The sequence below is a fragment of the Gemmatimonadaceae bacterium genome (genome assembly GCA_035633115.1).
Classification (GTDB): domain Bacteria; phylum Gemmatimonadota; class Gemmatimonadetes; order Gemmatimonadales; family Gemmatimonadaceae; genus UBA4720.
The window spans coordinates 1-115,343 of record DASQFN010000103.1; the positions used below are offsets into that span (position 1 = coordinate 1).

At 61.7% G+C, this 115,343-nt stretch carries 94 protein-coding genes, 2 tRNA genes, 1 pseudogene and 1 riboswitch (1 of these 98 running past the window's edge); of the genes and pseudogenes, 44 read left to right on the top strand and 53 right to left on the bottom strand.

The genetic code is table 11. The features are described 5' to 3' along the window. Positions 1-155: 155 nt before the first annotated feature. From VES88_13080 to VES88_13095, 4 genes are read right to left on the bottom strand one after another with little or no spacing between them, the layout of a single operon-like run. Positions 156-959, bottom strand: coding sequence for an ATP-binding cassette domain-containing protein (locus VES88_13080; protein ID HYN82431.1), 804 nt, complete (start codon positions 957-959; stop codon positions 156-158). Further along, the gene (locus VES88_13085) at positions 956-1,945 is read right to left on the bottom strand and encodes an ABC transporter permease (protein ID HYN82432.1); all 990 of its coding nucleotides are present in this window, start codon (positions 1,943-1,945) and stop codon (positions 956-958) included. Before VES88_13085 ends, VES88_13080 begins: the two co-directional genes overlap by 4 nt. Continuing rightward, a complete protein-coding gene (locus tag VES88_13090) occupies positions 1,927-2,934 on the bottom strand; it encodes a sugar ABC transporter substrate-binding protein (GenBank protein HYN82433.1) in 1,008 nt (335 codons plus the stop codon). Before VES88_13090 ends, VES88_13085 begins: the two co-directional genes overlap by 19 nt. Before the next feature lie 11 nt (positions 2,935-2,945). Then, on the bottom strand, positions 2,946-3,215 hold the full coding sequence (locus tag VES88_13095) for a gluconate 2-dehydrogenase subunit 3 family protein (protein HYN82434.1): 270 nt from the start codon (positions 3,213-3,215) through the stop codon (positions 2,946-2,948). A 124-nt stretch (positions 3,216-3,339) separates the two neighbouring features. Between VES88_13095 and VES88_13100 the strand changes: the two genes are divergently transcribed. Next, the gene (locus VES88_13100) at positions 3,340-4,557 is read left to right on the top strand and encodes a PQQ-dependent sugar dehydrogenase (protein HYN82435.1); all 1,218 of its coding nucleotides are present in this window, start codon (positions 3,340-3,342) and stop codon (positions 4,555-4,557) included. After that, the gene (locus VES88_13105) at positions 4,558-6,291 is read left to right on the top strand and encodes a glycosyltransferase family 39 protein (protein HYN82436.1); all 1,734 of its coding nucleotides are present in this window, start codon (positions 4,558-4,560) and stop codon (positions 6,289-6,291) included. 138 nt (positions 6,292-6,429) lie between these two features. Here the strand turns inward: VES88_13105 and VES88_13110 are convergent, their stop codons facing one another. Then, complete coding sequence (locus VES88_13110; protein HYN82437.1) at positions 6,430-6,876, bottom strand: DUF983 domain-containing protein; 447 nt, start codon at positions 6,874-6,876, stop codon at positions 6,430-6,432. 131 nt (positions 6,877-7,007) lie between these two features. Between VES88_13110 and VES88_13115 the strand changes: the two genes are divergently transcribed. Continuing rightward, positions 7,008-8,243 carry an MFS transporter gene (locus VES88_13115; GenBank protein HYN82438.1) on the top strand — a complete coding sequence of 412 codons (1,236 nt, stop codon included), beginning with the start codon at positions 7,008-7,010 and terminating at the stop codon, positions 8,241-8,243. On the opposite strand, the gene pnuC is transcribed toward VES88_13115, so the two are convergent. Next, entirely contained in the window at positions 8,176-8,760 is a 585-nt protein-coding gene (gene pnuC, locus VES88_13120) for a nicotinamide riboside transporter PnuC (protein ID HYN82439.1), read from the bottom strand. The genes VES88_13115 and pnuC overlap by 68 nt on opposite strands. A 14-nt stretch (positions 8,761-8,774) precedes the next feature. On the opposite strand from pnuC, the gene VES88_13125 reads away from it, so the two are divergent. After that, the gene (locus VES88_13125; protein HYN82440.1) at positions 8,775-9,470 is read left to right on the top strand and encodes a M15 family metallopeptidase; all 696 of its coding nucleotides are present in this window, start codon (positions 8,775-8,777) and stop codon (positions 9,468-9,470) included. 63 nt (positions 9,471-9,533) lie between these two features. On the opposite strand, the gene VES88_13130 is transcribed toward VES88_13125, so the two are convergent. Next, a complete protein-coding gene (locus VES88_13130; protein ID HYN82441.1) occupies positions 9,534-12,878 on the bottom strand; it encodes a glycosyl hydrolase in 3,345 nt (1,114 codons plus the stop codon). A gap of 136 nt (positions 12,879-13,014) precedes the next feature. On the opposite strand from VES88_13130, the gene VES88_13135 reads away from it, so the two are divergent. Then, positions 13,015-13,368: a hypothetical protein gene (locus tag VES88_13135; GenBank protein HYN82442.1), complete on the top strand. Its 354-nt coding sequence runs from the start codon at positions 13,015-13,017 to the stop codon at positions 13,366-13,368. Between the two features lie 31 nt (positions 13,369-13,399). Here VES88_13135 and moaC read toward each other — a convergent pair whose 3' ends face one another. After that, positions 13,400-13,891: a cyclic pyranopterin monophosphate synthase MoaC gene (gene moaC / locus VES88_13140; protein HYN82443.1), complete on the bottom strand. Its 492-nt coding sequence runs from the start codon at positions 13,889-13,891 to the stop codon at positions 13,400-13,402. Continuing rightward, positions 13,888-14,961, bottom strand: coding sequence for an AAA family ATPase (locus tag VES88_13145; GenBank protein HYN82444.1), 1,074 nt, complete (start codon positions 14,959-14,961; stop codon positions 13,888-13,890). The genes moaC and VES88_13145 overlap by 4 nt, the downstream gene beginning before the upstream one ends. 116 nt (positions 14,962-15,077) lie before the next feature. On the opposite strand from VES88_13145, the gene VES88_13150 reads away from it, so the two are divergent. The 4 genes from VES88_13150 to VES88_13165 all read left to right on the top strand — a co-directional run bounded on the left by VES88_13150 (position 15,078) and on the right by VES88_13165 (position 17,535). Further along, entirely contained in the window at positions 15,078-15,701 is a 624-nt protein-coding gene (locus VES88_13150; GenBank protein ID HYN82445.1) for a DJ-1/PfpI/YhbO family deglycase/protease, read from the top strand. Between the two features lie 88 nt (positions 15,702-15,789). After that, positions 15,790-16,407, top strand: coding sequence for a hypothetical protein (locus VES88_13155; GenBank protein ID HYN82446.1), 618 nt, complete (start codon positions 15,790-15,792; stop codon positions 16,405-16,407). Beyond that, positions 16,400-16,780 (top strand): transcriptional regulator, encoded by a 381-nt coding sequence (locus VES88_13160; protein ID HYN82447.1) that lies wholly within the window; start codon positions 16,400-16,402, stop codon positions 16,778-16,780. The genes VES88_13155 and VES88_13160 overlap by 8 nt, the downstream gene beginning before the upstream one ends. A 23-nt stretch (positions 16,781-16,803) precedes the next feature. Then, positions 16,804-17,535: a di-trans,poly-cis-decaprenylcistransferase gene (locus VES88_13165; GenBank protein HYN82448.1), complete on the top strand. Its 732-nt coding sequence runs from the start codon at positions 16,804-16,806 to the stop codon at positions 17,533-17,535. A gap of 265 nt (positions 17,536-17,800) precedes the next feature. On the opposite strand, the gene VES88_13170 is transcribed toward VES88_13165, so the two are convergent. Then, positions 17,801-18,355, bottom strand: a complete 555-nt coding sequence (locus VES88_13170; GenBank protein ID HYN82449.1) for a Spy/CpxP family protein refolding chaperone — start codon at positions 18,353-18,355, stop codon at positions 17,801-17,803. A 154-nt stretch (positions 18,356-18,509) separates the two neighbouring features. Between VES88_13170 and VES88_13175 the strand changes: the two genes are divergently transcribed. From VES88_13175 to VES88_13210, 8 genes are all read left to right on the top strand, one after another. Then, entirely contained in the window at positions 18,510-18,734 is a 225-nt protein-coding gene (locus VES88_13175) for a hypothetical protein (protein ID HYN82450.1), read from the top strand. Positions 18,735-18,740: 6 nt separating this feature from the next. Beyond that, entirely contained in the window at positions 18,741-19,544 is an 804-nt protein-coding gene (locus VES88_13180) for a hypothetical protein (protein ID HYN82451.1), read from the top strand. Beyond that, complete coding sequence (locus VES88_13185) at positions 19,544-21,367, top strand: fumarate reductase/succinate dehydrogenase flavoprotein subunit (GenBank protein ID HYN82452.1); 1,824 nt, start codon at positions 19,544-19,546, stop codon at positions 21,365-21,367. Before VES88_13180 ends, VES88_13185 begins: the two co-directional genes overlap by 1 nt. Then, positions 21,364-22,227, top strand: coding sequence for a succinate dehydrogenase/fumarate reductase iron-sulfur subunit (locus VES88_13190; GenBank protein HYN82453.1), 864 nt, complete (start codon positions 21,364-21,366; stop codon positions 22,225-22,227). The genes VES88_13185 and VES88_13190 overlap by 4 nt, the downstream gene beginning before the upstream one ends. A 307-nt stretch (positions 22,228-22,534) precedes the next feature. Continuing rightward, on the top strand, positions 22,535-23,674 hold the full coding sequence (locus tag VES88_13195; protein HYN82454.1) for a PQQ-dependent sugar dehydrogenase: 1,140 nt from the start codon (positions 22,535-22,537) through the stop codon (positions 23,672-23,674). 94 nt (positions 23,675-23,768) lie between these two features. Then, positions 23,769-24,806 carry a serine/threonine-protein kinase gene (locus tag VES88_13200; GenBank protein HYN82455.1) on the top strand — a complete coding sequence of 346 codons (1,038 nt, stop codon included), beginning with the start codon at positions 23,769-23,771 and terminating at the stop codon, positions 24,804-24,806. 117 nt (positions 24,807-24,923) lie between these two features. Beyond that, on the top strand, positions 24,924-26,174 hold the full coding sequence (locus VES88_13205; protein HYN82456.1) for a family 10 glycosylhydrolase: 1,251 nt from the start codon (positions 24,924-24,926) through the stop codon (positions 26,172-26,174). Then, positions 26,126-27,085, top strand: coding sequence for a diacylglycerol kinase family protein (locus VES88_13210; GenBank protein HYN82457.1), 960 nt, complete (start codon positions 26,126-26,128; stop codon positions 27,083-27,085). Before VES88_13205 ends, VES88_13210 begins: the two co-directional genes overlap by 49 nt. Here VES88_13210 and VES88_13215 read toward each other — a convergent pair. From VES88_13215 to VES88_13245, 7 genes are read right to left on the bottom strand one after another with little or no spacing between them, the layout of a single operon-like run. Further along, a complete protein-coding gene (locus VES88_13215) occupies positions 27,060-29,231 on the bottom strand; it encodes a protein kinase (protein HYN82458.1) in 2,172 nt (723 codons plus the stop codon). The genes VES88_13210 and VES88_13215 overlap by 26 nt on opposite strands. After that, on the bottom strand, positions 29,228-31,402 hold the full coding sequence (locus VES88_13220; protein ID HYN82459.1) for a protein kinase: 2,175 nt from the start codon (positions 31,400-31,402) through the stop codon (positions 29,228-29,230). Before VES88_13220 ends, VES88_13215 begins: the two co-directional genes overlap by 4 nt. Further along, positions 31,399-33,564: a protein kinase gene (locus VES88_13225; GenBank protein ID HYN82460.1), complete on the bottom strand. Its 2,166-nt coding sequence runs from the start codon at positions 33,562-33,564 to the stop codon at positions 31,399-31,401. The genes VES88_13220 and VES88_13225 overlap by 4 nt, the downstream gene beginning before the upstream one ends. A 2-nt stretch (positions 33,565-33,566) precedes the next feature. Further along, positions 33,567-35,738, bottom strand: a complete 2,172-nt coding sequence (locus VES88_13230) for a protein kinase (protein ID HYN82461.1) — start codon at positions 35,736-35,738, stop codon at positions 33,567-33,569. Beyond that, on the bottom strand, positions 35,735-37,897 hold the full coding sequence (locus VES88_13235) for a protein kinase (GenBank protein ID HYN82462.1): 2,163 nt from the start codon (positions 37,895-37,897) through the stop codon (positions 35,735-35,737). The genes VES88_13230 and VES88_13235 overlap by 4 nt, the downstream gene beginning before the upstream one ends. A 7-nt stretch (positions 37,898-37,904) precedes the next feature. Continuing rightward, positions 37,905-40,073 (bottom strand): protein kinase, encoded by a 2,169-nt coding sequence (locus tag VES88_13240; GenBank protein HYN82463.1) that lies wholly within the window; start codon positions 40,071-40,073, stop codon positions 37,905-37,907. A gap of 2 nt (positions 40,074-40,075) precedes the next feature. Continuing rightward, entirely contained in the window at positions 40,076-42,241 is a 2,166-nt protein-coding gene (locus VES88_13245) for a protein kinase (GenBank protein HYN82464.1), read from the bottom strand. 351 nt (positions 42,242-42,592) lie between these two features. After that, a riboswitch (cyclic di-GMP riboswitch) is annotated at positions 42,593-42,669 on the top strand. Positions 42,670-42,729: 60 nt separating this feature from the next. Between VES88_13245 and VES88_13250 the strand changes: the two genes are divergently transcribed. Together VES88_13250 and VES88_13255 are read left to right on the top strand one after the other, a co-directional pair. Further along, entirely contained in the window at positions 42,730-43,968 is a 1,239-nt protein-coding gene (locus VES88_13250) for a hypothetical protein (GenBank protein ID HYN82465.1), read from the top strand. 114 nt (positions 43,969-44,082) lie between these two features. Then, positions 44,083-44,853, top strand: a complete 771-nt coding sequence (locus tag VES88_13255; protein HYN82466.1) for a class I SAM-dependent methyltransferase — start codon at positions 44,083-44,085, stop codon at positions 44,851-44,853. 37 nt (positions 44,854-44,890) lie between these two features. Here the strand turns inward: VES88_13255 and VES88_13260 are convergent, their stop codons facing one another. Continuing rightward, positions 44,891-47,563, bottom strand: a complete 2,673-nt coding sequence (locus VES88_13260; GenBank protein ID HYN82467.1) for a hypothetical protein — start codon at positions 47,561-47,563, stop codon at positions 44,891-44,893. Between the two features lie 93 nt (positions 47,564-47,656). Then, positions 47,657-47,729, bottom strand: a tRNA-Asn gene (locus tag VES88_13265). Positions 47,730-47,856: 127 nt separating this feature from the next. On the opposite strand from VES88_13265, the gene VES88_13270 reads away from it, so the two are divergent. Further along, entirely contained in the window at positions 47,857-48,660 is an 804-nt protein-coding gene (locus VES88_13270; GenBank protein ID HYN82468.1) for an SDR family oxidoreductase, read from the top strand. Between the two features lie 30 nt (positions 48,661-48,690). On the opposite strand, the gene uvrA is transcribed toward VES88_13270, so the two are convergent. The 3 genes from uvrA to VES88_13285 form a co-directional block, all read right to left on the bottom strand. Further along, the gene (gene uvrA / locus VES88_13275) at positions 48,691-51,531 is read right to left on the bottom strand and encodes an excinuclease ABC subunit UvrA (protein ID HYN82469.1); all 2,841 of its coding nucleotides are present in this window, start codon (positions 51,529-51,531) and stop codon (positions 48,691-48,693) included. A 583-nt stretch (positions 51,532-52,114) separates the two neighbouring features. Next, positions 52,115-52,375 (bottom strand): GlsB/YeaQ/YmgE family stress response membrane protein, encoded by a 261-nt coding sequence (locus tag VES88_13280; protein HYN82470.1) that lies wholly within the window; start codon positions 52,373-52,375, stop codon positions 52,115-52,117. 38 nt (positions 52,376-52,413) lie between these two features. Continuing rightward, positions 52,414-52,680 (bottom strand): GlsB/YeaQ/YmgE family stress response membrane protein, encoded by a 267-nt coding sequence (locus VES88_13285; GenBank protein ID HYN82471.1) that lies wholly within the window; start codon positions 52,678-52,680, stop codon positions 52,414-52,416. A 125-nt stretch (positions 52,681-52,805) separates the two neighbouring features. Here VES88_13285 and VES88_13290 point away from each other — a divergent pair, with 125 nt between their 5' ends. From VES88_13290 to VES88_13315, 6 genes are all read left to right on the top strand, one after another. Continuing rightward, positions 52,806-54,674, top strand: a complete 1,869-nt coding sequence (locus VES88_13290) for an ABC transporter ATP-binding protein (GenBank protein HYN82472.1) — start codon at positions 52,806-52,808, stop codon at positions 54,672-54,674. A gap of 75 nt (positions 54,675-54,749) precedes the next feature. Continuing rightward, entirely contained in the window at positions 54,750-55,541 is a 792-nt protein-coding gene (locus VES88_13295; protein ID HYN82473.1) for a Stp1/IreP family PP2C-type Ser/Thr phosphatase, read from the top strand. After that, the gene (locus VES88_13300; protein ID HYN82474.1) at positions 55,534-55,719 is read left to right on the top strand and encodes a hypothetical protein; all 186 of its coding nucleotides are present in this window, start codon (positions 55,534-55,536) and stop codon (positions 55,717-55,719) included. The genes VES88_13295 and VES88_13300 overlap by 8 nt, the downstream gene beginning before the upstream one ends. 75 nt (positions 55,720-55,794) lie before the next feature. Beyond that, the gene (hppD, locus tag VES88_13305) at positions 55,795-56,919 is read left to right on the top strand and encodes a 4-hydroxyphenylpyruvate dioxygenase (GenBank protein HYN82475.1); all 1,125 of its coding nucleotides are present in this window, start codon (positions 55,795-55,797) and stop codon (positions 56,917-56,919) included. Next, entirely contained in the window at positions 56,920-58,113 is a 1,194-nt protein-coding gene (locus tag VES88_13310) for a homogentisate 1,2-dioxygenase (protein HYN82476.1), read from the top strand. Between the two features lie 27 nt (positions 58,114-58,140). Continuing rightward, on the top strand, positions 58,141-60,132 hold the full coding sequence (locus VES88_13315) for an acetoacetate--CoA ligase (GenBank protein ID HYN82477.1): 1,992 nt from the start codon (positions 58,141-58,143) through the stop codon (positions 60,130-60,132). Positions 60,133-60,340: 208 nt separating this feature from the next. Here VES88_13315 and VES88_13320 read toward each other — a convergent pair whose 3' ends face one another. The 10 genes from VES88_13320 to VES88_13365 all read right to left on the bottom strand — a co-directional run bounded on the left by VES88_13320 (position 60,341) and on the right by VES88_13365 (position 70,145). After that, positions 60,341-61,576 (bottom strand): HD domain-containing protein, encoded by a 1,236-nt coding sequence (locus VES88_13320; protein HYN82478.1) that lies wholly within the window; start codon positions 61,574-61,576, stop codon positions 60,341-60,343. Positions 61,577-61,592: 16 nt separating this feature from the next. Further along, entirely contained in the window at positions 61,593-63,215 is a 1,623-nt protein-coding gene (gene pckA, locus VES88_13325; protein HYN82479.1) for a phosphoenolpyruvate carboxykinase (ATP), read from the bottom strand. A gap of 1 nt (position 63,216) precedes the next feature. Continuing rightward, the gene (locus VES88_13330) at positions 63,217-63,522 is read right to left on the bottom strand and encodes a phosphate acyltransferase (protein HYN82480.1); all 306 of its coding nucleotides are present in this window, start codon (positions 63,520-63,522) and stop codon (positions 63,217-63,219) included. A 60-nt stretch (positions 63,523-63,582) separates the two neighbouring features. After that, the gene (locus tag VES88_13335; GenBank protein ID HYN82481.1) at positions 63,583-64,419 is read right to left on the bottom strand and encodes a metal ABC transporter permease; all 837 of its coding nucleotides are present in this window, start codon (positions 64,417-64,419) and stop codon (positions 63,583-63,585) included. After that, complete coding sequence (locus tag VES88_13340; GenBank protein ID HYN82482.1) at positions 64,419-65,336, bottom strand: metal ABC transporter substrate-binding protein; 918 nt, start codon at positions 65,334-65,336, stop codon at positions 64,419-64,421. Before VES88_13340 ends, VES88_13335 begins: the two co-directional genes overlap by 1 nt. Before the next feature lie 24 nt (positions 65,337-65,360). Beyond that, a complete protein-coding gene (locus VES88_13345) occupies positions 65,361-66,683 on the bottom strand; it encodes a hypothetical protein (protein HYN82483.1) in 1,323 nt (440 codons plus the stop codon). A 116-nt stretch (positions 66,684-66,799) separates the two neighbouring features. Continuing rightward, positions 66,800-67,147 (bottom strand): hypothetical protein, encoded by a 348-nt coding sequence (locus VES88_13350; protein HYN82484.1) that lies wholly within the window; start codon positions 67,145-67,147, stop codon positions 66,800-66,802. Between the two features lie 113 nt (positions 67,148-67,260). Then, a complete protein-coding gene (locus VES88_13355) occupies positions 67,261-67,941 on the bottom strand; it encodes a metal-dependent transcriptional regulator (protein ID HYN82485.1) in 681 nt (226 codons plus the stop codon). 31 nt (positions 67,942-67,972) lie between these two features. Next, positions 67,973-69,160 carry a hypothetical protein gene (locus VES88_13360; protein ID HYN82486.1) on the bottom strand — a complete coding sequence of 396 codons (1,188 nt, stop codon included), beginning with the start codon at positions 69,158-69,160 and terminating at the stop codon, positions 67,973-67,975. 4 nt (positions 69,161-69,164) lie between these two features. After that, complete coding sequence (locus VES88_13365; GenBank protein ID HYN82487.1) at positions 69,165-70,145, bottom strand: multicopper oxidase domain-containing protein; 981 nt, start codon at positions 70,143-70,145, stop codon at positions 69,165-69,167. Positions 70,146-70,477: 332 nt separating this feature from the next. Between VES88_13365 and VES88_13370 the strand changes: the two genes are divergently transcribed. Beyond that, on the top strand, positions 70,478-71,863 hold the full coding sequence (locus VES88_13370; protein HYN82488.1) for a cation diffusion facilitator family transporter: 1,386 nt from the start codon (positions 70,478-70,480) through the stop codon (positions 71,861-71,863). Positions 71,864-71,966: 103 nt separating this feature from the next. Here the strand turns inward: VES88_13370 and VES88_13375 are convergent, their stop codons facing one another. The 12 genes from VES88_13375 to VES88_13430 form a co-directional block, all read right to left on the bottom strand. Further along, positions 71,967-73,160, bottom strand: a complete 1,194-nt coding sequence (locus tag VES88_13375; GenBank protein ID HYN82489.1) for a peptidoglycan DD-metalloendopeptidase family protein — start codon at positions 73,158-73,160, stop codon at positions 71,967-71,969. Further along, a complete protein-coding gene (locus VES88_13380; protein ID HYN82490.1) occupies positions 73,157-74,002 on the bottom strand; it encodes a permease-like cell division protein FtsX in 846 nt (281 codons plus the stop codon). The genes VES88_13375 and VES88_13380 overlap by 4 nt, the downstream gene beginning before the upstream one ends. Before the next feature lies 1 nt (position 74,003). Continuing rightward, positions 74,004-74,768: a cell division ATP-binding protein FtsE gene (gene ftsE, locus VES88_13385; GenBank protein ID HYN82491.1), complete on the bottom strand. Its 765-nt coding sequence runs from the start codon at positions 74,766-74,768 to the stop codon at positions 74,004-74,006. Between the two features lie 6 nt (positions 74,769-74,774). Further along, on the bottom strand, positions 74,775-75,932 hold the full coding sequence (locus tag VES88_13390; protein ID HYN82492.1) for an aminotransferase class I/II-fold pyridoxal phosphate-dependent enzyme: 1,158 nt from the start codon (positions 75,930-75,932) through the stop codon (positions 74,775-74,777). Positions 75,933-75,935: 3 nt separating this feature from the next. Next, positions 75,936-76,277, bottom strand: a complete 342-nt coding sequence (locus VES88_13395) for a hypothetical protein (GenBank protein HYN82493.1) — start codon at positions 76,275-76,277, stop codon at positions 75,936-75,938. Further along, on the bottom strand, positions 76,274-76,888 hold the full coding sequence (locus tag VES88_13400; protein HYN82494.1) for a hypothetical protein: 615 nt from the start codon (positions 76,886-76,888) through the stop codon (positions 76,274-76,276). The genes VES88_13395 and VES88_13400 overlap by 4 nt, the downstream gene beginning before the upstream one ends. Beyond that, on the bottom strand, positions 76,885-77,769 hold the full coding sequence (locus tag VES88_13405; GenBank protein ID HYN82495.1) for an ATP-binding protein: 885 nt from the start codon (positions 77,767-77,769) through the stop codon (positions 76,885-76,887). The genes VES88_13400 and VES88_13405 overlap by 4 nt, the downstream gene beginning before the upstream one ends. After that, on the bottom strand, positions 77,766-78,737 hold the full coding sequence (locus VES88_13410) for a PfkB family carbohydrate kinase (GenBank protein HYN82496.1): 972 nt from the start codon (positions 78,735-78,737) through the stop codon (positions 77,766-77,768). Before VES88_13410 ends, VES88_13405 begins: the two co-directional genes overlap by 4 nt. A gap of 5 nt (positions 78,738-78,742) precedes the next feature. Next, complete coding sequence (locus VES88_13415) at positions 78,743-79,732, bottom strand: ROK family protein (protein ID HYN82497.1); 990 nt, start codon at positions 79,730-79,732, stop codon at positions 78,743-78,745. Positions 79,733-79,750: 18 nt separating this feature from the next. Next, positions 79,751-80,782, bottom strand: coding sequence for a glycosyltransferase family 9 protein (locus tag VES88_13420; protein HYN82498.1), 1,032 nt, complete (start codon positions 80,780-80,782; stop codon positions 79,751-79,753). 3 nt (positions 80,783-80,785) lie between these two features. Further along, positions 80,786-82,582, bottom strand: coding sequence for a translation elongation factor 4 (lepA, locus tag VES88_13425; protein HYN82499.1), 1,797 nt, complete (start codon positions 82,580-82,582; stop codon positions 80,786-80,788). A gap of 151 nt (positions 82,583-82,733) precedes the next feature. Beyond that, entirely contained in the window at positions 82,734-84,029 is a 1,296-nt protein-coding gene (locus VES88_13430; protein ID HYN82500.1) for a DUF4384 domain-containing protein, read from the bottom strand. 67 nt (positions 84,030-84,096) lie between these two features. Between VES88_13430 and mfd the strand changes: the two genes are divergently transcribed. The 4 genes from mfd to VES88_13450 all read left to right on the top strand — a co-directional run bounded on the left by mfd (position 84,097) and on the right by VES88_13450 (position 91,289). Next, positions 84,097-87,504, top strand: coding sequence for a transcription-repair coupling factor (gene mfd / locus VES88_13435; GenBank protein ID HYN82501.1), 3,408 nt, complete (start codon positions 84,097-84,099; stop codon positions 87,502-87,504). Next, positions 87,501-88,928 carry a peptidylprolyl isomerase gene (locus VES88_13440; GenBank protein ID HYN82502.1) on the top strand — a complete coding sequence of 476 codons (1,428 nt, stop codon included), beginning with the start codon at positions 87,501-87,503 and terminating at the stop codon, positions 88,926-88,928. Before mfd ends, VES88_13440 begins: the two co-directional genes overlap by 4 nt. Before the next feature lie 93 nt (positions 88,929-89,021). Then, positions 89,022-90,305: a peptidylprolyl isomerase gene (locus VES88_13445; GenBank protein HYN82503.1), complete on the top strand. Its 1,284-nt coding sequence runs from the start codon at positions 89,022-89,024 to the stop codon at positions 90,303-90,305. Positions 90,306-90,308: 3 nt separating this feature from the next. Further along, the gene (locus VES88_13450; protein HYN82504.1) at positions 90,309-91,289 is read left to right on the top strand and encodes a 4-hydroxythreonine-4-phosphate dehydrogenase PdxA; all 981 of its coding nucleotides are present in this window, start codon (positions 90,309-90,311) and stop codon (positions 91,287-91,289) included. A 10-nt stretch (positions 91,290-91,299) separates the two neighbouring features. Here the strand turns inward: VES88_13450 and VES88_13455 are convergent. Next, positions 91,300-92,556 (bottom strand): annotated as a pseudogene (locus VES88_13455) (hemolysin family protein). Here VES88_13455 and VES88_13460 point away from each other — a divergent pair. The 6 genes from VES88_13460 (at position 92,534) to VES88_13485 (ending at position 98,490) form a co-directional block, all read left to right on the top strand. Continuing rightward, positions 92,534-93,550: a cation diffusion facilitator family transporter gene (locus VES88_13460; protein ID HYN82505.1), complete on the top strand. Its 1,017-nt coding sequence runs from the start codon at positions 92,534-92,536 to the stop codon at positions 93,548-93,550. The pseudogene VES88_13455 and the gene VES88_13460 sit on opposite strands and share 23 nt — an antisense overlap. A 30-nt stretch (positions 93,551-93,580) precedes the next feature. Beyond that, on the top strand, positions 93,581-95,200 hold the full coding sequence (locus tag VES88_13465) for a PilT/PilU family type 4a pilus ATPase (protein HYN82506.1): 1,620 nt from the start codon (positions 93,581-93,583) through the stop codon (positions 95,198-95,200). A 49-nt stretch (positions 95,201-95,249) separates the two neighbouring features. Beyond that, positions 95,250-97,097: a translational GTPase TypA gene (typA, locus tag VES88_13470; protein HYN82507.1), complete on the top strand. Its 1,848-nt coding sequence runs from the start codon at positions 95,250-95,252 to the stop codon at positions 97,095-97,097. Positions 97,098-97,117: 20 nt separating this feature from the next. After that, positions 97,118-97,498: a hypothetical protein gene (locus tag VES88_13475; protein HYN82508.1), complete on the top strand. Its 381-nt coding sequence runs from the start codon at positions 97,118-97,120 to the stop codon at positions 97,496-97,498. A 110-nt stretch (positions 97,499-97,608) separates the two neighbouring features. After that, positions 97,609-98,145, top strand: coding sequence for an outer membrane beta-barrel protein (locus VES88_13480; GenBank protein HYN82509.1), 537 nt, complete (start codon positions 97,609-97,611; stop codon positions 98,143-98,145). Positions 98,146-98,416: 271 nt separating this feature from the next. Beyond that, positions 98,417-98,490, top strand: a tRNA-Ile gene (locus VES88_13485). A gap of 110 nt (positions 98,491-98,600) precedes the next feature. Here the strand turns inward: VES88_13485 and VES88_13490 are convergent. From VES88_13490 to VES88_13500, 3 genes are all read right to left on the bottom strand, one after another. Continuing rightward, positions 98,601-101,939 (bottom strand): S41 family peptidase, encoded by a 3,339-nt coding sequence (locus tag VES88_13490; GenBank protein ID HYN82510.1) that lies wholly within the window; start codon positions 101,937-101,939, stop codon positions 98,601-98,603. Positions 101,940-102,172: 233 nt separating this feature from the next. Next, positions 102,173-102,460 carry a hypothetical protein gene (locus VES88_13495; GenBank protein HYN82511.1) on the bottom strand — a complete coding sequence of 96 codons (288 nt, stop codon included), beginning with the start codon at positions 102,458-102,460 and terminating at the stop codon, positions 102,173-102,175. A 146-nt stretch (positions 102,461-102,606) separates the two neighbouring features. Continuing rightward, a complete protein-coding gene (locus VES88_13500) occupies positions 102,607-102,915 on the bottom strand; it encodes a type II toxin-antitoxin system prevent-host-death family antitoxin (GenBank protein ID HYN82512.1) in 309 nt (102 codons plus the stop codon). A 62-nt stretch (positions 102,916-102,977) separates the two neighbouring features. Between VES88_13500 and VES88_13505 the strand changes: the two genes are divergently transcribed. Then, complete coding sequence (locus VES88_13505) at positions 102,978-103,217, top strand: amino acid permease (GenBank protein ID HYN82513.1); 240 nt, start codon at positions 102,978-102,980, stop codon at positions 103,215-103,217. Next, positions 103,214-104,491, top strand: a complete 1,278-nt coding sequence (locus VES88_13510; protein HYN82514.1) for an MFS transporter — start codon at positions 103,214-103,216, stop codon at positions 104,489-104,491. Before VES88_13505 ends, VES88_13510 begins: the two co-directional genes overlap by 4 nt. Before the next feature lie 84 nt (positions 104,492-104,575). On the opposite strand, the gene VES88_13515 is transcribed toward VES88_13510, so the two are convergent. The 3 genes from VES88_13515 to VES88_13525 all read right to left on the bottom strand — a co-directional run bounded on the left by VES88_13515 (position 104,576) and on the right by VES88_13525 (position 107,939). Continuing rightward, a complete protein-coding gene (locus tag VES88_13515) occupies positions 104,576-105,061 on the bottom strand; it encodes a DUF6691 family protein (GenBank protein HYN82515.1) in 486 nt (161 codons plus the stop codon). Between the two features lie 16 nt (positions 105,062-105,077). Beyond that, positions 105,078-105,647: a YeeE/YedE thiosulfate transporter family protein gene (locus tag VES88_13520; GenBank protein ID HYN82516.1), complete on the bottom strand. Its 570-nt coding sequence runs from the start codon at positions 105,645-105,647 to the stop codon at positions 105,078-105,080. A 129-nt stretch (positions 105,648-105,776) separates the two neighbouring features. Next, entirely contained in the window at positions 105,777-107,939 is a 2,163-nt protein-coding gene (locus VES88_13525) for a protein kinase (GenBank protein HYN82517.1), read from the bottom strand. A 568-nt stretch (positions 107,940-108,507) separates the two neighbouring features. Between VES88_13525 and VES88_13530 the strand changes: the two genes are divergently transcribed. The 4 genes from VES88_13530 (at position 108,508) to VES88_13545 (ending at position 112,446) form a co-directional block, all read left to right on the top strand. After that, positions 108,508-109,230, top strand: a complete 723-nt coding sequence (locus VES88_13530) for an ASPIC/UnbV domain-containing protein (protein HYN82518.1) — start codon at positions 108,508-108,510, stop codon at positions 109,228-109,230. A gap of 181 nt (positions 109,231-109,411) precedes the next feature. Continuing rightward, a complete protein-coding gene (locus VES88_13535; GenBank protein ID HYN82519.1) occupies positions 109,412-109,570 on the top strand; it encodes a hypothetical protein in 159 nt (52 codons plus the stop codon). A 167-nt stretch (positions 109,571-109,737) separates the two neighbouring features. Continuing rightward, complete coding sequence (locus VES88_13540) at positions 109,738-110,157, top strand: hypothetical protein (GenBank protein ID HYN82520.1); 420 nt, start codon at positions 109,738-109,740, stop codon at positions 110,155-110,157. A gap of 21 nt (positions 110,158-110,178) precedes the next feature. Then, the gene (locus VES88_13545; protein HYN82521.1) at positions 110,179-112,446 is read left to right on the top strand and encodes a serine/threonine-protein kinase; all 2,268 of its coding nucleotides are present in this window, start codon (positions 110,179-110,181) and stop codon (positions 112,444-112,446) included. Positions 112,447-112,552: 106 nt separating this feature from the next. On the opposite strand, the gene VES88_13550 is transcribed toward VES88_13545, so the two are convergent. Further along, positions 112,553-113,389, bottom strand: a complete 837-nt coding sequence (locus tag VES88_13550) for a serine/threonine-protein kinase (protein ID HYN82522.1) — start codon at positions 113,387-113,389, stop codon at positions 112,553-112,555. A 100-nt stretch (positions 113,390-113,489) separates the two neighbouring features. Next, positions 113,490-114,752: a dicarboxylate/amino acid:cation symporter gene (locus VES88_13555; protein ID HYN82523.1), complete on the bottom strand. Its 1,263-nt coding sequence runs from the start codon at positions 114,750-114,752 to the stop codon at positions 113,490-113,492. 142 nt (positions 114,753-114,894) lie between these two features. Here VES88_13555 and VES88_13560 point away from each other — a divergent pair, with 142 nt between their 5' ends. Beyond that, positions 114,895-115,343, top strand: partial view of an MFS transporter gene (locus tag VES88_13560; GenBank protein ID HYN82524.1) — the beginning only. The gene runs 775 nt beyond the window's last position; only the first 449 of its 1,224 coding nucleotides appear in the window; its start codon is at positions 114,895-114,897; its stop codon lies beyond the right edge, outside the window.

Genomic DNA, 115,343 nt, shown 5'->3' on the forward strand with positions numbered 1-115,343 from the left:
CTGACCACATATTCTACGATGCGTCTCGACAATAGCGTGATCCTCGCGCGACATGATGAACGGCGAAACAACTTCCGACCTCCGCGCGAGCCTCGAGAAGGCTCTGGTCTAGTGTGCCGATCTGTGTGCCAACTCAGCCAACCGCAGCGCTCTCCTCACGCCAGCGCTTCGCGCGGCAGCTCATCCGCCCGCATCGCGCCCGTCATCACAGCGACCGCATCGCTCATGCTGATCCGCTTCGGATTCAACACCGCCGCCCGCCTGCCGAGCCGCGCTACGTGAATCCGATCGGCGATCTCGAACACGTGCGGGATGTTGTGCGATACCAGCACTACCGACAGACCCTTGTCGCGCACACGCCGGATCAGCTCCAGCACCATCGTGCCTTCCTTCACTCCCAGAGAAGCAGTCGGCTCGTCCATGATGACTACGTGCCGCGCGAACGCGGCGCTCCGCGCAACGGCTACACCCTGGCGCTGGCCCCCCGAAAGCGTTTCGACCGCCTGAGTCGTCGAGGCGATGCCGATCTTCAGCTCCCGCATGTAGCCAGCGCTCTCGAGCGCCATGCGCTTCTTGTCGAGCATCCGAAGCGCTGTCCCAGCAAGCCCACCGCGGCGAATCTCACGACCTAGAAAGAGATTCTCCGAGATTGACATTGCCGGTGCGACGGCGAGCTCCTGGTAAACCGTCTCGATGCCGGCATGTCGCGCGTCGATCGGCCTGCGGAAGCGAACGTTCCTGCCGTCGAGGACGATCTCGCCGGAATCAGGAATAGTCGCGCCCGAAAGCGCCTTGATGAGTGATGACTTGCCGGCGCCGTTGTCGCCAACAACGGCGAGGATCTCACCAGTACGCAGCTCGAAATCCATTCCGTCGAGGGCAGTCACGTGGCCGTACCGCTTCACCAGCCCGCTAGCCTTCATCACGATGCTCTTCGGAACCGTCTCTGGCGCTGTCATCTCCCGCGCCGGCGCGACAACTGGTCGGTGGCGACAGCAAGAATCACGAGGATACCCGTAACCAGAACCTGGTAGACCGACGACACGCCCATCAGCGTCAGCCCGTTCCGGAATACGCCGACAATCAGTGCGCCAACGAGCGACCCCAGCACCACGCCGCGGCCGCCGAACAGGCTCGTGCCGCCGAGCACAACAGCGGTGATCGCATCGAGGTTCTCGGTTTGCCCGGCGTTCGGGTCGCCCACTCCCGTGCGTGCTACCGAAAGAAGAGCGGCGATGCCGTAGAGAGCTCCGGCGAGAACGTACACGCCGAGAAGCACTCGCTGCGTCGCGATGCCGGTGAGGCGCGCGGCTTCCGGATTGTTGCCCACAGCGTAGACATGCCGCCCAGACGCCGTCTCGCGCAGGCCGAACCAAGCAATGAGATACAAGAGCAGCATCAACACCACGCCGTACACGACAGACGTGCCGCCGAGCGCGAACGTTCCACCTAGAGCGCTCATCGTCTGGGGAAGCTCGGTGACGGTCTGGGAATTCGAGTACAGCTGGGTAATCGCGAAGGCAATGTTCATCGTTCCCAGAGTGACGATGAAAGGCGGGAGCTTGACTGCCGTAACGAGTGCGCCGTTGATCAGGCCGAACAGCGTCGTCACGCCGATTCCACAGGCAATCGCCACCGGCACCGGGAGACCGAGCTCCGCCGCGAGCTTTGTCATTACGATGCCGCCTAGCGCCATCACCATGCCGCAGGAGAGGTCGACGCCGGCGGTGAGGATGATCAAGGTCTGGCCGATCGCGATCACGCCGACCACCATCACCTGTTGCAGAACCAGCGAAAGGTTCTCGCCGGTCAGGAAGCGATCGCTCTGCGCGCTGAAGAAAGCGCTCGCGACGAGAAGCGCGAGCAGAGGCCCGACCGTACCAACGGCCGGCAGACGTTCCCTCCAGTTGTCAGCGAGGCGGCTGCTTATTTCTTCCCGAAGCACAGCTCCAGACCGGTCCTGACATCCTTGCTTTCTACGCCCTTCACGGGCTTCGCCGCAATGAGCGCGACACCGGTGTCTGTATAACCGCTCGGCTTCCTGCCGGTCTTGATAAACGCGGCGCCTGCTGCGACTCCGAGGGCCGCCATCTTCAGCGGATACTGCTGCGCAGTTGCGGCAATGCGGCCGGCACCCACGTCCCTGACGCCGTCGCAGCCGCCATCGACCGAGACAATGACGACGCCCCTTTCCTTACGGGCCGCCCTCAGCGCCTTGTACGCTCCGGCCGCCGTGGGTTCGTTGATCGTATAGACGAGGTTGATGTCGGGATTCTTCTGAAGGCAGTTCTCCATCGCTGTCTGCCCCCTCGTCTGGCTCCCGTAGCTGTCGGCCATGCAGACGACCTCCGCTGGTCTGCCAAGCGTATTGCTCCTCGCGTCGGGTGCCGCGAGACCCAATCCCCTCAGAAAACCGTTGTGTCGCTGAGCACCCACCGGATGTCCAGGGAGCAGGTCGAGCGTAGCGATCCTCGCACGCCTTCCTCCAAGCGCGCCCTTCGCGTACTGGCCGATTAGTAACCCCGCCCTGTAATTGTCGCTGGCGAAAAGCGCGTCGGTGGCGGTCACCGGGTCGGTGGGACTGTCGAGCGCGATCACGAGCACGCCTTTGGAGCGCGCCTTTCTGATCGCGGGCACAATGGCCTTGGAGTCGCTCACTGTGATGAGAATGACCTTCGCGCCGGCCGCGATCATGTTCTCCATCGCAGTGACCTGCGCAGCGTTGTCGCCGTCGTGCTTGCCTGCGCCGGACAACAGTCGCACACCATTCGATTTCGCGGCGGCCTGCGCGCCTTCCTTCATCTTCACGAAAAACGGGTTGGTATCTGTCTTCGTGATGAGACCGATCACTGGCGCCGTGCCCTGAGCGATAGCCACGCCGGCGGTGATCGGCGCGAACAGTACGGCGATAAGCGCGGCACGGTGCAATCGCATCGGACTCACCCCTATGCGTGCGACGTCCAGGAGAGCTCGCGCGGCTTGTGCGGAAGGCACGGGTCGAACCGTCCGGGCGACTCGGCATACCGTTGCGCCTTCGTATAGCCGATCTCCGAGGTGAAGTAGCCGAGCAGCGCGAGCTCCTTCATCATGCGGAAGTAGTGGCTCGGATCGCCCAGCCGCCGGATATCCCGGACCCCACGACAATTGCATCGTACGCTGACGATTGCACTATTCCTCCGTGATCGTGTGACGCTGGTGGGCCTGACGAATGCCACTCCCGGAGCGGCAGGGCGATGGGACGGCGCGTATCCAATATGCCGTCGAATCCGCGCGATGGCGACGAGCGACCCGTCGCTGAGTTCTTACAGAGGAACATTCAGGGAGCCAGATTCAGCCCTCGTGAAAATCGCAAGGTATGCGCTGCTCGCCACGATTCTCGGATGCGGCGACCGGAGCGCGACAATCTGGGCTCGAGGCGAATCGGGCTTTACGCCCTCAGGAACGATTCGCCTCGAGCCGGTTGGCAGTGGTCTCAGGCGGCCAGTTTACGTGACGGCACCGATGGGCGACGCACGGTTGTTCGTTGTGGAGCAGGCGGGCGTCATTCGCGTGGTGAAGGACGGCGCGGTGCTGCCTCGGCCTTTCCTCGACATCGTGTCGCTCGTGCACAGCGATGCAGAGCAGGGCCTGCTCAGCATGGCGTTCCATCCCGATTTCAATTCCAACGGATACTTCTTCGTCTACTTTCTCGATCGTACCCGCCATATCCGCATCGAGCGCTTTCGCGTAAGTCCGGATCCCGATGTGGCCGATGCTGAGAGCAGGAGAACGCTCCTCTCGATCGACAAACCCGGATGGGAGCACAACGGCGGGCTGGTGAAGTTTGGTTCTGATGGCATGCTCTACATCGGAACCGGAGACGGTGGAAACACGAGAAAGCTTTCGCGCAACGCGCAGGATCCGCGATCCCTGCTCGGAAAAATTCTCAGGCTCGACGTCGACGATGAAGCGGGCTACACAATCCCGGCCGGGAACGCGTTCCGTACGCCTGAAGGCGGGCGCCCGGAGATCTGGGCGAGAGGACTTCGTAATCCGTGGCGCTTCGCCTTCGACAGCGCGACCGGCGCGGCGTACGTCGCCGACGTCGGCCAGTATCACCGCGAGGAAGTGAACGTCATCGCGTCCGATCGCGGCGGCGCCAACTTCGGCTGGAATATGATGGAGGCCGGGGCATGTTACGAAGCCTTCGGCAAAGCGCGGGTCGGCACGATGTACTGGAAGCTCACGCGCGTTTTCGGGCGTATTCCGCTTTGCGGGACGAGTGGCCTCGTTTTGCCGGCGGTGGAGTACGCTCACTCGGTGAAAGGCTGCGCAGTGATAGGAGGCGCGGTTTACCGCGGTCGTCGCGTTCCGGTATTAGCCGGGCACTACATGTTCTCCGACTTCTGCGGCCAATGGTTGCGCACGTTCAGGTACGCGAACGGCAGCGCCGGTGAGAAACGCGAGTGGAAGGTGGGGGATATCGGCCAGGTCGTGTCGTTCGGCGAGGACGGAGCCGGCGAGATGTACATCATTGCCGACAAAGGCGTATTCCGGATCACAGGGCTGGCGAAATAGATGAACCGTCGTCACGGCCATGAAGCCAGCCACTCGAAACCGAACTTGAAAGGCCGCGACGACTTCGCGACGTCTGACGCGCGAAGCTACAACGCTTTGCTCGTTGCACTCGTTGCCCTTGCGCTCGCGTTGCGTCTGCCCGGCTTCAACGAAAGCCTCTGGTACGACGAGCTGTGGTCCACGCGAGTGATCCTCAGCAGCGTGGAAGCACTGATGCGCGTGATCGGCACGGACCCCCATCCGCCCTTCTACCCGGTCATCATGTTCATCTGGATCCGGATCTTCGGTGATTCGGAAATCTCGGTGCGGATGCTTCCCCTCATGTGCGGGCTGCTGACGATAGTTCTCACGGCGCGGCTCGCAGCTGCCTACAGCGGACCGCGCGCCGCTCCAGTGGCTGCTCTCATCATGGCGATATCGCCGGCACACATCTGGTATTCGCAGGAGGCACGGCAATACTCGTTGCTCCTGCTGCTACTCACATCCTGCACGTGGGCATTTCACAAGATCCGGCAGTCGCACGCGAGACGGTGGTATGCCGCCTACGCGATACTCGCACTGTGCCTGGTCCTGACACACTACTTCGCCATCGCGTACGTCTTCGCATTCACACTCCTGGCATTGCCAGACCGCCGGGCTCGGACTCGCATGCTCGGTATTGTCGGAGCGATCGCGTGTGTGCTAGCCACTTATCTCGCGGTACGATGGCGCTTCGCGGCTCTCCAGGCGCAGCTCGGGCATCTTCGCGGATTTGGAATCGCTGAGCTCTGGAAGCTGATGTTCGAGTGGTACGTAACGGGCGGCGCACTGGGGCGACCGGAGCATCGCGTGTTCCCGGTACAACTCGGTGTACTGGTGGTGCAGCTCGTGCTTCTCGCGCTGGTCGTTCGAGGTCTCAACCGCGCCGAGGTAGCGCCCGTTCCGACTGCGTCTCCCGAACCCCGCTGGGATCGGCTGGCGCGCCGGTGGGAGCTCACACTGCTGCTCATGGTCCTCCCCGTCGCACTGCTCACGCTCGGGCTGCTCGGAGCGAAGCGGTTCTACATCGAGAGGAGTGCAATTTCCGGGTTGCCTTTCTTTGCCATCGCGCTGGGCATCGGTGCGACATCATTTCGCTCGGCCCGATGGCGTGCACTGAGCGTGGGACTCATCGCAGGTTTCGGCATAGTCGTACTCGCCAACTACTACGCCAAGGCCGATAGGGCGACCGTCGGGCTGGCGCATCCCGACTGGCGCGCGGCAGCGCAATGGATACGGCGCCAGAAGTCGCCCTCGCAAAGGCCCGTGGTTGTGATCTCGATACGGCCGGCTGTCGAGCTCCTTTACTACGACAGCGGATTCGGCTTGGCCGAGCGGGGCCAGCTGGGCGGCGCCTCGGCTCCGCCGGCGGATGAACGGGAAGCCCGCAGTATTCGAGGGCGATTAAAGCGAAGGTTCCCAATCACAGTTGATTCCCTGCGCGGCACGAGGGGCCGCATTTACCACCTGCCGGCGCCCGACGTCTCACGGATCAAATCCATCCTCGATCGCGAGGAGGCATCTGAGTTCTTTGTCGTAACCAACCGGTTCATCACTGAGAGAGATCGCCTCAGGGATGCGATCGCGGCGGACCAGTCTTTCAACGTCGAGGCCATCTTCGAGCCCAGGGGGCTCCGATTACTGCGAGTGCGGGAAATCGCAGCCGCGCCTCAGCCTGAGCCATTCACGAATTCCAGGAGCGAGCCTTCAGGATAGGAGACGAGAACGACAATGCCGGGAATAGAGGACAGACGAGCCGTCGGATTTCCAGCGCGTTGGTCCACAACGAGCAAGTCTCGATGCGTGCTGTTTGAGGGAGGGGAATGGACGCAGTCACGGTGCCGCGGGATTCGCTCACTTCGCTAGGGGGCCGTGTGTCTCGATCGGTCCATCCGCGGAGAGGTCGTCAAGCGTCACGGGCCTGAACATCAAATCGATCGCAAGCCATATTGTCTTTGAGAACGGATAGCAGATTATCACTCCCGCGGAGAGAACCACCACGCCGCCCCATTGAATCAAGTCCCACGGCGGATCCGGCCATGTCATCAGGAGAATTGCGACGAACCCAACGGCGAAAAACGTCTCGACGAAGATGAGCGCAACCATGTACGCGCCGAGGTAGTAGTCGCCTTCGCCTCGCTCGAGCCACAAGCCGCACTCGGGACATCGCTGACGCAGCTTCCCAAAGGAAGCAAATAAGTTTTTCGCGCCGCAGTTCGGGCAACGAAGCCGAAGCGCGCGGCCAAGCAATCGCGTCACTCTTCGAAGGGTGAGCCCCGATTCTCCGAGCGTCTCGGGCATTATTTCTCCCTCAGGCGATGGAGAATAAGTATGGCACGGCGCAAGCCGACAGAGCTGCGACCGAGAAAACCCCAGATCCGAAATATGTGACTTTCCAGGTTCACCCTGGAGCGCCGAGCTAAGTTTTGCGAATGGAGCCGGATACTCACCCCAGCAGATGGCGCCTGCTTGCCCTGCTCTCGACGGCTGAGCTGCTCGGCATGTCGCTGTGGTTTGCGGCAAGCGCCGTATCGCCACAGCTAAGCGCTCTCTGGAATCTGGATGCCGAGCAGGCGGGGTGGCTGACAACAATCGTGCAGTTCGGGTTTGTGACAGGCACCGCGCTCACCGCCGCGCTCAATCTTGCCGACATCCTGCCGTCGCGCCTCCTCTTCGCTTCGGCTGCGCTGGCCGGAGCCATTGCAAATGCGGCCGTGCTCGCGGCCGGGGGCTTTCGCTCAGCGCTCGTTCTGAGATTTCTCACCGGTGTTTTTCTCGCCGGCGTTTATCCGCCCGCCATGAAGATGATCGCCACATGGTTCAAGGCGCAGCGAGGACTGGCGATCGGCACAGTCGTGGGCGCTCTGACCATCGGTAAGGCGACTCCATACCTGGTGCATGCGATACCAGGCGTCGGAGTGCGTCCCGTCGTTCTCACTGCGTCAGCCGGTGCAGTCATCGCAGCACTTCTCGTCGCTTTTTGGTATCGCGAAGGGCCGTACCCGTTTGCGGCTCGTCCTTTTTCGTGGTCGCTTGTCGCGCAAGTCGTCAGGGTTCGCGAGTGGCGTCTCGCCACCGGGGGCTACCTGGGCCACATGTTCGAGCTATACGCGTTCTGGACATGGATTCCGGCGTTTCTTGCGGCGAGCGCGGCCGCAATGGTCGCGGAGAGTCGGCCCGGCAGTGAGGCGGTCTCATTGATCGCGTTCGGAGCAATCGCGGTAGGCGGCGCTGGCTGCGTGTGGGGCGGATTGGTCGCGGATCGAATCGGACGCGAGCGGCTGGTTACAATCGCTCTCGCGGCCAGTGGAACATGCTGTCTTCTCGTCGGGTTTCTTTTTGGCGCATCGATGTGGGTGCTGGCCCCGCTTGCCCTTGTATGGGGCTTTTTTGTAGTCGCGGACAGCGCACAGTTCAGCGCTCTCGTCACCGAATCGGTCCCGCCGCACGCAGTCGGGACAGCGCTCACGATTCAGACCTCGATAGGATTTCTGCTGACGATGCTTCCCATGCAGATTGTGCCGGCGCTCGCCCGCCAGGGTGGCTGGCGGTGGTCATTCGCCATTCTGTCCCTCGGCCCCGCCGCCGGGATCTGGGCGGTCAGGCGGCTTGTGCGCTCGCGACGTCCCTCCCGCTCAGCGATGCCCTCCATTGCCGGTAGCCCATGACGGACAGCACGAGGAAGACGAGATAGAGTCCCGCAGTGGGGTAAAGCGCCCTGGAGATGAACATCCCGATGTAAACGACGTCCACGGCTACCCAGACGATCCAGTTCTCGAGCAGCTTCTTCGTCATCATCCACTGGGCAACGAGGCTGGTGCTGGTGGTCAGTGAGTCGAGGTAGGGAAGTGCGGCATTCGTCGTGCGATGGAGAACGGTTCCAAGCAGAAGGGCAAAGGACACCCCGATGCACACCAGAATGACCGCGAGCTTCGGCGGGGTTCGCGATACCTTCAGCTCGGTTCGGTTTTTTCCACCGTAGAGCCATTGATACCAGCCATAAAACGAGACGATGACGTAAATCACCTGCAGGCCCATGTCAGCGTACAGCCGGGAAGCGTGAAACACGAAGGTGTATAAGCCGACATTCACGATCGCGGTCGGCCAGCTCCAGATGTTCTGCCTCACGCTGAGATACACGCTGACGACCCCGAAAAATGCCGCGACATACTCGAGCGTGTTCATATGAGATGCCTCAAATGACAGTTGGTCATCGTCCTTCGCCTTCGCTGTTCCGGATCGCCGTTTTTCTGCTCGCGCTCGGCGCGTGCGCGCGATTCCAGAAAACGCCGGAGCCGGTCAATACACCCGAGCTCCCGCTCGCCACCGATGCAGCGGCGGACTCGCTCCTGGTGGATGTGCAGCGAGTCGACAGCAGCCTGGTGGCGGAGCTGCGATACGCAACGTCGAACAATTTTACCGGAGCGCCACTTCCGGGCTACGAGGCGAATCGCGCGTATCTCAGAGACGAAGCGGCGGTCGCGATATCGCTGGCCAACGCGGACCTCCACCGCGAAGGGTTCGGACTGAAGATCTTCGACGCCTACCGTCCGGTGCGCGCAAGCGAGGCGATGGTGGCCTGGGCGCAGCGGGAGAACAGGACCAATCTGATTCGCGACGGATATATCGCGGCTCGCAGCCGGCACAATCTGGGAGTAGCAGTCGACGTGACGCTGGTGGAGCTGAGAAACGGTACCGAAATATCGATGGGAACTCCTTTCGACATGTTTTCGCCCGCATCCCACACGGCAAACGCGCGCGGCGTTATCGCGGTGAATCGAAAGCGGCTCAGGACGGTGATGGAGCGCCACGGCTTTCTCAACTACGAGAAGGAATGGTGGCATTACAGCTACGAGGTGGAGCACCCCGTCCGCTTTGATCGGGTAATCCGCTAGCCGCCGGCATCCTGCTTCCGCCCTGAAAATGAGGGAAGATTAAGGAAGAGCGGTCTCGAAGCATTATCCGCGGCCACGGTTAGCGGCCGGCTTCGGCTCCTCGGTTGAGGGGACGATCTCCTTCTGCCCGGCGGCCTTGAGATCCGCGTTGATTGCAGGCAGCGCCCCGAGCGCTGCGCCGAGCCGCGATAGCTGAGTATCCAGCTGCACCGAGAGTGTTCGAAATACCTCGCGCGTTTGATCTGTCGGTCTCGCGTCGGCGCTGGCAGCGACGCCGGCAAGTGCGGCGAGCTTGTTGTTGAGCCTGATCGGGTAGTTGAGCGGATCCTGCCCCGACTGATTCTTTACCTGGTATATCTCCGCCTCGTCAGCGGACAATTGCGCTGACAACGCGTCCGCCCTGGCGCGAAATGCCGCTTGCTGCGCGGTTGGCAACGCCGCGGCCCGGTCTGCGAGCTGCGCTTTTACGTTGCGAATTCGCCGTATTGCGTCGTTCGCCTGGGTGACCTTGTCGCGCACCGCGATGAGAAAGGCGAACTGCTCCTCGAGCAGCGCCTGTGATGCACTCGAGCGTGGATCGTTGACGACGCTGAATGTCTGCGTCTGGGCGCGTCCCGCGACAGTCACGCGAACGGAATACGTCCCGGGAACAGCGACCGGGCCCTGAGTTCCTGCTGCCCAGAAGATCATGTTCTGAAACGTCGACGCGTCGGGGTAACGAAGATTCCACGAGAAGGCGTTGAGCCCCGCCTTGTTGGAGACGCGCGGTGGGGGTGGCGTGCGCCGCGGACCGTCCTCGTCTTGCGGCGGATCCTCGCGCGCCTGGCTTTGCGTCGCACTGTCGGGCTTTCCACCGGCGCGTCTCAGGCTGTCAGCCCGCGCCGCGCGGACGCTGTCGGCGCGCACCGAGTCCGCCGCCACAGTCGCGTCCTGATTGCTCGTGAAGCTGCGTGTGACAGCTCCTTTCGAGTCGAGAAAATCCATCGTCACGACCTGTCGTGGTGACTTGAGCAAGTAATAAACCTGAGCGCCGGCCGGTGGATTCTGACCGGTTGGATGTCCGCCCGCCGCGCCCGTGGTTCCACCTCCAGAAAAGCCGGCGCGGTAGACCTTCCGCGGCTTGAAGAGGTGGGCATCCTTCGCCGCAAGAGCCGGCGTCAGCTGACGCAGCGCGGAAAGATCGTCGAGAATCCAGAACGACCGGCCGTGAGTACCGGCGATCAGATCACCCTCTCTCACGGAGAGGTCGTGAATAGGAACGATCGGCAGATTGCGGCGGAGCGACTGCCAGTTCGCGCCGTCGTCGAAGCTGACCCACACCCCGCGCTCGGTGCCGGCGTAAAGCAGTCCCGCTTTCTCCGGGTCCTCCCGAACCACACGCACGAATTCCGTTGGAGCTATGCCGTTCGTGACGAGCTTCCACGTCGCGCCGTAATCGGTCGTCTTGTAGATGTACGGGCGCATGTCGTCCATCTGATAGCGATTCGCGGCGAGATACGCGGTGCCCGGGGAAAAATGCGATGCCTCGATGATCGACATTCGCGCCCACTCGGGAATCCCCGCGGGAGTGACGTTCTTCCACGACTGCCCCGCGTTTCGCGTGACGTGCACGAGGCCGTCGTCCGATCCCGCCCAGATCACGCCGCGTGTAACCGGAGACTCCGCAATTGTGAAAACCGTGGCGTAATACTCGACAGACGTCTGATCCTTCGTTATGGAGCCACCAGACGGCCCGAGAGTCCTTGGATCGTGGCGCGTCAGATCCGGACTGATGGGGACGAAGCTCTGCCCCTCGTTCGTCGACTTGAACACGACGCTGCTGCCGATGTAGAGCGTGTTCGGATCATGCGGCGAGAGCACGATCGGGAACGTCCATTGAAAGCGATACTTTGCGTCCGCCGCATCGTGACCCATTGGATTATCCGGCCACGGGTTCACGTTGCGCTGGGTGCCGGAGCGATGATCGTACCTCGAGAGATAACCGCCATAGGAGCCGGCGTAGACGATATCCGGATTGTCGGGGCGCACCGCGATGTAGCCGCTCTCGCCTCCGCCCACGGCGTACCAGTCCGCGATGTCGATGCCCCCGCTCGCCCTGCTCGGCCCGCACAGCGTCGAATTATCCTGCTGCGCACCGCACACACGATACGGAAAATGTGTCGTCGTCGTGACGTGATAGAACTGCGCCGTAGCCTGGTCCTGCTCCGTCCACGTTCGTCCAGCATTGAACGAGACGTTCGCGCCGCCGTCGTTCGCGTTGATCATCCGCTGCGCATCGTTCGGCGCAATCCACAGATCATGATTGTCTCCGTGCGGAACCGCTATCGGACGAAATGTTCTTCCTCCGTTTGTCGAGCGGTAAAAGCCGGTGTTCAACGCGTAGACTGTCTCGGGATCCTTTGTGTCAGCGTAGATCCGCATGTAGTACCATGCGCGCTGCTGCAGATTCCGATCGGAGTTGGTGCGCGTCCAGGTTGCTCCGGCGTCTTCTGATCGAAACACTCCGCCCGAGTCTGCTTCGACGAGCGCCCAAAGCCTTCCTGCTTTGACGGGTGACGCCGTGATCCCGACTTTTCCGATCAAGCCCCGTGGCAAGCCGGGATTGCGAGTGAGCTCGGTCCAGTTCTCCCCGCCGTCGGTGGACTTGAAGATTCCACTCTGTGTCCCCCCGGACACCAGCTTCCACGGCATCCGGTAGGCGTGCCATATCGTCGCATAAATCACATCCGGATTGGCGGGGTCGAGGACGAGATCGACAGCTCCGGCCGAATCGCTGCGAAACAAAACGTTGCGCCAGGTCTTCCCGCCATCGGTTGTCTTGAAGACTCCGCGCTCCTTGTTGGGACCGTAGACGTGCCCAAGAGCCGCGACGTAAACGATTTCGGGATTGCGGGGATGAATGCGCACACGCCCGATTTGTCGCGTGTCGCCCAGACCGGCGAAGGCCCACGTCTTCCCGGCGTCTGTCGACTTGAAGACGCCGTCTCCGTGCGATACGTTGCCGCGGATTGGCGTCTCTCCCGTGCCGACGTACACGATGTCCGGATTTGATTCGCTCACCGCGATCGCACCGATTGTCCCGCCGAAGTACTTATCGGTTACGGGAGCCCACGTCATACCGGCGTCGGTGGTCTTGAACACTCCACCGCCAGTCGTGCCGAAATAGTATTCCATCGGCCGCACGGTCGAACCCGCCGCCGCGACGGATCGTCCTCCACGGAACGGGCCGATCTCGCGCCAGCGAAGCGCGGCAAACACGGTCGAGTCGTACGTTTGTCGCGCGGCAGGCCCCTGGAACGGCTTGCTAGCAGGCGGAGTTGGGGTGACCTGCGCAAATAGTTCGATCGACGCGAATGGAACGAGCAATGCAGCGAGCAGAACAGCTGCCGGGCGAATCGGGTTTGTCACGAGCAGTTTTCTCCGGGAAACGGGCCTCTGCGTGGGCAGACTATGTAGCCGCCCGCCGGCGTAATCGGCAAGTATCCGGGCCGAGCGTCACGCGAATTGCGTAAAGACAGCCCTCGAACCCCAACCAGGAGACCTGATGGCCAGCCCCCCGGACGAATCCGAATCGACGAGTGAGATGCTCGATCCCCATCGGCAGGAGGAGCGGGAGGCGGTTGCAGTCGAGCTCAGCGGCCGTCTGGCGCAGAAAGGTGTGGAGGTGGGTGCCGACGAAGATCCTGCTCAGCTCGCAGATCTGTTGAGCGCCGTCGAGGAATTCGAACGGACGGTGATCGCCGCGGGCGGGGATTTGATGGTGAACAGTCCCACTTCAACGGACCCGGAGGACGAGACGTTCGTTCTTCCGCAACGCCGCGCGGATGAGCCACTCTCGAGGTACGCGCAGCGGATCGGCGCAGCCACGAAACAGATCGGAGGTCATTCGCGCCGCTGAGGGCGTCTACTTCGCGCGCTCATTCGCGCGCTCATTCGCGCGGCTGAGGGCGCCGCTTCCAGTCGCCCGATTGGCCTCCGGTTTTTTCGAGGAGGGCAACGCTGCCTATGACCATGCCGCGGTCCATTCCCTTCGCCATGTCATAGATCGTAAGCAGCGTCGCCGCCACTGCCGTGAGCGCTTCCATCTCGACGCCGGTTTTCGCAACGGTCGATGCCGACGCAGTGACACGAACGCCGGGCAGTGACGAATCGAGCTCGAGCTCCACTGTCGCGTTCGTGAGCGCGATGGGATGGCACAGCGGGATGAGCTCCGACGTACGTTTCGCAGCCATGATGCCGGCAATTCGCGCGACGGCCATGACATCGCCTTTGGCAATCCGGTTGTCGCGGATCGCGTGGAACGTGTCTTCCGCCATCGTTATCGATCCCGAGGCGGTAGCCGCACGGATTGAGTCTGGCTTTGCGCCGACGTCTACCATCCGAGCGGCGCCGGAGTCGTCGACATGGGTGAGCCGCGTCATGACAGGCTCGTGGAAAGCTCTCTGAGGAGCCGGGCAGTAATCAGCTGCGGGTTGACGTTGCCCCCGGCTCGCTCGCGCGCACGGATAACGGCATCTGAGGCACGACTCGCTCCAAGCGCGCGGGTCTCATCAGAGTCATGAAGAGCCGCCCGCATTCGCTCCGCCACGAGCACCAGCATGGCGTCGAGAATGTCGGTGAACGACCCTCGCGCGCCCGACCCTCCAACCGACATGGCCGCCGCGTGACGGGCGGATTCGTTCTGGGCAATCGCGGCGTCGATGAGCTTTCTAGCGGCAGCAATGGAACGTCCCCGGGATTCGTCCGCGAAGAGCTGGCCCGGAGCCCCGGCAGCGAGGGAGAGACGCTCCGCAGCTGAGCGCGGTGCTCCCGACTCATCCAGCGCTGACGATACCAGCGGGTCGGCGAGCAGCGCGCGCATTGCCGACGCACCGAGACGCGGGACGCGGACGCTAACAGCGCGAGAGCGAATCGTTGGGAGCAGCGCCCCGGGCTCGCTGGACGTGAGTATCAATGTGGTTTTTGCAGAAGGCTCTTCCAGCAGCTTGAGGAACGCGTTGGCTGCAAACTCGGCACCCTCCTGCGGGACCATGCGGTCCGCGTCGCCGATAATGAAGACTTTTTTTGTCGCCATCGCCGGTGTCAACGAAGCCTGCTGAACGATCGCGCGCACCGTTGCCACGTAAATGCCGTCGCTGCCAGAAGGCGGCGCATACAGCCCGCCGTTCGCCAGCCGCTCCGCGATTGCGTCCTGATTATCGTCCACAACCGCCCTGAGATCAGGATCAGCGTCCTTGAGCCGGGGCCGCGGGAAGTACCAGTGAAGGTCGGGATGCGTGAGGTTTCGGGCGTATTCGCAGCCTCGACACTTTCCGCACGGCTTTTCGTCGGCGGCGCAGAGAAGGCGCTGCGCGAGCCAGAGGGCTAATCGCTGCTTCCCGACGCCGCGCGGTCCGTGGAAAAGCAGACTGCCCGGAAGCTTGCCGGCGTCGGCGCTCCGGGCGAGGAGCATACGGATTTCATCGTGGCCGTAGAGGTCGACTAGTGGCATGGCGAAATAATACACTAATCCCGAAAGCGTTAGATTTCAGATTCAAACGTATCTGTTCATGGCACGTTTTCTGACTGTCTTCGCGCCATCGGTGGATCGAAACGAGCGGGGATCTGATGGCTGGAGATTTGACGGGGCGAAAGGTCGCGGTACTGGCAACGGATGGAGTCGAGCAGGTCGAGCTGACCGCGCCGTGGAATGCGCTTAAAGAAGCGAGAGCGGACATTTCACTGATTTCCATCAAGAAAGGCTCGATCCAGGGCGTCATCCACAACGAGAAGGCGGACACGTTCAAGGTCAACGCTCTCGCGGGTAGCGTCAGCGGGCGCGACTACGACGCGCTGGTGATTCCCGGCGGTCTCCGAAACACGGAGGCATTGAGAGCTAACGCGGACGCGGTCAAGCTCGTGCGTGAGTTCATGGAGCTCGACAAGCCTGTAGCCGCCATCTGTCATGCACCCCGGCTGCTCGTTCAGGCGGATGCGGTGCAGGGCCGGACGCTCACGTCCGATGAGGAGCTTGCCGATGAAGTCCGCGAAGCGGGTGGATCGTGGGTGAACCGGGCAGTGCAGGTCGACCAGAAGCTCCTAACGGGGCGAAGGCCGGAGGATCTGCCGGCGTTTTGCGCGAGCCTGGTTGAGCTCCTCTCGACCGCCATCGACGAGCGGCGGCTGGACAAGATGGTGGAGCAGACCTTCCCGGCGAGCGATCCACTGCCGGGCCCGATCTCCCTCAGCTGACGGCACGCCGCCGCGGCTCGCCGGAAGGGTCTCACTTTATCCCGCAAAGTACTTGACAATCCTATCGGCTGCGCCGTAAGATATGCGTATGACATCCGTACGTCCGCTTCGTCCGCCCCCACCGCCGGAGCCGCCCGCACTTCATGTACGGGCGATGGACAACCTCGCTTTCATCCGCGACACGATGGAAGCGGCAGGATCGTTCACCGCGGTTTCCGGGTGGGGAATGGTCGCGGTCGGAGCGCTTGCTGCGATCGTTGCCGTCATTGCGGCACAGGTGCCAACGGCGTTCGGCGCACTCGAGGTATGGCTCGCCTCGGCGTTTTTTCTTCCGATCGTCATGCTCGCAGCCATCGTCGAGAAGGCGCGTCGTGCCAAGATGCCGCTCCTCTCCGGGCCCGCCAGAAAGTTCGTGCTGAGCTTCTCGCCGCCAATGGTAGTGGGAGCGCTGCTCACGCTCGTGATGTATCAGGGCGGAATGGTTGCAGCGATTCCCGGAATGTGGCTGCTCCTTTACGGCACAGCCGTGGTCGCTGGTGGAGCATTCTCTGTCAAGATCGTGCCGGTGATGGGCCTTTGCTTCATGGCGGCGGGTGTCCTCGCCCTCTTCTCACCTGCGTCCTGGAGCCAGTGGATCATGGGTGCGGCGTTCGGCGGGCTCCACATTCTGTTCGGGATTCCAATCGCCAGGAGACACGGTGGCTAAGCATGGAGCAGCGCGTGATGATGCGCACGCGCAGGACACCGCTCGCGGGGGCGGAATAAGGCGATCTCCCGCCCGCAAGCCGGGCGAGCTCGACCGCCTGATACACGAGAGGCTTCGCCTCGGAATCGTCAGCGCGCTCGCGGTCAACGACTCGCTGTCGTTCAGCGATCTCAAGAAGCTGATGAAAACGACCGACGGCAACCTCAGCGTTCACGCGCGCAAGCTCGAGGAGGCTGACTACATCACGTGCACCAAGTCGTTCGAGGGGCGCATGCCCAAGACTCAGTACCGGCTGACAGCTATCGGCCGCCGCGCGCTGGAGAGGTATCTCGATCACATGGAAGCACTCATCCGCGCCACGCGCGACCGCTAGCCCGGACTCACTCTTACCGACTGATGAAGCAAGAATCTCCACGCGGCATTCACGTCGCGATAATCATGGACGGAAACGGGCGATGGGCCATGGCGCGCGGGCAGATGCGTACCGCCGGTCACATCGAGGGCGCCCGCACGGTGCGGAAGATCGTGGAGGCCGCACCGTCGTGCGGAATCGGGACGCTGACCCTGTATGCGTTCTCCGCCGACAACTGGCGGCGCCCGTCGAGAGAGGTCGCGCTCCTCATGCGGCTCTTCCGGCGCTACCTCGTCTCGGAGGTTGCGCGGTGCGTCACCAACGGGGTCCGCATGCGGATCATCGGCCGGCGGGATCGCATTCCACCTGAGCTGCTCCGGGCGATAACCAACGCCGAGCATGCGACTCGACACGGCCGCACGCTGGACTTGAGGATCGCCGTGGACTACTCGGCCAGAGACGCGATAATTCGCGCTGCCCGGAGGGTCGCTGCGCATTCGGACGGAATCGAGGATCTCGATCGCGACCAGTTTGCCGCGCTGCTTTCTCGCGTCGACCACGGAATCGGCGAGTCGCGCGACGTGGATCTTCTCATTCGCACGGGCGGTGAGCAGCGATTGAGTGATTTTCTGCTATGGGAGTGCGCCTACGCGGAGCTCTACTTCACACGTCGCATGTGGCCGGACTTCTCAGCGGTGGACCTTCGCGAGGCAGTCGAGGAGTTCCACGCGCGCGAGCGCAGGTTCGGGACGGTACCAGCCGCGGCGGCAGGGTAAACGACGCGCTTTCCACACAAATATCACTGAGGACGACACGCTACCCGCTAATCGCTGGGCGCTGACTGCTGCGCGCTACGACGGGGCCGCCGGGAAGTTCGCAAAATGATCGGGGCAGTCGTCCTCGCTTGAGCGCGAAGCGGACGGCGACTAGCAGCCAGCGGGTAGCGTGTCGTCCTTATTGCTGTTCGACCTACGCGTCGACGCGAGCCCGGATATGAAAAAGGGCCGCCTCATCGGCGACCCTTTTTCCCCCCGCGTCCGCTCAGCTGCGCTGAGCAGGACGGAAACGCCCGCCCTTGCCTCGGCGCTCCTTGCCACGGTTCTCCATCCGTTCCTTCATACGCTGCTGCGCTGCATCGAACTTCGTGCGCTGCTCAGCCGTGAGGAGGTTTCGAATCTCAGCCTGCTGCTGCTGATGAATCGGCTGAATCCGCGCCTGCATGTCGGTGCGGAGCCGCTGAAACGCGGCGCGCGCTCCCGCGCTGTCGCCCTTCTGGCGCAGTGCCCGAGCCGCATCGCTCTGAGTCCTGAGCTGTTCGCGAGCCGCCTGGAACCGGGGACGATATTTTTCGTGAATCGCGCGAATCTGAGTGCGCTGCGCGTCAGTCAGATTCAGGTCACGAGCAAATCCGCGGTTGAAACCTCGACCGCCATGTCTCCGCGCTCCGCGCATTCCACCGCGTCGCTGTCCGTCAGGCCCTCGCTCGCCTGGAGCTTTAACGCCGGGCGCCTGAGTGCCGGGAGTCTGCGCGCCGGCAACCCCGGAAATTCCAATAAGCAGTGCAGCTCCAAGAGCCGCAGCATTCCATCTCGACATCAAAACCTCCGTAATCGTCTATGAGCGCGCGGATGCGCGCAATCAAAATGGTAGACGCGGCGGTACACGCGATGTTAGGGCCGGCTGCTTCCTGCGTTACCCCCGGGATCATACATTTGGGACTGAGCATCTCATCTCATTCAGGGAGCCGCGAATGCCACTCAAGGAAGGAAAGCGATACTGCATAAACCACCCGAACGCGCGGATGGGCCGCACGGAGCGGTTCAAGGCACTCGTGAACGTCGACGGGGCGACAACGACGGGCGTCGGCGGCACGATCGATCCCGGCTCCGGCATCATCGTGATGCCGTTCGTCTGCGAGGAATGCGGATACATGGAGCTTTATCTTGCCGACAAGACGCCTGTGGAAAAGAAATAGCCGAGAATGGCAACACAGGTAGTTCAGCTGCGTCGCCGCGGCTGGGGTGAGACTCTTCGCCCGGATTCGTGGTGGATTCAGCCGCTCGTCGTGTTCACGATTCTCTCGGCTTTCGTCGTCTATACGACGTGGGCGGCGTTACAGAACGCGCATTACGAATTCGGGAATTATCTGTCACCGTTGTATTCGCCGGTTCTGTTCGGTGACTCGCCCCAGGCGCTTTTCGGGCCGAAACCGGGATGGTGGCCATCGTTCCTCCCGTTTTCACCCGCGCTGCTGATTCTGCCGTTCCCCGGGCTGTTCCGGCTTACCTGTTACTACTACCGCGGCGCGTATTACAAAGCGTTCTGGTCGGATCCGCCCAACTGCGCTGTGGGTGAGCCGCGCAAAGGATATCGCGGAGAAGCGTCGTTTCCATTGATCCTTCAGAACGTCCACCGGTATTTCCTGTACATTGCCCTGCTTTTCATCGTCGTGCTCTCGTATGACGTGTGGAAGGCGCTCTGGTTCGTCAATGCGGCGACCGGACGGGAAGATTTCGGGATCGGCCTGGGAACGCTGCTCCTGGCGGCGAACGTAGTTCTTCTGGGCGGCTACACTTTCGGCTGCCATTCCCTGCGGCATCTCGTCGGCGGTTATCTCGATCGCCTATCCCGCGCGCCGGTTCGCAAGAAAGCGTACGACTGCGTCAGCTGCCTCAACCGCGGACACATGCGCTGGGCGTGGTTCAGCCTCGTAATCGTCGCTTTCTGCGATGTCTACGTTCGTCTTCTTTCCATGGGAGTCTGGACGGACTGGAGACTACTGTAGTGGCCGATTACGAGACCCACGCCCACGATGTTCTTGTGGTTGGAGCAGGCGGCGCGGGACTCAGGGCCGCCATAGAAGCAGCGAAGTCCGGAGCCCGGGTGGGGCTCGTTTGCAAATCACTGCTCGGCAAGGCGCACACCGTGATGGCTGAGGGCGGCGTCGCGGCCGCACTGTCGAATGTCGACGATCGCGACAGCTGGCGCGTCCACTTTGCCGATACGATGCGCGGCGGGCAGTACCTCAACAACTGGCGGATGGCGGAGCTGCACGCTAAGGAGGCGCCGGACAGAGTGCGCGAGCTCGAGGCGTGGGGCGCAGTTTTCGACCGGACGCCTGACGGTCGTATTCTGCAGAGGAATTTCGGCGGACATAAATATCCGCGCCTCGCGCACGTCGGGGACCGCACGGGGCTGGAGATGATTCGCACTCTCCAGGACTATGCAGTGCAGATGGGGATCGACGTGCACATGGAATGCACGGTGGTCGACCTCATTAGGGACGGCGAACGAATTGCCGGAGCGTTCGCGTACGACCGCGACCGCGGCCGCTTCAAGGTTTTCGAGAGCCGGGCGATCGTGCTCGCAACAGGCGGCATCGGCCGTGCCTACAGCGTTACGAGCAACAGCTGGGAGTACACCGGCGACGGTCACTCGCTTGCATACCGCGCTGGTGCGGCGCTTCAGGACATGGAATTCGTCCAGTTCCATCCTACGGGGATGGTGTGGCCCCCCAGCGTGAAGGGAATTCTCGTCACCGAAGGTGTGCGCGGCGAGGGGGGCATCCTCGTCAACCGCGAAGGGCGGCGGTTCATGTTCGACGACATTCCGGAGAATTACCGAAGCCAGACGGCCGACAATGAAGAGGAAGGGTGGCGCTACGTTCAGGGCGACAAGAGTGCGCGACGCCCCCCCGAGCTGCTCACGCGAGATCACATCGCGCGGGCCATCATGCGCGAGGTGCGCGAAGGCCGCGGCAGTCCGCACGGTGGTGTCTTCCTCGACATCTCCTGGATCAGTTCGAAGATGCGCAACGCCCCGGACCACATCAAAAAGAAGCTCCCGAGCATGTACCACCAGTTCAAGCAGCTGGCGGACATCGATATCACGGCCGAGCCGATGGAAGTCGGTCCGACCACGCACTATGTGATGGGCGGCGTGCGCGTGGACGGAGACAGTCAGATGTCGACATTGCCGGGATTGTTCGCTGCCGGCGAGGCAGCGGCGGGCCTCCATGGCGCTAACCGGCTCGGCGGAAATTCGCTGTCAGATCTTCTCGTGTTTGGCATGCGTGCAGGTGAGTACGCCGCGAAGTATGCGGCGGAAACCTCGCCGGCAAGGATTCCACCCGACGAAGTCGACGCTGCGGCAAAGGTTGCGCTCGAGCCTTTCGGACGCGCGACGAATGGGAGCTCGGCCGAAGGCCCGTACCAGGTTCAGGACACGCTTCAGGATATGATGCAGGACCTCGTGGGAATCGTTCGGCGGCAGGAAGAGATGCAGCGCGCTCTGGATGGAATAGCTGCTCTCAGATTGCGTGCGGCGGCGGTTTCCGTCACCGGTAATCGTGAATACAACCCGGGCTGGCACACCGCTCTCGATCTCGAGAATCTGCTGATCGTCTCGGAGGCCGTAACGCGCTCGGCGCTCGAGAGGCAGGAGAGCCGAGGGGCGCAGTTCCGCGAGGATTATCCGGACAAGGATCCGGCTTACGCCAATTTCAACATCACGGTCACGCGGGGCAGGAAAGGTGAGATGATCGTGAGCCGAGTGCCGATTCCGCCGATGCGCGACGACCTCAAGCAGATCGTGGAGGAGAACAAGTGACTGCGACAGCGAGGGTGGCGGGGGTGGGGGCGGGGGCGGGGGCGGCTTCGCACGACGTCGTCAAGAGCGGCCAGCGCGCAGCCGCGCGCAGCGACCAGAGTGCCGGCGGTGAGGCGAAGCGGGCGACCTTTCACGTCTGGCGCGGTGACGGTGCTGGTGGCGAGTTCAAGAGCTACGAGACCTCGGTTTCCGAGGGGATGGTGGTCCTCGACGCGATTCATCAGATCCAGGCGGAGAGCGCGAACGATTTGGCCGTGCGGTGGAACTGCAAGGCAGGGAAATGTGGGTCATGCTCGGCCGAAGTGAACGGCATGCCGAAGCTCATGTGCATGACGCGCCTCAATGATCTCGACCTCGACGAGCCGGTGACCGTCGAGCCGATGCACGCTTTTCCTGTCGTTCGCGACCTGGTGACGGACGTGTCATGGAATTTCGAGGTGAAGAAGCGCATCAGGAAGTTCACGCCTCGCGCGCCCGATGCGCCGGACGGGACCTGGCGTATGGCTCAGTCCGATGTGGATCGCGTGCAGGAATTCAGGAAATGCGTCGAGTGCTTTCTCTGCCAGGACGTGTGTCACGTGCTGCGCGATCACCAGAAGCACGACGAGTTCATCGGCCCGCGCTTTCTCGTCCATGTCGCCGCGCTGGAGATGCATCCGCTCGACACCGAAAATCGCGTCGACGAGCTGCGGACGGCCCACGGTATCGGCTACTGCAACATCACAAAGTGCTGCACGAGGGTGTGCCCCGAGAACATCACTATCACCGACAACGCGATCATCCCTCTCAAGGAGCGGGTGGTGGACCAGCATTATGATCCGTTGCGAGGATTAGTGAGACTCTTCAGGCGAGGCAAGTAAAGCAACTACAACCGCTTCGCCACAGAGCCACAGAGAACACAGAGAACGGCAAAAATAGGGGGAACAGCACCCGCCGCCCCGATACCGTTCGTCGTCGCAGTTGTAGTCAACCAAAAAAAACCGAGGAGCCTTCATTGGCGAAGGTCTATGAGCAGCGCTGGAATGGCTGCTTGTCGTTCTCTGTGCTCTCTGTGTCTCTGTGGCAAGCTCGCAGATCTGTCACATCCAACGAGTGGTGACGCGCCAGGGTCATATCTCGTTTGAACTCGGCCCGCGACGTGCAGGCACGTCCCCCGTGTGCACGGAATTGAAAACGCTTTGCATCATCGCTGGCCTTGTCGCGTGTGGCTCCGATCCTGCAACCGGCCCGGTGATCATTCCTGCGGAATTCGCTCTCTCCGTTCAGGAAGTCGTGTCCGGGCTGTCGAATCCAGTGTATGTCACCGCACCGGCGGGTGACGCGCGCCTCTTCGTGGTGGAGCAGGCCGGCCGCATTCGGATCGTCAAGAACGGGCAGCTGCTCCCGACGCCGTTTCTGGACATTGCCGCGAGAGTGTCGAGCGGAGGCGAGCGCGGCCTTCTGAGCTTCGCTTTCCATCCCTCATACGCGGCGCGCGGATTCTTCTTTGTCCACTTCACCGACCTCTCCGGCAATACGCGTGTCGAGCGGTTTTCCCGGTCAAGCGACCCGGATGTCGCTCTGCCCTCGTCGTCGAAGCTAATCTTGACCGTCGCTCAGCCTTTTCCGAATCACAATGGCGGTCTCAACCTGTTCGGCCCGGACGGCATGCTTTACATCGGTCTCGGCGACGGAGGCAGCGGGGGCGACCCGTTTGGAAATGGTCAGAATCGTAATGCGTTGCTCGGCAAGATCCTCCGTATCGACGTCGATCGCGGTGACCCGTACGTCATTCCCGCCGACAATCCGTTCGTGGGTCAGCAGGGAGCGCGAGGTGAGATCTGGGCATTGGGCCTTCGCAATCCATGGCGCTTCGCCTTCGATCGAACGGGCGGTGTGCTGTACATCGCGGATGTCGGCCAGGATCGCTTCGAGGAAGTGAACGCTGTCCCGGCGAATCGCGGGGCCGTCAACTACGGATGGAACACGATGGAGGCGGCGTCGTGCTTCGGCTCATCGTCCTGCAGCCAGCAGGGCCTCGAGCTCCCGGTTCTGTTCTACCCTCGGGCCGGCGGCGCCTGCGCCGTCACCGGCGGATTCGTGTACCGTGGCGCAAGTCTCCCCGAAATCGCCGGGCATTATTTCTATTCGGACTATTGTGCCGGATTCCTGAAGAGCTTTCAATTTCAGGCTGGGTCCGCCGTTGAGCAGCGAACCTGGGATGTCGGGAGCATAGGCTCGATTACCTCCTTCGGGGAAGACGGCGCCAGTGAGCTCTACATGACCTCCTCGAACGGCCGGGTGTATAGGATTATCCGCCGCCCGTGAAACTCTCTCCCTCGCCTGTCTGCCCTTCATTGCGCTGCTTACATTGCGAGCTTAACCCGCGGTTCGGACCATGACGGGTCAACAGGTGGTGTAATTGGCAATCGATCTTCGCGGGCAGCTTCAGAACATTCTTGGAGACACCTACGAGCTGGAGCGCGAGCTCGGCGCGGGTGGAATGGCCCGCGTATTCATCGCGACAGAGTCAGCGCTCGGCAGGAAAGTCGTCATCAAGGTTCTTCCGCCGGAGATTGCGGCGGGGGTAAAGGTCGAGCGATTCAAGCGGGAGATTCAGTTTCTCGCGCGTCTGAATCATCCGCACATCGTGCCGATGCTGGCGGCGGGCGGCGAGGGCGGTCTCTCGTACTATGTGATGCCCTTCATGCAGGGCGAGTCGCTCCGCGCGCGGCTCTTGCAGCATGGCGCGCTTCCGCAAACTCAGGTGGTGCGGACGCTGCGCGAGGTTGCGACGGCGCTGACGTTCGCGCACGAAAACGGAATCGTCCACCGCGACATCAAGCCCGACAACGTTCTGCTCATCGGCGGGTCGGCGATGGTCACGGATTTCGGTGTGGCGAAAGCGCTGTCCGTGTCGACGGGCGACGGAGATCCGAATGCGCTCACTTCGCTTGGTATCGCGCTCGGCACTCCCAGCTATATCGCTCCGGAGCAGGCGACGGCCGACCCGACGACCGACCACCGTGCGGATCTTTATTCGCTCGGGGCGATGGCGTACGAGATGCTGTCTGGCCGAACGCCGTTTTCGGCGCGATCTCCGCAGGCAATGCTGGTCGCGCACATCAGCGAGCCGCCGGTGCCTCTCATCGAGCGCAAGCCGGACGTCTTTCCATCGCTCAATGTGCTTGTCATGCGTTGTCTGGAGAAATCGGCGGACATGCGGCCACAGACCGCCGAAGAAATCGTGGGTCTGCTCGATGCGATCGTCACACCGCGCGATGAAGTTGTCGCTGCATCAAATGGCGACGGCGCAGATCGCCTGGAGCCGGAGCTCATTCAAACGCCGCCGGGGACGCCGGCCGATGCGACGAATACGACCTCCTATACCATCTATCTCCTCGCAGGCGCGGTGGCGATCATCGGCATTGGAGTTCTGATCGCGAAGTGGCTCATCTAGCGAGGCTGGACTCGGACCGGGTCAGCGAGGCGATCGCCTGAAACAAGTCGTGGCGCGGATCGTCACTTGATTTTATCCTAGTTCCCCTCGCAGTCCCCACGATCCGGTCTCCAAAAGATGAGAAGCACCATCGGGCGTTCGCGCCTTTTCTTTTTTTATTGTCTGTCGCCTGGTTTGAGCGGCGCAAGCGTGCTGCACGCTCAACAGCCTCCGCTGGTTGAAGCCCGCGCTATCTGGGTTACACGCTTCGATTACGACTCGGAAGCGAAGATCAAATACATAATGGAGACTTCGGCGAAGGCGCATTTCAACGTCGTGTATTTCCAGGCACGGGCGGCGGGCGACGCGTACTATCGCTCCACGATCGAGCCGTGCGCTGTTCTTCTCTGTGGCAGGCTCGGCGGCACGCCTTCATATGATCCCCTCGAGGTGGCGGTACGCGAAGGCCATCGCCGCGGCCTTCAGGTGCATGCTTATCTCAATGCGTTGAGTGGCCGCCCTGCCGGAATCGAAGGGCAGTGCCGCCCGATGACTGAGTCGATGCCAGGCAATCCCCCTCACATGCTGCTCGAGCATCCGGAGTGGGGAGTTACTTATCGCGACGGTCGCCCGCTTCCATGCCCCAATACCGAAGAGTACATCTGGGTGTCACCGGGTTTTCCGGAGGTGCGGACGCGTCTGGCAAGAGTTGCCGCAGACGTTGCGCGCCGGTACGACGTAGATGGAATTCACCTCGATCGAATTCGTTATCCCGGCACGGCCTGGTCGTACGATGCTCCGAGTCTCGCCGAGTTCGGGCGTGATCCCGTGCGATATCGCGCGGAATGGCTCGCCTACCGAACTAATCTCGTCAATCGAATGGTGAAGGAGACGTACGACAGCATCACGGCGGTAAAGCCCTCGCTCGTGTTCTCAGCTGCGGTGTGGGGCGTCTACGAGGACAAGTGGAATTGGAAGACGCAGTCAGGTCTCAACGACCTCCTGCAGGACGGGCGCGCGTGGGCGCGTAATGGCTACATGGACGTTCTCGTTCCGATGAACTACTACAAGATTCAGCCGGTGCTGTGCGCGCGCGCTGACTGGACCTGTCTCCTGCTCGATCATCTCAAAGGAGCCGGCGCTGGTACCGGTCGCCAGATGTACATCGGGATGGATGCGGGTAAGGGGGTAAGGGAGGTCGTAAGCCAGATCAGGGTTGCGCGACGCAACGGCGCCGCCGGGTTTGCGCTTTTCTCGTTCGGTGAGGCCGACCGTGCAGGGATGTGGCCCGTGCTCGCGGCGAGCGTGTTCTCCCAGCGCGCTGCAGTGCCCCTCATGCCGTGGAAGCTCGCCCGCGCCGACAGCTCCGCGGCCGGGTCCACTCACTGACAGAGCGCGTCTGCGTCATCGCCAATCCGGCGGCAGGCCAGGGGCGTGGCGCAAAGATATTGCCGGCAGCCCGTTCGGCGTTCGTGGCATACAACGTTACAGATGTAAGAACGACCGACAAGCACGCTGATGAGAGTGTGCTCGCCGCCCGCGCAATAGCCGACGGTGCCACGACGATCATCTGCGTCGGCGGGGATGGTACGAGCGCGAATGTCGCAAACACGATTCTGCATTCCGGCTCGGACGTTCGACTCGGCGTAATTCCGGCTGGCACCGGCAATGACTTTGCGAAGACTCTCGGAGTTACATCGACTCCCGTGCACGAGATTGCGCGACTGGCTGTTGAGTCTTCCGATCACAGAATGGATGTCGGCCGTGTGGACGACAGGTTTTTTCTGAACTCCTGTGGCTTTGGATTTGACGTCGCCGTCGTTCAGGGCCTGGCTCGGCAGCGGTGGCTCAAAGGCAACGGCGTTTACATCTACACGGCCTTACGACAACTTCTGGGATTTCGCGGATTGAACATCGCAATTCGCTCGCTCGCCGCAGACCACGAGCGATCGCTCTACATGATGCTCGTCATAGCCAACGCCCCGCATTTCGGCGGCACATTCATTATTGCGCCATTAGCGAGCGTCACCGACGGTGAGCTCGACGCGGTGCTCGTTGTCGACGCGTCGTCAGTACGGCGGCTGCGACTTCTCGGCGCCGCTACGCGCGGTGCGCACATGGCGTACAAGGAAGTCCGCATGAACCGGGCGCCGGAGTTCACACTCGCGTTCGATCATGCCCCTTTCTACGAGACGGACGGCGAGGTTCATCGAGCGGAACGCGCGACCGTGGAGGTGCGCTGCATGCCCCGGGCTTTGCGCGTTATCTCCCTCGCTACATCGCCTCGAGTAGAGCCCTGAAGCGTGGCGTGTCGCGAAGCGGAGCGAAGTCGGGGTCGTGTTCGATCCATTCCTTATGGCCATAGCCCTTGTCGAGCGCTTTCTCGAGACTGTCCAGAGCCTCTTCGTGTCGGCCGAGCTTGGCATAGGTGCAGGCGGCGTTGTACAGCGTGACTGTGTCGTCGGGATCGATCTCTGCCGCGCGCCGTGCATACTCGAAAGCGCGGTCGCTCTCGCCTAATTCAGCGAAGAGCGCGCCGCCGAGATTATACGCGCGCGCGTCGTCGGGGTTGAGCTCGATGCGCTCCTCAATGAGCTTGAGCGCTCGTTGGGTCGCTATCCGTGCCTCGTCCTTCTTGCCAAGTGAGTGGTACGCCTGAGAGAGCGAGCTCGCCGTCTGGTAGTCCTCTGGCCGGAGCTGTGAGGCTCTCTCGTACAGCCGTACCGCTTCGGCAAATTTTCCCTGGGACTGGCATGCGCGTCCGTAGAAATACGGCGCCTCGAAAAGGTTGGGGTCGAGTCGCATCGCCTTCTCGAATTCAGCCTCCGCTTCGGCGAAATTGCGCTTGTTGAGCCATAATGCAATCGCGCGCGAGAGGTGCCCCTCAGCCAGCTCCGGTTCCAGCTCGAGTGCGCGCAGGCTTGCCGTTTCAGCCTGGCGGAGATTCGTCTCCCGCGCATCGTGGTTGATGTACAGCAGCGAGCTGCAGTCCGCGATTCCCGCGTGGGCGATCGCGTAACTCGGATCGGCGTCAGTCGCCCGTTTGAACATCTGCCGCGCGTACTCCAGGCTCTTGCGGCGATCCTCGAAGAACTGGCGTCCGCGAAGATAAAACTCGTAGGCCTTCACGTTCTCAGTGTGGGACTTCTCGATTGCCTTCTTCTCATCCTCGCTCAGGATCACCCGGAGCGCCTTCACGATCGACTGTGAGATGTCGTCCTGGATGGCAAACACATCCTCCATCTCGCGGTCGTAGCGCTCCGACCAGAGGTGGTAGCCGTCCGCGACATTCACGAGCTGCGCCGTGATGCGAAGGCGGTTGCCCATCTTGCGGACGCTTCCCTCGAGGAAAGTGGAGACCTTGAGCTTACGTCCGATCTCGGCGATCTCCTCGTTCTTCCCCTTCAAGGCGAAGGAGGCCGTCCTCGAGGCGACACGCAACGTCTGGATCTTGGAAAGCGCGTTGATGATTTCGTCGGCAATTCCGTCGGTGAAGTACTCGTTTTCCGGATCGGCGCTCACGTTCGTGAACGGCAGAACCGCGATCGACTTGGCGGACGACACCACCTGCTGAGGCATTGTCTCCGTCTCAGTCGGCGTCGTCAAACTCGTCGATGCCATAGCCTGGCTGAACATCGCTGTGGTTCGGAAACGCTCGGCGACATCGGTGGACATTGCCTTGACGATTGCTCTCTCGACGTTCTCGGGAACAGTGCTCCGCAGGGCGCGGATCGGCTTCGCCGTTTCTGTGAAGCGCTTCGCCATGATCGCCTGTGCCGTCGCTCCCGTGAATGGCCTCTCACCGCTGAGCATTTCATATAGCATGCACGCTAGACTGTACTGATCGCTGCGGCCGTCAAGATTCGCCTCGCCTGCTGCCTGCTCGGGGCTAACGTACGCCGGCGTGCCCACCATCATTCCGGTCTGTGTCAGTGTCTCCGGACCAACCGAGCTCACCGCTTTGGCGATTCCGAAGTCCATCACCATCGCCTCGCCCTCATAGAGCATGATGTTTTCGGGTTTGATATCGCGATGTACGATTTGCTGGCGATGAGCGTAGTCGAGCGCGGAGGCGATGGCGCGGGCGTGGTGAACGGCTTCATCGACAGGCAGCAATTGCTCACGGTCGAGCCGCTCACGCAGCGATTCCCCTTCCACGTAGGGCATCACGTAGTAGAGAAACCCGTCGGCCTCCCCCGACTCGTGGAGTCCGAGGATGTGGGGGTGATTGAGGCGCGCGGCGACTTTAATCTCCCGCAGAAAGCGTTCAGGCCCGAGGGAGGCAGCCAACTCGGGGTGAAGCACCTTCAGCGCAACCATGCGTTCGTGCCTTGTATCCTGTGCCAGGTATACCGTTGCCATCCCGCCGCGGCCGAGCTCGCGGTCGATCGTGTATGACTGCGACAGTGCGCCGCGAAGGCGCTCGAGCGCTGGAGTCGCCGTCACATCGTCTCGAGAATCGCCCTGAAGCGCGGATTGTCCCTGATCGAATCAAAGTCGCTGTCGTGCTCTATCCACTCCTTGTGGCCGTAGCCCTTATCAACGGCACTCTCGAGACAATCGAGAGCGTCGTTGGGCTTGTGCAGCTGCGCGTAGGTACATGCAACGTTGTAGAGAAGCATCGGATCATCGGGATCGATGGCAAGGGCGCGTGCGGCGAGCTCGGCGGCACGGTCGACCTCTCCGAGCGCTGCGAAGCCGCCCGCTGCAAGAACGCACGCTCGCGTGTCGTCGGGGACCAGCTCGAGCCGCTCCATCACGAGCCGCGTCTGACGCCGGTATGCCGCTTCGGCTTCTGCCCGCATTCCCAGCGAGGAATAGGCCAGCGCGAGAAAGCTAGGTGCCTGGTAGTCCTCGGGGCGTAGAATGCACGCGCGCTCGAACAGCTTTGCCGCCTCGGCGTACCGTCCTTGTGACATCCGGGCTCTGGCAAAGTAGTACGCGGCCTCGAACAACTTTGGATCGAGTCTCATGGCGGTCTCGAACTCGCGCTCCGCCTCATCAAACTGCTTCCGCAACGATACTGCGAGCCCGCGGGCAACGTGCGCCTCCGCGAGGTCCGGGTCGAGCTCGAGAGCTTTCTGACTCGCGCTGTCACCCTGAGTCAGGTTCGATTCGCGGGCGTCCACTTTCATGTAGAGTATCGAGCTGCAATCGGCGAGGCCGGCGTGGGCGAGCGCGTACTCGGGATCGATCTCGATCGCCCGCCGAAACATTTTGCGGGCCGTCTCCAGACTCTTTCGGCTGAGCTGATGGATGTGCTGGCGGCCGCGGAGGTAATAGTCGTACGCCTCGACGTTGACCTTTCGCGTCTTCTCGATCGCCTTTTTCTCGTCTTCGGTCAGGATTACGCGCAGGGCCTTGACGATCGCCTGGGAGATGTCGTCCTGAATCGCGAAAACGTCCTCCAGCTCCCGGTCGTATTTTTCCGACCAGAGCTGATAGCCGTCCGCGACGTTCACCAGCTGCGCGGTTATGCGGATTCTGTTCCCCATCTTCCGCACGCTTCCCTCGAGAAACGTCGACACCTTGAGCTTTTGTCCGATCTCCGCGATGTCCTCGCTCTTTCCCCGGAATGCAAACGAGGCCGTTCTCGATGTGACGCGAAGGGTCTGGATCTTTGAGAGCGCGTTGATGATTTCCTCCGCCATCCCATCCGTGAAGTACTCGCTTTCAGCGTCCGCGCTCATGTTGCTGAAGGGAAGTACTGCGATGGATTTGGCGGCCGAGACGACGGGTTGCGGAATTGTCTCCGCATCGGTGGGTGTCGAGAGACTAGGCGAAACGAGCGCCTGAGCGAACATCGCCGATGTCCTGAATCGGCCTTCCGGCTGCGTGGATAACGCCTTCGTCAGGGCCCTTTCAACGTTTTCGGGAACGTTGCTTCGCATTGAGCGGACAGGCTTGACCGTCTCTGTGAAGCGCTTGGCGAGAACTGCCTGTGCGGTTGGGCCACTGAATGCGCGTTCGCCAGCCAGCATCTCGTAGAGGACGCACGCAAGGCTGTACTGATCGCTTCTCCCGTCGAGATTCGTTTCGCCGGCGGCCTGCTCAGGGCTCACGTAGGCTGGGGTGCCAACCATCATTCCAGTCTGTGTGAGCGTGTCCGAGCCTGCCGCACTGACGGCTTTGGCGATTCCGAAATCCATCACCATCGCCTCACCTTCGTAGAGCATCACATTCTCCGGCTTGATGTCGCGATGGACAATATTCTGCCGGTGAGCGAAATCGAGCGCCGACGCAATCGAGCGTGCGTGATGAACGGCTTCCTCAACGGGGAGAAGCTGCTCGCGGTCGAGCCGCTCGCGGAGCGATTCTCCCTCCACGTATGGCATTACGTAATAGAGGAAGCCGTCGGCCTCACCCGAATCATGCAGCGCAAGTATGTGCGGATGATTCAGACGCGCGGCGGTTTTGATCTCGCGCAAGAAACGGTCGGGCCCGAGTGAGGCCGCCAGATCCGGATGGAGGACCTTGAGCGCTACGAGCCGCTCGTGCTTGCAGTCCTGCGCGAGATATACCGTTGCCATTCCGCCACGTCCGAGCTCGCGGTCGATGGTGTAAGTCTGCGACAGCGCGCCGCGGAGGCGCTCGAGGGGCAGCGCCGACTCGCTCACATCGCTCTCTGGATCGCCTTGAACCGAGGCAGATCCCGGAGTGAATCGAAGTCCGAGTCATGATCGATCCACTCACGGTGACCGAACCCGCGGTCAATAGAGCGCTCCAGGCACGAGAGCGCGTCGTCCGACTTGCCGATCATGCTGTAGGTGCACGCAACGTTGTAAAGCAGCATGGGATCGTCCGGATCGATCTCCAGCGAGCGCTTCGCAAACTCGAGGGCGGGCTCTGCCTCTCCCAGCTTCGAATGAGTGGTCGCCGCGAGGTTGCATGCGCGCGCATCGTCCGGATTCAACGCCAGCCGGTCGTCGATGAGCTTCAGTACGCGACGGTTCACGGCCAGACTTTCCTCATCCATGCCGAGGGATTTGAGAGAGGAAGCCAGCATCGACGGTGCCTGAAAGTCCTCGGGGCGAAGTGCCGACGCCCGCTCGAACAGCTTGACCGCTTCGGCGAAGCGACCCTGCGATTTCCGGGCGCGCCCATAGAAATACGGCGCCTCGAACAGCTTTGGATCGAGCTTCATCGCGGTCTCGAAGTGCTCCTCCGCCTCGTCGAACTGCTTGCTAAGGGATACCGCAATCCCCCTCGCGACATGGGCCTCAGCCAGCTGAGGCTCCAGCTCGAGCGCCTTCTTGCTGGCTGCGTCGGCCTGCCTCAAGTTCGACTCGCGCGCGTCGAAATAGGTGTACAGAAGCGAGCAGCAATCGGCCACGCCCGCATGCGCGAGCGCATAGTCGGGATCGATCTCGATCGCGCGATTGAACATCTGCCGCGCGTGCTCGAGACTTTTTCTCCGCAGCTGATGAAAGAACTGTCGGCCGCGAAGATAGAATTCGTATGCCTGAAGGTTTACGGTGCGAGGCTTCTCGATCGCCTTTTTCTCGTCTTCGCTCAGGATCACCCGCAGCGCCTTTACAATGGCCTGTGAGATCTCGTCCTGAATCGCGAAGATATCCTCCATCTCCCTGTCGTAACGCTCCGACCACAGCTGGTATCCGTCGGCGACGTTCACGAGCTGGGCCGTGATGCGCAGACGATTGCCCATCTTCCGCACCGTGCCGTCGAGAACGGTGGAGACGTGGAGCTTGCGGCCGACCTCTCCGAGGTCCTCGTTCTTTCCTTTGAGCGCGAATGAGACGATGCGGGATGCAACCCGGAGCGTTTGAATTTTCGAGAGAGCGTTGATGATCTCCTCGGCCATGCCGTCGGCGAAGTACTCGTTCTCCGGGTCGGTGCTGGAGTTCACGAAGGGCAGAACCGCGACTGATTTTGCCGCAGCCACAGTCGGCTGGGGCAGAGTAGCCGTGTCGGTCGGCGTCGTCAGCGAGCCCGAGCCGAGCGCCTGCGCGAACATGGCTGCCGTTTTGAACCGCGCCGCGGTGTCGGTGGACATTGCCTTGCTCACCGCGCGCTCGACGCTTTCGGGAATGCTCCCGCGCAGCGAACGGAGCGGCTTCGCCGTCTCGGTGAATCGCTTCGCCATCACCGCCTGCGCGGTGGGGCCGGTGAATGCGCGCTCTCCGCTCAACATCTCGTATAAGACGCACGCGAGACTGTACTGATCGCTTCTTCCGTCGAGATTCGTCTCACCCGCTGCCTGCTCGGGGCTGACATAGGCCGGAGTGCCCACCATCATCCCGGTTTGCGTGAGGGTATCGTGGCCGGCAAGGCTCACTGCTTTGGCGATTCCGAAATCCATGACCATCGCCTCGCCCTCGTAAAGCATCACGTTTTCCGGCTTGATGTCCCGGTGGACGATCTGCTGGCGATGCGCATAGTCGAGCGCCGATGCGATCCCTCGTGCGTGATGTACTGCCTCCTCGATCGGGAGCTGATGCTCACGATCCAGGCGCTCCCGCAGTGATTCGCCTTCCACATAAGGCATCACGTAATAGAGGAAGCCCTCCGCTTCGCCGGAATCGTGCAGCCCGAGGATGTGCGGGTGATTGAGACGTGCAGCGACTTTGATCTCGCGAAGGAAGCGATCGGGTCCGAGCGACGCAGCGAGCTCCGGGTGCAGCACCTTGAGCGCGACCATTCGCTCGTGCTTGCAATCCTGCGCGAGGTAGACAGTCGCCATGCCTCCGCGGCCGAGCTCGCGGTCGATCGTGTACGACTGCGACAGAGCACTGCGGAGGCGCTCGATGGGAAGCGACATGGTCACATCACCTTCAGCAGAGCCTGATACCGCGGCGAAGTTCTGATGGGGTCCAGGTCCGGGTCGTTCTCCATCCATTCCTTGTGGGCGTAGCCCTTGTCCACGGCGCCTTCGAGCGCAGCGATGGCCTCCTCCGGCTTGCCAAGGGAAGCGTAGGCGCACGCGATGTTGTACATCATTCCTGCATCGTCCGGATCCACGGCGAGCGCGCGACCGACAAAATCGAGAGACTTCTCCGGCTCACCGAGCGAAGCCAGCGTGCTAGCCCCGATTATCAGAGCGCGCGCATCGTCCGGGTTCAGCTCGAGTCGTTCGTTGACGAGCTGCACGGCGCGCCGGTAGGAATTCTTCGAGTCGGTCTCGTTGCCGAGTGATTTGTAGGCCTGGGCGAGGAAATGCACAGACTGGAAGTCCTCGGGTCGAAGCGTGGACGCGCGCTCGAAAAGTTTCGCAGCCTCGAGCGGTTGTGCCTGCGCCAGCCTCGCGCGACCAAAAAAGTACGGCGCCTCGAAGAGCTTCGGATCGAGCCGCATCGCGCCTTCGAACTCGCGCTCCGCTTCGTCGAATCGCCTGCTCAGCGACACCGCGAGCCCGCGTGCCACATGCGCCTCCGCCAGATCCGGCTCGAGCTCCAACGCTCTCATGCTCGCAATGTCGGCCTGTTTCAGGTTCAGCTCGCGCGCGTCGAAGTACATGTAGAGCACCGAGCAACAGTCGGCCACGCCGGCGTGAGCGAGCGCGTACTCCGGGTCTATCTCGATTGCGCGATTGAACATCTGCCGCGCGTACTCGAGACTCTTGCGCCGAAGCTGGTGGAAAAACTGGCGGCCTCGCAAATAGTATTCGTACGCCTGGACGTTCACGGTGCGCGCCTTTTCGATCGCTTTTTTCTCGTCCTCACTCAGGATCACGCGAAGTGCCTTCACGATCGACTGCGATATGTCGTCCTGAATCGCGAAGATGTCCTCCATCTCGCGATCATAGCGGTCGGACCACAACTGGTATCCATCGGCGACGTTTACGAGCTGCGCAGTTATGCGAACGCGATTTCCCATTCTCCTGACGCTGCCGTCGAGTACGGTCGAAACGTGGAGCTTCCGCCCCACCTCGGCGAGGTCCTCATTCTTTCCCTTGAGCGCGAAGGACACGGTGCGAGAGGCTACACGCAGCGTCTGGATCTTCGACAAAGCATTGATGATCTCTTCAGCCACTCCGTCGGCGAAGTATTCGTTCTCCTGGTCGGTGCTCATGTTCGAGAAGGGAAGCACGGCAACCGATTTTGCCGACGAGACTGTCTGTTGCGGGAGAGTCTGCGTGTCGGTCGGGGTGGACACGCTGCTCGAACCCAGTGCCTGCGCGAACTGTGCAGCGGTCTTGTAGCGCGCCGCCGCATCCGTGGACATGGCTTTGGCGACGGCGTGCTCAACCGGCTCGGGAATGCTGCCCCGCAGCGAGCGAAGCGGCTTGACTGTCTCCGTGAATCGCTTCGCCATCACCGCCTGAGCCGTCGGGCCGGTGAAGGCGCGCTCGCCGCTCAACATCTCGTAGAGCATGCATGCCAGACTGTACTGATCACTTCTGCCGTCGAGATTCGTTTCGCCTGCGGCCTGTTCCGGACTGACGTACGCCGGCGTCCCGACCATCATGCCGGTTTGCGTCAGCGTGTCGTGCCCCGCGGCGCTTACCGCTTTGGCGATACCGAAATCCATCACCATCGCCTCGCCCTCGTAGAGCATGACGTTTTCCGGCTTCATGTCGCGATGGACGATCTGCTGGCGATGGGCGTAGTCGAGCGCGGAGGCAATCGAGCGTGCGTGGTGTATCGCTTCGTCGATCGGGAGCTGATGCTCGCGGTCGAGTCGCTCCCGAAGTGATTCTCCCTCGACATACGGCATCACGTAATAGAGGAAGCCGTCTGCCTCGCCCGAGTCATGGAGCCCGAGAATGTGAGGATGATTCAGTCGTGCGGCGACTTTGATCTCGCGCAGGAACCGATCGGGGCCGAGTGACGCCGCGAGCTCCGGATGCAGCACCTTGAGTGCGACGAGCCGCTCGTGCTTGCAGTCCTGCGCCAGATAGACAGTCGCCATTCCACCGCGGCCGAGCTCGCGGTCGATGGTGTAACTCTGCGACAGCGCGCCGCGAAGTCGCTCGATCGGAAGAGGTGTCGTCACATTCCGTCCAGGATTGCTTTGAACCGCGGAGTCTTGCGGATGGATTCGAAGTCAGGATCGTGCGCGATCCAGTCCTTGTGTCCAAATCCCTTGTCGACTGCGTGCTCGAGAGCGGCAAGGGCTTCCTCCGTCTGGCCCAGAACGGAGTACGTGCAGGCGACGTTGTAGAGCAGCATCGGGTCGTCCGGATCTATTGCTACCGACTTCCGCGCGAACTCGATTGCTCTCTCAGTCTCTCCGAGGGTACCGAGCGTCGCTGCACCGAGGTTCCACGCACGGGCGTCGTCAGGGTTCAGCTCGAGCCGCTCTTCTATGAGCTTGAGCGCCCGACGGTCCTCCGCCTCACCTTCCGCTGCCTGACCAAGAGATTTGTGCGCCTGGGCAAGGAACGACACCGCCTGAAAATCCTCCGGCCGAATCGCGCATGCCAGCTTGAAAAGCTTCACGGCGTCGTCGAACTTTCCTTGCGCGAGGCACGCTCGACCGTAGAAGTAAGGCGCCTCGAACAGTTTTGAATCGAGCCGCATAGCCTTCTCGAATTCCCGTTCCGCGTCGGTGTAATTCTGGCTGAGCGAGAAGGCAATGCCGCGCGCGAGGTGAGCCTCGGCGAGATCCGGGGCGAGCTGGAGTGCGGTGTTGCTGGCGCTTTCAGCTTGCTTGAGATTCGATTCCCGCGCGTCGAACATCATGTAGAGCAGCGAGCAGCAGTCGGCCACGCCGGCGTGTGCAAGGGCGTAATCAGGATCGAGCTCGATTGCCCGCTTGAACATCTGCCTTGCGTACTCGAGGCTCTTGCGCCGGACCTCGAAGAACTGTCTCCCACGCAGGTAGAATTCGTAAGCCTGAAGATTCTCCGTGCGGGCCGCGCCCATCGCTTTCTTCTCGTCTTCGCTGAGTATCACCCGAAGGGACTTGACGATGGCCTGCGAGATGTCGTCCTGAATCGCGAAGACATCCTCCATCTCTCGGTCGTAGCGCTCGGACCACAGCTGGTATCCGTCGGCGACATTCACGAGCTGCGCGGTAATGCGGAGCCGGTTCCCCATCTTGCGAACGCTTCCATCGAGTACCGTCGAGACTTTCAGCTTCCGGCCAACCTCGCCGAGGTCTTCATTCTTTCCCTTCAGCGCAAACGAGACTGTTCGAGACGCAACTCGCAGCGACTGGATCTTCGTGAGAGCGTTGATGATCTCTTCGGCCATTCCGTCTGTGAAATACTCGTTCTCGGGATCGGGACTCATGTTGGCGAAAGGAATGACGGCAATCGATTTCGCGGCCGACACAGTCGGCTGCGGCATGGTCGCGGTATCGGTAGGCGTTGCCATGGTTCCCGAAGCGAGCGCCTGGGCGAATATCGCGGCGGTTTTGTAGCGGTCACCAACGTCGGTCGACATCGCCTTCGAAACCGCCCTCTCCACGGGCTCTGGTACGCTTCCACGGAGTGAGCGCAACGGCCTGACCGTATCGGTAAACCGCTTGGCCATCACTGCCTGGGCCGTTGGACCGATGAACGCGCGCTCGCCGCTCAGCATTTCATAGAGCATGCACGCGAGGCTGTATTGATCGCTTCTGCCGTCGAGATTCGTCTCGCCCGCCGCCTGCTCGGGACTGACGTAAGCAGGCGTCCCGACCATCATTCCTGTCTGCGTCAGTGTGTCCGACCCAGCCGAGCTGACGGCCTTGGCGATGCCGAAGTCCATGACCATCGCCTCGCCTTCGTAGAGCATCACGTTCTCCGGCTTGATGTCCCGGTGGACGATATTCTGCCGATGTGCGTAGTCCAGCGCGGAGGCAATCGACCGTGCGTGGTGAACTGCCTCATCAATGGGCAGCTGACGTTCGCGGTCGAGCCGCTCTCTCAATGATTCTCCCTCGACGTACGGCATCACATAGTAGAGAAAGCCTTCGGCCTCTCCCGAATCATGGAGCGGGAGGATATGTGGATGATTCAGCCGCGCGGCGAGCTTGATCTCTCTCAGGAAGCGCTCAGGTCCGAGCGATGCCGCAAGGTCGGGATGCAGAACCTTGAGCGCCACGAGCCGCTCGTGCTTGCAGTCCTGCGCGAGATAGACCGTCGCCATGCCCCCGCTGCCGAGCTCGCGGTCTATCGTGTAATTGTTCGCAACCGCGCCGCGCAGCCGCTCGAGTGATGGATTCATTCTTTCGTCACATGGAGCTGACGATTGCCTGGAACCGGGGATTGCTCCGCAAAGGAATCAGATCGCTGTCGTGCTCGATCCAGTTCTTGTCGCCCCAGCCTTTTTCCACGGCACCCTCCAGTGCGGCCAGCGATTCGTCGATCTTGCCGAGCTGCGCGTAGACACACGCGACGTTGTAAAGGAGCATCGGATCTTCCGGATCGACAGTCATCGCGCGTTCCGTGAGGTGGATGGCCCGCTCCGGGTCGTGCATGTTGGCGTAGGTTGCTGCGCCGAGTATGCACGCCCGCGGATCTTCGGGATTCAGCTCGAGATGCTGGTCGAGGAGTTTCAACTCACGACGATAGACGGCCTGGGCTTCTTCAGAACGTCCGGCCGACATGAGAGCCTGAGCGAGAAAATGCGGCGTTTCGTAATCCTCCGGGCGCAGAGCGGCTGCCCTCTCAAAGAGCTTCACCGCCTCGTCATAGTTTCCTTGCGCGAGGCGCGCGCGCGCATACCAGTACGCCGCCTGGAACAGCTTGGGGTCGAGACGCATTGCGGTCTCGAACTCCTCCTCAGCCTCGTCGAAGCGCTTGCTCAGCGAGACAGCGAGCCCCTTGGCCAGGTGCGCCTCCGCCAGCTCCGGCTCTAGCTCGAGCGCCCTGCTGCTTGCCTTGTCGGCCTGCCGCAGATTGAACTCTCGCGCGTCGAAATACGTGTAGAGAAGGGAGTAGCAGTCGGCGACGCCGGCGTGCGCGCGCGCGTATTCCGGGTCGATCTCGATCGCCTTGTTGAACATCTGCTTTGCGTATTCGAGGCTCTTGCGGCGCAGCTGATGGAAGTACTGCCTCCCGCGAAGGTAGTAGTCGTATGCCTGAACGTTCACGGCGCGCGCTTTTTCAATCTGCTTCTTCTCACCCTCGCTCAGTATCACACGCAGCGCCTTCACTATCGCCTGCGATATCTCGTCCTGAATCGCGAAGATGTCTTCCATCTCGCGATCATAGCGCTCCGACCAGAGGTGATAGCCGTCGGCGACGTTGACGAGCTGGGCGGTGATGCGGAGACGGTTTCCCATCTTGCGTACGCTTCCCTCGAGGAAAGTGGAAACCTTGAGCTTCCGGCCGATCTCGGCGATCTCCTCGCTCTTCCCCTTGAACGCGAACGACGCCGTCCTCGACGCAACTCTGAGAGACTGAATCTTGGAAAGGGCGTTGATGATCTCCTCCGCCATGCCGTCCGTGAAGTATTCGTTCTCCGCGTCGGCGCTCATGTTCGTGAAGGGAAGCACGGCTATAGACTTCGCGGTGGAAACCACCGGCTGCGGCATCGTCTGCGTTTCACTCGGCGTATTGAGACTCGTTGACGCGAGCGCCTGCGCGAAGAGGCCTGCGGTCTTGAACCGGGTGTTCGCGTCGATGGCCATCGCTTTGGATAGGGCCTTCTCGACAGTCTCGGGAACACTGCTCCGTACGGATCGGATTGCCGGGACGTTGTCGGTGAACCGCTTCGCCATCACTGCCTGAGGGGTGGGGCCGGTGAACGGGCGCTCCCCCGACAGCATCTCATAGACGACGCAGGCAAGGCTGAACTGATCGCTTCTGCCGTCGAGGTCGGTAGCGCCTGCAGCCTGCTCGGGGCTCACGTACGCCGGAGTGCCTACCATCATTCCAGTCTGCGTCAGAGTTTCGGGTCCCGCTGCGCTCACGGCTTTGGCAATTCCGAAATCCATCACCATCGCTTCGCCTTCGTACAACATCAGGTTCTCGGGCTTGATGTCGCGGTGGACAATTCCCTGACGGTGTGCGTAGTCGAGTGCCGAGGCGATTCCGCGCGTCAGGTTCACCGCCTCCTCGACAGGCAGATACTCTTCGCGGTCGAGTCGCTCGCGCAGCGACTCACCCTCGACGTACGGCATCACGTAATACAGAAAGCCGTCGAGCGCTCCGGAATCGTGGAGCGGAAGGATGTGAGGATGATTCAGCCGCGCAGCGACTTTTATCTCGCGAAGGAACCGGTCCGCGCCGAGGGACGCGGCCAGCTCCGAGTGCAGCACCTTGAGCGCGACCATGCGCTCGTGCTTGACATCCTGAGCCAGATATACCGTCGCCATCCCGCCGCGACCGAGCTCGCGATCGACGGTGTATGAGCTGGAGAACGATTTTCTGAGCTGCTCGATTGGAAGGGCGGCCATCTCTACATCGCCTGCGCTATCGCCTTGAATCGTGGCGTTTCGCGCAGCGGATCGAGATCGGAGTCGTGCTCGATCCATTCCTTGTGCCCGAATCCCTTGTCCACGGCTCGCTCGAGAGAAGCTAACGCATCGTCGATCTTTCCGAGAACGGAGTAGGTACAGGAGACGTTATACAGAAGCATCGGGTCGTCGGGATCAATAGCGAGCGATCGCTCCGCGTACTCAATCGCCGTATCGGTCTCGCCGAGCTTGGCGTGCATGCCCGAGCCGAGGTTGCAGGCGCGCGCATCGTCGGGATTGAGCTCCAACCGCTCGTGAATCTGCCGGACTGCACGACGCAACGCAGCGTCGGCTTCCGCCTTCATGCCCATCGACTGGTAGCTCTGCGCCAGGAACGCCGTCGCCTGGAAGTCCTCGGGCCTTAACGCTGAGGCCCGCTCGAAGAGCTTTACGGCATCCTCGAACCGCCCCTGCGCCGTCCGGGTACGGCCGAAGAAATACGGCGCTTCGAACAGCTTGGGATCGAGCCGCATTGCCGTCTCGAATTCCTTTTCTGCCTCGTCGAACCGTTTGCTCAGAGATGCGGCGATGCCGCGTGCTAGATGCGCTTCGGCAAGCTCCGGCTCCAGCTCCAGGGCCTTGCTGCTCGCAATGTCTGCCTGGCGAAGGTTGAATTCGCGCGCGTCGAAATAGGTGTAGAGAAGGGAGCAGCAGTCGGCCACGCCCGCGTATGCGCGCGCATACTCGGGGTCGATCTCGATCGCGCGGTTGAACATCTGCCTCGCGTACTCCAGGCTCTTACGACGCAGCTGATGAAAGTATTGCCGTCCGCGCAGGTAGTAGTCGTATGCCTGAACGTTGACTGCGCGCGCTTTCTGGATCTGCTTCTTCTCTCCTTCGCTCAGAATGACGCGGAGCGCTTTGACAATCGCCTGCGAGATGTCGTCCTGGATGGCGAAGACATCCTCCAGCTCGCGGTCGTAGCGCTCCGACCAGAGATGGTATCCGTCCGCGACGTTTACCAGCTGCGCCGTGATCCGCAGCTTGTTGCCCATCTTTCGGACGCTCCCCTCGAGAACCGTCGACACCTTCAGCTTCCTGCCGATCTCGCCGATGTCCTCGTTCTTTCCCTTGAACGCGAACGAAGACGTGCGTGACGCAACACGCAATGATTGAATCTTCGTCAGTGCGTTGATGATCTCTTCAGCCATGCCGTCCGTGAAATACTCGTTCTCCGGATCGGCGCTCATGTTTGCGAACGGCAGAACGGCAACCGACTTCGCGGCTGATACGGTCGGCTGAGGGACCGTCTGCGTGTCCGTCGGAGTCGAGACATTCCCCGATGCAAGCGCCTGCGCGAACATGGCCGAGGTCGGGTACCGCTTCGACGCTTCCGTGGACATGGCGCGTGAGAGAGCGCGCTCGATGCTCTCAGGTACGGCCGCTCTGAGCGTGCGCACGGGCGCGACGGTCTCCGTGAATCTCTTTGCGAGCACCGCTTGCGCAGTGGGCCCGGTGAACGGCCGCTCGCCCGTCAGCATCTCGAATAGAACGCAGCCAAGACTGTACTGGTCGCTCTTGCCGTCGAGGTTCGCTTCGCCTGCCGCCTGCTCGGGGCTCACGTACGCCGGTGTGCCGACCATCATCCCCGTTTGCGTCAGCGTCTCGTGACCCGCGGCGCTGACCGCCTTCGCAATTCCGAAGTCCATCACCATCGCCTCGCCCTCGTACAGCATCACGTTCTCGGGCTTGATGTCGCGATGGACGATGCCCTGGCGGTGCGCGTAGTCGAGCGCTGACGCGATCGAGCGCGTGTGATGTATCGCCTCCTCGATCGGCAGCTGCTGCTCGCGGTCGAGCCGCTCCCGCAATGACTCGCCTTCGACGTAAGGCATGACATAATAAAGGAGTCCGTCAGCGTCGCCGGAGTCGAACAATGGCAGGATGTGCGGGTGGTTGAGCCTCGCCGCGAGCTTGATCTCCCGAAGGAAGCGATCGGGTCCGAGCGAGGCCGCCAGGTCAGGATGGAGGACCTTCAGTGCCACGGTACGATCGTGCTTGCCATCCTGTGCGAGATAAACCGTCGCCATTCCGCCGCGGCCGAGCTCACGATCTATGGAGTACGCACCCGAGAGTGAAGTGCGCAGGCGTTGTATTGGGAGAGTCACGCGATGGCGGCGGGGGAGTCGGCGAGAAGAGCAGAACTGCTGAAACGAAACGTCAAGTCTATGAGCCGAACGGGGCAGGTCAAGTCAACCGTGGCGCTCCGCTCATGACGGGAGGATGCGTCAGAATAGGTCAAACATCCATCATTTCTTTTCGCGTCATCTTCCGCGTCGCGCGTCAAGAATTTCCCAGGCATATCAGCAAACATCTTTTTTCACATCACAAATGTACAATCGAGTGAGTTGTGCTTGCGGGCAAACGTCCAATCCTTTATAGTCCTTCCTGAAGCCGAGCGTACAGACGTGTATCGTTGTGCATGCACGTTGTGCGGCGGCTTCGACAATTGAATCTCCTACCGAAAATGGCAACCCGGCTCGCGAGACCGGCACGCAAAGTCAGGCTTCTCTCGTAGAAGCGCCCGACTACCGAAGGGGAGAAGATTTCACCGGCATCTCGTCACGTCGGAAATTCTTCTATTCGGGGGTCCACAATGCGCGTTCGATCCGGTGTCTTTATGTGGTTGTCGCATCCAGATTTCAAGACAGCGCGAGTTGCGCTAGCCGCCGGCGCACTAGCCGGTTTAGGCGTGCTCGGCGCTTGCGCCGAAACACCCACAGCATCAGATGTTGCGGGCCCTCGTGCTCCCTCGAGTCCCAGCAACGATTTTGTTCCCGGCGTGGTTGGCGCTCTAGCGCGCACGGTGAAGGTATGCGTCGATATTAACAGTGATGCGGCGCCGACACTGGCTGGATACACCTTCACCACCGTCCAGAGCGCCACCCCTACTCCCGAAGCACTGGACGCTGTCACTTCGCCCGTGACCGTCGCGGTGGGCGAGTGTGAGGACGTTTTTGTCCGGGCTAATACGGGCAACCTCATCCTCAATCCCGGCTCTATCAACCCTCGGGCGAAGCTGACAATCACCGCCACGGTACCGGGTGGATACACATCGGACATAAGCAGCTGCATCAATGAAGGCCCCCCAGCGTGGCAGGACTGCGTGACGAGCAATACATGGGCAATCTCGTCGGCGAACATCTATCACGGATCGTCGGTCACCTTCCTGTTTGCACAGGGCGACCTTCCGCCACTGTTCCTCATTCTCGATGAGGACGCGATCGACAACGGCCCGCCGCCCAATTTCTTCAGTGCAAGGGACGTCAACGACGACATCGCCAAGGTCGGCCAGCGCAAGCAGCTTCGCTGGTTCGAGGCGAACGTGGGTGAGGAAATCGTGTTGTGGAGCGGACAGATGGGCGATGAGGGCTGGTTCGCGCCGAAGTTCATTCCGGACTCATGGGCGAATGCCGGGCCCACTGACGATGGCCTTCGCAACTTCCTCGGTCTTCCCGTCGGGCCAGGCCTGGGCAAGGGGAAAAACCCCGAGGCCCTCCTGGACAAGATCCCTGACGTGACCCCGCTGCGCGCGGAGGGATTGTTCATGCTCATCGGCAGAACTGTCTGCGCTGTCGTTTACGACAGTGACATCAGCATCAATTACAGCCCGCTGAATGGCAGCCTTAAGGGCGCCAACCTCGGTATCGTGGCGTTCACTGTTACCGCCGTCGATCAGCTCTTCGGACAGTCGTCGGGCTCGCTACCAGCGGTCACGCTTACAATCGAGGATGCGGATCAGGTCTGCGCTGGAGATCAGACGCTCTTACAGTTAGCGCCCGTTCCTCTGACGTCGTCGACCGAGGTTGACATCGTACCAGGCGAGGATGGCTGATAACCCGCTGGGCAGAAAACAAAACGGAGCCGGGTTTCCCGGCTCCGTTTTGTTTTTCCGCGCGATTGCGGCCTGGAACGTCCCTCGCCAGCTGCTCGCGTATGGCTGCCGCCTTTGAGCTTCCCCCGGTACAGATTCGACCGCGAGCATAACCTTCACGAGACTCGCGACACAGCTGGCCTGAATCGGCTGCGACCGGCGAGCTGGCTACGCCGCAACGATCGCGTGGTACAGCTGCGAACGGTCGAGATACTCGAGCCGCTGACGCGCGAGCTTCGCGATCCTGTAATACTCGTGGTCGGGGTTGGTGGAGGTGGCATTTACGAGTGGCTCTGGCGTGAGCCGGGCACGCTCCGGCTCGGCCTTGACGTCAACCACGAGGTGATGCGTCGCGCCGTAGCTGAGCGCGGGCCCGACAATTTTCGTCCGATCGAGGGCGATGCTGCCCGACTTCCATTTCGTGATGGAGCGGCGGACGTCGTCTTCTTCGATTTTTCGCTCCACCACCTCGCCGGCCAGGGACCGATCGAGCCTTACGTCGCAGAGGCGGCCCGCGTCGCGCGTCGCGGTGGGCTGCTCGTCGCGCGAGAGCCCTCGAGCTGGTCACCGAGCGGAGCTATGCTCAACATCCTCAACAGATTCGGCCTGATGAACCGGCTGAGCGGCGCGTCGAATTACGAGTTCGCGCTCTCACCTGCGGAAGTTCGGAAAGCCCTCGCGCGGCATGCGGACGTTGTTGCAGAGCGAGGGTTGTCCTACATGTTCGCGCATCGGCTTCCGATCTGGTTACAGAAGGGAACTGAGGCATTGGAGCCGTTGCTCTTCCGAGGGGAGCGCGCGCAACGCCTCGCTGATTTTGTTCTTTACGTTGCCCGGCGGGTTTGAATATCGGGTGGTACTACCGGAGCGCGCCCGCGATCTCTCAGCGGTCGCGCGCCTGAAATCCGAGCCCGAGTAGACTCGCGTCATTATCGCGTAGCGCGTGGTAGAGTCTATCCGCGATCATGCGGTGGCCGCGCGCATTTGGATGCCCGTCCGGAGGTGGGATCCTTATGGAATCGAGAGGCTGACCCGAGAAGACGCCGTCCAGTCGAATGACAGAAAATCCGGCCTGACTCGCCCATGTCGCGAGATCGCGCTCGATCTGCGCGTCGCCTGGCTCAGGATCCGGCCTCGGTAGCACGAGCGCAATGGCACGCACACCACGGGCCCTGGCAAGCCGGCCGATGTGCTGGAGACTCCACTGCAGAATATCGGGCACGAGCGGCTTGATTCGACCTCGGAGCTCGAGGTCGGACATTTCCCGCGTCACGCCCGCTTCACGAAGTTTTTCCCGGATCTCCGGGTAAGGTATCGGGGCTCCACGCCGCACAGCTCCAACGAGGATGTCGAGCCCTCGCCCGAAGTCGAGCTCCTTCAGCCCCACCACAAGCGCGTTCGGCGCGAAGTTGAAAGCTTTTTGCTCCGCGACGACGGCGTTCTGCAGGACTGAATAACCGCCAACAGCAAAGTTGAGAATCTCGTAGCGGCGGAGCGGCGCACCCGGACCATCCCTGTTCAGACGCTCTTCGAGGATCGACTCGAAGTTCTCCTCGACGTTCACGCTCGCTCCCATCTCATACGAGGCCCCGAGCAATGCGATCCTGTAGGCGTTTGGAGGCGGAGTCAGCGCGTATTCCTTGTCCCGCATTCCCCACTGGTTCGTCTCGAACAGCTTGCCACGGAACAATCCTCCACGATAAGCAGGAACGAGCTCGTAGGTGATGAGATCCTCCCTTCGGCGGACGAACCTCATTCGGTAAATCGGAAGGAACGCGCCCGCTTCGATGGCTTCTCTCGCGGGGTCGGCAGTCGGGTCAGCGATGGGGCGGCGCGTATCCAGCAGAGTCTCGTAATAACCACGATCTTCGCGGAACCGGTCCGCGGTATTAAGGCGATTGGTGCCAACCGTGGCAGCGAGTCGCTGAGTTGACGCGCCAAACACGCCCGTTTTGGCCGGAAGGACGACGAGCAGCAGAGCGGCGCCAAGAAGGCCGACACCGGCGGGACGAAGGCCTGGCACGATTGACCGACGTGCCCCCGGGCGGCCTCCGTCGGGGCGGCCTCCGTCGGCGCGCGGTGCGCTGCCATCGCTGATGCGTGCCGCCGTAATGTGCGCGAGGACGAGCGTGACGAAGGCGACAGCAATCGCAGCGATGAGCTTGGCGTAGCTGAGCAGTGGCGCCCGTCGTAACGATGAGAGGGTCCAAAGCCAATCGCTGAGCGAAGTGCTGCTCCAGTACGACCAGAGCACGGAAAGAAACGCGAACATGCCGAGGATATTCACAGCCCGCGCGGCTGCACCCGCGAGAGTGGCTGCGTCCCCTGCGCGTTTCCGGCGGCTCCGGGTCTCGAGCAGAGAATTCACGAGCACGCAGGCTCCGAATATTCCCCAGAACACGGCGTCATTCGTCGAGAGGGGGAAGTCCCCGCGCAGCCAGAACCATTGATATGAGTGCAGGAGCCAGGTGACGATGAAGACGCCAAGAGTTGCAACGACGACAGCCGCAGTCGTTCCCCACCGGCGCTGCAACGGGACCGACGCCGGGAAATAGAAGACCTTCACCATGAAATCCTTCCAGTCGATGCGCGTGCGTCGCCAGAAGTCGGTGAAGCCCGTAGCGAGAAGGAAGAATCGATGCGCCGGCGGGAGATTGAATCCGAACAGGCAAAGAAATCCAATCACCAGGTGAAACTGCCCCACCACCCGGAGGTAGACGAGATAGCTCGACACCATGAACCGCACGACCCCGCCCAGACTCTCCACTTGCTCGGGTGCGATCACGAGATAGTGGTAGACAAGACGGTAAGCGACCAGGTAGGCGAGGCCGAGCGCGATCCACCAGACGCCCTTCTGGTAGATCACCGTCGCTTCCGAGTCGTAGTAAGTGCGGCGATACGTGCGGTAGTCCACGACGGGAAACAACAGGAAGCAGACATTCGGCAGCAGAAAGAAATAGGAGAGCCGTATCCACACGGACGCATGCCCTCCAGGAATATTTCTGCCCGCGCGTCGCGCCAGCTCTTCGTGCCGCAGGTCGTACATGTAGATGATGATGCGGAACATGAACATCGATCCCACGACAGCGAGCATAGCTCCGGGAACTCGAAGGGGAATCTGCAACGGATCGGCTACGGCACGCAGCGCCGCAAGGCCGGTTCCCGTAAGAGCGAGCAGCCCCACGCGCACTCCGAACGGAAGCGGCAGATGACAGATCGCCACGAGTACGAAGGCGATTGCCGCCACCGTGGCGCCCTGCGCCACGCCGAGGACGAGGGCGAGAGCCGCGAGGGAAAGAAGGAGAAAGAGCTGAAGTCGATGCCTCGGCGGAAGCGAGGCATGCGCGATGAAGCCGGCGAAGACGAGCGGAAGAATGCGAGGCAGTCCTGAATCCGGCTCGATCTCGAGAGCATAGAGAAGCCCGAGCAGAACCGCGAGCTGCGCGGCGATGCCGGCATGCTGCACGATCGTGCGCGACCGATACGACGGGCGCGTTGCTCCGCTCTCGCCGGCACTCCAGGCGCTCAGCCCGCTTGCCGCGCTCGCGTCTGCCATGGTGGGATCATCGCGCGAAAAGAAAGCAAAACGGGCACTGCCGCAAGGAAGTGCCCGTTGTGATTGTCTGATGCTGGACTGAGGTTATGAAAGCTCCCGAGGAGGGACTCGAACCCCCGACCCGGTGATTAACAGTCACCTGCTCTACCACCTGAGCTACTCGGGAATGAACCCGCAATCTAGGCGGAAAATAGAGGCGAATCAACCGCGCCCCGTGGATTGCGACGGCGCGCTTCCGGCAGTGGTAGCTTCTCCGTGCAGCATCCTTCGAACGATTACTATTTTCGCCGCAAATGCCTGATAAAACACCATCGAAATCGGGAACTACAGCGCTCGTAACGGGCGGATCGAGCGGCATCGGGCTCGCGCTGGCGAGGGAGATCGCTGCGCACGGTCACGATGTCGTGCTGGCCGCCCGCAACCGTGATTCGCTCGAAGGCGCGGCGGGTGCCATCGAGGGAAAGTACGGGGTGCGCGCCCACGTCATTCCAACCGACCTCAGGCGAGCCGATGCCGCTGACAAGCTTTACGAAACCATCTCGAATGAGAAGCTCGGGATCGGGATCCTCGTCAACAACGCGGGCTTCGGCCTCGGTGGGGAATTTCTCGAGACCGACCTGCAGCGCGAGGTAGAGATGATCCAGGTCAACGTCACTGCCGTCACCCAGCTGACGAAGATCTTCGCAGCCGGGATGGTGAGGCGGCGGAGCGGACGCGTGATGAACGTCGCATCGACCGCGGCCTTCCAGCCGGGCCCGCTGATGGCCGTGTACTACGCCACGAAAGCGTACGTGCTGAGCTTCAGTCAGGCGGTTGCCGAGGAGCTCCGTGACACGGGTGTGACCGTCACGGCGTTGTGCCCGGGCGCGACAGCGACGGCGTTCGCCGATACGGCCGAGATCAGCAATTCTCGTCTCTTCACGCGGCTCGGCGTTGACGATGCGGAGAGCGTTGCCGCGTACGGGTACAAGGCGATGATGCGCGGCGAGCGCATCGCGATTCCAAGACTGCGAGACAAGATCATGATTCAAGCCGAGCGACTTGCGCCGCGCGCGCTCGTAACGAGAATGGTGCGCCAGGTGCAGGAGAATCGATAGGGGAAAAGCTGTGCCTCTGTGGCAAAGCTGTTATCGGACGCTCAGCTTTCTCCGGTTGCCTGTCGCGATTGGGACTGGAGCACGTGCCAACACGGGTGCAAGCCACCGCCCGGTATGGGATTCCGCCACATCGATGATTTCCTCGGGCCTCCCCATCGCGACCACACGACCACCCCCATGTCCTCCCTCCGGCCCGAGATCGATTACCCAGTCCGAGAGCTTGATCACGTCGAGGTTGTGCTCGATGAGCAACAAAGTGTGTCCTGCCTCCATCAGCCGGTCCATCACGTCGGAGAGCTTGCGGATGTCGTCCAGATGGAGACCCGTGGTCGGCTCGTCCATGATGTAGAGCTTCCGTCCCGTTCTCTTGCCGGCGGCCGTGAGCTCTCGCGCAATCTTGATGCGCTGCGCTTCACCTCCGGACAGGGTCGTCGCAGGTTGTCCGAGGCGGAGATACCCGAGTCCCACCTGCTGCAGCTGCCAGAGAGCCTGCCCGAGCTTTTCCTCCCGCGGAAAGAACCGAATCGCCTGATCGACAGTCAGCTCCAGAACTTCGGCAATGCTCTTTCCGCGAATACGGACGTCGAGTACCTCGGGCTGAAATCGCTTTCCGCCACACGCGTCACATGGTACGTGGACATCTGCCATGAAAACCATCTCTACCTCGAGCGACCCCGCGCCCTCGCACTCCTCGCAGCGACCGCCGGCCACATTGAAGCTGAACGTCCCCGGCGTGTACTTCCGTTGCCTCGCGAGAGGCGCATCCGCGAAGAGAGACCTGATCTGATCGAACGCCCGGATGTAAGTCACAGGGTTGGAGCGAGGCGAGCGACCGATCGGCCTCTGGTCGATCATCACGACCTCCTCTATAGCCTCGTATCCGGTGAGCGTGTCGTACTGCCCCACAGCCTCGCCAAGGTGGCGCTTGGCCGAGTTTTCCCCGGTGAGATGGGTCTCGAGAGCCCGGTAGAGAACGTCGTGGACGAGTGTGCTCTTACCCGATCCGGAAACGCCGGTGACGACAGTGAGCGCGCCAATCGGGATGCGCACGTCTGCACCCTGAAGGTTGTGCTCGCGCGCTCCAGTCACGGTGATCCACCGTGGACCGATGCGCCGGCGCTCGGAAGGAACGGGGATCTCACGCTTCCCGCTAAGGTACTCGCCGGTGAGCGGACTCTGGTCGATGCGCGACATCGGACCGGCGAACACCACGCGGCCGCCGAGCTCGCCGCTGCCTGGGCCGAGCTCCACCATGAAGTCTGCAGCTTTTATCGCGGCTGGATCGTGCTCGACAACGAGAACGGTGTTGCCTGTATCCCGCAGTCGATGCAGCAGCTTGAGAAGGCGCCCCATATCGCGAGGATGCAGGCCAATCGACGGCTCATCGAGGACATACAGCGTGTCGACGAGCTGGGAGCCAAGTGAATTCGCGAGTCCTATGCGCTGTGCCTCTCCTCCAGAGAGTGTCCGCGTTGCGCGATTCATCGAGAGGTAGTCGAGACCCACGTCGCGAAGAAACCGCACGCGCTCGCAGGCCTCGCGGAGAATGGTTTCCGCGACCTGCTGCTCGAACGGCGTCAGCTGCAACCCGTCGAGCCATTGGCAGAGCTCTCCAACCGGTATCTCGGCCACTTCAGCGATTGTGAGACCGGCGACTCGCACATTCAGAGCTTCCGGCTTGAGCTTCGTGCCGTGGCAGGTCGGACATTCCTGCGCGGTCTGATACTGTCGCAGAAAAATCCTGATGTACTGCTTGTACCGTTTTTCCTCGAGATCCTGAAGGAATGGGATGATTCCCTTGTAACCGCGCGAGCGTTTTCTGAGGAGGAGCGCTTTCTGCGCGTCCGACAGCGAGGTCCACGGAATGTCCATCGAGATTCGCTCGCGCCGCGCGAACTCAGCGAGCGCCCGACGCTTGTTGTCGTAGCGAGGCTTGGTCCAGGGATCGATGGCCCCCTCTCGAAGCGTTCGCTCCGGGTTCGGCACGATGACCGACAGGTCGTACTCGAGGACCGCCCCGAATCCATTGCAGGTAGGGCAGGCGCCACGCGGATTGTTGAAAGAGAAAAGCTGAGGCGACGGCGCGGGCGCGCGCGTGTGATCATATGCGCACTCGAACCGCTCGGTGAAGAGAAGTCGATCACCACCGTCCGCCTGAATCACGACGCATTCGCCGTCGCCGTCACGAAAAGCGGTGGCGATGGCATCGCTGAGTCGCCCCGATATCGCGGCCGCAACAGCGAGGCGGTCGACAACAACAAGGACCTCGGACACGCGGCGAAGATCTATCCGTCGTGCCGGCAGCTCATCGAGATGCAGCACCTCACCGTCCACGCTCACGCGGAGGAATCCCTGGGCGCGAAGATTTTCGACGACCACTTTGTGCGTCACGAGCTCTGAGAGACGCAGCGGGAATGCGACGTAGAATCGTGTGCCGTCCGGTAGCGCGAGGACGGTGTCGATCACCGATTGGACGGTATCGGGCTTCATTTCGCGGCCGCAGAGCGGACAGAACGTGCGACCAACCCGGGCCCAGAGAAGCCGAAGATAGTCGTAGATCTCTGTAGCAGTGCCTACCGTCGAGCGCGATGTCTTCGTTGGATTCTGCTGCTCTATTGCGACAGCCGGTGAGAGGCCCTCGATTGAGTCCACATCGGGCTTCTCCATTCGATCGAGGAACTGTCGCGCATACGCCGAGAGGGACTCGATATACCGGCGCTGCCCCTCGGCATAAATGGTATCGAAGGCGAGGGAGGACTTGCCCGACCCTGAAGGGCCGGTGACGACTGTGAAGGCGCGGCGCGGGATCTCGAGGTCGAAATTCTTGAGATTGTGCTGCCGGGCGCCGCGGATGATGATGCTTTCTTTCACTCTTCCAATCTATCCGCGCGAAGGGAATAATGCCGAACAAACACCGATTCCGAACCGATCGCAGTCCATGGATCTGCTCTCAAAACGGTCGAGCTACCGTGCCCAGCGTCTCGGTGTTTGCGGCGTCGGTCGCGGCTGGGGCTCGTCCGGCAGTCAGCTAGCGCGGAAGCAGTCTACGGAGCCCGCCTCTCCGCTGCGGCGTCTTCCAGACGCCGCGGCTTCGAAAGCCGGCGGTCTCCTCGCTGCTTCGCGACGCTGCCTGCCGGACGACCCCAGCCACTCCCTCCAACACATTGCGGCGAGTCAACGCGCGCGAAGCGCGCGCGCTTATTAACAAATATGTTGCTGCGCTCCGCCTTGGAATCGGTCTTTTGCGTCTAATTGGCGCACGATCGAAGGTCGTGGAGGGCGGGTTTGGGGTGTCTCCGGAGAGCAGCGTCTCGATGCAGCGAGGAGACCCACGGTGTTCGAAGCCGCGGCGTCTGGAAGACGCCGCAGCGAAGAGTGGGGCTCCGTAGACTGCATCCGAGCTAGCTGCTCTCGGAGACAGCCCCAAACCAGCCCGACCGCACGACTTCCTCAGCTACATACGCCGGACGATGCGACCGAGAAGCAGGAGAAGTATAGCCCCTAGAGTTGCGAGGCCGATCGACCTGAAATCAAAGCTACCAGTCGTGACCGTGCCCCAACCGATGCGCGTGCCGATGAAACCGCCAAGAAACGCACCGACAATTCCCAGAACTATGGTGACTACGCATCCCGAAGGGTCCCGCCCCGGCACCAGAAACTTGGCGAGTGTTCCGGCGACCAGACCCAGAAGAATCCAGTACAGCCAGAGCGGCATTCAGTGACCCTTCGGCACTACAAAACCAGCGGGGCTCGCTATGGAACCCGAGTTCGGCCGCGTGTTGTCATGCGATAGATCCAAAGCAGCACCAGCGCACCGACGATCGCCAGAAGAAGACTTTGCCATGTGAAGCCGTTGATGCCCAGGCCCATGATCGTATTGCCAAGGAATCCACCTATGAAGGCGCCGACGATTCCTATGATCATCGTCACGATGATCCCGCCCGGATCGTTGCCAGGCATTATTGCCTTGGCTATCGCACCAGCGATCAAGCCAAGGACGATCCATGCTAGAAAGCTCATTTCTCCTCCAATAAGGTGAATGGCAGTCCAGATGCCTGGACCGAGACCTCAGGGGAGTGCAACCTGCGTACCAGTCCCCCTGGGGCGGTGGCGAGGTGCTATGGCAGCGGTTAGCATACGGCTGAATGTCGCACCCCGCAACCCTGCACGAGGAGGAAGCGCTCGGCAAAGCGTATGACCGGCGCCTCGTGCGCCGTCTACTCAAATACATCCGACCGTATCGCGCGCTCGTCGCCGGCGCGCTGGTCCTGCTGGCATTCGCAGGTCTCCTCGAGCTCGTCGGACCAATCCTCACTCAGCGCGTAATAGATGTCGCGCTGCCCCGACGTGACACTACGATCATCACCACCTCGGTGTTTCTGTTCATTGGAGCACTGATTGCGCAATTCGTCTGTTCCTACTGGCAGACATGGCTGACGAGTCTGCTCGGTCAGCGCGTGATGCGCGACCTTCGCCTGGAAATCTTCACGCATCTCCAACGCCTCTCGATCCCGTTCTTCGACCGTAATCCCGCCGGCCGCCTCGTGACGCGGGTAACGGCTGACGTCGAAGCGCTGAACGAGCTCTTCACAGCCGGTTTCGTCGCCGCTCTCGGCGATGTCTTCACACTGCTTGCAATCAGCGCTGCAATGTTCGTCATGGACTGGAGGTTCGCGCTCGTCGCTCACGTCGTGATTCCGGCGGTTGCACTCGCGTCGCATCTCTTTCGTACGAGAGTCCGCGCAGCCTACAGAGCCATTCGCACACGCCTCGCACGGATCAACTCTTTCCTTCAGGAGCGCATCACCGCAATCAGGATCGTTCAGCTGTACGGGCAGCAAGGAGCCGAGGCAAAACGCTTCGACAAGCTCAACCGTGAGCACCTCGAGGCACACCTTCGGTCCATTCGAGTTTACGCTCTCTATTTTCCGGCGGTAGAGATTCTGATGTCGATTGGTTTGGCGTCGCTCATCGTCGCCAGCGCCTCGCGCGTCGGAGCGGGAACACTCACCGTCGGGACTGTAGCCGCTTTTCTCCAGCTGCTGCGCCGCTTCTTCGAGCCGCTTCAGGACCTGGCCGAAAAGTTCAACATCCTGCAGGCGGCCATGGCAAGCTCCGAGCGAATATTCGGGCTCCTCGATACAGAGCCTGCGTCGGACGCACGAATCGCAGTCGCAATGCCGAGGCAGCGTACTCCCGTCGAGGTAACATTCGAGGACGTCTGGTTTGCTTACGACCGCGGGCATCTTGCGGCGGGTGAGGTTTCATCGGGCGAGCGGGAGTGGGTCCTCAAGGGCGTTACGTTCACGGTGCGCCCAGGACAAACGGTTGCGCTCGTCGGACACACGGGCGCGGGCAAGACAACGATCGTCAACCTGTTGATGCGATTCTACGACCCCCAGAAGGGGCGTATCCAGGTAAACGGGTTGGATATTCGCGAAATGCCGGTGGAGGAGCTGCGCGGCCTCATCGCATACGTGCAGCAGGACATCTTCCTCTTCGCGGGCGACATAGCGACGAACATCCGGCTGTCGAATCCTCTTGGTGACGAGGCAGTCGCCGCGGCGGCGGCGCGAGTGGGCGCCGACAGAATCATCCGACGCCTGCCTGATGGTTACCGGCATCAGCTCGGAGAACGCGGCGCCTCTCTGAGCGTCGGCGAGCGACAGCTTCTTTCGTTCGCCCGCGCCGTGGCCGCCGACGCGTCGCTGCTTCTGCTCGACGAAGCAACCAGCGCTGTGGACAGCGAGATCGAGGCTGAGATCCAGCACGCGCTCTCGGTTCTGCTGGAGGGTCGGACAACGATCGCGGTGGCGCACCGTTTGAGCACGATCGTCGGAGCCGATGAGATACTCGTGCTACATTACGGTGAGATCGTTGAGCGCGGCAGCCATCGCGCTCTTCTCGATTACAGAGGGCTATATGAACGCCTGTGGCTCCTGCAAAGCGGGGAGCAAGCCGATGGTAACTCGGTGGCGGAAGCGGTGCTTGCCGCCTCTATGGGCGACGGGTAGTTTGAGGCACCTCTCGAAGTCGCAAGCCACTCCCATCAACCCCTTTCACCCGCGCGGAGCGGGGAGAGCCCGCTAGTGCATCTTGCCGTTGCCGCGCGAACCGATACAGGCAGAATGCGGCGTGGAAATGAAGACAATCTTCACGCCGACGCTAACGAGTATCGAGGGCTATTCATAGTAGCGGACGGGATGGGCGGTCATGCGGCCGGCGAAATCGCCAGCCAGATGGCCGTCGATCTGCTGTCAGCGGAGCTTGCGGATCTCAACGACCTCACCGCCCCGGACGCCGGCCCAAAGCTGTCGGAGACGCTCAGGCAGGCGAACAGGTCCGTGTACCAGCGCACGACAAAAGAGCTCGAAAAATCGGGGATGGGAACTACGGCTTCGGCGCTGCTTCTCTCGGATACGCACTACCTCATAGGCCACGTCGGCGACTCGAGAATCTACCTGCTGCGTGACGGTGTGATGAAACAGCTCACGCGCGACCATTCACTCGTGCAGGAGCAGGTCGACGCCGGCCTCATAACGGCGGAACAGGCGAGGCATCACCCGCAGAGCAACGTCATCACCTGCTGCATCGGAATGTCCGATGACATCGAGCCGGATGTGATCACGGGAGAGACGAAAGTCGGAGATGTTTTCCTCCTCGCCAGCGACGGGCTCACCGGAATGGTCGAGGACAAGCGGCTCCTCCAGCTGCTGCAGTCGCGGGCGTCGCCCGACCGCATCGTCAACGCCATGATCTCGGACGCCAACAACAACGGCGGCATCGACAACATCACGGCCATCGTCGTGAAAGTGATCACGGCCGATACGAGGTTCCAGACCGGTGAGATTACGCCGGTTCCCCAGGCGCGGCATGGATGACGCCCCCGACTCGGTCGCCGGCGTAGCCCAACTCTACCTCGGCAACATCCTTTTCGCGCTGGAGGTAGCAGCGCTCAACATGGACGAGCACCAGAAGCCCGCAGACGCGTCTTTTTACCGCGGAATTGCACGAAAACTCGCCGAAGCGAAGGGAAGAGAGGCGGTAACAGGGGACTGACACCGGCATAACTCTCGCGTTCTGATGTACTGTTAACGGTAGCTGGGAAGCGACTCAATCAGGCTGGAGATCCGAATGGCCACCGCGACACTACCCGCAGCCGAGCAGCATGCGGACACGTTCCCGATCAATGGGACCGACTATATCGAGTTCCACGTGGGTAACGCCAAGCAGGCTGCCCACTTCTATTGCAGCGCTTTCGGGTTCGAGCTTATTGCGTATCGAGGTCCCGAGACCGGAACGCGTGACCGCGCGACGTACCTGCTGCAGCAGGACAAGGTACGCCTCCTGCTGACTACGCCGATTCGCTCCGATGGAGAAATCGCCGAGCATATCCAAAAGCACGGGGATGGGGTGAAAGACATCGCGCTCTGGGTCGACGATGCGCGCGTGGCATTCAGCCTGGCCGTCGAGCGAGGAGCAAAGCCGGCCCGCGAGCCGGAGGTGCTGAAGGACGACGATGGCGAGATCGTGATTGCCGCGATTCGAACCTACGGCGACACCATCCACACGCTCGTGGAGAGGAAAAATTACCGCGGCTCGTTCATGCCGGGTTTCGTTGCGAAGGAAACCGTGTACCGGCCGAAGCCCGTTGGTCTGAAGTACGTGGACCACTGTGTCGGCAACGTCGAGCTTGGCGCGATGAACAAGTGGGTGAAATTCTACGAGCACGTTCTGGGTTTTACGAACATTCTCACCTTCGACGACAAGACCATCTCCACCGAGTACTCCGCCCTGATGTCGAAGGTGATGGCCAACGGCAACGGCCGGATCAAGTTCCCGATCAACGAGCCGGCGGAAGGAAAGAAGAAGTCGCAGATCGACGAATATCTCGAATTCTACGGTGGCCCTGGTGTGCAGCACATCGCACTCGCAACGGACGACATCATCACGACCGTCACCGAGCTGCGGGACCGCGGCGTCGAGTTCCTTCGTGTTCCGTTCACCTATTACGACACTGTCCTCGATCGTGTGGGCCACATCGACGAAGACCTTACGTCACTGAGAGATCTCGGAATTCTCGTTGACCGTGACGATGAGGGGTATCTCCTTCAGATATTCACCAAGCCGGTTGAGGACAGGCCGACGCTGTTCTACGAGATAATCGAGCGAAAGGGCGCGAAGAGCTTCGGCGCGGGCAACTTCAAGGCGCTTTTCGAGGCGATCGAACGAGAACAGGCGCTGAGAGGAAATCTCTGAGTGCCACACTATCACACGCTCGGAACAATCCCTCGCAAGCGGCACATCGTTTTCCGCAAGCCCGACGGCGGACTGTATGCCGAGGAGCTGATGGGGCACGAGGGATTTCACGGAACGTCGTCGCTCTTGTATCACATCCATCCCCCTACGACGGTGAAGTCCGTGCGACGGGTGAAGGAGACCGGGTACGAAGCGGACGCGGACCAGACTCTTCATCACCGCCATTTCCTCACGTCGCGCGTAAAGCCGGGCGGAAGTCCGACACTGGACAGAATTCCGCTCCTGTTCAACGCCGACATCGCAATGCTGTACGTGGAGCCGACGAAGAACGACGAATTTTTCTATCGGAACGCGCAGGCCGACGAGCTGGTGTACGTGAGCAAGGGGAATGGGGTTCTCGAGAGCGTCTACGGCAATCTGGAGTACGGGGAAGGCGACTACCTCGTGATTCATCGCGGGATTCTTCACCGCTTCCGAATGAATCTCGAAGGAGAGCAGACCAGGCTGGTGATATTCGAGAGCCGGGGACATGTCCGGTATCCGTCGCGCTACAAGAACGACTTTGGGCAGCTCATCGAGGGGGCGCCCTACTCGGAGCGCGACATCAGGAGGCCGATTCTGCTCGAGCCGCGCAATGAGGTGGGCGATTTCTCGCTGTATGTAAAACAGTACGACGGCATCAACGAGCTCGTGCTCGACCACCACCCGTTCGACGTCGTGGGATGGGACGGCTACTTCTATCCGTGGGCGTTCAACATTCGTGACTTCGAGCCGATAGTCGGCCGGGTGCATCAGCCGCCGCCCGTCCACCAGACTTTCCAGGGCGACGGCTTCGTAGTCTGCTCATTCTGCCCTCGCCCGTACGACTTCCATCCCGAGGCAGTACCGGCTCCGTACAACCACAGCAATGTCGACTCCGACGAGGTTCTCTATTACGCGTCGAGCGAGTTCATGAGCCGGAAAGGCATCGAGTTCGGGAGCATCACACATCATCCCGATGGAATCCCGCATGGTCCGCATCCGGGGCGCGCGGAGGCGAGCATCGGAGCGAAACACACCGACGAGCTCGCGGTGATGATGGACAGCTTCCGTCCGCTCAAGGTCGCGAAGCAGGCGATGGACATCGAGGACAAGTCGTACCACAAGTCGTGGCTGGACACGCAGCACGAGCAGTTCTCACCCCCGACGAGCTAGTCGCTTCGTCAGTGATGGGGTAGAGACTTGGATCAGCCGATTTGGAGGCCGTCGGAAGAACGCATAGCGCAGGCAAACATGTCTGCGTTTTTGCGTTATGTAAGCGACGCCGGCCCGCGCGACTACGCGGCGCTCTACCGCTGGTCTGTTATGCATCCCGATCAATTCTGGCCGGCGATCTGGTCGTTCTTTGAAGTAGTCGCCGACGAGCGGGAAGGTGATCCGTGGGACGAAGTAATTCGCGGACTTGGCCGCATGGCGCCGCCTCACCCTGAGGCCGGCCCTCGGTGGTTCATTGGTGCCCGGCTGAATTTTGCGGAGAATCTGCTGCGCCATCGAGACGATCGGGATGCGATAGTCTCGTGGAACGAGACTGGGCGGCAGGGTGCGCTCTCCTACGACGAATTGTACCGTGAGGTAGGCCGTGTTGCTGCAGCGCTTCGGGCGCACGGAATCCAGCGTGGTGATCGCGTCGCGGGCTACATGCCGAACATCCCGGAGACGGTCATCGCAATGCTTGCGGCCGCGTCACTCGGTGCGGTGTGGTCGTCGTGCTCCCCCGATTTCGGTGTCCAGGGAGTTCTGGACCGGTTCGGCCAGATCGAGCCGCGTGTTCTCTTCTGCACGGAACGGTATCGATACGCCGGCAAAGAGATCGAGCTGAGAGCGCGGATCACCGAGGTCGTTAGTCGAATTCCTTCTATCGAGAGGGTCGTCGTGGTTCCCTATGGCGGCGGGCAAGCCGATGCATCTCGTATCCCTCGCGCGCGGGCATGGGACGACTTCGCGGGCTCGGCGGAGGCTGCGGAGCTCAGCTTCGACCGACTGCCCTTCGATCATCCGCTCTACATCCTTTACTCGTCGGGGACGACCGGACTGCCGAAGTGCATGGTTCACGGAGGCGGCGGGACGCTCCTGCAGCATCTGAAGGAGCATGGGCTTCACACCGACATCAAGCGCGAGGACCGCGTTTTTTACTTCACCACGTGTGGGTGGATGATGTGGAACTGGCTGGTCAGCTCGCTTACTCTCGGCGCCACGATCGTGCTGTACGATGGCGCGCCGTTCTCGCCGAAGAACGAAAGCCTGTGGGACATGGCGGATCAGGAAGGCATCACGGTGTTCGGCACGAGCGCAACGTACCTGGCGATGTGCGAGAAGCACGGCCTTTCACCTGTCGAAAGCCATGACTTGGGCGCGCTGCGAACGATTCTGTCGACCGGAAGTCCCCTCGCCGGCCACAGCTTCGACTACGTCTACACGAAAGTGAAGCTGGATGTGCACCTGGCGAGCATCAGTGGTGGCACGGATATCGTTTCGTGTTTCGCCGGGGGAAATCCAATCGCGCCGGTGTACCGCGGCGAGCTGCAGACGCGGGCGCTGGGAATGGCGGTCCACGTGTTCAACGAGAACGGTGAGTCAGTGGTGCAGGAGCCGGGCGAGCTGGTGTGCACTCGTCCATTTGTCAGCATGCCGGTCGCATTCTGGAATGACCCCGACGGCGTGAAGTATCGCGCCGCTTACTTCGAGAGATATCCCAACGTGTGGCGCCATGGAGACTGGAGCGAGCTCACGCGTCACGACGGGCTCATCATCTACGGCCGGAGCGATGCGACGCTGAACCCGGGTGGAGTTCGCATCGGCACGGCCGAGATCTACCGCCAGGTGGAGCAGCTGCCTGACGTTCTGGAGAGTGTCGCAATCGGGCAGGAGATCGGAGACGACGCGACGGGCGATGTGAGGATCGTGCTCTTCGTTCGGCTAAGGGACGGTGCCAACCTCGATGACGCGCTGCGCGACAGGATTCGGCAGCAGATTCGCGAGAACACGAGCCCTCTCCACGTTCCGAAGAAGATCGTTCAGGTAACGGACATCCCCCGCACGATCAGCGGTAAGATCAGCGAACTGGCGGTCCGTGATGTCGTTCACGGGCGGCCGGTGAAAAACACGGAAGCGTTGGCGAATCCCGAAGCGCTCAAGCTTTTTGAGGGGCTCGCCGAACTGCGGAGTGCGGACTAACTACGGAACTACAAAGAAATGGAAAAACGATTTGGCGGATTTTAACGGATTCGGCGAATACTACAGAATTTCTTGGGAACGACGGAACGACGGATCATTATCCCGACCGTCGTTGCTGTTGACCAAAGAACCTCCGTAGTATCCGCCGAATCCGTTAAAATCCGCCAAATCGTTTTTACCATTCTGTTGTAGTTCCGCAGTTCCGTGGTTAGTTCGGAATCTCGCCAAGAAGACCCTCAACCCGCGTCCGCGAAATGTCCGTCCGCCGCGCAACGAAAACTCGGAGCCAACGCGCACTCCGATAGAGGGCTTCGGACAGGCTTGGAAGATTGATCGTTCCCGGCCAGCCTTCCCCGGTCAAGCGCTCGACCTCGCCGTTGCGTCGCAGAACCGGAATATCGAGTCCCAGCATCTGCGTCTTGATCGGGAAATCCAGCAACACCTCGCCAGGCTTCACTCCGAGCTCGGCGGCCAGCGCGTCTTCGGCTGCACGAGTGCGCTCGCGGTCGGTCGCCACCCACTCGCCGAACCCATCGTCGAGCTGGCTCGCCGGCCACTCGAGCGCTCGCTTGTAGAGTCGCCTGCTCTTGAGAGCATCGAGAAGTGAGCTCGGCGCTGCGTGCTCCAGCCGGTGCAACAGGCCCTCATCCGTATAGGAGGGCAGCAGCTCGGCGTCGATCGCCCCTACGCGAAGCGCGTCCTCCACCATTCGCTTGTACATCGCCGTCGCGCTGCGCACTGCGTGATGCCAGTACACGTTACGGTACATCTGATACTTGGCGAACAAAAGCGACTCCAGCGCCGAGAGGCCCTTTTCCAGGACGCCAATCGCGGGGTGCCCGCTCTCGGGATCATCGAGCACTAGCAGCGAGTTTGTCAGCCGATCGACGTCTATCTCGCCGTATGGAACGCCGCACATGAACGCGTCGCGCTTGAGATACTCGATCTTGTCGAGATCGAGCGAGCCTGAGATCAGTCCCTGCAGGGGACTCCGGCTGGCTCCACTGACGAGCTCGAAGACTCTCTGAGGCGCATCTGCGGCTATCCCCGCCGACAAGAGATCAGCAATTGCGCCCGCGGTAATCAGCGGGCGAGCGACATCCTCGTGATGCAGCTGACCAATTTCCTCGAGAGCATGCGAGAAGGGATAATGTCCAACGTCGTGCAGCAGGGCAGCCGCCCGTATCACGGCCTGCTCCTCTGCGTTCGCTCCGCCGAGTCCGTCGCGCTCGGCCATCGTCGCCAGCGTTGCCCGCGCGAGATGATAAGCTCCTACGGCGTGCTCGAAGCGAGTATGGGTTGCACCGGGATACACCAGGTACGCAAGACCGAGCTGCCGGACGTAACGCAGGCGTTGAAAAATATCCGTATCGATGAGCCGGAGAGTCAGCTCATCGACACGTATATTGTTCCAGAGCGGGTCGCGCAGGATTTCGAACCGCATGCGCGACCGGAGTCGTCTACCCCTTGGGGCCGGCGTTCCTGACGGCTTCGCTGGCGCTTTCGAACTTCTTGAAGTTCTCGCGGAACATGCCGGCCAGCTTCGCGGCCTGCGCGTCATAGGCGGCGCCGTCACTCCAGGTTCCGCGTGGCTCCAGAACATCGGTCGGGACGTCAGGAATGGCTGTGGGCACTGACAACCCGAAAACCGCGTCGGTCCGGTAATTCGCTTGATCCAGCTTGCCTGAGAGTGCCGCGTGGATCATCGCGCGCGTGTGGGCGAGCTTCATCCGCTTCCCGACACCATATGCCCCGCCGCTCCAGCCCGTGTTCACGAGCCAGACGTTCGACTCGTGCTGCTCGAGGAGCTCACCGAGCATGTGCGCGTACTTCGTCGGATGCCAGACGAGGAACACCGCCCCGAAGCAGGCGCTGAACGTAGCCTGAGGCTCCGTGACACCGCGCTCGGTCCCGGCGACTTTTGCCGTGTATCCCGACAGGAAATAGTACATCGCCTGATCCGGCGTCAGTCGCGCTATGGGTGGCAACACTCCGAATGCATCCGCTGTGAGGAACACGACGTTTTTCGGATGCCCGGCTCTTCCGCTGGGAACGTTGTTCGGGATGTAGCCAAGTGGATATGAAGCTCGAGTGTTTTCGGTAATGGACTGATCCTCGAACCTGACGCGCTTCGTCGTCGGGTCGAGCACCACGTTCTCGAGGATCGTTCCGAACATCTGCGTCGTTCGATAAATGTCGGGTTCGCCGTCGGGCGAGAGGTTGATCACCTTCGCGTAGCACCCGCCCTCGAAGTTGAACACGCCGTCATGTGACCATCCGTGCTCGTCGTCACCAATGAGAGATCTGTCGGGATCGGCGGACAACGTTGTCTTTCCGGTGCCCGACAGGCCAAAGAAGAGCGCGGTGTCGCCATTGTGGCCCAGGTTGGCCGAGCAGTGCATGGACAGCACACCCTGCTTTGGAAGCAGATAGTTCATCACCGCGAACATCGACTTCTTGAGCTCTCCCGCATAACGCGTCCCGCCAATCAGAATCGTCCGCTCGGCGATGTTGAGCACGATGAACGTTCCGGTGCGCGTGCCGTGCTTTTTCGGGTCAGCCTGGAACTCGGGAGCATGCAGCACCGTGAAGTTCGGATCGAACGTCGGGAGATCAGACACTTCGGGGCGGATGAACATGTTTCGCACGAACGCCATGTGCCACGCGTTTGGTGAAACGTATCGAACCGACAGACGATAATTGGGGTCGGCCCCGCAGTAGAGGTCCTCGACGAAGATCTCGTTCGCTCCATCCAGGTGCGCCCGCACATCGGCGAGAAGAACTTCGTACTTGTCGGACGAATAGGGCTGGTTGACCTTGCCCCAGTCTACGTCCTTTTCCGACGACTCTTCTTTCACTACGAACTTGTCGTTGGGCGACCGGCCCGTGTGCGGTGCGGTCCGCGCGACGAACGGCCCCATCTCGGCGAATTCGCCTTCGTTGCGCCTGGCGGCCGCGTGCATCAGCTCGGGAGCGATGAGGTTCCAGTGAACATCACCCGTCGGGTGCAGCCCCTGTTTCCCCAGGCCGATTGCACTCTCGCGGCGCGCCGACGTACGCTCGGGTCTTGTCTCCGTTGCCATGCTATCCAGCCCTCACAGTCTGTTCCTTTTCTCGTGTTGCCAATGCCGCGCGCCCCGTGGATCGTTCCTGCGCATCCATCACCGCCACTGCGGCCATGTTGACGATGTCCTGCACATCCGCGCCTCGCTCGAGCACATGCACCGGTCGGTTCATTCCAACGAGGATCGGCCCGATTGCCGTCGCCCCACCAAGGTGATGCAGCAGCTTGTACGCGATATTGCCCGCGCTCAGGTTCGGAAAGATCAGGACGTTCGCGCGCTCCTTAACGGGCAAATTACGCGAAAAGCCGGGCCACGGCACCTTCACCGTTGTACTTACAGGCCCGCCTGAGTCGCGAGAGTCACTCGTGTGGCCGCGTACCCGCGCCTAGGCGCGGCGCCGGATGGAAACGAAGACGCCCACAATCGCCAGAAGAACCCCTGAGGCGCACACGATCGCTGCACCCGTGGGTAGATCAAGCTGATAGGAAGTCCACAAACCGAGCAAGCCGGCTGCCGCCGCGACCGCGCATCCTATGACCAGTCGTTTCATCCACTGCTGCGCCAGCATCGTCCCGCAGACCGCTGGCACGATGAGGTAAGCAAATGTGAGCAGAACTCCGGCAAGACGAACGAAGCTTACGACGACGAGAGCAAACGCCGCGTAGAACAGAAAGTCCCACAGACGCACCCGTATTCCGGACGCAAAGGCCCTCTCCGGATCGGACGATATCAGCACGAAGCGCTGGTGGAACGCTGCGTAGAAGGCTCCCAGCGCCGCAAAGACCAGTATGCGCTGGCCGATCGCACCCTTTGTCACATTGAGGATGTCGCCCGTGAGAAGGTGCTCGAGCTCTTCCTTCCCTCCCGCGACACGGCTGAGCAGGAGAATCACGCCGGCCGCGGCCACAACGAACGTTATCCCGATGATTGCTTCCTGCGGCACGGGTCCTTTCTCCGTGCTGCGCGACCAGCTGAAGAATGCCGCTCCGAGAAACGTCACAGCGAGCGAAATCCAGAAGGTGGCGCGATCGTCGAAATGATATCCCATGAGGAGGGCCACACAGGTGCCGAGTGTTGCCACCTGCGCGAGCGCGAGATCCACGAAGATCACTTCTCTTTCTACGACGTGCAGCCCGAGGTACACGAGGATCGGGGGAAACAGCAGGCAAGCAGCCAGCGGCCACTTCATGACCTCCCAGACTACCTGCAAGTCGGCGCTCATCACTGCGTCCGGAGGGCACCAGCCAGAGTATTCACGAGATTGTCCATCATGTCGAAGTAGGTGCCCGTGTTGGGACGCGCACCCGGCTGCTGTGAGACGTTCAGTACCGCCGCGCCTGTCTGACGTGCCACCGTCTCCGCCGTCCTCCGGTTCTGGAAGGGCTGCACGAGAATCACGTGCGCATTTGTCGCTTTCATCTTGCGGATCACCGAGGCGAGGTGCGCGGGCGACGGCGAAATGCCCGGCTTGGGCTCGAGACTCTCGACGATGCTCAGGCCGAAGCGTGGGGCGAAGTAAACGAAGTCCTTGTGGTAGGTCACGATCCTCGCGCCCCGATAGGGTGCGAGCTGCTTCTGCCACTCCGCCACCTTCAAGTCGAGCCTTGCGTTGAACCTTGCGAGATTCGCCCTGTAGGACGCCGCCGACTTCGGGTCGATCTGCGAGAAGCGACTGGCGATCTGCCGGGCAATGATCTTCGCATTCAGCGGATCGATCAGAAAATGAGGATTGCCCATCGCGTGTACGTCGCCCTTCGATCGATCAAATGCCGCGGGAATCTCCATCATCCTGATTCCCTGTGATGCGACTATGCGGCCCGGCGCGCCGGCGGAGATCTTCGCATTACGCGAGTTCTCCAGCAGCGGAGGCAGCCATCCGAGCTCGAGCTCAGCTCCGCCTTCGATGAGCGCGTCCGCGCGGTTGAGCGTCACTATGTGGCTCGGCTTCGCATCGACGAAATGCGGGTCCTCCGTCGGTTTCGCGAGGGCCGTGGCACTGACGGTGCTTCCGCCAATCTCTCGCGCGAGTGATGCAAGGTCTGGAGTGGTCGCAACGACGCGAAGCTGTGCAGCAGCCGGCGAGCCAGTGGCTGCAACTGCCATCAGCGCGAACGCCGCGAACTGTTTTGGGTTCAGCATTCTCATTTTTCCTATTTTGCACGTTTAGAATTTGTGTGCCGCGTGCGCACCGAGCAGGAACTCGAACTGGAACCAGAGCGAGTGGTCGGTGCCAATCCCGGTGCGATCATCGTAGTTGTATTGCACACGGAATTTCGAGAATTCAGTCGGGTACCAGGTGAAGTTGGGAGACAGGCGAAACCGATCGGCGCGCAGCGGTGTCTGCACTGAGGCGTCGTCGCCTCTTGCCCAGTCACCGCGGATTCCCGCCACGATTCGGGGTTTTATTCCCCACAACAGCTGAGCGTACGCGCCGCGATCCTTGAGCGTCTCCTCCGGCAGGATGTGCGTCGGATCTTCCGCCGACGTTCGCTCCGCTGCGTCATAGCTGCGGAACAGCGCCTCGCCCTGCATCGAGAGGAACGGAAACCCCGCCTGAGCCGTCGCAGACTTCCACTTCCAATAGGCGTCAACACCGTACACCCGGGTGCTGGCTGAAGGTCCGGAATTATTCGGACCGAACGACGCCGACGCGCCGACAAGAACCGTTTGCGTCTCGCTGACGTCAAAGGAGGTGGCGATGCGCGGAACGATCAGCATGTCCCCGAAGCCTTCCACTTCTCGCTCGACCGGAACGCCGCCATGGATTTCCGCCGATTCGTCGGACCGAAAGCTCCAGGTCGTTCCCCCTCTGCTGTTCATGATGCCCACCTGGGCTTCCGCATAGAAGGAGGTGGGCAGCAGCCATGACATGCGCATGCCCTGCCCGCGGAGACCATCCGGGCCGAACATCCGGTTGAGCACCAGCGGCTGGTCGACGAAAGCCCACGAGTGCGGATGCTGCGGATTCTGCCGGCCGAACTCCGCGAAGTATTGCCCGGCTTTCAATTGCAGATTATGCGGCAGCGAGCTCGTGAGCACGTAGATTTCCTCGAGCTCGACGCCCGTTTCACCGTTCTCGTCAAGCTTGAAGACAATGCTGGTGAACCCCTTGAAGTAGGGATCCACGGCGCCGTCAAGCGTGAGCTCGGCATTGGGGATCGTGAACCCGCGGACATGGGGGTCGTGATCGCCGAGCTGCAGGGAGCCAACGTCCGGCTCGGTGGACCACCCTGCGTCCGTCAGCGCAGTGAATCCGATGTTCATGTAGCCGCCGGATCCCCGCGGCGCCTGCGCCGCCGTGCCCGTATCGGCTGCGACACCGCCAAGCTCTTTCTCCAGCTCGCGCACCAGCGCGATTGAATCAGCCTTTGCGATGCTGTCGGCCCGCGCGACAGAATCGCGTCTTGCCCTCTCAGACGGAGTCTGAGCCAGCCCCAAACACGGCGCCGCCAGAAAAAGCGCGCCGACTATGAGTCTTCCTTTCATTGGTGGTTTGTCCCGTTCGCATTCTGTGGTAGTGGTCAGGGCGTCAGAAAGCACTGAACGCCGGCGAGGTTCACTACAGGCGGGCGATCGAGCCGCTGATGCGGACGATCAGCCGGCTAGAACAGGGACGGAGGGGCTCTGGACCAGCTGGCGCGGCCGGCGAGGCGACTGCTGAAATCCGTGGCGCTCCTTGCCGCGTGCGGCCTCGCGCTCGCGATCGCGTAATGTGTGGCAGCTCGAGGCTCGGCCGTTGCGAGCAGGTGCTGCCCGACGCATGCCGGGCAGTTGGCGTCGGAGTGTGAGTGATGAAGCTGAGTTCCCGCGGCCTCGATGTGGGCACCCGCGTCATCACCGAATCTGATTTCAGTGATCGGCGCAACACCGAGAAGGATTTGCGCGAGCGCTGCGAGAAACACAGCGGGTCGCCAGAGTGCGGGCGGGAGCATCCTTGAGAATCGTGGCACGAATCTCATACCCGGCGAAGTCTAGCCTCGTTCCGGCGGCGAAGCCAGCGTGCGTGGATCAGCGAGTTCCTGCGCCGAAAGCGTGGCCGCCCCCAATCTTGCCCGGCGTCGTGTCAGTCGGGCATCGTGACGAGGACCTGCGCCGCGAGCGATGGGGCCACAAACTTTCGGGACCCGTACACTTCGACAGTCATGGGCCCGCCAAACGGCGCTCGCGCCGTGACCCGCACCTCCGCGCCGGGCCGAAGGCCAAGCTCATCCAGGTAGCGCAGCATCGCCGCGTCCTCGTGAATTACCCGCATCACGCGGCCGCTTTCTTCCACCTCGAGAGTCTCCAGCGGGCGGTATACGGTCTCATCGACCGATCCGTCGCGCGTTGGAATCGGCGCCCCGTGCGGGTCGGTCGTCGGCTGGCCGAGAGCCTCCGCCATTCGATCTATCAGCTCGTCTGACGCAGCGTGCTCGAGCCGTTCCGCTTCTGCATGAACTCGATCCCACGAATAGCCGAGTATCGAGGCGAGGTACGTTTCAATCACGCGGTGACGGCGCAAGGTTTCGAGCGCTCTGTGACGGCCGAGCTCGGTGAGCGTCACGCCGTGGTACGGCTCGTGAGTGAGATATTTCTGCTCAGCCAATCGCCTAACCATGCCGCTCACGGACGGCGCGGTGACGCCAAGACGCTCGGCAAGAGACCCGATTGTCACTGTCGTCTGACCGCTTCCGATAGCGTAAATCGCCTTGAGGTAATCCTCGGCGGTGGCGCTGAGCCGCGAGCCTGTCAGCTCATGAACCATCGAAGCCGACCGTGACGTAATCGTGTGACATCTACTTGATGGCGATGCCGGTTACATAGAGCACGAGCATCCCCGCAAGGACTCCGGCAAAGGCTGTGACAGGCATTTCATCCGCCGCTTTTGTCGTCCACACCATTTTTCGCCCGATCGCATACGCAACCTGAAACACCGCTCCCGCGCCGATCGCGAGGAAGAGAACCGACAGCGCGCGCGAAGATACCAGCCCCCCTACCCACGCGCCGAGAATTGCGGGTGCGCCGCCAATCAATCCAAGAATTGCGAGCGTGCGAAGCGACGGCTTGTCCTTCGCGATCGGCACGACGATCCCCAGCCCTTCGGTGATGTTCTGAATGATGAAGCCCACGACGAGGAAAGTCCCGAGAGCCGCTGCGCCGACGGCATACGCAGCACCGATCGCCAGTCCCTCTCCAAGATTGTGCAGGCCGATGCCCACTGCGATCACTGCGGCAAGCGACATACGCTGGCCGGCGGCGCTGCGACCAATCGTCTCCTGTCGTCTGCTGACCGCCTGAAGGAGTAGCCACGTTCCGACAATTCCAATCGCTATCAGCCCGGTTGCCTGAAACGTGTCCTCGAGCTCGCCGCCAATCTCGAGTGCCTCCGAAATCGCATCGATTCCCAGAAAGATCAGAAGTCCGACTGTCGCGGCCATCAGGAACAGCATTGCCCGCGAGCCGAGCTGCCTGAGCGCGGGAAGCCAGAACATTCCGAGAATGACCGGAATGATTCCGACGTATATGCCGATCAGAGTGAATTTCCAGAGCGTTGCAGCCGAGGCGTTCGGCGTGACGGTGGCGACGGGTATGGAGGCCGTGAAGGGAATCGAGTTGCCAGTGAAGACCGTGATCTCGTAGGCCTCGCTCTGCACCCACACGTAGTTAAGCGTGAGAACGGCTTTGCCGAGGCGCGGAATTATGCGCCCGGGAGATATGGTATATGGCCAGATTGCCTCGTTGATCGAGACCTGGGAGATGGTAATCGGCTGCGGGCTGGTGTTGCGGAGATGGAGCTCGATCTCACCCGGCCGCAGGATCGTGCGCCCGAACTGGACCGTTTCGATAGGGACAGCGGGTTCGACGTTGAGTCCGGCGCCCCGAGTCGACACGAACAGCGCGATGACCGCCGCGAGCACAACGATTGGAGCGATGAAGAAGAGCCAGGCGCGCGCTTTGGATGGTGCTCCAGAGTCAGTTGCCATGACTTTACGCCTCCACCTCGAATACGCCCGTCCATCCCAGCTCGGCGAATTCCGTTTTGTGCGCGTGGAACATGTAAAGGCCGGGGTACCTGTAGCTGAACTCGAGAATGCCACGCTGGCCTTGCATCAACGCAACGGTATCGGTGAATTCGCTCGGCGTTAGACTGGTCCCGGTAGGGTAATACTGAAAGAAGTTCGCGTGGAGATGGAAGGAATTAACCGGATCGTACTCCAGCGTGTTCACCAGGTAGACGCGAACGAGCTCGCCAACCTTGAGCTTGATCGGATTCTTCTTGTGGTCGTAGTGGAAGGGAATCCCGTTCACCTGGTAGAAGTCGTTCTTGCCGTCGAAGTCGACGTCGAACCCGCTCATCACCATTATGAGCTCGCGGTCGACCTTGGGTCTTCCTCCCTTGGGGTCGACGATGAAAGCGCCGTAAAGGCCTTTGGCGATGTGCTTGGCGAGGGGCGCGGTGTGGCAGTGATAGAGGTGAAGTCCAAAAGGCTCGGCGTCGAACTCGTAGACATATTTCCCGCTGGGGGCGACGACGCCCGACCGTGCGTCGAAAACGCCGTCCATGTTGCCGGGATGAACTCCGTGAAAATGGATACTGTGCGCGTGGTCACTCGCATTCAGAAGCTCGACCCGCACGCGGTCGCCTTCGTTCACCCTGATTGTGGGGCCTGGGATCCGGCCGTTGTAGGTCCACGCCGCGAACTCGAGCCCCGGCATGACTTCGATCATCTGATTCTTAACGACGAACGTGTATTCGTGAAGGATCTGCCCGTTTGGAAGCGTGCTGATTTTGCCGGCATCGAAATCGGTGAGGAGAGCGCTTGGATTGAAGCCGTTCTTGACGTGGTCCACCTCTCCATCCATGGAGGGCATCATCGTGGCATGCCCACGCGCCCCCAGCTCGGCTGGTCCGGTATTGGGGCCGGTCGTAACGCGTTGCGATTGTAGCGACAGTCCGATGGCTGCCACCCCGACGACTCCAGCGCCGCCGATGCCGGCAGATTTGATGAAACTCCGTCGCGTTAGGTTAGACTCTTCTGAGGTTTTGGAGGGATTTACGGTTGATTTTTGTTCGTCCATAAGCAGGAAGTTAGTGTCACCTAATATACAGCACAAGCCAAAACTGTTGTATTCCGCGACCCATAACCCGAGGCTCCTCAGCCTGACGCCCCAATCGTAAAACGTCAACGGGAACTTGTAACCGGTGTCGTAGGCGTTCAAGCGATCGGTTACTGTTCGTGTTCTATGGAAGGCAGACAGTGATTCACGACGAGAACTTGGATCTAAGGGAGAAAAACCGGGTGGCTCTCGGATCCCTGCTCGCGGGAGTCGCTCTCTCGATCGTGAAGCTCATAGGCGGGTTGCTGACGGGCAGTCTCGGTCTCCTTTCCGAGGCGGCGCACTCCGGCCTCGACGCACTCGCCTCCCTTCTCACCGCCGTCTCGGTTCGCGTCGCCGCGCGGCCTCCTGACGCTGACCATCCCTACGGTCATGGCCGCTTCGAAAATCTGTCGGCCACCGTCCAGGGTCTGCTCCTTTTCGGCACCGGCGCTGCCATCATCGTCGAGTCGGTTCGCCGGCTCACCGAAACCGAGTCCCACATCAAACCGTCGCCCTGGGCGTTCGTCATCATGGCGGTGAGCATCATCGTCGATCTCTGGCGATCACGCGCGTTGTCTCGCGCAGCCCGGAAATACGACAGTCGGGCGCTAGAGGCCGATGCGCTCAACTTTCGCGCAGATCTCTTTGGCTCGAGCGTTGTTCTGTTCGGCCTGGCACTCACCAGCTACGCGGAGCTGACCGGCACGGGCGGAATCCTTCTCAAAGCCGATGCGGCGGCCGCACTCGTGGTGGCGCTGCTCATCATCGGCATGGCTGCAAAGCTCGGCATCCGCGCCGTCAACGTGCTCACGGATCGAGCGCCCGGTGATCTGGGCGCAAGGATGACGAGAGCCGCGGCCGATGTTCCGGGTGTGCTCGCTGCGCGACCGGTGAGAATGCGGGAGTCAGGCAACCGCGTATTTGCGGACGTGGTTGTAACAACCACGCGAACCCTGAGCTTCGCCCAGGCACACGAGATCACCGAACGAATCGAGCAGGCGATAAACGGAGTAGACCCGAGAGCCGAGGTGCTGGTTCACATCGAGCCGAGCGCATCTCTGGCGGAGACCTCTGCCGATGCGATTCGCGCAATTGCCCTGCGGCTCGGGATTGCCACGCACCACGAGCAGGTATACGAGGTAGCTGACGGACTCGAAGGCGTTCTGCACATGGAAGTCGACCCGGCGCTGACGCTTGCCGAAGCGCACGCCCAGGCCGAGCAGCTCGAGGAGATCCTGATCACGGAGGTTCCGGGTCTTCGACGCGTGGCCTCACACATCGAGGCGGCCGAGCCCAATTCGAGCCGGAGACGCGAAGTTACATCGGAACGCGCAGAGGTCGTTGGTGCGATCCGCAGGCTGGTCGCTGCCAGCGAGCTGACAGAAGGTATCGTCGAGGTGCGGCTCTATGCGTCCGACGGATCGAGCTGGGACGCAGTGTTGTCGTGCGCGTTCCGGGCTGACCTCCTTGTTGGCGAGATTCACAGGTGCACGGAGCTGCTCGAGCAGGAGCTTCGAGAGCGGTTCGCCACGGTGGGCCGTGTGATCATCCATGCGGAGCCGGTCGATGGGCGAGACCGACCATGATTCGGCTGCGGAATGAGAGACTCATAGCGGGACCCGCGCATCGAATTCGGGCTTCGGTAACCGGTCCCCGGCTGCCGGTCACCGGCTAACGAGTCCCGATAGGCTACGGCGAACTACTGGTTCCGCGCAGCCATGTGAGTGGATCAACTGCCGGCCCGCCTCTCCGGATCTCGAAATGAAGATGCGCCGGCAAGGCCGGATCGGTTGCGCCGATCGTACCGATTGTCTGTCCCTTCGTTACCCGCGCGCCCTTCGATACCGCCATGCGGGCGAGCGAGCCGTACACCGAGTAGTCGCCGCCGCCGTGCTGAAGGATCACGGTGTTGCCGTACGTCCCCATCACGTCGGCGAGGACCACCTCCCCGGCGGACACTGAGCGGACCTGCGTGCCCTCCGCGGCGGCTATCCCGATTCCGTTCCAGCGCGTTGTCGTGTTGTTCGGATTGATCACGCGGCCAAAGCGATAGATGATGTTCCCGTCCACGGGCCAGTCGAGACGACCGTAGTCACTCGTGCGAATCGAGCTTGGCGCGGCGGGCGCACCTCCTGCGCGCGATGCCGCACGCCGCCGCGCCGCCTCGAAACCTGCGATAACGTTGTTGAGTCGCGCCTCGCTCTTTGCGAGCTGGGCCAGCCGTGCTCGCGCCTTCTTCGCATCCTGCTGGACTTGCGCCAGGCTCCTCACGCGTGCCCGCTCGAGCGCGGCAAGACGTACAGCCTCTTCCGCCTTGTAGGTACGGTTCTGCTCGACTCCATTCTGGAGCGAGACGAGCTGCCGACGCTGCCCGATGATCGTTTGCCTGAGCTGATCGACCCTGCCGAGAATCGCACGGTCGCGCTGGGCAATGATGTGGAGGTACTTGTAACGCGCCACCAGATCCGCGAACGATTTCGCGGAAAGCATCACTTCGAGTGTGTAGAGCGGCCCGCGCTTGTAGATCTCCACCAGGCGCCTGCTGCGGATGGCGCGCTTGACCTGAACTTCGTCCTGGGCGCGGACGAGATTGGCCGTCGTATGCTCCACTTCGCCGTTCAGCATCGTGAGCTGCTGGTCGAGCGAGCGCACCACCCGCACTGTCGCGTTGTGCTGGCGATTCAGGTTGTCGACTTCCTCGGAGATGTCGTGAACCTTGTTCTGCAGCCCGCGCATACGTTGCTGAAGTGCTTCGCGCTCGCGCTTGATCCGCGCCAGCTCGGCCTGCTGCTGCCTGAGCTTCACGTCGCCTTCTTCCTGCGCTCCAAGCTCCGTCGCACCAATGATTGCGAGCGTTGCCACCACGACCAATGTGCGCGTCACAATCTTCTGAGATGCCTCCACACCGAGGTGGCACTGCCGGCCACACCGATCAGCGCGCCGCTCAGGATTCCGACAGCGATCAGCCGATTGTCAAAGAAGACGAGCCGGAGGAAGCGGGTATCCACGAGCCTGTACGCGATCCACGTCAGCAGGAGCGCGAGCATTCCTCCCAGCACTCCCTTTATGAAGCCGTCGATAAGGAATGGTGCGCGCACGAAGCCGTCCGTCGCGCCGACGAGTCGCATGATGCTTATCTCTTTCTCTCGCGCGAGAACGGAGACGCGAATGGTCGCGCCGATGATGATTATGGCGACTGCCCCGAACGCAATGCCGAGGCTCATTCCCGCCGCCTGTGCAATTCCCCTCAGTCGGTAGAGCTTTTCGACCCATTCCTCTCCATACCTGACGTCGTCGACGAACTGGTACGATTTCACGCGGTCCGCCACTGCTTTCACGTTTTCCGGGCTGCGCAAGCCAGCGCGGAGGTGGATGTCGATCGACGCCGGGAGCGTTGCCTCGTCGAAAACGTCGCTGAACTCGCCAAGATCCTTGCGCGCCCGCGCGAGAGCTCCTTCCTGCGTGACGAAGTCCACGTGCGCGACCTCGGGAAACGCGCCGATGTCGCCCATGGCGGCCGCAACTGCATCCGACGGTGTGCCGTCGGCAACGAAGGCGCGAATCTCGACTCGCTCCTCCACCGAGCGAAGCGCGTGCCGGATGTTGAGAGCCACCAGCGCAAAAAGCCCGAACGCAAAAAGCGAAAACCCTATCGTGAGGACGCCGAGCGAGCTCAACAATGGCGCGCGACGTGATGCGTTCAAGGCCTCGCGAAGCGCCAGCATTCTACTTTGCTCCGCCCGGAGGCGGCGGCCAGTTGTTCTCCAGCGGACCACCGATCGCGGGCTGCCCGATGAGCGGCGTGTACCGCGTCTCCGGCGGAGGCTTGTCCGCCGAATCGAAGACGACGCGCCCGTGGTTCAGCTCCACCGTGCGGAAATCGGTGCTGCGAACCATCTCCAGGTCGTGCGTCGCCATCACGACCGATGTGCCTCCGGCGTTGATGTCCTTCAGCAGCTGGAACACACCGCGTGTCGCCCGCTCGTCGAGATTCCCGGTCGGCTCGTCGGCAAGAATGAAGTAAGGCTCGTTCACGAGCGCCCGCGCGATCGCAACGCGCTGCTGCTCACCCCCCGAAAGATGCCTCGGCAGCTGATTCGCCTTGGAAGCCAATCCGACCTTGTTGAGCACTCTCGCGACTTTTTCGGGGATCTCCGACTTCGGCGCTCCCGTCACCTCCAGCGCGAATGCCACATTCTGCTCGGCGGTGCGGTCCTCGAGCAGGCGGAATTCCTGAAACACGATTCCAAGTTTTCGCCGGAGCTGCGCAATCTCCTTGCGATTGGCAGTGCTGGAATGAATTCCGTTCACCCAGACGTCGCCGTGGCTCGGCTTCTCCTCCATGTAGAGGAGTCGGAGAATCGAGGTTTTGCCGGACCCGCTCGGACCGATGAGAAAGACGAATTCGCCGCGCTTCACCTGAAAGGTCACGTGACTCAACGCCACGCGCGTGCGAGTGTACTCCTTGGCTACGTCCTGAAGCCGGATCATCGCTTCCTACTGCAGCGCCTGCTCGATATCGGCGATGATGTCTTCCGCATCCTCGATGCCGATGCTCAGGCGGAGGAATCCATCGGGGATACCGATCGCTGCCCGCGCTTCACTCGTCATGTGCGCGTGGGAGCTGTAGCGTGGCTCGATGACCAGCGTGTCTACGCCGCCAAGGCTGGCAGCATAAGTGATGAGACGCACGCTGCGCACGAATTTGTCCGCGGCCGCGCCGCCCCCCGCGAGCTCGATTGCCAGAAGCCCACCGAATCCGTCGAGCATTTTCTTCGCGATGGCATGATCCTGATGACCTGGCAAACCGACGTAATGAACCTTGCTGATCTCCGGCCGCGCGGAGCACCACTCCGCTACACGCATCGCGTTCTCGTTGCATCGCTGCACCCTGACGTCGAGCGTCTTGAGCCCCCGCTCCAGCAGCCAGCACGCAAAAGGATCGGGCGCCTGGCCCCAGACAGCCATCTTCTGCTTCACTTCGTCGATGTACGACGCAGTACCGGCGACAACACCGCAAAGGATGTCGTGATGACCATTGAGGTACTTGGTGGCGGAATGAATGACGACGTCCGCCCCCTGTGAGATCGGGCGCGCGTTGATCGGGCTGGCGAGAGTCGAATCCACAACCAGTGCGACACCCTGCGCCTTCGCCATGGTTGCGATCTGGGCGATGTCGAGCACCCTGGATGTCGGATTCACCGGAGACTCGACGAAGATCGCGCGCGTGTTCTTGCGGATGGAGCTGCGCCAGGCCCGGCGCTCGTCGGGGTCGGCGTAGGTTACCTCGATTCCCATGGTGATGAACTCATCGGTGAAGAGCCGCCTTGTTCCACCGTAGATCCACGCGCTTGAGACGAGATGATCGCCTGGTCTCAAGAGGGCGAGCAGCGCGCATGCAGTCGCGCCCATCCCGCTCGACAGCACCAGTGCAGCCTCGGCGCCCTCGAGCATCGCGATGCGCTTCTGAACCACCTCTTCATTAGGTGTGTTGCCGTAACGCGTGTACATCAGGCCTTCGCTGGTGCCGAATTCCTGCACGTAGTTCACCGATTGCAGCAGCGGCTGCGCCACCGGCGATCCGGGCCCGCGATGGTCCCTCCCGCCATGAACGGCGATGGTCGAGCGGCCCTGGGTTTTCACGGGATCGACCATCCGTCAGCCGACCGCTTTGCCGGACGGTGGATTGTCGAAATCGGGCTTCGTGACGACGACTCGCTCGGAGAGCGCGACTCCCGCGATGTCGCGCACAACGGCAGACCCATCGGGAACCATATCGTCGATCTCGACAACAGCGAGCTCGTTTCGTCTCGGGCCCTGGACCCACGCGAGCTCCCCTTTTGTGAGGAGTCGAATCTTCGCGTCGGTGGGACTGATTCGAATCATCGGGCCGCGCTCGGGGTCACCGCGCTTCGTGGAGATGTAGTCGATTATTCGGAGCTCCGGCCGAAAACGGAAATCCATCCTGAACTGGGGCTCGGGCAGACGAAGGCGCTTCATGACAGCTGGGACGGGGAGTGATCCGTCGCGGCGAACTCGTCGGTTGTCATGCCGGGAGACCCGCCGCAAAGGGAGACGTAGACATGGTCTTCTCTTATAACCAGCCGACGCCGCCACAGGTCCTCCAGAGTCTGCTTCGCCCGTTCGGCGGAGACCCCCGCGCTGGAAGCGACCTCCGACGGCTCGGCGCTGCCGAGCTGCCGCATAGTCTCCCAGATCAGCCGCTGGTCGTCGTCGATCACGCCGAGCAGACGCGGATTTCCGTCCGCCAGCTGCGAGACGAGCGCGAGGCTGTGCCGCTGCAGCACCGTCTCGATCGCGTCCATGTGCGACTCGCTCATTCCGTAGAACACGAAGTACACCTCGCGGCGCGGGATATCTACGCTCACGTACTGCAGCAGCAGCTTCGCGACAATCTCGTCGGCGCAGGAGAAATCGAGTAGCCTGACGTGCGAGAAATCGAGGATTGTAAGTGCCCGGTCCCCGATCTCGTCGAGCTGATGCTCGATGCCGAGTCGCACCATTGCACCCGTCGGCCGCGTTACCAGGTTGGAGTAAAGATCGCAGACGCTGGTCCGCAGAACGCTGCTCACGTCGATGCGATTGATCACGGCACGACCTTCTCGGGAATCGTGATCTGTACCTGAGCGCCCGGAAAAAACGGTAGGTTCTCGCGCATCGGCACATCGCCGTCCCACTCGGGGACAATCGCTATCCGCGCGGTTCCGCTTCGAACGCTGAATTTTCCAGTCCAGTCGTGGATGAACTTTCGTACGCCGGCGAGTCCCTGGCCGCGGCCAGGATCTCTGAAGCGCGTTGCTCCGCGCATTACTGTCTCCTCGAGTGCCATTCCGTCGTCCCACCTGTCCGTTGCGCGCGGGCCGTGCGCCGACTCGAGCGACTGTCGAAACCCGATGCCGGCATCGCACACCGAGATTACTACGACCTTCCTGCCGAGTCGTTTCTGCCACCGATACGCGTGAACGGCGACCCATCCGCCGCGACCGGCGTGCTCGATCACGTTCTGACAGATCTCCGAGAGCGCCATCGTGAAGCGCATTGTCGCGCTCGGCTCCAGGTGAAGACCTCCGATCAACATAGCTTGCGCTTTATTCTGAATCTTGTCCACTACCCGGTGAATGTCCTCGGTCTTCGCGACGGGAGTGACCGGAAGAAGGACGTTCAAATCCTCGGTGGAGCGTGCTCGCGGGATCTTTCCGCTGATTTCGTAGAGGTCGGCCGCGAAGTGGAAAAACTGGGTGCGTGCCCAGTAAGTCGCCGTATCGTCTGACTCCGGGATTGCGAGCGCAGGCTTCTGCAACCGTGTTTGCGCCACAGTAAGCAGCGCGGTAAGGCCGTAGGGCGACGCCCAGCGGGTGCGGCGCGCGTCGATCAGGATTTTTTCATCAGGGGGGAGGGGAGCCAGCGCCTCGAAAACTTGCTCGAAGCTTTGATCGTCGAGTGAAGGGGGGACGTCTATTACTTTCGTCACTTGATGCTAAGCTCTCCCCGCAGGTAGCGCGCGAGGCCACTGGCCCCGCGATGGTCGACATTTTTGGCCGCGGCCACGAGAGCGGCGCGCATCGCTTCGGCGATATTTTCTCCAGCCAGAAGACGCGAGAAATATGTCGCTCCCCACACATCTCCGCACCCCGTCGGATCACCGTCAGCGCCATGTCGGGCCGGCACCGCGGGCAGCAGCTCCGTCCGTATCGGTCCGGTCGCACTCTGAAGGTCGTTGCGCTCGAGATCTGCCAGGCTGTCGAATCCGGGAGCCGCGAAGTAGACCACGCCCCGCTTCCCCATGGTCACATTGAGGGTTTTGACGCCGGCCGACAGGGCGATAGCCGCGAGTGCGAGCGGGTCGGCTGCCATCATGCTCATCTCGTCCTCGTTGACCTGTAGAAAGTCAAAGCATCGGCACCACGCCGCAGGATTGGGCAGCGGCTGCAGCGTTCGAATGCCGTCCGGCTGAACGGCCAGCAGCAATGAGTGCAGATCGCAGTAGATCGGTCCCTTGAAATGCGCGCGAAGGAGCTGCGCCGTCTCGAGGTCCAGCTCGAACCCGCTGATGAGGTTGACATAAAGCGCGTCCAGTCCCGACAGCAGCGGTTTCAGCCCGAGCCAGCTCCACTTCGGTACGCCTCCGGCGAGGCGCTCGCATCGCCGCTCCGCACTCTGATAGTGCAGTGACACACGATTGTTGTGATGCGGCACTTCGATGGGCGCCGCATCCGGTGCGACCTTGTCGAGCTGGCGCATGAAGTCGCGCGCGCGGTCGGCGAGATCGAAGCCGACCTTGACCAGAGGAACCATCTCCCAGTCGTCGGGAAGCGCTGCATCGAGCGCCCCGAGGGTGTAGGTGATTCCTCCCCATTCCTCCACCGGCGCGTCGTGAGGGTCGCGGCCGTGAATGACGTCCCAGACGAAGGTGCCGATGACGCCAACGCGGCGCGTCACAGCCGCTACAGGTCTCCGAGCATCTGCGCCTTGAAGGTCGCGACAGCTCCAACTACGCCCGCAGAAAGCGGCAGATTGCCGGGTACGATCCGGCACGCCTCCACCGCCGGCTTGAACGCTCTTCGTCTGACCTCGGCGCGCATCGGATCGAACAGCTGATCTCCCGCCTGCGTGACTCCTCCGGCGATGACGACGGTGTCGGGATTGAAGACGTTTATCAGATTGGAGATTCCCACACCAATGAAGTGTGCCGTGTCGCGGACGACCTCGATCGCCACAGCATCCCCGCGCTTCGACGCCTCGAATACAATTTGTGCGGTGATGCGGCTGACGTCGCCGTTGACCATCTCGCTGAGAATTGAATCGCCGTCCACCTTCAGCAGCTCACACGCACGCTGGGCGATTGCCGGGCCCGATGCGTATGCCTCGAGGCACCCGTAGTTGCCGCATTTGCACCGCCGGCCGGTGGAATCGATCGTCGTGTGCCCGATCTCTCCGGCGGCATCCGACGAGCCGTGGTAAAGCTTGCCGTCGAGAATCAGGCCGCCGCCGATGCCGGTGCCGATCGTCATTCCAACAACATTCCGGCCACCCTTCGCGGCACCGCACCACCATTCCCCGAGCGTCGCGCAATTCGCGTCGTTATCGAGAGACGCTGGGAGATTCACGCGGCTTCCGACTTCATCGCGGAGTGGAAAATTCTCCCACCCGAGGTTTGGCGTGACGATGATTACGCCTTTCGCGCGGTCCAGGGGCCCGGGAGATCCAATCCCCACGCCCAGGAAATCCGATCTCTCAGCGCCGGTCTCGGCACGCGTTTGCTCGATCACATCCTCGATCATCCTGACAATGCGCTCAACTACAGCCGCGGAGCCCTCTTCAGCCCTCGTCTGCCCCATGCGCATGGCGATCTCGCGGGTTCCGTCGGTCGGCATCGCGCCTGCCGCGATGTTGGTTCCTCCGAGATCGACTCCTACGATGAACTGCTCTCTCACGGTCAAATGAAAGCTCGCTTAAGAAATAGTGTTCGTGAGGATCTCATGGACCTCCCTGGACGAAAGTTCGCGCATACACCGCCAATGTCCAAGCGGGCAGCGGGGAGGACCGTGCCTGTGACATGGGCGGCAGGCGAGCGCGCTCACGCCGGCAGTCCTGCTGCCCGGCGCCCGCGGGCCGAAGCCGAACTCTGGAACTGTCGGCCCGTACACTGTAACGGTCGTGGTTCCCATGGCCGACGCCAGATGCTGCGACGCAGAATCGTTGGCGACGAGCGCCGTTGCTCTTGCGATCAACTCGGCCGATCCAAGGAATGACAGCTTCCCGGCGGCGTTGAGACCTCGGCCGGGTGCAAGCTGCGATACGATTGTCTCACCCGTCGCGACATCTGCATTTCCGCCGACCACGACCACTGCGAAGCGGTTGTGCAGCAAAGTCGCGAGCTCCGGATAAAAGGGCCACCGCTTGGTTCCCCAGGCGCTTCCCGGAGCAAGAGCTATGAAGGGCTCGGTAAGACCATGGTCGGTGAGAAGCCTGTCCACGGCGCGACGCTCGTCATCGCCGGGATACAGGCGCGGCCGCACTTGTTCCGGCCGGGGCGGATCGGCGCACTCGCTCATGGACAGCCACCACAGTCGCTCGGCATGGTGCAGCTCGGCGTTGTATCGCACGCGTTGCGTGTAGAGTGCACGTCCGGCCGACGTATCGAAGCCGATTCTCTCTTTTACCCCGCCCGCCAGCGCGAGCATCGCGCTGCGCAACGAGCCCTGCGCCAGGTAAGCCGCGTCGTAACTGCCATTCGGCAATCCTGCATTCCTCCCAGCATTCCGCACCCTGCTCACCATCCGGATGAATCCGGAGACGCCCCTGTCGCCGTCGCGCTTCTCGTACACGAGCGTGTTTCGAATTGCCGGATTGTTGGCCAGCACCTGCGCGCCCGGCAGCGTGGTTACGACGTCGACCTGAGAACGCTTCGCAAGCTCGGCGATAAGTGGGGTTGTAAGGACGACGTCGCCCAGAAAGCTCGTCTGCACAACGAGCGTGGCCATGCGTTACTCCACCTGCAGGACCGCGAGAAACGCTTCCTGCGGAATCTCCACCGAGCCGACCTGCTTCATGCGCTTCTTTCCTTCCTTCTGCTTCTCCAGAAGCTTGCGCTTTCTCGTGATGTCACCGCCGTAGCATTTGGCGAGAACATCCTTCCGAACGGGCTTGACCGACGTGCGCGCGATCACTTTCTGTCCGATCGCAGCCTGAATCGCAACTTCGAACAGCTGCCGCGGAATCAGCTCACGCAGCTTGTCGGCAATCTTGCGTCCCCATTCGTACGCCTTGTCGCGGTGGATGATCACCGAGAAAGCGTCCACCGGCTCGCCGTTTATCAGCATGTCGAGCTTCACCAGATCGCTTCGACGATACTCGAGGATCTCGTAGTCGAGCGACGCGTAGCCCCGGCTGATTGTCTTCAGCCTGTCGAAGAAGTCGAGGATGATCTCCGCGAGCGGAAACTCCCAGTCGAACTCGACGCGCGCAGTGTCGAGGTAAGTCATGTTGCGATAGATGCCGCGCCGCTCAGTGCCGAGCGACATGATGCCGCCGATGTACTCGGCTGGCGCCATGATCCGCGCCTTGACGTACGGCTCCTCGATGTAGTTGATGACGGCCGCCGGCGGCATGAGCGATGGATTCTCGATCAGCTGGATTTCTCCGTCGGTGCGGTGAACGCGATACTCCACGCTTGGCACCGTCGTGACGAGCTCGAGCTCGTACTCGCGGCCGAGCCGCTCCTGGACTATCTCCATGTGTAGAAGCCCGAGAAATCCGCAGCGAAAGCCGAAGCCCAGGGCAGTGGACGTTTCAGGCTCGTACTGGAGCGACGCGTCGTTGAGCTGAAGCTTCTCCAGCGCGTCGCGAAGGGTTTCGTATTGCGTCGTATCTGTCGGATACAGTCCCGCGAAAACGAAGGACCGCACTTCCTTGTAGCCCGGCAGCGGCTGCGGCGCCTTGTTGTCCGCATCGAAGATCGTATCGCCCGCTCGCGTCTCCTTCACCGAGCGCACATTGGCGACTACGTACCCGACTTCCCCAGGGCCTAGCTCACTCGTACTGACCTGGCGCAGCTGATTGTATCCGACCTCGGCGACTTCATATACGGAATCGCTTGCCCCGAAAGTGATTTTCGTGCCCTCGCGAAGAACTCCGTCGACGACGCGGACGCTGGGAATCGCACCCCGGTATCTGTCGTAGTACGAATCATAGATGAGGGCGCGAAGCGGCCCGTCGGGATCACCCTTCGGGGCAGGAACGCGGCGGACTATCTCCTCGAGCAGCTCGCTTATGCCAACTCCCTCCTTTGCACTCACCAGCAGAATCTCCTCGGGATCGACGCCGAGGAGATCGTGAACTTCCTGCTTCCGCCGCTCGGGCTCGGCACCCGGCAGATCGATCTTGTTCAGCACGGGAATGATCGTGAGTCCGGCGTCGAGAGCCAGGAATAGATTGGAGAGAGTCTGCGCCTGGATTCCCTGCGACGCGTCGACGACGAGGATTGCGCCTTCGCAGGCGGCGAGCGACCTCGAGACTTCGTAGGTGAAGTCCACGTGACCCGGAGTGTCGATGAGATTCAGCTCATAAGAGCTTCCATCTCGCGCGCCATAGCTCATCCGCACTGCGTTGAGCTTGATCGTGATTCCGCGCTCGCGCTCGAGGTCGAGAGTGTCGAGCACCTGCGCTTTCATCTCGCGCTTCTGCAGCATGCCCGTCGCCTCGATCAGCCGATCGGCAAGCGTGGACTTGCCGTGGTCGATGTGGGCGACGATGCAGAAATTCCGGATGTGATCGAGTTGCATGGGAGCGGATTCGACGGATCAGAACGGATCAGAGACGAATACTCTGACGTTCTAAACTACATACAAAATGGTTCTGATCCGTTCGATTCGTTGAATCCACGACCTTCGCCGACGCGGCCCGCGTCGGCGAAGGGATCGGGAAAGCGTGAAGCTATTGCGCTGGCGGCGGTGGTGGTGGTGGAGCTGGCTCGACCCTCGGCGCCGGATGCTCGCGCGCTACTGGCGCGGGACGCGGTTCCTGTCGCTGTTCGACTCTCGGCGCTTCATAGCGCTGAACCGGAGGGGCCTCATAGCGCTGCACCGCCGGCGGCTCATACCGTTGCGCTGCCGGCGGCTCGTATCTCTGCACCGGCGAGGGCTCATACCGCTGCGCGGCTTGCGGGTCAAGCCGAGGCGCAGCGGGCACCTCGAAACGTTGCACCGGCGCAGGCTCGTGACGCGGCTGCCCGACTACATAAGGCGCCGGCTCGTCGTCGCGCACCGGCTGGGGTCTCTGCCGGCGCTCGACTTTCAGATTGTCACTGTTGTCGATGACGCGCGGTGAAGCCGACCGTTCACGCGCTCCGGAATACTTGGAGAAATTGGACTGGTCTGAATTCGCGGCTTCTGCTGCAACGCCGGGGTCGGGAATGATTCTACCCGGAGGTGCCATCTTGGGCCGGCGCACCGTGCGTGTCGGAGTTGTTGGAGCCGGCGTCTGCGGCGGCCGCACTACGATGTAGGGAAATCCGCCGATGCCGGAACCGGCGTACGAGCGGCAGTAGCTGATCGCCTGCAAACCGTAGTACCTGAGGCAGGTGTGATACTGATCCTCGTACCACGCGCCGCCATAACCCGACCCGTATCCGTATCCGAAGCCGGACCCGTACCCGTAGCGGTCGTATCGGCTCCCCTCAATGACCTGGTACTGGATGTAATCCGTGGAATAGTCCGCGCGCTCGGACAGGGTTCTGGAGACGAAAGTGTTTACGGCCCTGTATGGATCGCCGTAGCCAAATCCCGCGAGGCGCGTCGTGGTCCACTGGCCGCCGCTGTTGAAGGCCCGGTAGTCGAAAGGCTCGAAAGACGCGACAGCGAAGACATATCCAACGCCTTCGGGCTCGTTGAGATAGAACTCCCGCCGCCCGCCGAACGGCACCTCGTCGTTGGCGAACTCGTTACGGTATTGTCGCTGAGCGGTGGGTCGTCGCGGATAAAGGATTGACACGTTTCCGGTTGTCGTGACACGGAGAATCGTGACGTAAGCGCCTGGCTCGCTCTCGAAGTAAGTACGAATGCGCTCGCCTGATCTGAAGACGTAGCGATCGACCCAGACCTCTACTTCGGGCGCGCGTCCGTAGTTGCGATCGGTGCTCCTGGGGCGGGCACCATCCACTCGTTGCGCGTGGGCGCTGCCGGCGATGACGAGCAGCGATGCTGCCGCGAGGACCAGCCGGTTCTGTCTCATCACCGCTCCTTTATCATGCCGCGTACTCGGCTACCCCGAGGGCTGTAAGTACTATACCTTGCGCGCGGTGTCACTGCCAGCATTACTCGAGGCCGTCGAGGCGCTTCCCGAATTTACAAGATCGGTAGACGCGCTTCCGCCAATCTGCCCGCGCCTACACCTCTCAGGGCTCGAAGGTTCCAGCGACTGCGTCGTCACCGCCGCTCTGAGCCGTCGCGGTCCGGGGCGGTTCTTCGTCGTGGTCGCCGAAAGTGTGGCCACAGCCGAGCGCTGGCTTGCGGATCTCGAATCGCTTGAGGATGAGCTGCCCGTCGCGTTCTATCCACCCCGTGAAGGATTCGGAGAAGCCGAGCCGCACGCGGAAGTGGCCGGCGAGCGCGTCGAGACTCTCGAGCGTCTTGCCCGCGGCGACGTTCGGATCCTCCTCACCACGGCGCGGGCGCTGCTCGAGCGCACCCAGCTTCCGAGGGCGCTGGCGCATACTCGCCTGGAGCTGAGAAAGAGCGACACGCGGCGCCCCGAAGATCTAGCCAGTCATCTCGAGTCGATTGGTTTCGAGCGCACTGCGATGGTGGACGACGTGGCGCAGTTCAGTGTCCGTGGAGGGATCTTCGACATTTACGGCTTCGGGATGGCCGAGCCGGTGCGTCTCGAATTCTGGGGCGACGAGATCGTGGAGCTCAGGCACTTCGATCTGGTGACCCAGCGATCCACGAGAGACGCGGAGCTCGCGCTGATACTTCCCGTAGACGGCCAGCTCACGGGGCCGGCCGAGGAAAGCGAGCGCGTCTCGATCGTCTCGCTGTTCTCGCCCGACACGATCGTCGTAATACCGGAGGACAGCCATGTAGCCCCGGAGCTGCATCGCACGTGGGAAGAGGCGGAGCATCACATCGAGCTCGCGCGTCGCCGGGGAGAAGATGCACCGGACCGCGAGCAGCTTTTTGCCGAGCCCTTCGAGATCGTTCGAGCGCTCCGAGCGCTCGGTCTCGTCGCGCTGAGCACGGGTGACGGCGAGCGGCGTCCCGATTTCATCGAGGACTCGCGGAGCGCCGGTCCGGACCCCGATGCGCCAGCGGACCGCGATCATGAGATCGAGACTCGATCGGTGAATTTCCCGCTCACTTCGCCTGAGCCGATTCTCCGCGACATGAAACGGCTCCGCGAAGTGGTGGCTGACGGGCTCTCGACGATCATTCTCTGCGACAATGCCGGCCAGGCGGAGCGGCTCGACGAGCTTCTGTCGGAGGGAAGACGTCCTCCGAACGCCGCTCTCGCGATTGGAGTTCTTCACGGCGGCTTCGTCATTCCGCCATGGGTTGACAATCAGGGGCTTCGCGTCCTCACCGACCACGAGATATTCCGCCGCGAGCGCCGCATCCGCAGATCGCGCCGCTACGCGACCGGTTCGGCAATCGAGAGCCTCACCGCCCTCACGCCGGGAGACTACGTCGTCCACCTGGAGCACGGCGTCGGCATCTATCGCGGGATAGAAAAGGTCTTTTTCCGCGAGAGCACGGTCGAGGCGGCAGTGATCGAGTACGAGGGCGGCGACAGGTTGAACGTCCCGCTCTACCGAATCGATCAGATCGAGCGTTATCGATCGGCGGCCGACATCACGCGCGACGCTCCGCCCCCGCGGCTGCATTCTCTCGGTGGAAAGCGCTGGGCGCAGCAGCGCGACAGAACTCGCGCGGCGATTCAGGAAATGACCGCTGAGCTGCTCGACCTCTATGCTCGCCGCAAGGTCGCTACGCGTCCGCCGCACCTGCCCGACACACCATGGCAGCGGCAGCTGGAATCCTCATTTCTGTTCGAGGATACACCCGACCAGCGGACGGCCACGACCGACGTCAAATCCGACATGGAGCGCGCGAGGCCGATGGATCGGCTGCTCGTCGGTGACGTGGGGTACGGAAAAACTGAGATCGCCGTGCGCGCCGCGTTCAAGGCGGTTCAGTCAGGCCGGCAGGTGGCTGTGCTCGTGCCAACGACAATTCTCGCCGAGCAGCACGCGCGAACGTTCGGCGACCGTCTCGCGGATTTTCCCGTCGTCGTTCGCACTCTCAGCCGCTTCGAGACTTCGAAGCAGCAGCAGGCGGTAATCGAAGAGCTCTCGGACGGGCGGGCGGACATCGTCATCGGGACTCACCGCCTCCTCAGCCCCGACGTTCGATTCAAGAACCTCGGCGTCATCGTCGTCGATGAGGAGCACCGCTTCGGGGTGAAGCACAAGGAGAGGCTCAAGCATCTGAAGCTCGAGACCGACGTACTGACTCTGACGGCGACTCCGATTCCGCGCACGCTTCACATCTCGCTCGCCGGCCTGCGCGACATGACACTGATGCAGACTCCGCCGCGCGACCGGTCACCGGTTCTCACGTTCGTCGAGCCGTGGGACGACGGGCTGATCGAGGAAGGGATCACGCGCGAGCTCGATCGCGGGGGCCAGGTGTTCTTCGTTCACAACCGCGTGGAGACAATCGACGCGATCGCGGACCACGTGCAGCGCCTCGTGCCGCGTGCGCGAGTAGCCGTTGGCCATGGGCAGATGCGCGAGCGCGACCTCGAGCAGGTGATGCGCGAGTTCGTCGACGGCGAGACTGACGTGCTCGTATCGACGATGATCGTCGAATCCGGCCTGGACGTTCCGAACGCGAACACGATGTTCGTGAACCGTGCCGATCATTTTGGCCTGGCACAGCTGTACCAGCTTCGAGGACGAGTCGGGCGCTCGCACCGCCGTGCGACATGTTATCTGCTCGTGCCCGACGCAGACATCGACGAGGACGCAAACCGCCGCCTCAAGATTCTGGAGCACCACACGGAGCTGGGCGCCGGCTACCGGATTGCGCTGAAGGACCTGGAGCTGCGCGGCGCCGGCAACCTTCTCGGACCGGAGCAGTCCGGATTCGTAACCGCAGTTGGATTCGACATGTACCTCCGGATGCTCGAGGAGACCGTGACTCGGGTCGTGCGCGGCGACTCCGCGCCGAAGCTGCTGCCGGCGGACGTGTCGGTGGACGTGCCGTCATACCTCCCGGACGAGTACATCGCCGGCCAGGACGCCAAGCTCGATATCTACAGGCGGCTCACTCACATGACCGACCCCGTGCCGATAGAGGCCCTGCGTGAGGAGGTTCGCGACCGGTTCGGGCCTCTCCCGGCGCCCGCAGAAGCGTTCTTTGCGGTTGCACTGCTTCGCGTGCTCGGGGGAACGGCGGACATCGAGTCCATTCTGGTGCGCGGCAATGAAGCGCGTATTACCTTTCGCGAGCACGCGGTGCCCCGAATGAAGGGGATCTCTGCGGCGTTTCACGAAGTACAATTCCAGGCTGAAGTGCGGCGCGCTCATCCGCTCTCACTCAAGCTGACACGGCTGGGCGGCGCAGAGCTTCTCACCGGCCTTGTTCGCGCGCTCGCAACACTGCAAGCACAGCTTACCTCCGGCACACAACAAACCAAATCGAAATGATCAAGATATTATCAGCTGCCGCAGTGGCTCTGACGATTCTGCTCGCGGGTTGCGATTCACTCCGTGACGCCATGTCCACCCACCCGAGCGTCGTTGCCAAAGCCGCCGGCGCCGAGCTGAGCGTCACCGAGCTCGCGGCCCTCATCGGAAATTCACAGGCGCCGCTCCGGAAGGACGTCGCCCAGGCCGTCACAGACGCCTGGGTGAATTACCAGCTCGTGGGAAAAGCAGCTGCCAATAGCGACTCTCTCAGGGATCCAAAGCTCATCGACAAGGCGATGTGGGCGCCGATAGCCAACGTCAAGGCGAGCAAGTGGTACCAGCTCGTCTCCAAATCGTGGCGCGCTCCGGACAGCTCTGAGGCGGAAGGCTTCTACAACAACGGGCGGGTGCTCGCTGCCAACCACATACTGTTGCTGACCCAGGGGCTTCCCGATTCAGCGAAAGCCACGGCGAGGAAGAGGATCGATGCGCTGCGGGCTCAGGCTAGTCCGGCCAATTTCGCGGATCTCGCCAGGAGAAACAGCCAGGATCCGGGATCGAAGGACAAAGGCGGATCGCTCGGAACTTTCGCGCGGGGAGCGATGGTCGCTCCCTTCGAGCAAGCCCTTCTCGCTCTGAAGCCCGGAGAGATTTCGCCGGTGGTCGAGACGCAGTACGGCTACCATATCATCCGGCGGCCGTTGTACTCCGAGGTGCGACCGGAAGTTGTGCAGGCGAGCCAGAGCGTGGGGCTGCAAGCCGCCGAGAGCACCTACCTCGCGACCCTCGAACAAACGGCTGATCTGAAAATGAAGCCGGGTATCGCGCCGACGGTGCGAGCCGTCGTTGACGATCCTGAGGCCCATAAGACAGACAAGACCGTGCTCGCGACGAGCGATATTGGAGAATTCAGGGCTTCCGACCTGTCGCGATGGATGACGACGATTCCGCCGCAGGCCGGAATTCAGCAGCGTGTCAAGTCCGCGCCCGATTCGGCAATCCCCAACTTCGTGAAGAATTTCATCCGCAACGAGCTCGTCGTGCACGCCGCGGACAGCGCTAAGCTCGGGCCTGACTCGACGGAGATGGCACAGATCCGGACATCGTTCGCGAATGCCCTTCGAGGCGCGTGGACTGCCCTGGGTGTCAGCCCGAAGGACCTGGCCGCCGCAAAATCGAAGAGCGACCGCGAGAAGCTCGCAAACCAGCGGGCCCAGGCATACATAAGGAATCTCATGACGCAGAAGGCTCAGTACGTGGACGTGACGGAGCCAGTCCAGTCTGCCCTTCGCGAAAAGTACGGGTACGACATCAACAGCGAAGCGATGGGTCGCGCCCTGATCGAGGCATCACAGATACGGTTGAAGGCGGATTCGGCGAAGGCCGCCGGGCAACCACCAACGGCTGTTCCGCTGCCAAAGCAGGATACGACCACGCGCTGATCGGACCACGGGTTGCCGGAAGGGGTATTGTTGAGGATGCGTAAAACATTTCTTGTTTCTTTGCTGACTATCGCGCCGGCGCTCGGAGCGCAGGTGGCTCCGGCACCCGCGCCGGCAGCATCCGCTGCCGCGCGGCCGAGTCTCGCACGGATTCCGATCGACAGGGTCGTCGCCATCGTCGGAACCCAGCCGCTTCTCTGGAGCGACGTGCTCACGTTCATAAATCAGCAGCGCGCGGCAGGCCTAACTCTTCCACCCGATTCGGCGGGGCAGGCTGCGTTTGCGCGTGACGCGCTCAATCAGCTGATCGACGAGGAAATCCTCGTCCAGAAAGCGCACGAGATGAAGATCGAGGTCACCGAAGGCGAGGTGAACCGCACGGTGGACGATCAGATCAAGCGAGTCCGCGACCAGTTCAAGGCCGACGAGGAATACCGGACGGAGCTCAGGAATGCCGGCTTCGGCACGCCGGAGGAATACCGCCGCACTCTTTACACGCAATTTTACCGGCGAACGCTGCAGCAGCGTGTATTTCCCGACCTGCAGAAGACCGCGCATGCAAGAAACGTCAGCGAAACCGAGGTAGAGGAAGCATTCCAGAAGAACAAGGAGCTACTCAAGAAACAGCCTGCGACAGTCACCTTCCGTCAGATCGTCGTCGCGCCGAAGCCTACCGCGGAGTCGAAAGCGCGCGCCCGCGCAAAAGCCGAGTCACTCCTCGTGGAAATCCGTAAGGGCGGCGACTTCGAGCAGATAGCCAAGCGCGAATCGATGGACCAGGCCTCGAAGGCAACCGGCGGTGATCTCGGGTGGAATCGACGGGGCGCAATGGTTCCGGCATTCGAGCGCATGATGTTCGCACTCAATCCGGGTCAGATCAGCCCGGTCGTCGAGACTGCGTTCGGGTACCACATCATACGCGTCGATCGCGTACAGGCGGCGGAAGTTCATTCCCACCACATCCTGATCATGCCAGCGATTGATTCGGCCGACATAAACAGGGCTCGTCTCGAAGCCGATTCGGTGGCGAAGACATGGCGTGCCGGAGCAAACTTCGACTCGCTCGTGGCGAAGCACCACGATCCGGCCGAGGAGAAGGGAATTCTGCAGCCGTTCGTCCGGGACTCGCTGCCCGCTTCATACGGAACCGCGATCGCCGGCAAGAAGGCAGGCGAGGTCACCGATCCGTTCGAGCTGAAGGGTCCGAGCGGCGCGTCGAAATTTTCGGTCTTGCAGCTCGTCACAGTGAACGAAGCCGGTCAATACGTCGAGAGCGAGGTGCGGGATCGCATCCGCCAGCAGCTCATCGCCGAGCGTGCCACGCGCCAGCTGCTCGACGATCTCCGCAAGCGTACTTACGTGGCGATTCGGTTGTAGCGAGTGAGCATTCGGCTAGCCGTAACCGCGGGTGACCCGCGCGGCATCGGGCCGGAGATAATCAACAAGGCGCTCGCTGATCGCAGGATCGGCGAGCGCTCTGATTTCGTGGTGATCGGCCCGGATGGTTGCGGCCTCGAAGTGGACGAGTCCGTCGGGAGCTGGAGCGCCGGGGGCGATGCAGCAGCGGCCGGCCGTCTGAGCGGCAGAGCGGTCGAGCGTGCGGTAGAGCTGGCGAAACAGGGAGCCGTGCACGGCATCGTCACGGCGCCCATCGACAAGTTCGCGCTTCTCGCCGGTGGGTACCGTTATCCCGGGCACACCGAGATGCTGGCCGAGCTCACGAGCTCGAGTGTGGCCATGATGCTCGCGGCACGACGGGCACCAACGCAAGGCGGAAACGCGCTGCGCGTGGTGCTCGCAACGACTCACATTCCCTTGCGCGAGGTGCATGCTGCGCTGACCGAGGCGAAGATCGTCTCTGTCGCGAAGACGACCATCGAGTACCTCACACGCTGGTTTGGAATTGCCGCTCCGCGAATCGCGCTTTGTGCGCTCAATCCACACGGCGGAGACGGCGGCCGCTTCGGCGACGAGGACGATCAGCTCCTTGCTCCGGCTGCACGGAGCGCGGGAATCCTGGGGCCGTTTCCTGCCGATACGGTTTTCGTGCGGGCGATGCGCGGCGAGTTCGACGCGGTGATCGCGCCGTACCACGACGTAGGAATGACGGCAATCAAGGTAGCGGCGTTCGGAAGCGCTGTGAACGTCACACTGGGACTGCCGTTTCCGCGCACTTCACCCGATCACGGCACCGCAATGGATATTGCCGGCCGCGGCATCGCAGACCCAGCGAGCTTTATCGAGGCGCTGCTTCTGTGCCGGCAGATTCTGGCTCGCGAGCGTGGGCCCGGCGATCTCCCGCAGAGTGGAGATCGACCGCCAGCGAGTCGATCCTCCGGCCGTCCATCTCGCGAACCGTAAAGATCGCTCCGCCTGAAATCACGCGATCGCCGGGCTGCGGCAATCGTCCGAGAACTCCGAACACGTAACCGCCGATCGTGGTGGCATCGTCCTCCGGCACGTCGAGTCCGAACCGCTCGTTCAGCTCCCCGATATTCGTTGTTCCCGGCACGACTGTCTCGCCCGCCCGCGTCTTGACAGGAGCATCACTGTCTTCCGGCGTGTCGTACTCGTCGAGGATCTCGCCGACGATCTCCTCGAGCAGGTCCTCCATCGTAATAAGGCCCGCCGTGCCGCCGTACTCGTCGAGCACTATCGCCATGTGGATCTTCAGGCGCTTGAAATCGGCCAGCACGTCCTCGACTTCCTTCGAGCCGGGAATCACGTGGACCGGCCGCATTATCGCGCGCAAGGAAAACTCTACCCCTTCGGCGACTGGCCCGGGCCCTCCCGTCGCCGCCGGAATCAGAATCCGCAGCAGGTCTTTCGCGAGCACGATCCCGATGATGTCGTCGATCGTGTCATCGTACACGGGGTAGCGCGAATTTCCGCTCTCCTCGACGATGCGCAGAATCTCGGGGAGTGTCGAGTTCACCTCGATTGCGACGATCTCCGTGCGCGGGGTCATCACCTCACGCGCGTTCTTCTCCGAGAACTCGAACACCGCCCCGAGCATCTGCGCGTCCGCCTGCTGCAGCGAGCCGCTCTCCTGTGCCTGCTCCAGAAGGAGACGGATCTCTTCTGGAGAGTGTACCGTTTCGTTCATCCCCGTAGTGGATTGGCCGACCATCTTCAAAAGCCCATTGGCCGAGTGATTGAGCAGCCATATGAAGGGCGTCATCACCCACGCGAAGACAAGCAGCGGCGGCGCAAGAAATTTCGCGATCTGCTCCGGATGATTGAGCGCGGCTGCTTTGGGCGTGAGCTCACCGAGAAGTACGTGCAGATAGGTCAGGACCGCGTACGCGATAAAGCCGGCGAGCGTGATGCTGAGCGACGCCTCGACGGCAAACGGAAGCTTCGCGAAAAACCCCCCCAACATCGCGGCGAGCCCGTCAACGGCTATCCAGCCCAGGGCGAGGCTCGCCAGTGTAATGCCCAACTGGCTCGCTGAGAGCACGAGCGAGATATTAGAGTTTGCCCGCACGGCAATTCGCGCCAGGCGGTCGCCTGACCTGACCATTGCTTCGAGCCTTGTGCGACGCGAGCGGACGAGTGAAAACTCGGCGCCAACGAAAAACCCGTTGAGGAGTACCAGCGAGAGAATGGCCAGCAGCCGGAGGGTCACGCCTGAAAGCTATCACAATCACTCCGGCCATGGGCCTTCCGCCGGAGTCGATGAAGGCGCGCATCTTCATGTGCCGCATGGAGATGACGACCTCCATGGAAACCTTCCCGGCCGCCATGACCACGCGAGCCACGCACCCGCGCGCAGCCTTCGCTTAGCGCTCGCGATCACTGGCACCCTCCTCGTTGTCGAGGTGATCGGCGGTTTTCTCACCAATTCGCTGGCTCTGCTCGCCGATGCGGGGCACATGCTGACCGATGTCGGCGCGCTCGGCCTTTCGTTGTTCGTCGCGTGGTTCACGATGCAGCCCGTCACCCCGCGAAAGAGCTACGGGTACCTGCGTTGGGAGATACTCGCTGCATTCCTGAACGGCGCCACACTTCTGCTGATCTCCGCGTGGATTCTCTTCGAGGCAGTGAGGCGCGTCAGGAATCCGGAGCCCGTAGAGGGCGGGCTCATGCTCGTGGTCGCCATCGCGGGGCTCATTGCAAACCTGATTGCCGCGCGAATTCTTCACCCCACGTCGCGGGCCAACATGAATGTCCGGGGTGCCTACCTCCACGTGCTCGGCGACTTGCTCGCATCGGTCGGCACAGTCGCGGCCGCGCTGCTCATCCGCTACACGGGCTGGCTGGTTGCAGATCCGCTCGTCTCGTTCCTGACCGCAGGTCTGATCATTCGTGGGGCATGGCAGCTGGTACGGGAGGCAGTCGACATCCTTCTAGAGTCGACGCCACGACACATCGATCTTCAAATTGTGCGAGCGCAGCTGGAAGCCATCCCGGGCATCGAGTCCGTTCACGACCTCCACATCTGGTCAGTTACGCCGAGCATGGTGGCGATGAGCGCGCACGCTATCGTGCGCGATCCGGCGGCTCAACAGCACGCGTTAGAGCACATTCACGACGCAATGCGTCTATTCGGCATTCAACACGTGACCGTGCAGCTCGAGCGGCGAGAAATGTACGAGCGGGAAGGTCATCTGCACGCGTGATGTTAGGGCATCTCGGTCGTCAAGAAAGGGATGCCACGAATAGATGCTCTAATCGCCGCGATGGTCTCAAATCGGGCCCAGGCCGTGCGCCTGGCCGATGGCGACGTCGCCTTCCTGATGATAGGCGGAACCCCGCAGCCGCTGACCCGCAATCCTCTCGCCGAGGGCCAGCTCATGGCTCTGCTGCGCGAGATGGCACCCGCGGAAATTGCGTCGCAGCTCGGCACGGGCTCGACGCTTCAATTCATCTATAAGAATGAAACCGGACGTTATCTGGCGAGGCTGCAGAACGATGGAGGAACGCTTCGCGCGACAGTCAGTCCCGCCCCTGCCGTCGCCCCGAATGGAGAGTCTCATGTATCGTTGCCCTCGCCCGGGACCAGTGCTGCCGTTTCGCCATCGGGTAATGGACATCCCGCAGCAACCGTCAACGGAAACGGCGATCTTGCGACTTTAGCTGGTCGCGACAGGGCACGGCTGGAGCCGCTCTCTGACGGTCCGAATTTGGCGGCCACCGCCATCAGTGACGGCGTTGAATCCGACGCGGGGTCGGTCGTCGCGAGGGCGGAAATCGACAATCTCTTGAAAACTCTCGTTCACGAGCTTGCTTCGGATCTCCATCTGCACGTGGGCGAGCCCCCGATTCTTCGCCTTCACGGGGAGCTGAAGCGTATGGAGGGAGTGGAGCCGCTGACTAACTCGAGGCTCGAAGCGATGCTCGTCTCGATCATGCCCGAGCGAAACCTCGCCGAGTATCGCGAGACGCATGACACCGATTTTGCCTACGAGATTCCCGATGTCGCGAGGTTCCGCGCGAACGCGTTACGCGATCATCACGGCGCAGGCGGCGTGTTTCGCGCGATCCCCAGCAAGGTCGCGACTGTCGAAGGGCTTGGCATCTCCCCCGAGGTGCGGAAGCTCTGCTTCCTGACCCAGGGTCTGGTGCTCGTCACGGGGCCAACAGGCTCGGGAAAATCAACGACGCTCGGCGGGCTGGTGGATCTCATAAACCGATCCCGCGACGATCACGTCGTCACTATCGAAGATCCAATCGAGTTCGTTCACAAGAACAAACGGTGCGTCATCACGCAACGGCAGGTCGGCCTACACACCGACTCGTACAAGAATGCGCTGCGCGCCGCGCTGCGCGAGGATCCCGACATTGTCCTCATCGGCGAAATGCGCGACATGGAGACAGTCGCGATCGCTCTCGAGACGGCTGAAACCGGCCACCTCGTGTTTGGCACGCTGCACACAACGACGGCGGTGGGAACAATAGACCGGATCATCGATCAATTCCCCGCGGACCGTCAGTCGCAGATTCGCGTGATGCTCGCTGACACTCTGAAAGGCGTCATTTCGCAGACGCTCTGCAGGAAGATCGGCGGCGGACGAGTCGCGGTGCGGGAAGTTCTGCTCTCGATGCCTTCGGTCGCCAACATGATTCGCGAAGGGAAGGCGTTCCAGATTCAGTCGGTGATGCAGACCTCCCGAAAGCTTGGCATGATCCTGCTCGGCGACGTGTTACTCGACCTGGTCGAAAAGGGAATCGTCGAGCCGAAGGAAGCCTGGATGAAAGCCACCGACAAGGCGGCGTTCCTCGCGTCATTGAAGACCCGTGGACACGATCTTTCCTTCGCCGTGGAGTAGAGGCTGATCGGCCTACAGAAGGATATTCGGCACCGTTAGCTTCCGTGCTATGCAGACCCCGCAGCAGATCCGAAACATCGCCATCATCGCGCACGTCGACCACGGCAAGACCACGCTGGTCGACAAGATGCTGCGTCAGGCTGGAGCGTTCCGCGAAAACCAGGTCGTGATGGACCGGGTCATGGACTCGAACCCGCTGGAGCGCGAGCGTGGAATAACCATCCTTGCCAAGAACACCTCGGTGCGATGGGGGGGCACGAAGATCAACATCGTCGATACGCCCGGCCACTCGGATTTCGGGGGCGAGGTGGAGCGGACGCTCCGGATGGTGAACGGCGTGCTGCTGGTAGTGGATGCCTTCGACGGACCAATGCCCCAGACTCGGTTCGTGCTGCGAAAGGCGCTCGAGCTCGGGCGCACGCCGATTGTCGTCATCAACAAGATCGACCGTCCGGGAGCCGACCCGCTGCGCGTCCACGACGAGGTGCTCGATCTCTTCATCGAGCTCGAAGCGGACGGCGGGCAACTCGACGCTCCGGTGGTTTACGCCTCGGCCCGCGACGGTGTGGCGACAATGGACATGGATCAGCCTGCGATCGATCTCACGCCGCTGTTCCAGGCAATCGTGAGCTATGTGCCGGCTCCACCGACGGACACCGCGTCGCCGTTCCAGATGCTCATCTCGACAATCGATCATTCGCCATATCTCGGCCGACTTGGGATCGGTCGCATAGAGCGCGGCAAAGTACGCGTTGGAGATCAGGTCGCGCTCCTCCCGCTCGACGTCGACGCGAGGACTCAGCAGGCTCGCGTGACGAAGCTTTTCGGTTACGAGGGTCTTGATCGGGTTGAGCTCGATGAGGCTGCAGCAGGCGAGATTGTAGCATTGGCCGGACTCGAAGGTGTGGAGATCGGATTGACAGTCGCCGATGTCGAGCATCCGGAGCGGCTCGCGGGCATCTCGGTGGAAGAGCCGACGATCTCCGTCGATTTTCTCGTCAACAACTCACCGTTTGCGGGAAGGGAGGGAAAATTCGTCACGAGCCGGCAGCTGAGCGAGCGGCTCTACCGCGAGCTCGAGCGAAACGTCGCTCTCCGCGTCGAAGACACGGATGCGATGGACGCGTGGACCGTGTCGGGAAGGGGCGAGCTGCACCTCACAATCCTGATGGAAACGATGCGGCGCGAAGGGTTCGAGTTTCAGGTGTCGCGGCCGAGGGTCATCACGCGGCGGGGTGCGCGGGGCGAGCGACTGGAGCCGTACGAGGAGCTGGCGATCGACGTGCCCGAGGAGTTCCTCGGCGCCGTGATCGAGAAGCTTGGCCCGCGGCGGGGGGAGATGATCGAGATGAAGAATCCGGGGCAGGGAATGGTCCGCCTCCTCTACCGCATCCCGGCGCGGGGATTGTTCGGCTACCGTTCGGAGTTCATGACCGATACCCGAGGCACCGGAATCATGCACCATCGGTTCCTCGATTACGGGCCCTGGGCGGGGGCGCTGGCTGGCAGAACCCGGGGGACGCTCGTTTCGATGGAAGCCGGTGTGATTGTTGCATTCGCGCTGGCCAATCTGGCCGAGCGTGCCACTCTTTTTGTGGCCCCCGGTGACAAAGTGTACGAGGGGATGCTTGTCGGCGAGAACTCCAGGCCCGGCGACATGGACGTCAACCCCACCAGGGAGAAGAAGTTGACGAACATGCGCAGCAAGTCGAGCGACGAGAACATCCAGCTCGAGCCGCCCCGGGAGTTGACTCTTGAAGGAGCGTTGGAGTATATCGAGGAAGACGAGCTGATCGAGGTGACCCCGCAGGCAATCCGTTTGCGGAAGCGCTTCCTCAGCGCGAACGATCGAAAGAAGCTGTCGCGCGAAGCGAAACGCGAGCGCGCGCTTCTCTAACCCCGGAGGACACTGATTTTATGTTGGACACGTTCGAGTCGCCGCTGGATGGATTTGCGGAGCGGGACGCCGGCGACGCGAGGAGGGGGGACGCGAACAACGATGGTTACGCGGCAGCGAGTCCGACGGGGAGCGACGATCCTGAAGATGAGATCGTGGAAGACGATCTCGATGACGACGATGACGACGACCTTGAAGACGATCTAGAGGACGATCCTGACGACGACGACGACAGCGACGACCTGGAAGACGACGAAGACGAGCTGGACGACGACGATGACGAGGACGATCTCGATGACGATCTGGACGACGACCTCGTTGATCTCGACGACGAGTACGACACCGACGATACGGACCGCCATCATCGAGGACCCGGGCACAACAAATACGAAGACTATTGACGGCGCGCTCAGCAAGTTGATTGTCCCGCTCCGCTGATGCATTCTTGTGCTGGCAATTCACCGCCACGGGAGGGTCTCTTTCCGTGGCGGTCTCACATTCAACGATTCCGATGAAACTTTCGATAGCGGCAGCGACTGCCCTTCTCGTGATGGCTCTTCCATTTGCCGCTTCAGCACAGGTGGACGACGGATACTCGTGGGGATTGACGGCGGGCGCGGCAATTCCGGTTTCGTATCTGCAGGATGATCACAGCACCGGCGTGAACGCCGGAATAACGTTCGCGTTCGGCGGCGTAGGCTCGCCCTTCGGCCTGCGTGTGGACGGGATGCTGAATCGATTTGGTGCGAAGAGCGGGACGGAGGCAGGGAACGCCAGAATCACGGCCGCGACCGCGAATCTCGTGTACAGCCCGTTCAGCGGAGGGTCCGACCGGTTCTACGTCACTGCTGGAGTGGGAGCGTACGGCATCAGGCCGGACGTGCCCGGGCAGGGGAGCAAGAGCGATTTCGGGACGAACGGCGGAATCGGGCTATGGATCCCCGGCGTGAGCGGGTTTATCGAGGCGCGGTACCATCATTTCTTCCGCGCACTGCCCGAGAAGCGGCCGGCCGTATTCATCCCCATAACCTTTGGGGTGCTTTTCTAGGGACAACAATGAGCCGGACAAGAGAAAATCACGGGTGCGAGGCGACGAGGAGCCGAGCTTACGAGGTCGCAGGCGAGGTTTGAGTTATCTCGCGCCTGACCTGCGACCCCTGACCTCGGCTCCTCTCACGTGGCACCTGCGTTTCTCTCCGTTGAATTTCAAAACGATGGAACCACGACCTGATCCACGAATTACAAGGTTGTTGCGTTGACTCGTTTTTCCGCGTCCGGTAACTTTAAAGCCCCCCTCGATTTTCTCTTGCTCACGCAAGGGGCCATTAGCTCAGGTGGTTAGAGCGCACGCCTGATAAGCGTGAGGTCCGAGGTTCAACTCCTCGATGGCCCATTAACCAACCATCTATCCCGTCTGCACTTACGTGTCGGCGGGATTTCTCCTTCCGCGCAAGGTGTCGATTCGAGGTGTCGGCCGGTACCCGCTACCGCTAACCGGATTTTTCAACCCCCGATCCTCGGCCTCACCTTATCCGCCGGCCGGGGCGGAAGCGTGTGACGCTTCGTCCCCATCTGCCGCATCACTTCCTGCACCGCACGCTCGAGCTGCGGATCCTTTCCCGCCAGCACCGACGCCGCATCGTTCTCCACCTCGATGTCGGGATCGACACCATGCCCCTCGATTATCCACTGACCATCCACACTCGCCAGCGCCGATGTCGGCACGTTGATGTTCCCCCCATCGATCAGCGGCACGCCCCCGCTGATTCCAACCACGCCACCCCACGAGCGTTTTCCAATCAGCGGACCGAGCTTCGCCTGCCGGAACATCGCAGGAAAAATGTCGCCGTCCGAGCTGGAGTACTCATCGAGGATCGCTGCCATCGGGCCGACGAACACATTGTCAGGGTAGGTCTGCGGCAGCTGGTTGTTGCGCGAGAAATTCACGCCGAGGAGCTCGCGACGCAGTCGCTCGATCAACATGCGTGAGACGTTGCCGCCACCATTCGCGCGGACATCCACGACGAGTCCTTCCTTGTTGATCTGCGGATAGTACCACTTGATGAATTCCCGAAGTCCACTCGCTCCCATGTCCGGGACGTGGATGTACGCGACCTTCCCACCACTGAGCTGCGCGACACGTTTCTGGTTGGCGAGCACCATGTTCAGGTAGCCAAGGTCGCCCTCGCTCGTGATGGGGCGATACGTCACCTGGCGCGATGAGTTTCCCTGCGGTGATGAGCTGAGCATGAGCGTCACCGGGCGATCGGCCTTTCCGCGCAGAAGACGATACGGATCGTCGCTGCCGCGGAGATCTTCACCGTCGACTGCGAGCACGTAGTCGCCGACTTTCGCGTCCACGCCAATCTCTGTGAGCGGCGAACGATAATTCGGCTCCTCATTCTCGCCGGCAAATATTTTCGAGATGCGATAGCGTCCGGTCGCGGAATCGAGCTTGAACTCCGCACCCGCGAGAGCGACTTGCGTGCGTGGCGGAACACCCCAGTCACCGCCGGCGATGTACGTGTGCTGAACCGACAGCTCCGAGATCATCTCCTGAATCACGTAGTTGAGATCGGCGCGATGCGCGACGTACTGCACGAGCGGCTTGTACTGATCGTGCAGCGCCTGCCAGTCGTAGCCGTGCATGTTCTGCACGTAGAAATAGTCGCGGTATCTCCGCCACACCTCGTCGAAGATCTGCGCCCACTCCTCCTTCGGAACACGGTCCACAACGAGGCCGTCGGTTTCAACTGCCTTCTTCGTGCCCGAGGAATTTGCGGCGACGTCGTACACCGCGTAGCCGCCGGCGCTGACCATCACCTTCTTCCTGTCCGCCGAGAAAGCGTAGTTCGGCGCGTTGTCGAGAACCACCTGATTCTTCCGGTCCTTGAGAGTGAACATGTTGATGGTCGGCTTCCGCTCACCGGTCCTTCCGTAGTAACCGGCGGGTTGCACGACGTAGATGATCTGACCGTTTGCGACATAAAGGTCCCTGATGTTGTCGGCCTCGATCGGAACACGCACCACTCGGCCCTCGATTCCGTCGAAGTCGATGCGCATCTGTACAGCCGCGGGCTTCACGGCGTCTTTGCCATCTTTCGCGGAGTCCGTCTTCGACGTCGCCGGTGGAGTAGCGGGCTTCGGTGCTGCGGCCTTCGTCGTGTCGACGGTGACTTCGTCGCTCTCCATCGGAAACGGGTGCTTCACATCTTTGCGCAAAGCAACCGCAAAGATGCCCGTGGTGCGCGCAGTCGCGTAGTTGAATTCCACCTGCGAGAGCTGCGGCTGGTAGTCGCGGTCGCTCAGGTAGTAAAGAAACTTTCCATCCGGATCCCACGCGGGCTGATACTCGTTGAAGACTGGCCCGGTGACGCGGCCTACCTTGCCATCGCTCGCGGTCCAGACGTACACGGACTGACTGACCTTGTCGGAATCGGTCATGCTCCACGCGAGGTTGTTTCCCGAGGCCGACCACGTGTAATCTCCCGCGCCGCCCTGCATGTCCTTCGCGACCTCGATGAGATTCCTGTCGGCGACTCGCAGCACGTACAAGCGCCCGCCTTTTTCCCTGAACGCAATGTGCGACCCGTCTGCCGACCATCGCGGGCTGAAACGCTGTGCTTTTCCGCCCTTCGTCAGCTGAACCGGCTTCGACTGTCCGTCCTGCGCAACGATGTAAATCTCTTCTTCGCCGCTCATGTCGGAGATGAACGCGATCCGCGCTCCGTCGGGCGACCAGGCCGGAGCACGATCGTGTGCACCCGATGAATGCGTGAGATTGCGCGTGTAACCGCGCTCGATGGGGGCGGTGAAGATGTCGCCGCGCGCCGCGAAAAGTGCGCGCTCTCCCTTGGGACTCAGGCTGAAACTCTCCACCTGACCAGCCGCCGAGACGCGCGATGGCCTGGTGCTCACTCCGTCGTCGGTGACCGTTACGTGAATGGGTGTGGACTGACCAGTCCTAGTGTCCAGTATCGACAGCTCACCAGCCATTTCGTAGATAATCTTTCCGCTTGCAGCATCGCCGCTCGGCCAACGCACATCCCATGTGGTGCTGTGAGTCAGCTGAGTCGTCGCGCCCGACGCGACATCATACGCGTAAAGATTGAACGTCCCATCCTTGTCCGAGTTGTAGTAGATCTTGCCGCCAATCCACATCGCGTCACGCTCGGCCCGCGGACCCTTGGTGATTGTCCTCGCGGAATTCTTTGCGAAATCGAAGATCGCTAGGTAATTCGCCATGCCGCCGCTGTAGCGCTTCTCGGGTCGGAAATCGCGGAAGACCTTGGAGTAGACCATCTGCTTTCCGTCGGGCGAGTACGCGCCGGAGCCTGCCAGCGGCATCGGAAGCGGAATGGCCGAGCCGCCGCTGGGGCTCACGGTGTAAAGCCGGGTCTGGGCGAGGCTCCAGGAGCCGCGCGATCCACGAAAAAGAATGCGCGAGCCGCCGTTGGTCCATCCGTAGACCTGATTGTCATATCCCCAACGCTCGGCCCGTGGTGCGCCGGAGGGATAATACGTGAGCTGCTTCGGTGACCCGCCGCCCGATGGAACGACGTACACCTGCTCGTCTCCGTCGTACTGGCCGGTGAACGCAATCCAGTTTCCGTCGGGCGAGAATTTGGCGAAGAGCTCGAGGCCCGGGTGAGTCGTCAGCCGAGCTGCAGCGCCGCCCGACGTGGAGGCGGTCCAGAGATCACCGCCGTAGGTGAAGACGATCCGGTCGCCGTGAATTCCAGGGAAGCGAAGCAGTTTGGTCTGCGCAAACGCGGAGTGGCTGGAGAAAAGAGTGGTCACGCCGGCGGCAAGAAGGGCGATTCGAACGAAGAAAAGGCGCATACGACGGAGGATGTAGGGCGAGTTCGACTGGTGGGAGCCTGACCGAAACTACCTCTGCCCGCCTCCCTGCGTAACCGAATCTGACGCCGTCGTCTCCCGGAATGCTGGCTAGCCCTGCTTGGAGACTATCGGAATCGAGCGCCCAGATCACCGCCCGACGACCCGGAGGCGGTGATTGCCACCTTTGACTCCGAGGCGGCGGGCGTGCAGCGTCTGCCGCAGCGACAAAACCTTTATTTCTTGGAGCTCAGTTGTCGGATTACATGGCGGCCAAGCTCGGCTTCAAGACGCTCTAAAATTTCCGCCTGCTCGTCCTCCCAAATACTCTTTCGGTCGCCGATCATGAGGATCCAGACTTCGGCTGGCGTATCCTGCACATGATACGCAATTCGCACATGGGATGACTTTAGTTTGAAGAGCCCGTGAAGAGGATGTCGCAAGCTCTCACCGTATTCCTTCGGGCTCACCTTGAGTTTCTTCTCAATCGCGCGCTTTGCAACATCGAAAGCAGCGTGGCCCACCGCGCGGAGATCAACTCGCTCTACTGACTCTGCAAATCTGATAACCCACCCAGTCGGAGCTGAAGGCGCTCGCGGCGCCCTTTCAGAGCCCCGCTGATGTTTGCTTCCCTTGCCCGGCTTGCGTCTCCCCATTGCCGACGAGCCGGCTATCGTCCTCGCGCCTGGCGCCTTGGGCGACTAGTCTCTACTCGCGCCCAGAAATCGTCCTCACTGAGAAGTGACTCCTGATTTTGGGAAATGGCATCCATCCGATCACCGGCAATCCTGCCGAGGCGACGATCCTCGATAGCCTCATTGATCATCTCAACGAGCTCGATGCTCACAACGGCGGCCACAGGCTTTCCGTCGCTAAGGACGTATACCGGGCCGTCCCGAGATGCCTGAAGCGTCTCCTTTGTGGAACGCTTCAGCTCGGTAATAGTGGCGATGGAGCAGTCAGCCGGGACTGAAAACATAGGGAAACCCGTGAGTATAGTACTGTTTATGATACTATATAAGGCACCATAAGGCAACAAAAATGATCCAGCCCCAGGCTCACGATCTCCGCCGCGTCATCGGGCTCTTCGGTGGAACGGCGCTCATCGTCGGCATCACAATTGGCAGCGGAATCTTCCGGACACCCCCCACAATCGCCGGGCTCGTCCCAAGTCCGCTCGTCATCATGGGGCTCTGGACGGCCTTCGGTCTGATCAGCATTTGCGGCGCGCTCGCGGTGGCCGAGCTGAGCTCGCTGCTGCCGCAGCCGGGTGGAGTATGACGCGCTTTTCTACAAATTCCGTGGCTTCGGAAGGCGCGCCTCTCCTCGGCCTGCGGGAGAACTGGCGCCAGTTCTGGCTGCTCGTGCTGATCAATGCATTCGTCGGCACGATGGTGGGGCTGGAGCGGACGGTGCTTCCGCTGCTCGCCGAACACGAGTTCGGTCTTGCTTCCCGCAGTGCGGCCCTTTCGTTCATCGCTACCTTCGGTGTCGTCAAGGCTCTCACCAATCTCGTTGCTGGGCGGATTGGCGATGCGTGGGGTCGCAAAAACGTTCTGCTACTCGGCTGGGTGTTCGCGATCCCGGTGCCGTTCATGATCATGTTGGCGCCTTCGTGGGGATGGGTTGTTGCAGCGAACATCCTGCTTGGGATCAACCAGGGCTTGGCATGGTCGACCACGGTAATCATGAAGATCGATCTCGTCGGACCGCGACAACGGGGTCTCGCGACAGGCTTGAACGAGTTTGCCGGTTACGTCGCGGTCGCTGTCGCAGCGCTTCTTTCCGGAGCGATCGCCAGTCGCTACGGCTTGCGCCCTGAACCGTTCTACCTCGGTGTCGGGGCAACGGTCGCCGGCCTGACGCTGACTCTCCTTTTTGTAAAGGACACCGGAGCGCACGTAAGGGAGGAAGTTCGTCTCCTGGAGAACTCCCCGCGAACGGCCGCGGGCGCTGGCATTCGGCAATCGCCGCGACAGGTTTTTGCGATGGCAACCTGGCGTGATCCGGCGCTTGCTACTGCAAGTCACGCCGGACTGGTAAACAATCTGAATGACGGGGTAGTGTGGGGCCTGTTCCCGCTATTCTTTGCGGCTGCGGGACTGTCGCTTCGCGAAATCGGGTTTCTGGCGTTCATTTATCCGGTTACATGGGGAGTTTGCCAACTCTGGACTGGAGTCGTCTCGGATCGCTGGGGTCGCAAAACGCTTATCGTTTCTGGAATGGTATTGCAGGGAGCAGCATTGATCGCTGTTGCGTTCACAAATCGACTTTTCGCCTGGACCATAGCGTCGGCCTGCCTTGGCCTGGGGACAGCAATGGTGTATCCGACGCTCCTCGCCGTCATCGGGGATGTCGCCCATCCTGCTTCGCGGGGTAGTGCAGTTGGCGCATACCGCTTCTGGCGAGATGCGGGCTATGCGATAGGGGCTATCTTCGCTGGAATTCTGGCGGATAAATGGGGGATCGAACCCGCCATCGCATGGGTTGGCGCTCTGACTGTGGCAACCGGGATTCTCGTAGCTGTGAGGCTGCCTGAAACACGCCCCGGATGAGGGCAACAAGCGAACGACGCCTTGCTACTCTCGCTGCCTGCGTTTGAAGAAGATATCGGGCCGAGCGGTCCATCGTGCACCGCTTCAATGCGGGAGTGTTGGACGCAGATTCCCATATAACCACGCCCCGACAATCGCGCTCGCCAACGCCACGGTCATGACAGTCACACCGTTTCCAATGAGCGCAAACAGCGGCCCCGGACAAGCGCCAACGAGGGCCCAACCGACGCCGAAGATCGTTCCCCCCGCCCAATATCGGATGCCGCGTCCCAGCTCTTTCGGCGGCACGGTAATCGGCTGACCATCCAGTGTTCGCGCACCAAAATGTCGCATTAGCCGAAGGGAAACCGCTGCGGTCAGCAGAGCCGATCCTATGATGCCATACATGTGGAACGACTGAAACCGGAACATCTCCTGAATGCGAAACCAGGAGATGACCTCACCCTTTGAGATTACGATCCCGAAACCCGTACCAATCAGGATGTAGAGAAGCATGCGACCGAACCCAGCGCGCGCGAAAGCGGCGGCATGATCGCTGACTCCTTTTTGCTGGGCCGCTTGCTGATTCATGATGGCGGACACCTCCTCAGCCCCCCGCGAAGAGGTACGGGAAAACGACCCAGGTCGTGATCAGTCCACCGACAAAGAATGCCGCGACCGCAATGAGAGATGCCTTCTGGAAATCAGCCAACCCGCTGATTGCGTGTCCGGAAGTGCATCCACCCGCCCAGGCCGAGCCGAAACCGACAAATAGCCCGCCGATCACGATGCACACGAAGCCAGGAACGCTCTTCAGGCTTTCCCATGAGAACAACTCGACGGGAACGAGGCCCGCGAAGCTGTGAATGCCGAGGTCCGTCAGATCGCTCCGTGTGGCGAAGGAAAGTCCGGTCGGTGCATCGCTGCCGAGCCACTGTGCCGAAATGACCCCGCCAACGACAATGCCGGCAGCGAAGGCGAGGTTCCATCCCCCCATGTTTCGCCAATCGTAACGAAAGAACTCTGTTTGCCGAGGCGCCAAAGCCGCGCAGATGTGCCGGAGATTGCTACCGACTCCAAACTGGCGGTTTCCGATGAACAGGAGGACCGGCACCATCAGCCCAATGAGGGGGCCGGCGACATACCATGGCCACGGCCGAGAGAGAAGGTCATCCAATGTTCGTTTCCCCGAGGTGTGGACGTCGAGAATATGCTGCAAGAATGCAGCGCTCGCCGTTACCGTTCCCCGCCTGTCGTTGGGCGAAGCGGCGTAGCTCTGCCACTGCTCGGATCACATGTCCGAGCCTTACATCGCCTTCAGTATCGCCTCGTATCTCGGTGTCCCGCGAAGAGGCGCCAGATCAGGGTCCGTCTCGATCCATTCGCGCTGTCCGAAGCCGCGGTCGACGGCGCGCTCCAGCGTCTCGATCGCCCGCTCTTTCTCGTTCAGCGACGCATAGACGCACGCGACGTTGTAGAGCAGCGCTGAATCATCGGGGTCCACCGACAGCGCGCGGTTTGCCATGTCGAGCGAACGCTCGCGCTCACCAAGGCGGGCAAGGGAAACACCGCCCAGGATCAGTGCCCGCGTATCGTCAGGATTCAGCTCCATGCGCTCACCGAGAATCTGCACTCCGCGCCGGTACCAGCTCTCCGCATTTGCGGTGTCGCCCAGCGAGTCGTATGCCTGTGCCAGAAGCACCGGAGCCTGGTAATCCTCGGGGCGAAGAGTCGACGCCCGCTCGAACAGCTTGAGTGAATCCTCTGCTCGACCTTGTGCCAGCCGCGCGCGCCCGTAGAAGTACGGCGCTTCATAGAGCTTTGGATCGAGACGCATCGCGGTCTCGAATTCCTGCGCCGCTTCGTCCCACCGCTTGCTGAGCGAGACAGCAAGTCCACGGGCAGCGTGCGATTCAGCGAGCTCCGGATCGAGCTCGAGCGCTTTGAGACTCGCCGAGTCCGCCTGTTTGAGGTTGAACTCCCGAGCGTCGAAATACATGTAGAGAATGGAGCACGAATCGGCGACACCCGCGTGCGCAATCGCGTAATCAGGATCGATCTGAATCGCGCGATTGAACATCTGCTTTGCAAACTCCAGGTTTTTCCGGCTGAGCTGGTGAAAGTACTGGCGGCCGCGCAGATAGAAATCGTAGGCCTGCACATTGGCGACACGGCCTTTTCCAATCGCCTTCTTCTCGCCCTCGGTCAGGATCACTCTGAGCGCGGTGACGATTGCCTGAGAGATGTCATCCTGGATCGCGAACACGTCCTCCATCTCGCGATCGTATCTCTCGGTCCACAGCTGATAGCCGTCGGCGACGTTCACGAGCTGAGCGGTTATTCTCAGCCGGTTTCCAATCCTGCGCACGCTCCCGTCCAGGACGGTCGAGACGTGCAGCTTGCGTCCCACCTCGGCGACGTCCTCGTTCTTTCCCTTGAGCGGGAATGACTGCATTCGCGAGGCCACGCGAAGCGACTGGATTTTCGACAGCGCGTTGATGATCTCCTCGGCCATCCCGTCGGCGAAATACTCGTTGTCGGGATCGTTGCTCATGTTGATGAACGGAAGCACCGCAACGGATTTCGCCGCCGAGCCGGACTGCTGAGGAAGCGTCTCGGTATCGGTTGGCGTCGAAACGCTACCGGAGATAAGTGCCTGCCCGAACATTGCGACGCTCTTGTAGCGGGCTGCAGTGTCCGTCGACATCGCCTTGGTGAGTGCGCGCTCGACGTTCTCGGGGATGTTCGGACGAATGGCTCGCACCGACTTTGGCGACTCGGTGAACCTTTTCGACATAACTGCCTGTGGCGACGGTCCCGTGAACGGCCGCTCGCCGCTCAGCATCTCGTATAGCACGCACGCAAGCGAATACTGGTCGCTCCTGCCATCGAGATCCTGCGCCCCCGCCGCCTGCTCCGGGCTCACGTAAGCTGGAGTGCCGATCATCATTCCGGTCTGCGTGAGCGTGTCGCTCCCGGCTGCGCTCAGCGCTTTCGCGATGCCGAAATCCATGACCATTGCCTCGCTTTCGTACAGCATCACGTTCTCGGGCTTTATGTCGCGATGGATGATCCCTTGCCGATGGGCGTAATCGAGTGCCGAAGCGATGGCGTTCGCGTGATGCACGGCCTCGTCGACCGGGAGTTGCTTCTGCCGATCGAGGCGCTCGCGCAGGGATTCTCCTTCTACGTAAGGCATCACATAGTAGAGAAATCCGTCGGCCTCTCCCGAGTCATACAACGGGAGGATGTGCGGATGATTCAGGCGCGCGGCGAGCTTGATCTCGCGAAGGAAGCGTTCCGGGCCGAGTGAGCTGGCAAGCTCCGGGTGCAGAACCTTGAGGGCGACAGTCCGATCGTGCTTGGAATCCTGCGCCAAGTAGACCGTCGCCATGCCGCCTCGACCGAGCTCGCGGTCGACGGTGTACAGCCCGTTCAGGGCATTCTTCAATCGGTCGATTGGGAGCACAGACGAAATGGGTAGGCCACGGAGGAAAGGGGAGGTCAACATGGTCGGCCTACCTCGCCCGGTCAAGTTACCCGGATTCTTGTTGGTACCTGTCTGCTCGAGCCATCGAAAGTCGCGCAACCGCTACTGGTTGGTGGCTTTTTGCCCTCGAACTGTGGCTGAAGGTGACTGCCCGTCGTAACGATAAATGCTACATGCGCGCAACAACTGATGCGGGTCACTTTGTCGACAAATGAGCTCCTGACTGACGCTTCGCAGTCCGCCGAGCTCCCGCGCAACTAGAAGGAGATAATCATGCGCACGCCTCTCAACACCCTCGTGCTCGGCCTGTTGGCAGAGCTTACTCTCGTCGGATGTGCCAAGAAAGATGAGCCGACTCCAACCGCCCAGGTTTCTGAATCGTCTTCCGCGACGGCCGTTCCGACGCAGACGTCCCCTCCGCTCGCAACCGGCGAACCCGCTTCTGCGATGGTCATCGGATTCGACGTTAACAAAGTGCCTGTCGTTACTCCCCAACTCGGCCAATTCCCGTACTTCAGGTTTCGACGAGGTATCCGACTCGGTCGGCGTGGAAACGTATTGGCCGTGGGGGCCCAGTGTCGACGATTTCAACGCCGACAGGTGGAACGACATTTTCGTCGCCGCGGGCATGAACTTCCCGTATCGATACGGAATCAACTCCGTGCTGCTGAACGAGGGCGGGCGGCGTTTTTTGCCGAGTGAATTCGTGGTCGGCGTGGAGCCGCGGCCAAAAGGTGCGACGCAAAAGGTCTGGTTCACGCTCCATTGCAGCGGGGCTGACGCATTCAATTCCATGTGCCGAGCCTGTTCGCAGCAAGGTGCGACTACCGCCGGGTGTCAGCTCGATTCCGGAGGTCGTCTTACAATGATGGGCGCTCTCGGGACGCGATCGGCGGTCGCACTCGATCTCGACGCTGATGGGGATCTCGACATCGTCACCAACGAGTTCAACGCCAATCCGCAGGTGCTCGTCGCCGACCTCGCGCAACGACATGGGATCAGCTTCCTCAAAGTCCGCCTTCGCGGTACGCGATCGAACCGGGATGGGCTCGGCTCCGAGGTTACCGTCGTGCTACCCGACGGGCGTCGCATTCTGAAGCTCCTCGACGGAAAGTCGGGCTACCTCTCTCAGAGCAACTTGCCGCTCTACTTCGGCCTCGCGGACGCTGACCATGCTGCGGGGATCGAAGTCCGGTGGCTTGCGGGTCGACGCCAGACGGTGGCCGGCCCCATCAAGGCGGGGCAGACGATCGAGGTCGTCGAGCCCTAAAGGCCATCCCGCTCCTGTCCGCCCTGGTACGCACGCTGGGTTGCGCACTCCGCCTTGCAGATTTGCGTGGTACCGAGACGGATTCCTCGAGTTCTGTCTAAACGGCAGTTGCCTGATTACACCACAGTCGGCTGCTGTTGCCGGGATTTGCGCCCGTGCTGCATTTCTACTCGTTGACATAGTGATGGATACCACCGGCTGGCGGGTGGGTGCGCCCAACGCGCCGAAGCGGGCGACGATGCTCGTTGTAACCTTCGTGAGCGCCACGTCAGCGGCTCTCGCCGCAGGGGCTGTGATTCGGAGGGGAGTTCTTGCCAACAAGGCACAACGGTTGCCGTAACGTACCGCGACTGTATTGAACGAACACGCAGCCGCGAGGACGTCGAGGACGGGTCTGCTGACCCACGACCTTTCTCGCCCTCGCAGTCAACGAGCACCGACGTCCTCCTATTGCGCGCTGGGCAAGGGGATCGCACTCTTGTGCAACCCCCAACTCAGGAGTCAGACATGCGGCGCAGCTCGATCTTTGCCCTCCTCGCTGTCTCCGTAGTTGCGGCCTGTCAGCAGCAGGAAGAGCTAACACCCTCGCGTGGGCGAGTATTGATTCGGCTGCTGTGCCTCCCAACCAGTGGCCTTGAGTTCAAGCTGCTTCCGTGGCGCGTGGTAGCCGCGGAAGACTCATCGTTCACCTGGGAAATGTTGCCTGGCGGCAATGTCGATCAGGCCGTGATCGGTCCTGGCAAAACCACGTTTCCGTTCCAGGAGAGATCCTTCATCGTCACGCCGGCTACTCCGGCCCGCGCCAAGCCGGCGCCGGGAACGCTCCGCGGAACTTACAAGTATACGGTCACCGCAGTCTGCTCTCGTGACGGAGGCAAGGTTCAAGACACCGCGGTAATCGACCCCGACATGTTCGTCCCATGGTAGCCTGACCAGGAATGTACAGGCGTGTCACCGCCTGACGAAGCCCTCGTTAACACGCCGGAATTCATCGGCCCGTACAGAGTCATCAGGGTCCTTGGTGAAGGCGGAATGGGAACGGTCTATGAGGCGGAGGAGACCGGCACATTCCGACGAAGCGTCGCGGTCAAGGTCGTGCGCTCAGGCTTCGGATCGCGTGAGGTAAGAGCGCGATTCGAGGCCGAGCGCCAGGCGCTGGCGCTCATGGATCATCCGGGAATTGCGACAGTTTTCCAGGCCGGCGAGACGTCGCACGGCGATCCTTTTTTCGCGATGGAGTTGGTGAAGGGGCTTCCCATCGACGATTTCTGCGATTCCCGTCGCCTTTCGACGAAGGAGCGCCTGAAGCTGTTCGTTGCCGTATGCGAGGCCGTTCAGCATGCGCATCAGAAAGGAGTTATCCACCGCGACATCAAACCATCGAACATCCTCGTCACCGAGCAGAACGGAATGCCCCAGCCGAAGATCATCGATTTCGGTATCGCCAAGGCGCTGGGGCTGAAGCTCACAGAAAAGACGATGTCCACCCTTGCGGGAACTCCCATTGGCACGGCCGCCTACATGAGCCCGGAACAGGCCGAATCATCCGGAATAGACGTCGATACGCGAACCGACATCTACTCCCTTGGTGTGATCCTTTACCTCCTGCTCGTCGGCCGTCTTCCCGTCGAGCCGAAGGCGGATCGAATGCCCGCGTTCATTTTCCATCTTGCGTCGGGTGACGCGAACACTCCCCGGCCAAGCGCGCGCTTCAACGCACTCGCAGAATACCAGGAAGCAATCGCATCGGCGAGGCGGACGACGCCGGAGCATCTGGAGCGCGACCTCTCGGGAGATCTCGACTGGATCACCATGAAAGCGCTCGAGCCGCAGCGCGCACGCCGCTACGAGACAGCCGCAGCTTTTGCGACAGATGTCGAGCGGTTCCTGTCGCATGAGCCGGTTGTCGCCCGGCCGCCAAGCACAGGTTATCGGCTGAGAAAATTCGTGCGGAGGAATCGAGCTGGAGTAGCAGCCGCGAGTGTCGCTGCGGCAGCGCTGACCGTGAGTGCTGTCCTCGCCACCGCCGGAATGGTAAGAGCCGTGCGCGCGGAGCGTGTCGCCGCTCAGGAGGCTGCCACGGCTGAGAAGGTAAGCGATTTTCTGGTTGAACTCTTTCGCTTCGACATGATCCCCGGGTTGATCAGACCTGACGGTAATCTAGTCACTGCTCGCGACCTGCTCGACCGCGGCGCGACAAGGTCGCTCGCCGATCTTGAGCAGCAGCCGCAACTGCAGGGCAGGATGATGCACACGATTGGAACTGCTTATACGGCGCTCGGTCTCTACGCAGAAGCGTTGCCGCCGCTCCAGCGCGCATTGACCGCGAAGGAGCGATCCGCTGGGCCCAATGACTCCTCGGTCGCCGAAACGGAGCTGGCAATTGGCGAGGCGCTGGCGGGCCACGGTGACGTCAAACCGGCCGAACAGCATTTCCAGCGTGCGATTTCGATCAGCAACCAAAGATTGGGCCCGAACGATCCACTCGTCGCGCGCGGTCTCGCGGGGCTTGCTCGACTACGGTTACGCGCGGGCAAGCACGCCGAGGCGGAATCGCTGTACAAGCGCGCCATTGCGATTGACGAGCAGAAACTCGAAGCCGACGCTCCGATCCTAGCGCGCCATCTCCTGGCTCTGGGCGTCGTCTATTGGGCTCAGAGACGGTACGCGGACGCAGAGCCGCTCTTTAGCCGAAGCCTGGCGATGGATGAGCGCCGACTCGGGCCGGATCATCCTGATCTTGCGCCGGCGCTCAACAATCTCGGCGGTGTCTACTGGTCGCTCGGCCGCTATCAGGACGCGCTTCCGCTCTACGAGCGGGCGAGGAAAGCGTTAGAGCGCACATGGGACTCGATGCATCCGAACATTGCGTTCATCCTCAACAACCTGGGGGAGACTTACTGGAAGCTCGGTCGATACAAGGAAGCGGAACCCTTGTTCCGGCGTGCGCTGACGATCAAAGAGGCCCGCCTACCCCCCGGAGATCCGAGCGCGGCCGTCACTCTCAACGGGCTTGCCGGAATGCTCCGCGATCAAGGGCGCTACAAGGAAGCAGAGCCTGTGTACCAGAGAGCGCTCAGGATTCGGCGTCAGGCATTGCCTCCGGGCAATGCGGACATCGCTGAAACTGTCAACGATTACGCTGCCTTGCTGCGCGCAATGGGCCGCGGAAAAGCCGCCGACACGCTTCTCGCTGAGTACAAGCTGGCCCGATAAGCAGCGGCTACGCCAACGACCGCTTGACAGCCACGGGCACCCGCGAAACTGATCGGCTCCGCGACAGCACCGCTTTGTTCACCGAGGAGATCGGCTGTTGTTGGTACTAGCACGCCTCGAGCGCTTTCCCGAACGCCGCGGCGCTCGGCCACCGATCCTCCGGAGTCCTTGCCAGCGCGCGCTGCACGGCATCTTCAACGTCTTCCGGAACACCATCCCTCACCGATCTCAGCGGCGGTGGCGAAGCGGCGAATCGCCGCGAGATTATCACCTGCGACGTCTGTCCAACGAACGGCGGAATCCCTGCGATCATCTCGTACACCACGCAGCCGAACGAGTAGATGTCGCTCCGCGCGTCGAGACTGCGATCACCCAGCGCTTGCTCGGGACTCATATATGCCGGCGTTCCGACTCCAACCCCCGTGAATGTCAGACGGTCGACGGCTGATTCGATTATCGCCCGCGCAATCCCGAAATCGAGGACGTACGCCCCTTCCGCCGCCATGAGAATATTGTCGGGCTTGATGTCGCGGTGGACGATGCCGCGCGAATGAGCATACTCAGTCGGCGCGATCACCTCGCAGGTGATGCGGATGGCGTCCGCGAGCGGAAGCTGTTTCTCTCGGTGGAGCACGTTCTTGAGAGAGTCGCCCTCGACGTAGGTCATCGCATAATACGGCAGATCGCCGATCGCGCCTGACCCGACGACTTTCGGAATCCTCGGATGATCGAGCCGGGAGACGAATGCAATCTCGCGCAGGAACCGTTTGACGATGATTGCATTCACCAGCTCCTTGCGCAGGACCTTCACCGCAGTCCGGCTGTCGTCGCGCGTGTCCCGGCAGAGATAGACAGTCGCCATACCGCCGCGCCCGATCACGTGGTCGACGACATAATGCTCGCCGATCGAAGCCAGTAATTCGCTATCCGCGTCGTGCGTCACGCGAGTCTGGTCAAGCGGGATCTCCGACAACGGGTGCCGCGGACCTGCCGGCAATTTCGCCGGCCCGCCGTGTCATGAGAGACGTACATACTATGGCTGTTCACGCCGCGGCGGCAATTGTCATTTCCGGACTTTCCCGCCGCGCGACGATGGTCGCTACAGCGAGATCCGCCGTCACATTGGCCACGGTCCGAGCCGCGTCGGGAAAAACGTCGAGCGCAATCAGAATCCCGATGGCTTCGACCGGAAGTCCCACGCCCGGAAATACCGAAGCGAGCACGATCAGGCCTCCGCTCGGAATACCGGGCGCGCTGAAGCTGAGAATCACGCCCAGCGCCGCGAGTGTCACTATCTGCTCCACCGAGAGCTGAACCCCGTAGAGATGCGCGACAAACAGGGCTCCGACAACGTAGGTGGGCGGGGTCGTCACCTTGAACGTGGCAACTGCCAGGGGGAGCACAAAGCCGCTCACCGCCGGTGGCAGCCCGAGTCCGCGTTCCGCGCTGTCGATGAGCGCAGGGAGTGACGCCAGCGATGATCGTGTGCTCACTGCGACGGCCTGCGGCGCAGACGCAGCTCTCGCGAATTCAGTCACCGACACGCGCCCAAAAATCGCGGCGACAGGGTAGAGCAGCACCAGCACCAGAATGAATACCGAGCAGACCACAACGACATAGAATGCCATCGCGCCGGCGGCGATCGCGCCAAGTCGCGACGCCAGCGCCAGCGCAAGCACAAAGACGCCGATGGGTGCAAGAGAGATGATCCATCTGACGATGATGAGCATCGCGTCACTCACCGCTCTGAAAAAATGAACGACGGGCGCGCGTGTATCGCTTGCGATCCGCGTGAGCGCAATGGAGAAGAGCAACGAGAAAATCACCAGCGGCAGCATGGCGCCGTCTGCCGCCGCTTTGACGGGATTCGTGGGAATCACATCCACGAGCCATTGTCCGAATGTCGGCAGCTGACGGGTGCTCAATGTCCCCGCAGTCCCAGCGGCCGATTCGGCAGCGCGCAGCGACGCGCTGGACGAGGGATCGATCTGAAGCAGCGTGAATATCGGAGGGACGATGATCACCGCGAGTGTCGCCGTCATGAGAAGCAGCAGTACGAAGCACGTCAGTGTTCGCGCGCCCATGCGTCCGATCGTGCTCATGTCGGAGACTGACGCGACGCCCACGATCAGCAGGGAAACCACGAGCGGAACTACCGTCATGCGTATTGCGTTGACCCACAATGTTCCGAGCGGCTCCAGGAACGAAACCAGCGAGAAGAGCCTCTGATCGCCCGAAGCGGCTACGGCCATGCCGCCGATCAGGCCGAGCGCGAGCGCGATGACAACGCGTTTAGTCAGCGACATTCGGTTCCCGTGACGATGTGGTATCTCGTGGCGCCCGACGATCAGGCCCGAACTTGCCTGCGAACGTCCGGTGTAACAAGGCGATCACGTCCGTGCCTTTGCGACCAGAGGGTGAAGGATCGATCTTACCCGCGTGAAAACAATGCTTTTGCGGCTGAACGTATGGCGAAGCCTGCGCGGGCTTCCACGAGATCTATGGATCCTCTCAGCCGCCACGCTGATCAATCGACTCGGAATGATGGCGATTCCGTTTCTCGTGCTCTACCTGACGCGTGAGCTTGGCTGGAGCGCTCCGATGGCGGGACTCGCGCTCGGCGTCTATGGGGCGGGGTCGATAATCGCGGCTCCAATCTCGGGGCGACTGTGCGACCGGATCGGCGGACTGCCGATCATCCGCGCGTCGCTCATCGGTGCGGGAATCATTCTGGTAATGATTCCGTTTGCCGAGTCGTTTCCGGTGGTGATTGCGCTTGTTCTCGCGTGGTCGCTTGTCAGCGAAGGGGGACGACCCGCCACACTGGCGCTCGTTGCCGACCTCGTCCCCAACGAGCAGCGCAAGCCGGCGTTCGCGCTCATTCGCCTCGCGATCAA

Excerpts from the sequence above, each read along its gene's own strand:
- VES88_13555 (HYN82523.1), bottom strand. The coding sequence starts at position 114,752 with ATGTCGCTGACTAAACGCGTTGTCATCGCGCTCGCGCTCGGCCTGATC.
- VES88_13420 (HYN82498.1), bottom strand. The coding sequence starts at position 80,782 with ATGGCCACGCTCGTTGTGCAGACGAGCTTTCTGGGCGACGTCGTCCTT.
- VES88_13390 (HYN82492.1), bottom strand. The coding sequence starts at position 75,932 with ATGGTCGATCCCGTGAAAACCCAGGGCCGCTCGACCATCGCCGTTCAT.
- VES88_13270 (HYN82468.1), top strand. The coding sequence starts at position 47,857 with ATGCCTGATAAAACACCATCGAAATCGGGAACTACAGCGCTCGTAACG.
- VES88_13110 (HYN82437.1), bottom strand. The coding sequence starts at position 6,876 with ATGCCCGAGACGCTCGGAGAATCGGGGCTCACCCTTCGAAGAGTGACG.
- pnuC (HYN82439.1), bottom strand. The coding sequence starts at position 8,760 with ATGAACACGCTCGAGTATGTCGCGGCATTTTTCGGGGTCGTCAGCGTG.
- VES88_13480 (HYN82509.1), top strand. The coding sequence starts at position 97,609 with ATGAAACTTTCGATAGCGGCAGCGACTGCCCTTCTCGTGATGGCTCTT.
- VES88_13175 (HYN82450.1), top strand. The coding sequence starts at position 18,510 with ATGCCACTCAAGGAAGGAAAGCGATACTGCATAAACCACCCGAACGCG.
- VES88_13115 (HYN82438.1), top strand. The coding sequence starts at position 7,008 with ATGGAGCCGGATACTCACCCCAGCAGATGGCGCCTGCTTGCCCTGCTC.
- VES88_13135 (HYN82442.1), top strand. The coding sequence starts at position 13,015 with ATGGCCAGCCCCCCGGACGAATCCGAATCGACGAGTGAGATGCTCGAT.
- VES88_13320 (HYN82478.1), bottom strand. The coding sequence starts at position 61,576 with ATGCGGTTCGAAATCCTGCGCGACCCGCTCTGGAACAATATACGTGTC.
- VES88_13380 (HYN82490.1), bottom strand. The coding sequence starts at position 74,002 with ATGCTGGCGCTTCGCGAGGCCTTGAACGCATCACGTCGCGCGCCATTG.
- VES88_13150 (HYN82445.1), top strand. The coding sequence starts at position 15,078 with ATGGCTGGAGATTTGACGGGGCGAAAGGTCGCGGTACTGGCAACGGAT.
- VES88_13440 (HYN82502.1), top strand. The coding sequence starts at position 87,501 with ATGATCAAGATATTATCAGCTGCCGCAGTGGCTCTGACGATTCTGCTC.
- VES88_13430 (HYN82500.1), bottom strand. The coding sequence starts at position 84,029 with ATGAGACAGAACCGGCTGGTCCTCGCGGCAGCATCGCTGCTCGTCATC.
- lepA (HYN82499.1), bottom strand. The coding sequence starts at position 82,582 with ATGCAACTCGATCACATCCGGAATTTCTGCATCGTCGCCCACATCGAC.
- moaC (HYN82443.1), bottom strand. The coding sequence starts at position 13,891 with ATGACGCGGCTCACCCATGTCGACGACTCCGGCGCCGCTCGGATGGTA.
- VES88_13285 (HYN82471.1), bottom strand. The coding sequence starts at position 52,680 with ATGAGCTTTCTAGCATGGATCGTCCTTGGCTTGATCGCTGGTGCGATA.
- VES88_13235 (HYN82462.1), bottom strand. The coding sequence starts at position 37,897 with ATGAATCCATCACTCGAGCGGCTGCGCGGCGCGGTTGCGAACAATTAC.
- VES88_13510 (HYN82514.1), top strand. The coding sequence starts at position 103,214 with ATGACGCGCTTTTCTACAAATTCCGTGGCTTCGGAAGGCGCGCCTCTC.
- VES88_13335 (HYN82481.1), bottom strand. The coding sequence starts at position 64,419 with ATGAGCGCCGACTTGCAGGTAGTCTGGGAGGTCATGAAGTGGCCGCTG.
- VES88_13500 (HYN82512.1), bottom strand. The coding sequence starts at position 102,915 with ATGTTTTCAGTCCCGGCTGACTGCTCCATCGCCACTATTACCGAGCTG.
- VES88_13340 (HYN82482.1), bottom strand. The coding sequence starts at position 65,336 with ATGCTGAACCCAAAACAGTTCGCGGCGTTCGCGCTGATGGCAGTTGCA.
- VES88_13240 (HYN82463.1), bottom strand. The coding sequence starts at position 40,073 with ATGGCCGCCCTTCCAATCGAGCAGCTCAGAAAATCGTTCTCCAGCTCA.
- VES88_13515 (HYN82515.1), bottom strand. The coding sequence starts at position 105,061 with ATGAATCAGCAAGCGGCCCAGCAAAAAGGAGTCAGCGATCATGCCGCC.
- VES88_13345 (HYN82483.1), bottom strand. The coding sequence starts at position 66,683 with ATGAAAGGAAGACTCATAGTCGGCGCGCTTTTTCTGGCGGCGCCGTGT.
- VES88_13260 (HYN82467.1), bottom strand. The coding sequence starts at position 47,563 with ATGGCAGACGCGAGCGCGGCAAGCGGGCTGAGCGCCTGGAGTGCCGGC.
- VES88_13540 (HYN82520.1), top strand. The coding sequence starts at position 109,738 with ATGCGGCGCAGCTCGATCTTTGCCCTCCTCGCTGTCTCCGTAGTTGCG.
- typA (HYN82507.1), top strand. The coding sequence starts at position 95,250 with ATGCAGACCCCGCAGCAGATCCGAAACATCGCCATCATCGCGCACGTC.
- VES88_13395 (HYN82493.1), bottom strand. The coding sequence starts at position 76,277 with ATGAAGCGCCTTCGTCTGCCCGAGCCCCAGTTCAGGATGGATTTCCGT.
- VES88_13360 (HYN82486.1), bottom strand. The coding sequence starts at position 69,160 with ATGGCAACTGACTCTGGAGCACCATCCAAAGCGCGCGCCTGGCTCTTC.
- VES88_13290 (HYN82472.1), top strand. The coding sequence starts at position 52,806 with ATGTCGCACCCCGCAACCCTGCACGAGGAGGAAGCGCTCGGCAAAGCG.
- ftsE (HYN82491.1), bottom strand. The coding sequence starts at position 74,768 with ATGATCCGGCTTCAGGACGTAGCCAAGGAGTACACTCGCACGCGCGTG.
- VES88_13145 (HYN82444.1), bottom strand. The coding sequence starts at position 14,961 with ATGCCACTAGTCGACCTCTACGGCCACGATGAAATCCGTATGCTCCTC.
- VES88_13080 (HYN82431.1), bottom strand. The coding sequence starts at position 959 with ATGACAGCGCCAGAGACGGTTCCGAAGAGCATCGTGATGAAGGCTAGC.
- VES88_13125 (HYN82440.1), top strand. The coding sequence starts at position 8,775 with ATGACAGTTGGTCATCGTCCTTCGCCTTCGCTGTTCCGGATCGCCGTT.
- VES88_13280 (HYN82470.1), bottom strand. The coding sequence starts at position 52,375 with ATGCCGCTCTGGCTGTACTGGATTCTTCTGGGTCTGGTCGCCGGAACA.
- VES88_13475 (HYN82508.1), top strand. The coding sequence starts at position 97,118 with ATGTTGGACACGTTCGAGTCGCCGCTGGATGGATTTGCGGAGCGGGAC.
- pckA (HYN82479.1), bottom strand. The coding sequence starts at position 63,215 with ATGGCAACGGAGACAAGACCCGAGCGTACGTCGGCGCGCCGCGAGAGT.
- VES88_13300 (HYN82474.1), top strand. The coding sequence starts at position 55,534 with ATGGATGACGCCCCCGACTCGGTCGCCGGCGTAGCCCAACTCTACCTC.
- VES88_13165 (HYN82448.1), top strand. The coding sequence starts at position 16,804 with ATGAAGCAAGAATCTCCACGCGGCATTCACGTCGCGATAATCATGGAC.
- VES88_13180 (HYN82451.1), top strand. The coding sequence starts at position 18,741 with ATGGCAACACAGGTAGTTCAGCTGCGTCGCCGCGGCTGGGGTGAGACT.
- VES88_13170 (HYN82449.1), bottom strand. The coding sequence starts at position 18,355 with ATGTCGAGATGGAATGCTGCGGCTCTTGGAGCTGCACTGCTTATTGGA.
- VES88_13465 (HYN82506.1), top strand. The coding sequence starts at position 93,581 with ATGCCACGAATAGATGCTCTAATCGCCGCGATGGTCTCAAATCGGGCC.
- VES88_13250 (HYN82465.1), top strand. The coding sequence starts at position 42,730 with ATGCGCGTTCGATCCGGTGTCTTTATGTGGTTGTCGCATCCAGATTTC.
- VES88_13355 (HYN82485.1), bottom strand. The coding sequence starts at position 67,941 with ATGGTTCATGAGCTGACAGGCTCGCGGCTCAGCGCCACCGCCGAGGAT.
- VES88_13225 (HYN82460.1), bottom strand. The coding sequence starts at position 33,564 with ATGTCGCTTCCCATCGAGCGCCTCCGCAGTGCTCTGTCGCAGTCGTAC.
- VES88_13155 (HYN82446.1), top strand. The coding sequence starts at position 15,790 with ATGACATCCGTACGTCCGCTTCGTCCGCCCCCACCGCCGGAGCCGCCC.
- hppD (HYN82475.1), top strand. The coding sequence starts at position 55,795 with ATGGCCACCGCGACACTACCCGCAGCCGAGCAGCATGCGGACACGTTC.
- VES88_13460 (HYN82505.1), top strand. The coding sequence starts at position 92,534 with ATGGCCAGCAGCCGGAGGGTCACGCCTGAAAGCTATCACAATCACTCC.
- VES88_13505 (HYN82513.1), top strand. The coding sequence starts at position 102,978 with ATGATCCAGCCCCAGGCTCACGATCTCCGCCGCGTCATCGGGCTCTTC.
- VES88_13490 (HYN82510.1), bottom strand. The coding sequence starts at position 101,939 with ATGCGCCTTTTCTTCGTTCGAATCGCCCTTCTTGCCGCCGGCGTGACC.
- VES88_13205 (HYN82456.1), top strand. The coding sequence starts at position 24,924 with ATGAGAAGCACCATCGGGCGTTCGCGCCTTTTCTTTTTTTATTGTCTG.
- VES88_13105 (HYN82436.1), top strand. The coding sequence starts at position 4,558 with ATGAACCGTCGTCACGGCCATGAAGCCAGCCACTCGAAACCGAACTTG.
- VES88_13090 (HYN82433.1), bottom strand. The coding sequence starts at position 2,934 with ATGCGATTGCACCGTGCCGCGCTTATCGCCGTACTGTTCGCGCCGATC.